Origin of the sequence: Tessaracoccus sp. O5.2, from assembly GCF_964266725.1 — a bacterium.
Classification (GTDB): Bacteria; Actinomycetota; Actinomycetes; order Propionibacteriales; family Propionibacteriaceae; genus Arachnia; species Arachnia lapidicapta.
Genome location: NZ_CAXWGV010000045.1, coordinates 1 through 111,570 on the forward strand (window position 1 = coordinate 1; position 111,570 = coordinate 111,570).

At 70.3% G+C, this 111,570-nt stretch carries 108 protein-coding genes, 1 tRNA gene and 4 pseudogenes (1 of these 113 only partly in view); 44 read left to right on the forward strand and 69 right to left on the reverse strand.

Features of this window, described 5'->3' with window-relative positions:
- Positions 1-193, reverse strand: a pseudogene (locus ACFQPD_RS11070) (IS3 family transposase); the annotation flags it as partial.
- A 67-nt stretch (positions 194-260) separates the two neighbouring features.
- Here ACFQPD_RS11070 and ACFQPD_RS11075 point away from each other — a divergent pair.
- The 4 genes from ACFQPD_RS11075 to ACFQPD_RS11090 all read left to right on the forward strand — a co-directional run bounded on the left by ACFQPD_RS11075 (position 261) and on the right by ACFQPD_RS11090 (position 5,002).
- Complete coding sequence (locus ACFQPD_RS11075) at positions 261-1,793, forward strand: ATP-binding cassette domain-containing protein (protein ID WP_385900874.1); 1,533 nt, start codon at positions 261-263, stop codon at positions 1,791-1,793.
- Positions 1,794-1,820: 27 nt separating this feature from the next.
- Positions 1,821-3,128: a sugar ABC transporter permease gene (locus ACFQPD_RS11080; protein ID WP_353080717.1), complete on the forward strand. Its 1,308-nt coding sequence runs from the start codon at positions 1,821-1,823 to the stop codon at positions 3,126-3,128.
- 132 nt (positions 3,129-3,260) lie between these two features.
- Positions 3,261-4,373 carry a sugar-binding protein gene (locus ACFQPD_RS11085; protein WP_385900712.1) on the forward strand — a complete coding sequence of 371 codons (1,113 nt, stop codon included), beginning with the start codon at positions 3,261-3,263 and terminating at the stop codon, positions 4,371-4,373.
- A gap of 260 nt (positions 4,374-4,633) precedes the next feature.
- On the forward strand, positions 4,634-5,002 hold the full coding sequence (locus tag ACFQPD_RS11090; RefSeq protein ID WP_385900875.1) for a ferredoxin--NADP reductase: 369 nt from the start codon (positions 4,634-4,636) through the stop codon (positions 5,000-5,002).
- Here the strand turns inward: ACFQPD_RS11090 and ACFQPD_RS11095 are convergent.
- Positions 4,981-5,853 (reverse strand): SDR family oxidoreductase, encoded by an 873-nt coding sequence (locus tag ACFQPD_RS11095; protein ID WP_385900713.1) that lies wholly within the window; start codon positions 5,851-5,853, stop codon positions 4,981-4,983. The two genes, ACFQPD_RS11090 and ACFQPD_RS11095, sit on opposite strands and share 22 nt — an antisense overlap.
- Before the next feature lie 350 nt (positions 5,854-6,203).
- Here ACFQPD_RS11095 and trxA point away from each other — a divergent pair, with 350 nt between their 5' ends.
- On the forward strand, positions 6,204-6,629 hold the full coding sequence (trxA, locus tag ACFQPD_RS11100; protein WP_385900715.1) for a thioredoxin: 426 nt from the start codon (positions 6,204-6,206) through the stop codon (positions 6,627-6,629).
- 202 nt (positions 6,630-6,831) lie between these two features.
- On the forward strand, positions 6,832-7,467 hold the full coding sequence (locus ACFQPD_RS11105) for a hypothetical protein (protein ID WP_385900716.1): 636 nt from the start codon (positions 6,832-6,834) through the stop codon (positions 7,465-7,467).
- Positions 7,468-7,535: 68 nt separating this feature from the next.
- On the opposite strand, the gene clpB is transcribed toward ACFQPD_RS11105, so the two are convergent.
- Entirely contained in the window at positions 7,536-10,118 is a 2,583-nt protein-coding gene (clpB, locus tag ACFQPD_RS11110; protein WP_385900876.1) for an ATP-dependent chaperone ClpB, read from the reverse strand.
- 367 nt (positions 10,119-10,485) lie between these two features.
- On the opposite strand from clpB, the gene ACFQPD_RS11115 reads away from it, so the two are divergent.
- From ACFQPD_RS11115 to ACFQPD_RS11155, 9 genes are all read left to right on the forward strand, one after another.
- Positions 10,486-11,253, forward strand: coding sequence for a hypothetical protein (locus ACFQPD_RS11115; RefSeq protein ID WP_385900718.1), 768 nt, complete (start codon positions 10,486-10,488; stop codon positions 11,251-11,253).
- Between the two features lie 147 nt (positions 11,254-11,400).
- Entirely contained in the window at positions 11,401-12,300 is a 900-nt protein-coding gene (locus ACFQPD_RS11120) for a sensor histidine kinase (protein ID WP_385900720.1), read from the forward strand.
- A gap of 2 nt (positions 12,301-12,302) precedes the next feature.
- A complete protein-coding gene (locus ACFQPD_RS11125; RefSeq protein ID WP_385900722.1) occupies positions 12,303-12,962 on the forward strand; it encodes a response regulator in 660 nt (219 codons plus the stop codon).
- A 286-nt stretch (positions 12,963-13,248) separates the two neighbouring features.
- A complete protein-coding gene (locus tag ACFQPD_RS11130; protein WP_385900724.1) occupies positions 13,249-13,770 on the forward strand; it encodes a DUF308 domain-containing protein in 522 nt (173 codons plus the stop codon).
- A gap of 62 nt (positions 13,771-13,832) precedes the next feature.
- A complete protein-coding gene (locus ACFQPD_RS11135) occupies positions 13,833-14,924 on the forward strand; it encodes a S1C family serine protease (protein ID WP_385900726.1) in 1,092 nt (363 codons plus the stop codon).
- A 380-nt stretch (positions 14,925-15,304) separates the two neighbouring features.
- Positions 15,305-17,134 carry a molecular chaperone DnaK gene (gene dnaK / locus ACFQPD_RS11140; RefSeq protein WP_385900728.1) on the forward strand — a complete coding sequence of 610 codons (1,830 nt, stop codon included), beginning with the start codon at positions 15,305-15,307 and terminating at the stop codon, positions 17,132-17,134.
- Positions 17,135-17,295: 161 nt separating this feature from the next.
- Positions 17,296-17,865: a nucleotide exchange factor GrpE gene (grpE, locus tag ACFQPD_RS11145; RefSeq protein ID WP_385900730.1), complete on the forward strand. Its 570-nt coding sequence runs from the start codon at positions 17,296-17,298 to the stop codon at positions 17,863-17,865.
- Positions 17,862-18,959 carry a DnaJ C-terminal domain-containing protein gene (locus tag ACFQPD_RS11150; protein WP_385900732.1) on the forward strand — a complete coding sequence of 366 codons (1,098 nt, stop codon included), beginning with the start codon at positions 17,862-17,864 and terminating at the stop codon, positions 18,957-18,959. Before grpE ends, ACFQPD_RS11150 begins: the two co-directional genes overlap by 4 nt.
- Before the next feature lies 1 nt (position 18,960).
- Positions 18,961-19,380 (forward strand): MerR family transcriptional regulator, encoded by a 420-nt coding sequence (locus ACFQPD_RS11155; RefSeq protein WP_385900733.1) that lies wholly within the window; start codon positions 18,961-18,963, stop codon positions 19,378-19,380.
- A gap of 73 nt (positions 19,381-19,453) precedes the next feature.
- On the opposite strand, the pseudogene ACFQPD_RS11160 reads toward ACFQPD_RS11155, so the two are convergent.
- The 10 genes and pseudogenes from ACFQPD_RS11160 to hemE all read right to left on the reverse strand — a co-directional run.
- Positions 19,454-19,736: pseudogene (locus ACFQPD_RS11160) on the reverse strand (IS3 family transposase); the annotation flags it as partial.
- The gene (locus tag ACFQPD_RS11165; RefSeq protein WP_385900888.1) at positions 19,687-19,908 is read right to left on the reverse strand and encodes a hypothetical protein; all 222 of its coding nucleotides are present in this window, start codon (positions 19,906-19,908) and stop codon (positions 19,687-19,689) included. The pseudogene ACFQPD_RS11160 and the gene ACFQPD_RS11165, both read right to left, overlap by 50 nt.
- A gap of 214 nt (positions 19,909-20,122) precedes the next feature.
- Positions 20,123-20,195: transfer RNA gene (locus ACFQPD_RS11170), tRNA-Ala, on the reverse strand.
- A gap of 72 nt (positions 20,196-20,267) precedes the next feature.
- Positions 20,268-21,932, reverse strand: a complete 1,665-nt coding sequence (gene hemC, locus ACFQPD_RS11175) for a hydroxymethylbilane synthase (protein ID WP_385900735.1) — start codon at positions 21,930-21,932, stop codon at positions 20,268-20,270.
- A gap of 37 nt (positions 21,933-21,969) precedes the next feature.
- Entirely contained in the window at positions 21,970-23,256 is a 1,287-nt protein-coding gene (hemL, locus tag ACFQPD_RS11180; RefSeq protein ID WP_385900737.1) for a glutamate-1-semialdehyde 2,1-aminomutase, read from the reverse strand.
- A complete protein-coding gene (hemB, locus tag ACFQPD_RS11185) occupies positions 23,253-24,218 on the reverse strand; it encodes a porphobilinogen synthase (RefSeq protein WP_068752192.1) in 966 nt (321 codons plus the stop codon). Before hemB ends, hemL begins: the two co-directional genes overlap by 4 nt.
- Complete coding sequence (locus ACFQPD_RS11190) at positions 24,215-24,907, reverse strand: uroporphyrinogen-III synthase (protein ID WP_228383496.1); 693 nt, start codon at positions 24,905-24,907, stop codon at positions 24,215-24,217. Before ACFQPD_RS11190 ends, hemB begins: the two co-directional genes overlap by 4 nt.
- Before the next feature lie 57 nt (positions 24,908-24,964).
- Positions 24,965-25,849: pseudogene (gene hemC, locus ACFQPD_RS11195) on the reverse strand (hydroxymethylbilane synthase); the annotation flags it as partial.
- A complete protein-coding gene (locus tag ACFQPD_RS11200; protein ID WP_385900738.1) occupies positions 25,846-27,129 on the reverse strand; it encodes a protoporphyrinogen/coproporphyrinogen oxidase in 1,284 nt (427 codons plus the stop codon). The gene ACFQPD_RS11200 and the pseudogene hemC (ACFQPD_RS11195), both read right to left, overlap by 4 nt.
- The gene (gene hemE, locus ACFQPD_RS11205) at positions 27,126-28,133 is read right to left on the reverse strand and encodes a uroporphyrinogen decarboxylase (protein ID WP_385900740.1); all 1,008 of its coding nucleotides are present in this window, start codon (positions 28,131-28,133) and stop codon (positions 27,126-27,128) included. Before hemE ends, ACFQPD_RS11200 begins: the two co-directional genes overlap by 4 nt.
- Before the next feature lie 56 nt (positions 28,134-28,189).
- Here hemE and ACFQPD_RS11210 point away from each other — a divergent pair, with 56 nt between their 5' ends.
- The 3 genes from ACFQPD_RS11210 to hemQ are packed head-to-tail and all read left to right on the forward strand — an operon-like array spanning position 28,190 to position 31,235.
- Positions 28,190-29,458 carry a glutamyl-tRNA reductase gene (locus ACFQPD_RS11210; RefSeq protein WP_385900742.1) on the forward strand — a complete coding sequence of 423 codons (1,269 nt, stop codon included), beginning with the start codon at positions 28,190-28,192 and terminating at the stop codon, positions 29,456-29,458.
- Positions 29,455-30,510 carry a ferrochelatase gene (locus ACFQPD_RS11215; RefSeq protein WP_385900744.1) on the forward strand — a complete coding sequence of 352 codons (1,056 nt, stop codon included), beginning with the start codon at positions 29,455-29,457 and terminating at the stop codon, positions 30,508-30,510. The genes ACFQPD_RS11210 and ACFQPD_RS11215 overlap by 4 nt, the downstream gene beginning before the upstream one ends.
- A complete protein-coding gene (gene hemQ / locus ACFQPD_RS11220; protein ID WP_385900745.1) occupies positions 30,507-31,235 on the forward strand; it encodes a hydrogen peroxide-dependent heme synthase in 729 nt (242 codons plus the stop codon). The genes ACFQPD_RS11215 and hemQ overlap by 4 nt, the downstream gene beginning before the upstream one ends.
- 4 nt (positions 31,236-31,239) lie before the next feature.
- Here the strand turns inward: hemQ and ACFQPD_RS11225 are convergent, their stop codons facing one another.
- The 6 genes from ACFQPD_RS11225 to ACFQPD_RS11250 are packed head-to-tail and all read right to left on the reverse strand — an operon-like array spanning position 31,240 to position 35,352.
- A complete protein-coding gene (locus ACFQPD_RS11225; protein ID WP_385900747.1) occupies positions 31,240-32,253 on the reverse strand; it encodes an LLM class flavin-dependent oxidoreductase in 1,014 nt (337 codons plus the stop codon).
- A gap of 6 nt (positions 32,254-32,259) precedes the next feature.
- Entirely contained in the window at positions 32,260-32,877 is a 618-nt protein-coding gene (locus ACFQPD_RS11230; RefSeq protein ID WP_385900749.1) for a histidine phosphatase family protein, read from the reverse strand.
- Entirely contained in the window at positions 32,874-33,275 is a 402-nt protein-coding gene (gene rsfS / locus ACFQPD_RS11235) for a ribosome silencing factor (protein WP_068752199.1), read from the reverse strand. The genes ACFQPD_RS11230 and rsfS overlap by 4 nt, the downstream gene beginning before the upstream one ends.
- Positions 33,262-33,930: a nicotinate-nucleotide adenylyltransferase gene (gene nadD / locus ACFQPD_RS11240; protein WP_068752200.1), complete on the reverse strand. Its 669-nt coding sequence runs from the start codon at positions 33,928-33,930 to the stop codon at positions 33,262-33,264. Before nadD ends, rsfS begins: the two co-directional genes overlap by 14 nt.
- Positions 33,927-34,064 carry a hypothetical protein gene (locus tag ACFQPD_RS11245; RefSeq protein WP_153302428.1) on the reverse strand — a complete coding sequence of 46 codons (138 nt, stop codon included), beginning with the start codon at positions 34,062-34,064 and terminating at the stop codon, positions 33,927-33,929. Before ACFQPD_RS11245 ends, nadD begins: the two co-directional genes overlap by 4 nt.
- 46 nt (positions 34,065-34,110) lie before the next feature.
- Positions 34,111-35,352, reverse strand: a complete 1,242-nt coding sequence (locus tag ACFQPD_RS11250; RefSeq protein WP_385900751.1) for a glutamate-5-semialdehyde dehydrogenase — start codon at positions 35,350-35,352, stop codon at positions 34,111-34,113.
- 302 nt (positions 35,353-35,654) lie between these two features.
- Here ACFQPD_RS11250 and ACFQPD_RS11255 point away from each other — a divergent pair, with 302 nt between their 5' ends.
- The gene (locus ACFQPD_RS11255) at positions 35,655-36,488 is read left to right on the forward strand and encodes an endonuclease domain-containing protein (protein ID WP_068752202.1); all 834 of its coding nucleotides are present in this window, start codon (positions 35,655-35,657) and stop codon (positions 36,486-36,488) included.
- 201 nt (positions 36,489-36,689) lie between these two features.
- Here ACFQPD_RS11255 and ACFQPD_RS11260 read toward each other — a convergent pair whose 3' ends face one another.
- From ACFQPD_RS11260 to ACFQPD_RS11285, 6 genes are all read right to left on the reverse strand, one after another.
- Positions 36,690-37,292 (reverse strand): hypothetical protein, encoded by a 603-nt coding sequence (locus tag ACFQPD_RS11260; RefSeq protein WP_068752203.1) that lies wholly within the window; start codon positions 37,290-37,292, stop codon positions 36,690-36,692.
- 41 nt (positions 37,293-37,333) lie between these two features.
- The gene (proB, locus tag ACFQPD_RS11265; protein ID WP_385900753.1) at positions 37,334-38,431 is read right to left on the reverse strand and encodes a glutamate 5-kinase; all 1,098 of its coding nucleotides are present in this window, start codon (positions 38,429-38,431) and stop codon (positions 37,334-37,336) included.
- Positions 38,421-39,929: a GTPase ObgE gene (gene obgE, locus ACFQPD_RS11270; RefSeq protein ID WP_353080731.1), complete on the reverse strand. Its 1,509-nt coding sequence runs from the start codon at positions 39,927-39,929 to the stop codon at positions 38,421-38,423. Before obgE ends, proB begins: the two co-directional genes overlap by 11 nt.
- 89 nt (positions 39,930-40,018) lie before the next feature.
- Positions 40,019-40,270 (reverse strand): 50S ribosomal protein L27, encoded by a 252-nt coding sequence (gene rpmA, locus ACFQPD_RS11275; protein ID WP_068752206.1) that lies wholly within the window; start codon positions 40,268-40,270, stop codon positions 40,019-40,021.
- A gap of 10 nt (positions 40,271-40,280) precedes the next feature.
- Positions 40,281-40,589: a 50S ribosomal protein L21 gene (gene rplU / locus ACFQPD_RS11280; RefSeq protein ID WP_068752207.1), complete on the reverse strand. Its 309-nt coding sequence runs from the start codon at positions 40,587-40,589 to the stop codon at positions 40,281-40,283.
- Positions 40,590-40,716: 127 nt separating this feature from the next.
- The gene (locus tag ACFQPD_RS11285; protein ID WP_385900755.1) at positions 40,717-42,393 is read right to left on the reverse strand and encodes a ribonuclease J; all 1,677 of its coding nucleotides are present in this window, start codon (positions 42,391-42,393) and stop codon (positions 40,717-40,719) included.
- A 73-nt stretch (positions 42,394-42,466) separates the two neighbouring features.
- Between ACFQPD_RS11285 and ACFQPD_RS11290 the strand changes: the two genes are divergently transcribed.
- Complete coding sequence (locus ACFQPD_RS11290; RefSeq protein WP_385900756.1) at positions 42,467-43,000, forward strand: GNAT family N-acetyltransferase; 534 nt, start codon at positions 42,467-42,469, stop codon at positions 42,998-43,000.
- Positions 43,001-43,103: 103 nt separating this feature from the next.
- Positions 43,104-44,774: a BCCT family transporter gene (locus ACFQPD_RS11295; protein WP_385900757.1), complete on the forward strand. Its 1,671-nt coding sequence runs from the start codon at positions 43,104-43,106 to the stop codon at positions 44,772-44,774.
- A 12-nt stretch (positions 44,775-44,786) separates the two neighbouring features.
- On the opposite strand, the gene dapB is transcribed toward ACFQPD_RS11295, so the two are convergent.
- Positions 44,787-45,527 carry a 4-hydroxy-tetrahydrodipicolinate reductase gene (dapB, locus tag ACFQPD_RS11300; RefSeq protein WP_385900758.1) on the reverse strand — a complete coding sequence of 247 codons (741 nt, stop codon included), beginning with the start codon at positions 45,525-45,527 and terminating at the stop codon, positions 44,787-44,789.
- A gap of 138 nt (positions 45,528-45,665) precedes the next feature.
- A complete protein-coding gene (locus tag ACFQPD_RS11305; RefSeq protein ID WP_385900760.1) occupies positions 45,666-47,867 on the reverse strand; it encodes a polyribonucleotide nucleotidyltransferase in 2,202 nt (733 codons plus the stop codon).
- 212 nt (positions 47,868-48,079) lie between these two features.
- Here ACFQPD_RS11305 and ACFQPD_RS11310 point away from each other — a divergent pair, with 212 nt between their 5' ends.
- The gene (locus ACFQPD_RS11310; RefSeq protein WP_385900762.1) at positions 48,080-51,421 is read left to right on the forward strand and encodes a bifunctional proline dehydrogenase/L-glutamate gamma-semialdehyde dehydrogenase; all 3,342 of its coding nucleotides are present in this window, start codon (positions 48,080-48,082) and stop codon (positions 51,419-51,421) included.
- Positions 51,422-51,482: 61 nt separating this feature from the next.
- Here ACFQPD_RS11310 and rpsO read toward each other — a convergent pair whose 3' ends face one another.
- Positions 51,483-51,746 carry a 30S ribosomal protein S15 gene (gene rpsO, locus ACFQPD_RS11315; protein ID WP_385900763.1) on the reverse strand — a complete coding sequence of 88 codons (264 nt, stop codon included), beginning with the start codon at positions 51,744-51,746 and terminating at the stop codon, positions 51,483-51,485.
- Positions 51,747-51,945: 199 nt separating this feature from the next.
- Between rpsO and ACFQPD_RS11320 the strand changes: the two genes are divergently transcribed.
- A complete protein-coding gene (locus tag ACFQPD_RS11320; RefSeq protein WP_068752214.1) occupies positions 51,946-52,425 on the forward strand; it encodes a GNAT family N-acetyltransferase in 480 nt (159 codons plus the stop codon).
- Here the strand turns inward: ACFQPD_RS11320 and ACFQPD_RS11325 are convergent.
- The 5 genes from ACFQPD_RS11325 to ACFQPD_RS11345 form a co-directional block, all read right to left on the reverse strand.
- The gene (locus tag ACFQPD_RS11325) at positions 52,412-53,308 is read right to left on the reverse strand and encodes a bifunctional riboflavin kinase/FAD synthetase (protein ID WP_385900765.1); all 897 of its coding nucleotides are present in this window, start codon (positions 53,306-53,308) and stop codon (positions 52,412-52,414) included. The genes ACFQPD_RS11320 and ACFQPD_RS11325 overlap by 14 nt on opposite strands.
- A gap of 14 nt (positions 53,309-53,322) precedes the next feature.
- Positions 53,323-54,192, reverse strand: a complete 870-nt coding sequence (truB, locus tag ACFQPD_RS11330; protein ID WP_385900767.1) for a tRNA pseudouridine(55) synthase TruB — start codon at positions 54,190-54,192, stop codon at positions 53,323-53,325.
- Entirely contained in the window at positions 54,189-54,641 is a 453-nt protein-coding gene (rbfA, locus tag ACFQPD_RS11335) for a 30S ribosome-binding factor RbfA (RefSeq protein ID WP_068752217.1), read from the reverse strand. Before rbfA ends, truB begins: the two co-directional genes overlap by 4 nt.
- Positions 54,642-54,644: 3 nt before the next feature.
- The gene (infB, locus tag ACFQPD_RS11340; protein WP_385900769.1) at positions 54,645-57,572 is read right to left on the reverse strand and encodes a translation initiation factor IF-2; all 2,928 of its coding nucleotides are present in this window, start codon (positions 57,570-57,572) and stop codon (positions 54,645-54,647) included.
- 162 nt (positions 57,573-57,734) lie between these two features.
- Positions 57,735-57,974: a YlxR family protein gene (locus ACFQPD_RS11345; RefSeq protein WP_385900771.1), complete on the reverse strand. Its 240-nt coding sequence runs from the start codon at positions 57,972-57,974 to the stop codon at positions 57,735-57,737.
- 119 nt (positions 57,975-58,093) lie between these two features.
- Between ACFQPD_RS11345 and ACFQPD_RS11350 the strand changes: the two genes are divergently transcribed.
- The gene (locus ACFQPD_RS11350) at positions 58,094-58,678 is read left to right on the forward strand and encodes a hypothetical protein (RefSeq protein ID WP_385900772.1); all 585 of its coding nucleotides are present in this window, start codon (positions 58,094-58,096) and stop codon (positions 58,676-58,678) included.
- Positions 58,679-58,737: 59 nt separating this feature from the next.
- Here ACFQPD_RS11350 and ACFQPD_RS11355 read toward each other — a convergent pair whose 3' ends face one another.
- From ACFQPD_RS11355 to rimP, 4 genes are all read right to left on the reverse strand, one after another.
- Complete coding sequence (locus ACFQPD_RS11355; RefSeq protein ID WP_385900773.1) at positions 58,738-59,877, reverse strand: transglycosylase family protein; 1,140 nt, start codon at positions 59,875-59,877, stop codon at positions 58,738-58,740.
- Between the two features lie 86 nt (positions 59,878-59,963).
- Positions 59,964-61,847, reverse strand: coding sequence for an LTA synthase family protein (locus ACFQPD_RS11360; protein ID WP_385900774.1), 1,884 nt, complete (start codon positions 61,845-61,847; stop codon positions 59,964-59,966).
- A 53-nt stretch (positions 61,848-61,900) separates the two neighbouring features.
- The gene (gene nusA / locus ACFQPD_RS11365; RefSeq protein WP_068752573.1) at positions 61,901-62,875 is read right to left on the reverse strand and encodes a transcription termination factor NusA; all 975 of its coding nucleotides are present in this window, start codon (positions 62,873-62,875) and stop codon (positions 61,901-61,903) included.
- Positions 62,875-63,360 carry a ribosome maturation factor RimP gene (gene rimP / locus ACFQPD_RS11370; protein ID WP_385900776.1) on the reverse strand — a complete coding sequence of 162 codons (486 nt, stop codon included), beginning with the start codon at positions 63,358-63,360 and terminating at the stop codon, positions 62,875-62,877. The genes nusA and rimP overlap by 1 nt, the downstream gene beginning before the upstream one ends.
- Positions 63,361-63,426: 66 nt before the next feature.
- Here rimP and ACFQPD_RS11375 point away from each other — a divergent pair, with 66 nt between their 5' ends.
- Entirely contained in the window at positions 63,427-64,356 is a 930-nt protein-coding gene (locus ACFQPD_RS11375; protein WP_385900777.1) for a hypothetical protein, read from the forward strand.
- A gap of 16 nt (positions 64,357-64,372) precedes the next feature.
- On the opposite strand, the gene ACFQPD_RS11380 is transcribed toward ACFQPD_RS11375, so the two are convergent.
- From ACFQPD_RS11380 to dxr, 5 genes are read right to left on the reverse strand one after another with little or no spacing between them, the layout of a single operon-like run.
- Positions 64,373-66,139 carry a proline--tRNA ligase gene (locus tag ACFQPD_RS11380; RefSeq protein WP_385900779.1) on the reverse strand — a complete coding sequence of 589 codons (1,767 nt, stop codon included), beginning with the start codon at positions 66,137-66,139 and terminating at the stop codon, positions 64,373-64,375.
- A gap of 47 nt (positions 66,140-66,186) precedes the next feature.
- On the reverse strand, positions 66,187-67,020 hold the full coding sequence (locus ACFQPD_RS11385) for a GNAT family N-acetyltransferase (RefSeq protein WP_385900780.1): 834 nt from the start codon (positions 67,018-67,020) through the stop codon (positions 66,187-66,189).
- Positions 67,021-67,030: 10 nt separating this feature from the next.
- Positions 67,031-68,173, reverse strand: coding sequence for a flavodoxin-dependent (E)-4-hydroxy-3-methylbut-2-enyl-diphosphate synthase (gene ispG / locus ACFQPD_RS11390; RefSeq protein WP_068752568.1), 1,143 nt, complete (start codon positions 68,171-68,173; stop codon positions 67,031-67,033).
- 45 nt (positions 68,174-68,218) lie between these two features.
- A complete protein-coding gene (locus ACFQPD_RS11395) occupies positions 68,219-69,505 on the reverse strand; it encodes a M50 family metallopeptidase (RefSeq protein WP_385900782.1) in 1,287 nt (428 codons plus the stop codon).
- A complete protein-coding gene (gene dxr / locus ACFQPD_RS11400; RefSeq protein WP_385900784.1) occupies positions 69,502-70,701 on the reverse strand; it encodes a 1-deoxy-D-xylulose-5-phosphate reductoisomerase in 1,200 nt (399 codons plus the stop codon). The genes ACFQPD_RS11395 and dxr overlap by 4 nt, the downstream gene beginning before the upstream one ends.
- A 52-nt stretch (positions 70,702-70,753) precedes the next feature.
- Between dxr and ACFQPD_RS11405 the strand changes: the two genes are divergently transcribed.
- Complete coding sequence (locus tag ACFQPD_RS11405; protein ID WP_068752565.1) at positions 70,754-71,446, forward strand: phosphotransferase; 693 nt, start codon at positions 70,754-70,756, stop codon at positions 71,444-71,446.
- 1 nt (position 71,447) lies between these two features.
- Here the strand turns inward: ACFQPD_RS11405 and gdhA are convergent, their stop codons facing one another.
- From gdhA to rpsB, 7 genes are all read right to left on the reverse strand, one after another.
- Entirely contained in the window at positions 71,448-72,785 is a 1,338-nt protein-coding gene (gdhA, locus tag ACFQPD_RS11410; RefSeq protein ID WP_385900786.1) for an NADP-specific glutamate dehydrogenase, read from the reverse strand.
- Between the two features lie 82 nt (positions 72,786-72,867).
- Positions 72,868-73,989 carry a 23S rRNA (adenine(2503)-C(2))-methyltransferase RlmN gene (gene rlmN / locus ACFQPD_RS11415; protein ID WP_385900788.1) on the reverse strand — a complete coding sequence of 374 codons (1,122 nt, stop codon included), beginning with the start codon at positions 73,987-73,989 and terminating at the stop codon, positions 72,868-72,870.
- A gap of 20 nt (positions 73,990-74,009) precedes the next feature.
- Positions 74,010-74,870 (reverse strand): phosphatidate cytidylyltransferase, encoded by an 861-nt coding sequence (locus ACFQPD_RS11420; RefSeq protein WP_385900790.1) that lies wholly within the window; start codon positions 74,868-74,870, stop codon positions 74,010-74,012.
- A complete protein-coding gene (gene frr / locus ACFQPD_RS11425; protein WP_385900879.1) occupies positions 74,870-75,424 on the reverse strand; it encodes a ribosome recycling factor in 555 nt (184 codons plus the stop codon). The genes ACFQPD_RS11420 and frr overlap by 1 nt, the downstream gene beginning before the upstream one ends.
- A 29-nt stretch (positions 75,425-75,453) precedes the next feature.
- The gene (pyrH, locus tag ACFQPD_RS11430) at positions 75,454-76,161 is read right to left on the reverse strand and encodes a UMP kinase (RefSeq protein ID WP_353081689.1); all 708 of its coding nucleotides are present in this window, start codon (positions 76,159-76,161) and stop codon (positions 75,454-75,456) included.
- Positions 76,162-76,272: 111 nt separating this feature from the next.
- A complete protein-coding gene (tsf, locus tag ACFQPD_RS11435; protein ID WP_068752559.1) occupies positions 76,273-77,082 on the reverse strand; it encodes a translation elongation factor Ts in 810 nt (269 codons plus the stop codon).
- A gap of 27 nt (positions 77,083-77,109) precedes the next feature.
- Positions 77,110-78,045 carry a 30S ribosomal protein S2 gene (gene rpsB, locus ACFQPD_RS11440; protein WP_068752558.1) on the reverse strand — a complete coding sequence of 312 codons (936 nt, stop codon included), beginning with the start codon at positions 78,043-78,045 and terminating at the stop codon, positions 77,110-77,112.
- A 401-nt stretch (positions 78,046-78,446) separates the two neighbouring features.
- On the opposite strand from rpsB, the gene ACFQPD_RS11445 reads away from it, so the two are divergent.
- Entirely contained in the window at positions 78,447-79,349 is a 903-nt protein-coding gene (locus ACFQPD_RS11445; protein ID WP_385900792.1) for a peptidoglycan DD-metalloendopeptidase family protein, read from the forward strand.
- 12 nt (positions 79,350-79,361) lie between these two features.
- Here ACFQPD_RS11445 and ACFQPD_RS11450 read toward each other — a convergent pair whose 3' ends face one another.
- Positions 79,362-80,267, reverse strand: coding sequence for a tyrosine recombinase XerC (locus ACFQPD_RS11450; protein ID WP_385900794.1), 906 nt, complete (start codon positions 80,265-80,267; stop codon positions 79,362-79,364).
- Positions 80,268-80,363: 96 nt separating this feature from the next.
- Between ACFQPD_RS11450 and def the strand changes: the two genes are divergently transcribed.
- Both def and ACFQPD_RS11460 read left to right on the forward strand, forming a co-directional pair.
- Positions 80,364-80,969, forward strand: a complete 606-nt coding sequence (gene def, locus ACFQPD_RS11455) for a peptide deformylase (protein ID WP_068752555.1) — start codon at positions 80,364-80,366, stop codon at positions 80,967-80,969.
- A complete protein-coding gene (locus ACFQPD_RS11460; RefSeq protein ID WP_385900796.1) occupies positions 80,941-83,178 on the forward strand; it encodes an ExeM/NucH family extracellular endonuclease in 2,238 nt (745 codons plus the stop codon). Before def ends, ACFQPD_RS11460 begins: the two co-directional genes overlap by 29 nt.
- Before the next feature lie 60 nt (positions 83,179-83,238).
- Here the strand turns inward: ACFQPD_RS11460 and ACFQPD_RS11465 are convergent, their stop codons facing one another.
- From ACFQPD_RS11465 to ACFQPD_RS11475, 3 genes are read right to left on the reverse strand one after another with little or no spacing between them, the layout of a single operon-like run.
- On the reverse strand, positions 83,239-84,222 hold the full coding sequence (locus ACFQPD_RS11465) for a cation diffusion facilitator family transporter (RefSeq protein ID WP_385900798.1): 984 nt from the start codon (positions 84,220-84,222) through the stop codon (positions 83,239-83,241).
- Positions 84,219-84,701 carry a substrate-binding periplasmic protein gene (locus tag ACFQPD_RS11470; protein ID WP_385900799.1) on the reverse strand — a complete coding sequence of 161 codons (483 nt, stop codon included), beginning with the start codon at positions 84,699-84,701 and terminating at the stop codon, positions 84,219-84,221. Before ACFQPD_RS11470 ends, ACFQPD_RS11465 begins: the two co-directional genes overlap by 4 nt.
- A 12-nt stretch (positions 84,702-84,713) precedes the next feature.
- A complete protein-coding gene (locus ACFQPD_RS11475; protein ID WP_385900880.1) occupies positions 84,714-85,499 on the reverse strand; it encodes a TrmH family RNA methyltransferase in 786 nt (261 codons plus the stop codon).
- Positions 85,500-85,576: 77 nt separating this feature from the next.
- Between ACFQPD_RS11475 and ACFQPD_RS11480 the strand changes: the two genes are divergently transcribed.
- Positions 85,577-87,298 (forward strand): chorismate-binding protein, encoded by a 1,722-nt coding sequence (locus tag ACFQPD_RS11480; RefSeq protein ID WP_385900801.1) that lies wholly within the window; start codon positions 85,577-85,579, stop codon positions 87,296-87,298.
- A gap of 21 nt (positions 87,299-87,319) precedes the next feature.
- Entirely contained in the window at positions 87,320-88,267 is a 948-nt protein-coding gene (locus ACFQPD_RS11485; protein ID WP_385900882.1) for a bile acid:sodium symporter family protein, read from the forward strand.
- Positions 88,268-88,350: 83 nt separating this feature from the next.
- On the opposite strand, the gene ACFQPD_RS11490 is transcribed toward ACFQPD_RS11485, so the two are convergent.
- The 5 genes from ACFQPD_RS11490 to ACFQPD_RS11510 all read right to left on the reverse strand — a co-directional run bounded on the left by ACFQPD_RS11490 (position 88,351) and on the right by ACFQPD_RS11510 (position 92,349).
- The gene (locus ACFQPD_RS11490) at positions 88,351-89,517 is read right to left on the reverse strand and encodes an SPFH domain-containing protein (RefSeq protein WP_385900803.1); all 1,167 of its coding nucleotides are present in this window, start codon (positions 89,515-89,517) and stop codon (positions 88,351-88,353) included.
- Between the two features lie 11 nt (positions 89,518-89,528).
- Entirely contained in the window at positions 89,529-89,996 is a 468-nt protein-coding gene (locus tag ACFQPD_RS11495; RefSeq protein WP_385900884.1) for an NfeD family protein, read from the reverse strand.
- 5 nt (positions 89,997-90,001) lie between these two features.
- Complete coding sequence (locus ACFQPD_RS11500; protein ID WP_068752548.1) at positions 90,002-90,787, reverse strand: ABC transporter ATP-binding protein; 786 nt, start codon at positions 90,785-90,787, stop codon at positions 90,002-90,004.
- 64 nt (positions 90,788-90,851) lie between these two features.
- Positions 90,852-91,625 carry an enoyl-ACP reductase FabI gene (gene fabI, locus ACFQPD_RS11505; RefSeq protein ID WP_068752547.1) on the reverse strand — a complete coding sequence of 258 codons (774 nt, stop codon included), beginning with the start codon at positions 91,623-91,625 and terminating at the stop codon, positions 90,852-90,854.
- Between the two features lie 13 nt (positions 91,626-91,638).
- Entirely contained in the window at positions 91,639-92,349 is a 711-nt protein-coding gene (locus ACFQPD_RS11510) for a beta-ketoacyl-ACP reductase (protein ID WP_385900805.1), read from the reverse strand.
- 68 nt (positions 92,350-92,417) lie between these two features.
- Between ACFQPD_RS11510 and ACFQPD_RS11515 the strand changes: the two genes are divergently transcribed.
- From ACFQPD_RS11515 to ACFQPD_RS11535, 5 genes are read left to right on the forward strand one after another with little or no spacing between them, the layout of a single operon-like run.
- Positions 92,418-92,729: a DUF3099 domain-containing protein gene (locus ACFQPD_RS11515; protein WP_068752545.1), complete on the forward strand. Its 312-nt coding sequence runs from the start codon at positions 92,418-92,420 to the stop codon at positions 92,727-92,729.
- Entirely contained in the window at positions 92,726-93,481 is a 756-nt protein-coding gene (locus ACFQPD_RS11520) for an SURF1 family protein (RefSeq protein WP_385900806.1), read from the forward strand. Before ACFQPD_RS11515 ends, ACFQPD_RS11520 begins: the two co-directional genes overlap by 4 nt.
- Entirely contained in the window at positions 93,478-94,263 is a 786-nt protein-coding gene (locus ACFQPD_RS11525; RefSeq protein WP_385900808.1) for a putative RNA methyltransferase, read from the forward strand. The genes ACFQPD_RS11520 and ACFQPD_RS11525 overlap by 4 nt, the downstream gene beginning before the upstream one ends.
- A gap of 29 nt (positions 94,264-94,292) precedes the next feature.
- Entirely contained in the window at positions 94,293-95,651 is a 1,359-nt protein-coding gene (locus tag ACFQPD_RS11530) for a glycoside-pentoside-hexuronide (GPH):cation symporter (RefSeq protein WP_385900809.1), read from the forward strand.
- Positions 95,635-97,596: an alpha-glucosidase gene (locus tag ACFQPD_RS11535; RefSeq protein WP_385900810.1), complete on the forward strand. Its 1,962-nt coding sequence runs from the start codon at positions 95,635-95,637 to the stop codon at positions 97,594-97,596. The genes ACFQPD_RS11530 and ACFQPD_RS11535 overlap by 17 nt, the downstream gene beginning before the upstream one ends.
- A gap of 6 nt (positions 97,597-97,602) precedes the next feature.
- Here the strand turns inward: ACFQPD_RS11535 and ACFQPD_RS11540 are convergent, their stop codons facing one another.
- The 4 genes from ACFQPD_RS11540 to ACFQPD_RS11555 form a co-directional block, all read right to left on the reverse strand.
- Positions 97,603-97,737 carry a hypothetical protein gene (locus ACFQPD_RS11540; protein WP_385900812.1) on the reverse strand — a complete coding sequence of 45 codons (135 nt, stop codon included), beginning with the start codon at positions 97,735-97,737 and terminating at the stop codon, positions 97,603-97,605.
- Between the two features lie 107 nt (positions 97,738-97,844).
- Positions 97,845-99,443, reverse strand: coding sequence for a ribosomal protection-like ABC-F family protein (abc-f, locus tag ACFQPD_RS11545; protein ID WP_068752539.1), 1,599 nt, complete (start codon positions 99,441-99,443; stop codon positions 97,845-97,847).
- Positions 99,444-99,488: 45 nt separating this feature from the next.
- Entirely contained in the window at positions 99,489-100,382 is an 894-nt protein-coding gene (gene rarD, locus ACFQPD_RS11550) for an EamA family transporter RarD (protein WP_385900815.1), read from the reverse strand.
- Between the two features lie 57 nt (positions 100,383-100,439).
- Entirely contained in the window at positions 100,440-101,276 is an 837-nt protein-coding gene (locus ACFQPD_RS11555) for an alpha/beta fold hydrolase (protein ID WP_385900816.1), read from the reverse strand.
- A gap of 82 nt (positions 101,277-101,358) precedes the next feature.
- Here ACFQPD_RS11555 and ACFQPD_RS11560 point away from each other — a divergent pair, with 82 nt between their 5' ends.
- The 8 genes and pseudogenes from ACFQPD_RS11560 (at position 101,359) to ACFQPD_RS11595 (ending at position 106,764) form a co-directional block, all read left to right on the forward strand.
- On the forward strand, positions 101,359-102,012 hold the full coding sequence (locus ACFQPD_RS11560) for a response regulator (protein WP_385900818.1): 654 nt from the start codon (positions 101,359-101,361) through the stop codon (positions 102,010-102,012).
- 121 nt (positions 102,013-102,133) lie between these two features.
- Positions 102,134-102,295 carry a hypothetical protein gene (locus ACFQPD_RS11565; protein WP_385900819.1) on the forward strand — a complete coding sequence of 54 codons (162 nt, stop codon included), beginning with the start codon at positions 102,134-102,136 and terminating at the stop codon, positions 102,293-102,295.
- A gap of 18 nt (positions 102,296-102,313) precedes the next feature.
- Positions 102,314-103,447 (forward strand): sensor histidine kinase, encoded by a 1,134-nt coding sequence (locus ACFQPD_RS11570; RefSeq protein WP_385900820.1) that lies wholly within the window; start codon positions 102,314-102,316, stop codon positions 103,445-103,447.
- Positions 103,448-103,573: 126 nt separating this feature from the next.
- A pseudogene (locus ACFQPD_RS11575) lies at positions 103,574-103,699 on the forward strand (hypothetical protein); the annotation flags it as partial.
- Positions 103,700-103,771: 72 nt separating this feature from the next.
- A complete protein-coding gene (locus ACFQPD_RS11580) occupies positions 103,772-104,500 on the forward strand; it encodes an ATP-binding cassette domain-containing protein (protein ID WP_385900822.1) in 729 nt (242 codons plus the stop codon).
- On the forward strand, positions 104,497-105,939 hold the full coding sequence (locus ACFQPD_RS11585) for a hypothetical protein (RefSeq protein ID WP_385900823.1): 1,443 nt from the start codon (positions 104,497-104,499) through the stop codon (positions 105,937-105,939). The genes ACFQPD_RS11580 and ACFQPD_RS11585 overlap by 4 nt, the downstream gene beginning before the upstream one ends.
- A complete protein-coding gene (locus ACFQPD_RS11590; protein WP_068752531.1) occupies positions 105,911-106,225 on the forward strand; it encodes a hypothetical protein in 315 nt (104 codons plus the stop codon). Before ACFQPD_RS11585 ends, ACFQPD_RS11590 begins: the two co-directional genes overlap by 29 nt.
- Positions 106,222-106,764, forward strand: coding sequence for a hypothetical protein (locus ACFQPD_RS11595; RefSeq protein ID WP_385900825.1), 543 nt, complete (start codon positions 106,222-106,224; stop codon positions 106,762-106,764). The genes ACFQPD_RS11590 and ACFQPD_RS11595 overlap by 4 nt, the downstream gene beginning before the upstream one ends.
- On the opposite strand, the gene ACFQPD_RS11600 is transcribed toward ACFQPD_RS11595, so the two are convergent.
- From ACFQPD_RS11600 to sufB, 7 genes are all read right to left on the reverse strand, one after another.
- On the reverse strand, positions 106,715-107,113 hold the full coding sequence (locus tag ACFQPD_RS11600) for a metal-sulfur cluster assembly factor (RefSeq protein ID WP_353081663.1): 399 nt from the start codon (positions 107,111-107,113) through the stop codon (positions 106,715-106,717). The two genes, ACFQPD_RS11595 and ACFQPD_RS11600, sit on opposite strands and share 50 nt — an antisense overlap.
- 62 nt (positions 107,114-107,175) lie before the next feature.
- On the reverse strand, positions 107,176-107,637 hold the full coding sequence (sufU, locus tag ACFQPD_RS11605; RefSeq protein ID WP_353081662.1) for a Fe-S cluster assembly sulfur transfer protein SufU: 462 nt from the start codon (positions 107,635-107,637) through the stop codon (positions 107,176-107,178).
- Between the two features lie 2 nt (positions 107,638-107,639).
- Positions 107,640-108,884, reverse strand: a complete 1,245-nt coding sequence (locus ACFQPD_RS11610) for a cysteine desulfurase (RefSeq protein WP_385900885.1) — start codon at positions 108,882-108,884, stop codon at positions 107,640-107,642.
- Positions 108,881-109,645 carry a Fe-S cluster assembly ATPase SufC gene (gene sufC, locus ACFQPD_RS11615; RefSeq protein ID WP_353081661.1) on the reverse strand — a complete coding sequence of 255 codons (765 nt, stop codon included), beginning with the start codon at positions 109,643-109,645 and terminating at the stop codon, positions 108,881-108,883. The genes ACFQPD_RS11610 and sufC overlap by 4 nt, the downstream gene beginning before the upstream one ends.
- A gap of 34 nt (positions 109,646-109,679) precedes the next feature.
- The gene (locus tag ACFQPD_RS11620) at positions 109,680-110,009 is read right to left on the reverse strand and encodes a non-heme iron oxygenase ferredoxin subunit (protein ID WP_068752525.1); all 330 of its coding nucleotides are present in this window, start codon (positions 110,007-110,009) and stop codon (positions 109,680-109,682) included.
- Entirely contained in the window at positions 110,006-111,181 is a 1,176-nt protein-coding gene (sufD, locus tag ACFQPD_RS11625; RefSeq protein ID WP_068752524.1) for a Fe-S cluster assembly protein SufD, read from the reverse strand. Before sufD ends, ACFQPD_RS11620 begins: the two co-directional genes overlap by 4 nt.
- A gap of 45 nt (positions 111,182-111,226) precedes the next feature.
- Positions 111,227-111,570 carry the end of a Fe-S cluster assembly protein SufB gene (gene sufB, locus ACFQPD_RS11630; protein ID WP_068752523.1) on the reverse strand. The gene runs 1,099 nt beyond the window's last position, so the window shows 344 of its 1,443 coding nt (coding positions 1,100-1,443); its start codon lies beyond the right edge, outside the window; it ends in the stop codon at positions 111,227-111,229.

Genomic DNA, 111,570 nt, shown 5'->3' on the forward strand with positions numbered 1-111,570 from the left:
GGACACCGGGCTTCGCGCCGGCGTCGACCTCGCGGCGGCGATGCCACACCCGCAGCGTCTCCGCGCTCATGCCGAGGAGCCCCGCAACATGCCGCACGGCGGACATCAGATTCGAGTGCTCACCGGAGGCCTTGGCCTCATCGAGCATCCGCAGCGCGCGCTCGCGCATCTCGGGAGAGTACTTCTGGTTCATCGTGTTCCATCCTTGCTTCAAGAACGGAACGAAACCCAGGCCGATTCACAGTCACGTGTTGCTGGGGATGCTGAACATCACCAAGGAGTTCCCGGGCGTGCGCGCTCTCGACGGCGTCACGATGAACGTGCGCCGGGGTGACATCCACGCCATCTGCGGCGAGAACGGCGCCGGCAAGTCGACGCTGATGAAGGTGCTGTCGGGGGTATACCCGCACGGGACATACGACGGGCAGATCCTCTTCGAGGGCAAGGAGATGCACTTCGGTGGCATCAAGGCCTCCGAGGAGCAGGGCATCGTCATCATCCACCAGGAGTTGGCGCTGATCCCTGAGCTGTCGGTCACGGAGAATCTGTTCCTCGGCTCCGAGGTCACCTCCGGGCTGCTCATCGACTGGCAGGCCGCTAGGCTCCGGGCGCTCGACCTGCTGGCCCGCGTCGGCCTCGACATCGACCCCGATGCGCCGATCAAGACCCTCGGCGTCGGGCAGCAGCAACTCATCGAGATCGCCAAGGCGCTGGCCAAGAACGTGAAGCTGCTGATCCTGGACGAGCCCACGTCGGCGCTGAACGAGGACGACTCGCGCAACCTGCTCGACCTCATGCGCGGCCTGAAGGCCAAGGGCATCACCCAGATCATGATCTCCCACAAGCTCAACGAGATCGCCGCCGTGTCCGACGCCGTCACCGTCATCCGGGACGGGCGCACGGTCGAGACCTACGACGTCGTGGCCGGCCACGTCGACGAGGACCGCATCATCCGGGCCATGGTCGGTCGCTCCATCGAGAACCGCTACCCCACCCGCACGCCCCACATCGGCGATGTCCTGTTCGAGGTCAACGGCTGGAACGTGGAACACCCGTCCATCCCCGGACGCCTCATCGTCAAGGAGGCCGCCTTCACGGTGCGCTCGGGCGAGGTGGTCGGCTTCGCCGGCCTCATGGGCGCCGGCCGCACCGAGCTGGCCCGCTCGATCTTCGGCCGCTCCTACGGGCGGTGGCTGTCGGGCGAGATGCACCTCGACGGGCGCCGGATCGAGACCCACACCGTCGCGCAGGCCATCGACCAGGGCATCGCCTACGTCACCGAGGACCGCAAGATGCTGGGCCTCAACCTGATCGACGACATCAAGAGCACCATCGTGTCCGCCAACCTCAAGGACATCGTGTCGCGGTTCCTGCTCAGCCCGCGCAAGGAGTCCGCCGTCGCGGAGAAGTACCGCAAGGAGCTCCGGATCAAGGCGCCGAGCGTGGACGTCGGCGTCTCCACCCTCTCCGGCGGGAACCAGCAGAAGGTGGTGCTCGCCAAGTGGATGTATCCCGAACCGCAGCTGCTCATCCTGGACGAGCCGACACGAGGGATCGACGTCGGCGCCAAGTACGAGATCTACAAGCTCATCCACGCGCTCGCCGACTCGGGCAAGGGGGTCGTGGTGATCTCCTCCGAACTGCCCGAGCTGCTCGGCATCTGCGACCGGATCTACACCATCTGCGAGGGCCGGATCACCGGCGAGCTGGCGGCAGCAGACGCCGACCAGGAGACCCTCATGCGACGAATGACCACCACCAGCACCACCTCAGCCGCAGCGCTGTCGGCCTGACCTGAAACGGACTAGACAATGAAGGCTTTGAAGCAAGTTCTCGGGGGAAACCTCCAGCAGTACACGATGGCCCTGGCGCTGGTGCTCCTCGCCGTCGTCTTCGACGTGGTGTCCGGGGGGCGGATGCTCACGTCATCCAACTTCCAGAACCTGATCTCCGGCAACGCCTACGTGCTCATCCTGGCGATCGGCATGGTGATGGTGATCGTCATCGGGCAGATCGACCTCTCGGTCGGCTCGGTCGCGGGCTTCGTCGGCATGACCACGGCCATCACGACCGCCACGTACGGCTTCCCCTGGTGGGCCGGCATCCTGGCGGGCCTCCTGGCCGGAGTGGTCATCGGAGCCTGGCACGGCTTCTGGCTGGCGAAGGTCGGCATCCCGGGCTTCATCACCACCCTGGCTGGCATGATGATCTTCCGCGGGCTCGTCATCTGGATGTCGCAGTCGATCTCCGTGCCCGTCCCGTCGGAATACAAGTTCTTCGGCGCCGGCTACCTGCCTGAGTGGGGCCCCTCCTTCACGGGCCTGAACAACTCGACTCTGCTGCTCGGCATCCTCGCCGCGGCCTGGTTCATCTGGAGCGAGCTCAAGCGGCGCGCCCATGCCCTGGAGCGCGGGGCCGAGGCTCCGATGTGGGCCACGATCGTCCGCATCGCGCTGATCGTCGCGGTCATCGGCTACGTCACCTGGCTGTTCGGCAGCGGCCGCCCCGGTACCTCGTTCCCGATCCCGGGCGTCATCCTGGTCGTCCTCGTCATCATCTACCACGTCCTCACCCAGCGGACCCGGTTCGGTCGCCACATCTACGCCGTGGGTGGTAACAAGGCCGCGGCCGCGCTGTCGGGCGTCAACACCGCCAGGACCTACTTCCTGGTCATGCTCAACATGAGCTTCCTCGCGGCCATCGCCGGCATCCTGTTCGTGGGCCGTGCCACCGCTGCCGGCCCCTCGGACGGCACGATGTGGGAGCTGGACGCCATCGCGGCGGTCTTCATCGGCGGCGCCGCGGTCTCCGGCGGCATCGGCACCGTGATCGGATCCATGATCGGCGGTCTGGTGATGGCCGTCCTCAACAGCGGCCTGATGCTCATGGGCGTCGGCGCCGACCAGACCCAGGTCATCAAGGGCCTGGTCCTCCTGGCGGCCGTGGCCTTCGACGTCTACAACAAGCAGCAGGGCCGCCCCTCCCTGATCGGCACCCTGATGCGCCAGTTCCGCAGCGAACCCACCGCCGTCGCGCCGGTCACCGGGACCACCCCGGAGCCTGCGGCCGTGGATGGAGGGCCCGTGGTCGACGCCGCCGACACCCTCCCCGTCACACAGTCCAAGTAGTCCCTCCACACCATCGGGCGGCGTCCTGTGGGCGCCACCCCTCCCCCAGTGCGCCCTCGTGCGCACTCCACGGGCACCGATGCCCACCCCCGAACCGGATCGGCCGGTCGGGATCTTCCGAAAGGAACACCCATGAAAATGAAGGCAGCTGGCCTCCTCACCGGACTCCTCGTCTCCTCGCTGGCGCTCACCGCCTGCGGCGGCGGCCGCGAGGGCACCACCGAACCCACCACCTCGGGCGACACGTCCGCCTCGGCCGCCGCGGGCGGTTTCGCGGAGGACGCCACCATCGGCGTCGCACTGCCGTGGCTGGGCACGCAGAACTGGAAGGAGGCCGAGGTCATGTTCGCCGAGCAGCTCGAGGCCGCCGGGTTCACCCCCCTCATCCAGGCCGCCGACAACAAGGTGCCCCAGCAGCAGCAGCAGATCGAGGCCATGATCGAGCAGGGCGCCGAGGTCATCGTCGTCGGCCCCGTCGACGGCACTCAGCTCGGCTCCGTGCTGGAGAAGGCCCACGACGCGGGCATCGAGGTGCTGGGCTACGACCGGCTCATCGAGAACACCACCGCCATCGACGGCGTCGTCCAGTTCGGCTCGATCCGCACCGGCGAGCTCCAGGGACAGTCGCTGCTCGAGGGCCTCGAGGCCACCGGCCCCGGCCCCTACAACATCGAGCTCTTCGGCGGCGGTCCGGCCGACCCCAACGCCCCGAACTTCTTCACCGGCGCCATGAGCGTGCTGCAGCCGAAGATCGACGACGGCACCCTCGTCGTGGTGTCCGGCCAGACCGAGTTCACCCAGGTTGCCACCCCTGACTGGGACAACGCGAAGGCCCAGGCGCGCATGGACTCGCTCCTGTCGGGCAACTACTCCGACAAGAAGATCCACGGCGTGCTCTCGCCCAACGACGGCATCGCCCGCGCCATCCTGACGTCGGTCAAGCAGGCCGGCATGGAGCTGCCCGTCGTCACGGGCCTCGACGCGGAGAACGAGTCGATCATCTCGATCGCCGCCGGCGAGCAGTACTCCACGATCGCCAAGCCCACCGATGCGCTCGTCGCCAAGACCGTCGAGCTGATCCAGGTGCTGCAGTCCGGTGAGGGGCTGCCGGAGACCGAGGACACGGCCAACAACGGCAAGGTGGACGTCAACATCTACCAGCTGGATCCGGTCGTGGTGACCAAGGACAACGCCGCCGAGGTGTTCGCCAACGATCCCGATCGCCTGGCTCTCCTCGAGGGCTGATCGCACCACACGACGAGGGGCGGGTCCGTGAGGGCCCGCCCCTCGTCGTGACGCCCAAACCCGTGCAGGGGGCGCGGCCGCGGGGTAGCGTCGGGAGCGACGGCACCGCGACGGCGAAGGAGGCCCCCGCCCATGTCCCTGACTCTTGTCGAGAAGCTCCACGAGGCGGCAAACATCTGGACGTTCCGCTTCCGCAGTGACGAATCGAGCTGAAGGAGGCCCCCGACGGGGACTTCACCTGGGAGGAGACCGACGTCCCCATCGTCTTCGTCGCAGGCGGAATCGGTGTGACGCCGTTCCACAGCATCCTCAAGCAGCGGTTCCATGACGGCGAGCCCCTCGCCGTCACGTTGATCTACGGCAGCGGCTCGGACGACGTGGCGTTCGGCGACGAACTGGCCGAGTGGGAGGAGTCCGACCCCTCACTGACCGTGCATCGGGTCGTGGGTGAGCCCCTCACCGTCGACGTGCTCACCCGCCTGGTGCCCGCGCTGACGGACTGCCTGGTCTATGTGTCGGGTCCGGAGCCGATGGTCGAGGAGCTGGGCGAGGCGCTCCGCGAGGCGGGGCTGCCGGACCCGCAGCTCAAGGAGGACTTCTTCCCCGGCTACACCGCCGAGGACATCTGAGTCCACGACCGCATGGTCGCCTCGAGCGGCTCCGTGGGCCGGCCCAGCAACCGGGCGAGGTCGCCCGTCGTCGCATCCAGTGCGCCCTCGCGGATGCTGCCGTTCATCTCGACGATGAACTGCGCCGTCGCCTCGTCCAGCCCGGCGCCGAGCAAGAGATGGCGCTCGTCGTCGGAGCTCAGGGGCTCGTAGCGCACCGGGGTGCCGAGCACGAGCTGGGCGGTGCCGGCGAACTCCTCGTAGCTCCACGCGGTATCGCCCGAGAGCTCGTAGACACAGCCCTCGTGGCCCGGTGTGGACACCACCACGGCGGCGGCCTCGGCGTAGTCCCGGCGCGGGGCCGTCGCGAGCCGCCCGTCACCCGCGCTGTTGGCCACCACCCCGCCGTCCCGGGCGGCGACGAAATCCTGGTAGTGGTTCTCTGTGTACCACCCGTTGCGCAGCAGGGTGGCGGGGATGCCGGACTCGCGGATGAGTTCCTCGGTGGCCCGGTGGTCGACGGCGAGTCCCAGGATGGTGGTCGGCGCCATGAGCACTGACGTGTAGGCCACGTGTCCGACCCCGGCCCGGCGTGCCGCCTCGACGGCGTTGGCATGCAGCGGGAGCCGGTGACCCGGGTCGCTCAGCGAGATGAGCAGCAGTTCCTGCGCCCCATGCAGGGCCGCGGCGGTGGCGTCGATGTCCTCGAGGTCGAGCGGAGCGGTGCGGACCCCCCGCCGCGAGAGGTCACTGAGCCGTACGGCGTTGCGCCCCAGGGCGAGGATCTCCTCGGCGGGGGTCCCGCGGTCCAGGAGAGCCGCGACGGTCAAGCCGCCCAGCTGCCCGGTGGCTCCGATGATGGCGATGGTCATGGCTCTCCTCGTCGTGCGATGCGACGATCCTAGGTGTACTGGGCCACGACGTTCATGACAGACCCGGCGTCCGCGTCCGCTGGATCCCCCAAGGGCGGTGCAGGACTGTCTTCCCGGCCAGCGTCGGCTGGGAGCCCCGCAATGTAGTCACGCTCACCATCATGCCCCACCATGTCCGGGAAAGGGCTGTTGCTCAGGGAAATGCCCAGCTGGGTGTTGACCCCCAACTGTGGTGGGGTATCCCTGCACCGGTGTTGAGGTCCATGGTCTTACGAGATGCGGGCGGGCATCCTTGAAGTGGGAGTCGGCCTGTGCATGGCCGGCCCCGAACGTGAGCCGAGGAGGAAAGTATGAGCTCTCGCATCAGCGCTTGCCCGGGTTGTGGAGCGCGTAATCGGGTCCCTGCGGTGGCGGCCGGTCTGCCGCGATGCGCCAAGTGTCGGGCATCGTTGCCGTGGATCGTTGAGGCTGATGACACGGATTTCGGCCGTATCAGCGATTCGTCGAGGCTGCCAGTGTTGGTGGATCTGTGGGCGCCGTGGTGCGGCCCGTGTAAGCAGTTGTCGCCGATCTTGGAGAAGTTGGCGGTGCAGTATGCGGGGCGGCTGAAGCTCGTGAAGGTCAACGTGGACCAGTCGCCTGCCACCCAGGCTGCGTTTGGTGTTCAATCTATCCCGACGTTGGTCCTGCTGCGGGACGGGCAGGTCGTGGCGCAGCAGGCCGGTGCCATGCCGTTGGGGGCTTTGCAGCGCTGGATTGAGCAATACCTGGCGTGATCCGTGAGGTCAAGTCCTCTGATCTCTTCCGCAATGGGCGGGATAAGTATCGGGCGCTCAGACAGTGGAGCCGACAACACAGTGGGGCCGATAGGCTTCTACCATGGCGAGTCGACCACATTCCAAGACCACCGCGACGCCCGAGCGGTCCCACGCGAGTTGGTCCTTGCCTAGACGGTTGTTACTTGTGGGCGTGTCGAGCGTGCCTCTGGCCTTCGCGTCGGCTCTTGAGTGGTTCAAGGGCAGCGACGGCATCGGGATTGTTTCCTTTGTAGCGCTGAGCGCGATCGGGTACCTGTTGGCGATGTATGGGCGGATGCCAGACGAGTTCAATGTTGCGGGGCATAGCGCAAAGTTCACCACGGAGCAGCGCTTGGAGGTTCAGGCGGTGTTGGATGAGATGTCCGCGCAGCAGCTGGAGGAGATTGCCTGCGACGGATCAGATGAGATGCGTGAGCTGGCCAGTGATGCCCTGGACTTCCGGGATCGGGCTCGGGCCTATCTGGAGGAGGCGGCGAGTCTTGAGGGGTTCAGCTTGTCGAAGACTGGCCATGGAAGCTTGGACGGCGGCTCGCGATTGGGCGCGGTGCGTGCGATTCAGGGTCTGGTGCTGACCCATCGAGACCAAGTGATAGCGGTGGATCTTGGCGAGTTCGAGTATTCACACTTGGAGTTGGCGGCTCGTGGAGTCACCCATATCTTGGAGATTCAGCGCACGGAGGTCACCGTCCGCCGGGTGGCTGATGACCGGGAACTGTTTGTTAGCGAGCGGGTGATCAGCGTCGATCAGCTGCGGCGGGCACTGAGGGCGGTCGCAGCGGACAGCACCGGTGGCTGAGGCTCAACGCAGCAGGACAGCGCGAGGCCGGGGTCCCAAGTGAGGAGACCCCGGCCTCGCTTTTGGGCTCAGCCGATGCGCAGCTGATCGGTGTCGGGATCGACGTCGAACGTGACCACAGCACCATCGATGATCTCGCCGGCGAGGAGCTTTATGGCGAGCTGGTCCTCGATGGTGGACTGCACCAGCCGGCGCAGCGGTCGAGCGCCATAGACGGGGTCGAAGCCGTTGCGGGCGAGCCATTCATTGCCCCGGTCAGTGACGTCGATCACGATTCGGCGCTCCGCGAGGCGGGCGTTGATCTTGCGGAGGTGGGTGTCGACGATGTGGGTCAGGTCCTCCAAGGTCAGCGGGTCGAACATCACGATTTCGTCCAGCCGGTTCAGGAATTCTGGGCGGAAGGCGCTCCGTACCACGCCCATCACGGCCTCATGCTTGGCCTTGGTGTCCAGACTCGTGTCGGCGAGGAACTGGCTGCCCAGGTTCGAGGTCATGATCAAGATCGTGTTGCGGAAGTCGACGGTGCGCCCCTGGCCGTCGGTCAGGCGGCCGTCGTCGAGCACCTGCAACAGGATGTTGAACAGGTCTGGGTGTGCCTTCTCTACCTCGTCGAGCAGCACCACGCTGTACGGGCGGCGCCGTACGGCTTCGGTGAGCTGGCCTCCCTCTTCGTAGCCGACGTAGCCCGGGGGGGCACCGACGAGGCGGCTGACCGAGTGCTTCTCGGAGTACTCCGACATGTCGATGCGGATCATCGCGGTCTCGTCGTCGAACAGGAAGTCGGCCAAGCTCTTGGCCAGTTCGGTCTTGCCGACGCCGGTGGGACCGAGGAAAAGGAAGCTGCCGGTGGGCCGGTTCGGATCGCTGATGCCAGCGCGGCTGCGCCGGACAGCATCGGCAACGGCTTTGACTGCTCGCTTCTGCCCGATGAGGCGCTTGCCGATGTGTTCCTCCATGTGGAGGAGCTTGTCGGATTCGCCTTGGAGCATCTTGCCGACAGGGATCCCGGTCCAGGCGCTGACCACCTCAGCAATGTCCTCTGTGGTCACTTCGTCGGCGACCATGCGACTGGCCTTCTCTTCGTTCTCTTCCTGCTTGGCCTGCTCCAATTCGCGTTCCAGCGCCGGAATCCGCCCGTAGGCAATCTCGGCTGCTGCAGCCAGGTCGCCGACACGCTGGGCCTTTTCTGCCTCGATCCGGAGCTGATCGATCTGGGTCTTCAGCTCTCCGATTCGGTTGAGTCCGGCTTTCTCCTGAGCCCAGCGGCTCTCCAGGAGCCGCAGCTTCTCCTCAGAATCCGCCAGTTCTTGTTCCAGCCGTGCCAGGCGCGCCTTGCTGGCAGCGTCGGTCTCCTTCTTGATGGCGAACTGCTCCATCTTCAGCCGGTCCACTTGTCGCCGCAGCGCATCGATCTCTTCAGGACTGGAGTCGATCTCCATGCGGAGTCGGCTGGCAGCCTCATCGATCAAGTCGATGGCCTTGTCGGGCAGCCGTCGGTTGGTGATGTAGCGATGGCTCAGCGACGCGGCAGCAACGAGGGCGCCATCGGTAATGCGCACCTTGTGATGCGCCTCATAGCGCTCGCGCAAACCGCGCAGGATGGCGATGGTGTCCTCCACCGATGGCTCGCCCACATACACCTGCTGGAAGCGACGCTCCAGCGCCGGGTCCTTCTCGATGCGCTCGCGGTACTCATCCAGCGTCGTGGCGCCAATCATGCGCAACTCGCCGCGGGCCAGCATGGGCTTGAGCATGTTGCCCGCATCCATGGCACCTTCGCCACTGGCGCCGGCGCCGACGACCGTGTGCAGCTCGTCGATGAAGGTGATGATCTGGCCTTCGGCCTCCTTGATCTCCTTCAGCACGGCCTTGAGTCGTTCCTCGAATTCGCCGCGGTACTTGGCCCCGGCCACCATGGAACTGAGGTCGAGGCTGACGACGCGACGACCCCTCAGCGAGTCGGGCACGTCACCGGCGATCACGCGCTGCGCGAGGCCCTCGACTACGGCTGTCTTGCCGACGCCGGGCTCGCCAATGAGGACTGGGTTGTTCTTGGTGCGCCGGGCGAGGACCTGAATAACGCGGCGGATCTCCTGGTCGCGGCCGATCACCGGATCCAGCTTGCCCTCGCGGGCGCGCTCGGTGAGGTCGACGGAGTATTTGCTGAGGGCGGACTCGCCGCCTTCGGCCTCGGGGCTGGTGACACGGCGATCGCCCCGTGCGCCTGCGAAGGCTTCTTCCAGTTTCTCTGTGGTCGCCCCTGCACCGACCAGGATCGTCTGTGCCTCAGACGGGATGGACGTCAGCGCAATGAGCAGGTGCTCGGTGGAGACGTAGGAGTCGCCCAGCTTGTCGGCGCGAATTTCCGCGTCGGCGAGTACCCGCGCGAAGGAACCGGACAGTTGCGGTTGGGCTACCGAGCTGCCTTGGCTGGAGGGCAGCTTGCTGATGGCAGCCTGGGCGCGCTGGTCAATCTGGGCCGGGTCGACACCGACAGATTCCAGCAGTGGCCCCACTGAGTTCTCGGGGACCATCAGCAAGGCATGCAGTAGGTGAGCGGGCTCAACCGAGGGATTGCCGGCCGCCAATGCGTTGCGGACAGCGGCCGAGACCGCGTCCCGGCTCATCGTGGTGAGCTTCTCGGTGTCCATGTGCTTCTCCTTCGGATCGGGACTGGTATGCGCCCGCGCGAGGCGGGCCGCTGCGAAGCTGTGGCACCAGGGCTCTCGGCGGGCCGTCAGCGGCTGTGCCGGCAGACCCAGCAGAAAAACCTGACGCACTTCGATGGTGGGCATCGGTGCGGCTCCGGGTCAAGCGCTTCGGCAGCATTTGGGGGTTGGCCCTCACTGCAGTGGGGGACGACGCCCATGTGCGACCAGATCTTTGGATTTGGGCCGTCCTCGTCGGCGATCCTTGCTGCATGGGACAGGAAGGACTGTAGGCCAGGAAGGAACAGAGGCTGACCCTCACCTCGTCCATCCGTTCGCATCGCACGAGGAATCGCAGGAGAAAATCACCATGGACTTCACAGACCATGTCGTGGTCGGCGTCGACGGTTCGTCGACCTCGATCGCTGCCGCCGTGTGGGCCCGGGACATCGCTCGCGCCGGACACTGGCCCTTGGGCATTGTTCACACCCAAGGGCTGGCGCCCGATGTGCGGGAAATGTTGGGCGAAGGCGGCACATTGATGTGTGTCGAATCAATGCTGGCCCCAGCATTGGTTCAGGCGAGTCGCACCGCGGCCATGGTCGTCATCGCGTCCCGTGGTCAGGGCTCGACCGTCCTCCCGATTGTGGACGCCGCGGCCGAAGCCGTGCTCCAGGAGGCTGCCGGTCCGGTGGTGGTGCTCCCCTCCACCACCTGGAACACCTTGGAGCGACCTCTTGTGTTAGGCCTCGACGCCGAGCGCCCAAGCCCTGCCAGCATTCGTTTCGCCGTATCCGTCGCGGGGCGCACCGGGGCCCGGCTGAAGGTCATTGTCGACGACAAGGGGCAAGGCCCCGACCGGGCGCGTCTCCAGACCGTGCAGGTCCTCACCCGGGTCCTAGGTAGCGACCTCCCCGAGACCTTTGATGTGGAGGTCTCAGCCCACGAGCTGACTGACGCGTTGCTCGCGAAGGCATCGGAAGCGAGCCTGACTGTCGTGGGCAGCCAAGACGCCAGACGCTCTGTCGAACGAGAGCGCTCTGAGAGCCGGCTGTTGCTCCGGTTGTCCACCTCGCCGTTTGCGGTGGTGGCCAACACCGTCGAAGTAGATCAGGCTGACGGATCCGCTACCCGATAGACTGACCGAACAGACTCCCGATACAGCGCTTGGCAAGGTCCCCAGAGCAGGTGGCGATGCCTCGGGAAGCGGCTCACCCCTAGAGAGGGGCATTCGGTGAGTTTACAAAGACGTATCTGGGCCATGGTCGTGGGTGCCATCGTAGTGATGACCACTATCCTGATCGCTACCCCGATCACGATAAGTTATCCACCCACTCCCGGGCAGATCGCCTGGGTCATCAGTGGAGTGATTGTCTTGTCCCTCATCAGCTGGCGCATCATCAAGCATGGGCTATCCCCACTCATCCGCGTCGCACAAGACATTGAGGCCACGACAAGCCTCGATGCGGCGCTCCCCATCGAGACGGCGCCCGGTCTGCCCGAGCTGGACGGTATCGTGCTGGCCCACAACGCCCTCGTCGAACGCCCGCGCGCGCAAGGTCGTGCGACGGTTTCGGCTCTGATCGAGGGTCAGGAGTTGGAGCGTGCTCGCTTATCCCGTGAGCTCCATGATGACGTCGGACAGACCCTCACTTACGCACTGCTCTTGTTGCAGTCCGCTCAAGATGACCCGCATAGCCAGCAGAAGATGACTATGGCGCAGGATGCCGTTCGGACCAGCCTGCAAACCGTCAGGAAACTGGCCGCCGACCTGCGCCCCAGCGTGTTGGCCGACCTCGGCCTGGTCAGTGCGCTCACGTCTTTGGCCACAGCTCACGCCGAGGCCACCGGTATGGCCGTGCGCCGCGAGATCAACCCCGTCCCCGACCTGGGCTGGGCTGGGCAGCTGGTGGTTTACCGGGTTGCTCAGGAAGCTCTGACCAACTGTGCGAAACACTCCGGTGCCAGTGTGGTGACCCTGTCTCTCACCCACCGGGAGAACCTCGTCCAACTGGTCGTAACAGACAACGGCAAGGGCTTTGGTGAGGCTATACCCGGCACCGGCATGGCGGGCATGCGAGATCGCGCGCGATCCATCAACGCAAACTTGAACGTCGCCGACAATCCCGACGGTGGCACACGCATCGAACTGCGCATCAACCTCGACACTCTCCCAAAGGAATGACCATGCACACGCCGACAACCCGAATCTCTCGCGTGCTGTTGGCCGATGACCACGCTCTGCTGCGCCAAGGCGTGAAAATGATGCTCGACCCCCAACCCGACTTCACCGTCGTAGCCGAAGCGGCCGATGGAGCCCAAGCACTGGATCGCATCAACCACGGCGACATCGACCTCGCTATTCTCGACATCACCATGCCCCGCATGACCGGGCTGCAGGTTGCTCGCGCAGTGTTCCAGCGCAAGCTGCCTACCCAAAGGCTGATCCTGAGTATGCATGACAACGAGCAGTACCTGTTCGAGGCCCTCAAGGCCGGTGCAGCCGGCTATGTGCATAAGTCCATGGCAGACCGGGACCTGCTCAACGCGTGCCGCGCAGCCGTGCGAGGCGAGCCTTTCCTCTACCCAGGTGCCATGTCCACCATCATCCGCGAGTACGTCCAGCGCGGCCAAGCCAACGAAGGCGACCGGCTCCTGACCCCCCGCGAAGAGGAGATCCTCAAGCTCATTGCCGAGGGCCACTCCGGCAAAGAAATCGCCGAGATGCTGTTCATCAGCCCCAAGACCGTCGAACGGCACCGCGCCAACTTGCTGGAGAAGCTCGGGATGAAGGATCGTCTCGAACTGACCCGCTACGCCATCCGCGTCGGACTCATCGAGCCCTGAACCGGACACAGCGGCACGGCAGCTATCCCCAGCTTGTGCATGTGTGGTCAGTCCGTTGTGACGACAAAACCATCATCCGCCTCATCAGAGCCGTCCTGGCCGACACCCATGACGAGTGGCAAGTCGACGAGAAACGCTACCTCTCGGAGAGTTTCATGGACAAACTCTACAAACCCGACAACACTAAACCCATTCGCATCGACGGCGACAGGTAGGCAACCAGAACAGCCGAAAGCCCACCACCTAATGGGTTCTTTCCTGTCCTGAGTGAACTCGGAGGTTTTCCATGTCCAAGACTTTTCGCACACTGGCCCTAATCGAGCTGTTTGGTGCAGCACTGCTGATCCTGCTCGGTTTCATGCTCATCTGGTGGCCAGGGCTAACCCTGCAATCCCTGGTGATGTTCTGCGGCGCCTTTCTGCTCGTCGAGTCAATTTCGGCGATGATCGGCGCATGGCGCTGTCACGGCGTCCTGCGTTGGCTGCGAGGCGGAGTGGGGGCCCTGGGCGTTGCACTAGCCCTACTCATCGTCCTCCTGCCTGATCTCACCTTGTCGTTCATCGCTGCCGCCGTTGGCCTATGGACCATCATGTGTGGCTTGGGCCTGATGACCGAGAAAACTGCTCGGCGTCGCTGGCTGTACGTCCTGGCTGGCGTGCTGCTGGTCTTGGCGGGCATCTGGTTCATCTTCAACCACGCCGCTGCGATCATCACCATCGGGCTCTGGGCCGGCATGTCGCTGCTGGTTCTCGGCATGTCCCAAGTTGCAGCGGCCATCGCCGTGTGGCGTGCGGCCAAGAACAGCTGACCGACCAAGCAAACGCCTACGACCCTTCCAACCACAACTCGGTCTCTTCTAGGAGTCTCGCCATGATGAGAAACAGCCTTCCCGCGCGGACTGTGGCAGCAGCCATTGCGATGACCGCACTGATTCCGCTCACTTCCTGTAGTGCCATTGCGCCGAAGACGCCAGCACCAGTGGCGTCCAACAGCCCCCTCACAAGTCCGACCTCGGGGAACAGCTCTGTTACCTCGTGCAGCATCGACGATCCGTCCTGGACGACACTTGCTGAGACGGTGAGCCCGTCCGTGGTGTCCGTGGATGTCTCCAGCGGCGGCCACCCGGTGGGCGAGGGCTCGGGGGTGGCAGTTGACGAGCACCACATCGTCACGAATGCCCATGTGGTGGGTGATGCCACTGATAGCGACGTGTCGGTCACCCTGTCCGACAACAGCGTCCAGCCGGTCACCATCGCCGGTCGTGATCCGATCACTGATCTGGCCGTGCTCACGGTGCAGGACACGAAGCTCACCCCGATCCCGATTGCCAATTCGGCCCAAGTGCGCACCGGGCAGCCGGTGATGGCCGTGGGCAATCCGCTGGGACTGTCAGGGACTGTGACCACCGGCATCGTCAGCGCCCTCAACCGTCCAGTGGCTGCCTCCGAGCAGGGTACAGGGCCCAGCGTCGCGACAGTGACCAACGCGATCCAGACCTCAGCACCGATCAACCCGGGCAACTCGGGTGGTGCTCTCGTCAATGGCTGTGGCGAACTGATCGGCATCAACTCATCCATCGCAACATTGGGGCCTGGCAGCGGCAGTATCGGCATCGGGTTCGCGATTCCGTCCAACCAGGTGTCCATGGTGGCCCAGCAGCTCATCCGCGACGGCAGAGTCCGTCACGCCCAGCTGGGGGTCTCCGTGACAGACGGCCTCGCAGCACGGGGGACGCAGCAGATCCGAAGTGCCACGGTCGCCTCGGTGGTTGTCGGCAGCCCGGCTCACAAGGCGGGCCTACAGGTCGGAGACCACATCATCAGCATCGACGGTGTTCCAACCACCTCGGCATTGTCCTTGGTAGGGCATGTGAGGGGACTTCCCGTCGGGAAGTCGGTGAACCTGCTGGTGGTGCGCAACGGCAGGGAGCTTACGGTGTCCGCGACGCTTGCCAGCGACTGACTCCGCGAGGTTCCGACCCCACGCGTCGGGCACGGGGTCTCCCACTCCTGGTGCGCGATCACGACCCGGAGGTCGTTGATGCCCAGCCATCCAAGGCCGGCGATGGCGAACTCGTCTTTCAGCCCAACCGCAGTCTTCCGCCTCCGGACGCGGTCCTTGCCCGTGCTGAGCAGCTTCGCTGTTCGTAATGTCTTCATGATCGCCCCCTCGCCCCGGGGGGGGCGCAGTGAGGCAGTGGGGATCGTCTCGGCCACTTTGGGTGTCGCCACCCATCGACTAGAACCCCGAAGTCGGGAACAGTAGATGACGTGGGTGCGCACCGGCCACGTCAGCGCTTCTCGATGATCTTTCATAGTTCGCAACAAAGGAGGAGAACAACCATGGCACGTTCAGTCGGTATCGATCTGGGCACCACCAACTCTTGCATCGCCGTCCTCGAAGGCGGCGAGCCCACCGTCATCTCCAACGCCGAAGGCTCCCGCACGACGCCGTCGGTGGTCGCGTTCGCCAAGGGTGGAGAGGTGCTCGTCGGCGAAGTCGCCAAGCGCCAGGCCGTCACGAATGTCGATCGCACCATCCGCTCGGTCAAGCGCCATATGGGCACCGATTGGTCAGTCAGCATCGACGGCAAGAGGTACACGCCGCAGGAAATCAGCGCCCGCGTCCTGCAGAAGCTGAAGCGGGACGCCGAAGCTTACCTGGGTGAGCCCGTCACGAACGCGGTCATCACTGTGCCGGCGTACTTCAACGATGCTCAGCGTCAAGCCACCAAGGAGGCCGGTGAAATTGCGGGTCTGACCGTCGACCGCATCGTCAACGAGCCCACCGCGGCGGCGTTGGCGTACGGCCTCGACAAGGGCGACAAGGAGCAGAGCGTCCTCGTCTTCGACCTCGGCGGTGGCACGTTCGACGTTTCGCTGTTGGACATCTCCGACGGCGTCTTCGAAGTCAAGGCCACCAATGGCGACAACCGTCTGGGCGGCGACGACTGGGATCAGCGGATTGTCGATTGGTTGGTGACGCAGTTCAAGAACGCCCACGGTATCGACCTGAGCGCGGACAAGATGGCCATGCAACGTCTGCAGGAGGCCGCCGAGCGCGCCAAGATCGAGTTGAGCTCGGCGCCGGAGACCCAGATCAACTTGCCGTACATCACGGCCGGCGCGGCGGGTCCGCTGCACTTGGAGGCCAAGCTGACGCGCGCCGAGTTCCAGCGCATGACGAAGGATCTGCTGGACCGCTGCAAGGCTCCCTTCCAGGCCGTCATCAAGGACGCCCACACCTCGGTGGATAAGATCGACGAAGTCATTCTGGTGGGCGGTTCCACCCGTATGCCGGCTGTTGTCGAGTTGGTCAAGGAGTTGTCGGGCAAGGAACCGCACAAGGGTGTCAACCCCGACGAGGTGGTCGCTCTGGGTGCTGCGCTTCAGGCTGGTGTCCTCAAGGGTGAGGTCAAGGACGTCCTGCTGCTCGACGTCACCCCGCTGTCCCTCGGCATCGAAACCAAGGGCGGCGTGATGACGAAGATCATCGAGCGCAACACGACGATTCCGACCAAGCGGTCCGAGATCTTCACGACGGCCGAGGACAATCAGCCGTCGGTGATGGTGCAGGTCTACCAGGGTGAACGTGAGTTCGCCCGCGACAACAAGCCGCTGGGCAACTTCGAGCTGACCGGTCTGATGCCCGCCCCGCGCGGGGTTCCGCAGGTCGAGGTCACGTTCGACATCGACGCCAACGGCATCGTGCACGTGTCCGCCAAGGACAAGGCCACTGGCAAGGAGCAGTCGATGACCGTCACCGGCGGCTCGGCGCTTGACAAGGACGACATCGACCGGATGGTGAAGGACGCCGAGGCGCACGCCGAGGAGGACAAGAAGCGTCGTGAGGCCGTCGAGATGCGAAATCAGGCCGATGCCCTGGCGTTCCGCACTGAGCAACTACTCGCCGACAACGCCGCGACCATCGGCGACGACGTCAAGGCACCCGTCGTGGAGGCCCTGGACAAGTTGAACGAGGCACTGAAGGGCACCGGCAACGATGACCAGGTGAAGGCTCTGATGGAGGAGCTGAACGAAAAGACCTCAGTGATGGGGCAGGCAGTCTATGCAGCAAGCCAGGCACAGGCTCAGGGACCGGCATCGCCGAGTGAGCAGGAGACATCCTCCGACGATGACGTGGTCGACGCGGAGATCGTCGACGACAAGTGATGCGCCCGGTGGGGTCGCCTTGCGACCCCACCCATTCCGGCGATCACCACGCGATCGGCCCGTAGCGGCCCGCGTTGCGAGCCCATCGCGTGGTCCTGAGCCCATCCACGGTGGGGGCTGCCTGTCAGGTGCTGCCACGACAATCACCCACAGGAGGAAGAATGAGCAGAGACGACGTGACCACTACGCCCACTCCGCAGCCAACGGCCGACGAGGTGCTCGCTCCTGACGCGCAGCTCGAAGCGCTGCGTGATCAGGTCGGGCAGCTGGAGAGCCGCTTGGCGGAACGTACTGAGGACCTGCAGCGGCTGCAAGCCGAGTACATCAATTACAAGCGACGAGTCGACCGTGACCGGGACCTGGCGCGCCGCGCGGGAAAGGAACAGATTCTCACGGACCTTCTGCCCGCCTTGGATGCGATCCAGCTGGCCGACCAGCACGGCGAGCTGGATGGTCCCTTCAAGATGCTTGCCGACCAGATCTCCGCAGTGGCTGCTCGGCACGGCCTGAGCAGTTTCGGCCAGGTCGGAGACCAATTCGACCCCACCCTGCATGAGGCATTGATGCAGCTGCCGATGTCTGGCGCCACCAAGACTTGTATCTCGCAAGTGATGCAGCCAGGTCACCGCATTCACGACAAGGTCCTCCGCCCTGCCCGCGTCGCAGTCAGCGAGCCGGACACACAACAAGCCGCCACCGAGTCCAGTACGCACGGAGATGAGGAGCGATGAGCGCACAGGATTGGGTTGACAAGGACTTTTACAATGTCCTGGGCGTGTCGAAGGACGCTACCGACAAGGACATCAAGAAGGCCTTCCGTAAGCTCGCTCGTCAGAACCATCCCGACCAGCACCCCGGCGACGCTGCTGCTGAGGCCCGGTTCAAGGAAATCTCGGAGGCAAACTCTGTCCTGTCCAACCCCGACTCGCGACGAGAGTACGACGAGATTCGCGAGATGGTCGCCAATGGCGGCTTCCGCTACGGCCCCGGCGCAGGATTTCCGGGCGCCGGTGGCCAGTACGCCTATGGAAACCCCGCCGGTGGCCCCTACACCTACAGCTATTCGACTGGTGGGTCTGCTGAGGACCTCTTTGGCCAAGGTGCGGGTTATGAGGACATCCTGGGCGGCTTGTTCGGCCAAGGCGGCGCTGGCTTCAGCGGTGCTCGGCGGCCCAGCGGCCCTCGGAAGGGCGCTGACATCGAGGGGGAGGTGACCATCGGCTTCCTCGAAGCTGTCAAGGGCACCACCGTTTCGATGCAGCTGGTCTCTGAGGTGGCGTGCAGGGCTTGCGGCGGCGCTGGCATCACCTCGGGAAACCCGCCACAGGTATGCGGCTCCTGCCACGGCACCGCACGGGTACGCCAAGCCAAGACCATGAAGGTGCGCATCCCGGCAGGCGTCGACGACGGCCAGACCATCCGAATCAAGGGCAAGGGCTCGGCCGGCCTAAACGGCGGCCCGGCGGGCGACCTGCTGGTCCGCGTTCATGTCACCCCGCACCCACTCTTCGGCCGCAAGGGGCGAGATCTTACCTTGTCCGTGCCGGTCACCGTCGACGAACTCATCCTGGGCGCCGATATCGAGGTGCCCACCCTCGAAGGCGGACGTGTGAAGGTGCGTATTCCCGAATGCACCCCGAACGGGCGCACCCTGCGTGTGCGGGGCAAGGGCGTCACCACCAAGACGGGAACCGGCGACCTGCTAGTCACCGTCGAGGTCGTCATACCGACGTCGCTCAACGACCAGGCCAGGCAGGCAATGCGCGACTTCGCCCACGCCATGGGCCAGACCAACCCCCGCGCTTCGATCCTTGGGAGGAACTGAGATGACCACCACCGACAACAGCGTTCATGACGGTGTGGTGTTCACCACCAGCCAGGTTGTGTTCCTGACCGGTCTGCACCCCCGCACGCTCGAAGCCTTCGAGCGCGCCGGCATCGTGAGCCCACGCCGCAGCGCCGCCGGCCAAGCGAGCTACGACCAGCACGACCTTGCGCGGCTGCGCCAAGCGCGGAACCTGGTTCAGCGCGCCGGGATGGACCTCGACGAAGTCCGACAGCTCTTCGCCTTGCAAGACCAGATCGAGCAGACCCGCCAACGCTTGGATCAGATGGTGACCGAGCTGTGGGAGATCTTGGAGCGGACCGTACCCACCCCCAGTGGGCGAGTGTTCGCCACGGGCAGCGATGGCAGGGCATGGCCCGGACGTCAGACGATGACGGGGTGTCGGCGCCTGCAGCGCTAATCAGCCTGGCTGGCACAGCGCACCACAGCCGCTACTCCATGGGGTCCGCTGAAGGTTTGGTTGACCTCCGGGTTTATGCCGGCAGTGTAGCGGCTGGGTTCATGATGAGTTCGAACTCGATGGGGGTGAGTTTCCCGAGTCGGCGTTGTCGGCGTTTGCGGTGGTACTTGCCCTCGATCCAGGACACGATGGCCAGGCGCAGTTCCTCTCGTGTGGCCCAGGTTCTTCTGCAGTAGCGCGAAGAACGACTCCATCGCGGCGTTATCGCCACATGCCCCGACCCTGCCCATCGAGCCACGTAGCCTGTCACGCTTCAGCGCCTTGCGGAAGCGGCGCGACCGGAATTGGGACCCTCTCGTCGTTGTGAAGCTGATGCAGCACCGAGATGAGCTCTTGCTCCTCGGCCTCACGGGCTGACACCGGTTGCTTGAGCCACTTGAAGTAGCCCTGTTTGGAGAATCCCAGTATTCGGCACGCGACCGCCACCGGCACCCTCACCCGGGCACCGACCGCGGCCATCTCCTTCACGAGCTGGCAGTCCCAACCGACGCCTCTGCAACCAAGCCTTCTTCACCAAGATCTACATCAACGAAGACGACCAACTCCGCGTCGAAAAACCGACCCTTCGAAATGCTCCTCGACCCCCAGATCAACGCCAACGCCCTCACCTGGGCCCAAGACAGCAACAAGGCCCGAACCGAAACCATCGACGATGGCCAGGGTTCGAGCCTTGTGCATGGGGTGGAGCTAAGGGGATTCGAACCCCTGGCCTCTTCCATGCCATGGAAGCGCGCTACCAACTGCGCCATAGCCCCGGTGTCGCCGTCCGGCGACTCAGAGAACATTAGCGCATCTCCCCGCAGTTGAAAAATCGGCGGTTCCCGGTGTCAACGCTGCTTGGCAAGCTCTCGAGCCAGCGCCGCCACACCGAACTCGTCCTTGGACTTGGCGACCGCGAGGACCGGGACGCCGAAGGAGGCGAGCGCCTCGGCAGTGGGCTCATCCCACGCCAGGACGTGCACGTCATCACGGTGCCCCAGGAGGTTGACGTACGCCGACGCGAGAGACGGCTGGCTCAACAGGATCGCCTGCCAGGCGCCGTCGTCCCACATCTGCTTGGCGCGGGGATCCAGCGCCTCGACGTCGACCATCGTGTAGACCTCGAGCCTCTCGACGGTGTAGCCCTTGGCGCGCAGTCCGTCCTCGAGCTTCGTCGAGAGCTGGTCGGCGCACGGAATGACGACCCGCTGCTCACCCGCGGCGCGCGGGAACATCTCGACCAGGCTCTGGGAGCTGGCGGTGCCCTCCGGGGAGAGGTCGACGGCGCGACCGCCCTCCTCGACCGCGTGACGCGTCGTGGACCCCATCGCGGCCACCGACTTGCCCTCGGGAATCTCCCAGCCGCGTTCGCGCAGCGCCCACACGGTCTGCGCCGACGGCAGGACGACCCAGTCGGCCCAGCCGATGATGTTGTCCGCGGGCAGCAGCTTGGCCTCCTGCAGCGAGATGCAGTCCACCCTGAGCCCGTTCTTGCGCAGCGACTGCGCCAACCGGCCCTCCTGCCTCGGCAGGAGGACCCGGATGCGGTCATCGCCGGGCACCTCGATGAATGGCGACTCGTCGTCGTGCTCGACCGACAGGGTCACCGACGCCAGTGCCTCGGGCGAGAAGAACCGTTCCGCACGCCTGGTCTTCAGGGCCGCCGCGACGTTGTGCCCGGTGCGGACCGCGTGGAACTCGGAGGTCGGCATCCCGACCTCCAGCACCGTGCGCTTGGTGCCGTCGATGGCGAACACGCCGGCCTTGAGGGAGAGGATGCCGCGCCGCTCGGCCAGCGCGCCCACCGGAGCGAGGTAGGTGGTCTCCAGCCCGACGAGGACCGCTCGCTCGGCGTCGACGGCGATCCGCGTCTCGATGTCGTCGAAGGCCTTGAGCGCCAGGGCGATGTCGCGGTCGTCGCTGCGGCATTCGAGCGCCAGTGCGCCCTGGCCGGGAGCCGGGAGGATCGGGAGGTACTCCGCGACCCGGTCGTGGAGGCCGAGCGCGTCCACGCCCGCGGCCGACAGCACGACGGCGTCGAGGTCGCCGGGCTCGAGGTGGCGCAGGCGGTCCTCCAACGTCCCGCCGACGTCGACGAACGTCAGGTCGGGGCGCAGGGCCCGCAGCTGCGCGATCCGCCGCAGTGACGTCACCCCGACCCGGGAATGCCGGGGCAGGGCGGCCAGGGTGCGGCCGTTGCGGGTGCACAGGACGTCGCGGTGGTCACCCCGCGGCAGCACGGCGGGGATCGTCAGGTAGTCCGGCTTGTCGGACAGCGGGATGTCCTTGACGGAGTGCACGACGACGTCGACGGTCCGTTCCCGCAGCGCCTCGCGCAGTTCCTTGGCGAACACCCCGACGGAGTAGCCCTCGGGCATGTGCACCGTGTCGCCCGCCGTCGTGGTGATGGTGACGGTCTCCACCTCGTGCCCGGCGTCCCGCAGCAGGCGCGCGACCGTCTCCGAGCGGGCCAGCGCCAATGCCGATCCCCGTGTGCCTAAGCGAAGCTTCACCGTCGATTCCTCTCCATGGTCCGAGATCCCAAGCTTCTCATGCGCCGGCGGCCGAGCGCGCGGCGGCCGGCAGCGCGTCCGCGATGCGGTTCATCGCCGCGTCGTCGTGCGCCGCGGTGAGGAACCAGGCCTCGAACGCCGACGGAGGGAGGGCCACGCCGTGGTCCAGCATCTTGTGGAAGAAGCGGCCGAAGGCGGCCGTGTCCTGCGCCTTGGCGTCCTCGTAGTTCGCCACCGGCGCGTCGCGGAAGAACACCGAGAACAGGCTCCCCGCCCGCTGCACCACGTGCGGCACCGAGGCGCGGCTGAGCGCGTCGGCCACGGCCGACTGCAGCTCTGCGGACCGGGTGTCCACCGTCCGATAGACAGCGGCGTCGGCGAGCCGGAGCGTCGCGAGGCCCGCGGCGGTGGCGAGGGGATTGCCCGACAGGGTTCCGGCCTGGTAGACGGGGCCCACGGGGGCCAGCAGTTGCATGAGATCGGCACGCCCGGCGATCGCCGCCAGCGGCATGCCTCCGCCGACCACCTTGCCGAAGGTCACCAGATCCGGGACGAGCCCGGGCTCCAGCCCTAGCCAGCCGGAGGGCGAGACGCGGAAGCCCGTCAGGACCTCGTCGAGGATCATCAGGGCCCCGTGCCGGGCGGTCAGGTCGCGGATGGCCGCGTTGAAGCCTGCGGCGGGTGGCACGACGCCCATGTTGGCGGGCGCGCCCTCGGTGATGACGGCGGCGATCCTGTCACCGGACTCCGCGAACACGCGCTCCAGCGCCGCGACGTCGTTGTACTCCACGACGACGGTGTCCGCGGTCGCCGCCCTCGTCACGCCGGCGGACCCCGGGAGCCCCTGCGTGGCGACGCCGGAGCCCGCTGCGGCCAGCAGCGCGTCGGAGTGACCGTGGTAGCAGCCGGCGAACTTCACGATGACGTCGCGGCTGGTCGCTCCCCGGGCCAGCCGGACGGCCGTCATCGTCGCCTCCGTGCCCGTGGAGACGAAGCGCACCTGCTCCGCCAGCGGCACCCGGGTGCGGATGGTCTCGGCGAGCTCCACCTCGGCCGCGGTGGGCGCGCCGAACGAGAGTCCGCGCGCCGCGGCCTCCTGGACCGCGGCCACCACCTCCGGGTGCGCGTGACCGAGCAGCGCGGGGCCCCACGACGCGACGAGGTCCACGTAGTCGCGGCCCTCCACGTCGACGACGTGGGCACCGCGCGCCTCCGCCACGAACACCGGGGTTCCGCCGACGGAGCCGAAGGCCCGTACCGGGGAGGAGACACCTCCCGGGATGACGCCGCGGGCTCGCGTGAACAGATCGGTCATGTCGGTCACTTCATCCACCCCGCGAGTTCCAGCGCCCAATAGGTCAGCACGATGTCGGCACCCGCCCGCACGATCGCGGTGACCGACTCGGTCACCGCGCCGCGGCGGTCCAGCCAGCCGCGCTCGGCCGCCGCTTCGATCATGGCGTACTCCCCCGACACCTGGTAGGCGGCCACCGGCACGTCGGAGATCGCCGCGACATCGGCCACCACGTCGAGGTAGTAGCCGGCCGGCTTGACCATCACCATGTCCGCGCCCTCGGCCAGGTCGAGCTCCGCCTCGCGCAGGCCCTCGCGGCGGTTGGCCGGGTCCTGCTGGTAGGTCTTGCGGTCCCCCGCCAGGGTCGACGTGACCGCCTCCCGGAACGGGCCGTAGAACGAGGAGGCGTACTTCGCCGCGTAGGCCAGGATCGCCGTGTCGGTGTGCCCCGCGCCCTCCAGCCCGGCGCGGATGGCCTCGACCTGACCGTCCATCATCCCCGACGGGGACACGACGTGCGCGCCGGCCGCCACCTGCGCCAGGGCCATCGTCACGTAGGCGGCCAGGGTCTCGTCGTTGTCGACGCGCCCGTCGTCGGTGAGGAAGCCGCAGTGGCCGTGGCTGGTGAACTCGTCGAGGCAGGTGTCGGCCATGACGACGATGTCGTCGCCCACCTCGGCGCGGACCGCACGCAGGCCCCGCTGGAGGATTCCGGTGTCAGCCCAGCCGGCCGAGCCGCGCTCGTCCTTGTCGGCGTCGTCGGGAACGCCGAACAGCATGATGCCGCCGAGTCCCGCGGCCGCCGCCAGCTCCGCCACCCGGCCGACCGTGCCGGGCGTGTGGCGTTCGACACCGGGCATGGACGAGATGGCGCCCTCCCGTTCGGCGACGAACACCGGCAGGACGAGCTGCGACGCACGCGGCTCCACTTCGCGGACCAGCCGCCGCATCGCGGGGGTGGTGCGCAGCCTCCTCGGGCGCATCGGCATCATGACTGTCCCTTCCCGAGGGACGCGATCGCGTGGACCAGTCCCTCCGCATCCTGGGTCGCGGCCACGGCCGCCACCTCGACTCCCATGGCGGCGAGTTCGGCCGCCGACGGCGGGCCGAAGGCCACGACCGCGACTCCCTCGCGCCAGCCCAACACCTGGTCGACGGCCCGGGCGACGGACCCCGCCGTCACCACGACCACGTCGAAATGACCCCCACGCCAGTCCGCCACGACGGGCTCCGGCAGGGCGTCCACCGGTTCCATCGTGTAGGTGGCCACCTGCAGGACCGCATATCCCTTGGCGCGCAGCCCCTCGGCGAGCACCGGTGACGACAGCGCCGACCCCGGGAGCAGCACGAGCCCCTCCCCCGCCGGGAAGGCGGCCGCCAGCGCGCGGGCGCTGGACTCGCCCTCGGGGACGAGGTCGGGGGTCATGCCGGCGCGCAGGACCGCCGCGGCGGTCGCGCCGCCCACGGCGGCGACGCGGGCGCCGACGGGTAGGCCCAGTCCCAATTCCTGCCAGGTCTCAACGGCGGCGGGGGACGTGAACGCCACCCACCGGGCCCGGTCCGGCAGCTCGACGGGCCCCACCGGGCGGCGGCGCTGCACCGGTACGGCGACGACCTCGGCCCCGGCCGCGCGGAGACCGTCCGCGAGCTCCCCGTCGGCTCGGGGAAGCAGAAGCCTCACGCCGGCCAGGGGTGTGTCGCCCCGCCACAGCGACGTCTCGTCGTGCAGGTCCGCCAGCCGCGACTCCCGCGCGGCGCCCAGGTCCGCTACACCGGCCGCTCCGGACGCCAGGAGCTCGGCCACCGCGGCCTCCCCCGCCCGGGCGTCGAGGTCGACGGTGGTGCGCGCGGCGCGCGATCCGTCCGGCGCGAAGACCCCGGCCCGCAGCCGGCCGTCGGCCCCCCACGCGGCGATCGGTGCGGCACAGCCACCGCCGAGGCCTGCCAGCACCGCGCGCTCCGCGTCGACGGCGGACCGCGTGGCGGGGTCGTCGAGCGCCGTCAGCGCTCCGAGCACCGGTTCGTCGTCGACCCGGCACTCCAGGGCCAGCGCGCCCTGTCCGGGTGCGGGCAGGATCGGCAGGTGGTCGGTGATGTGGTCCTCGAGCCCGAGCCGGGCCAGCCCGGCCGCGGCCAGCACCACGGCGTCGAGGTCCCCGTCGGCGACCCGCGCGAGACGGGTCCCCACGTTGCCGCGCACGTCGACGTAGCGCAGGTCGGGCCGCAGCGCCCGCAGCTGCGACACCCGCCGGGGCGAACCGGTGCCGACGGCCGAGCCGGCGGGCAGCTCGGCGAGCCGCAGCCCGCCGCGGGCGCACAGGACGTCGCGGGCGTCGGCACGCCGGGGCACCGCCGCGATCGTCAGTCCCGGCACGGGGGCGGTCGGCAGGTCCTTGAGGGAATGGACGGCGAAGTCGGCCCGCCCGTCGAGGAGCGCCCGCCGCAGTTCGGCCGCGAAGACGCCGAGCCCGCCGAGGCTGGTCAGGGAGCCGGTGAGCACGTCGCCCCCGGTCTTGATCCGCACGAGCTCGACCTCGTGCCCGAGCGCCGTCAGCGCCTCAGCCACCTGCGTGGACTGGGCGACGGCCAGCGCCGAGCCGCGGGTGCCGAGCCGGAGCCTCACCTGAGCACCCGTCGGCTGCCCGCGACGACCGACGCGATCCCGTTGCCGTCGATCCAGGCACCCACGACGTCGACCCCGACGCCCGCCGCGGCCTCCAGGTAGAAGTCACGCGTGGCGTGCTCCATGCGCGTGGGCATCTCCTCCCACGACACGGCCGCGAACCCGGTGACGTCCGCGTCGCTGAGCGGGAGCCGGAGGAAGCGCGCGGCGTCGGCGAGGGCGTCGGCGCGGCTCGGGATGTAGGTCTCCGGATAGGACAGACGCACGATCTCCTGGCCCGGCCGCCTCGACCACGGCCACTTGACCGAGTAATGGGTGAGGGCCTTCGCGTGCACGGAGTCGTCGCGCTCGCCGACGAGCAGGCCGGAGCCGACCGGCTCCGCCGCGAGCCCCGGGTGGTTGAGTCCGAGCACGGCCAGGTGCGCGGGCTGTGTGGGGGTGGGCGCGAGATCGACGCCGAGCTTGGCCAGCAGCCCGCACGCGGACGCCGACGGTCCGGCCAGGACCAGCCGCTCGCCGCGCACGGAGCCGCCGTCCTGCAGGCTCACCGCGAAGCCGGTGCCGGCCCGGTGGACGTCGACTGCCGGTGACGTGCACCTGATCTCGCCGCCCAGGCCGGTGATGCGGGCAGCCAAGGCGTCGATGAGCCGGAACATGCCGCCCACGGGCTGCTCGACGGCCGCCGCGCCCGGCCGGCGGACGGCCGCGACGGCACGCAGCAGGGAGCCCTCCCGGGCGAGGGCCTCGCGCAGTCCGGGCGCGAACGAGGCGAGCGGCATCCGCCCGGGTTCCAGGGAGTACACGCCCCGGGCGACAGGGGTGATGAGGGTACGGAGCGCGCCCTCGCCCATCCGGAGCAGCACGAGCTCGCCGAGCGTCGTGGCCTCCGCGCCCACCTCCGCGGGAAGGTCGAGGTCGCGGGCCACGCGGGCGCGGTCCTGCGGGTCGAGCGCGTCGAGCGCCGGATCCTCGAGCGACGCGGGGATCCCCAGGACGCCCTCCGCCATGGGCCACACGCCGTCCGGGCGCCAGATGTGCGGACGCCCCAGCGGCGCCGCCACCGGGAGGCCGAGTTCCTCGCACAGCACGCGGACCACTCCGCCGCGCACCGCGTAGGCCTCCGCGCCCGCGTCCACGGCGACGCCGCCGATCTCGATGGGGGCGATGAGTCCGCCCAGCCTCGTGGAGGCCTCGAGGACCGTGACCCGGCGCCCGGCCTGCGCCAACCGGTAGCCGGCGACCAGGCCGGCGAGCCCGCCCCCGACGACGACCGCGGTCACAGCTCGTGGAGGAGCGCCACCAGGTCGGTGAGCACCCCCGGGTCGGTGGTGGGCGGGACGCCGTGGCCCAGGTTGACCACGTGCGCCGGGGCGGCGCGGCCTCGGTCGACGACGTCGCGGGCGTGGGCGGCGAGCGCCGGCCACCCGGCGGCGAGCAGCGCCGGATCGATGTTGCCCTGCAACGGGAGTCCGGGCAGGAGGTCGGCGGCCTCGTCGAGCGGCGTGCGGTAGTCGATGCCCATGGCCTCGACCCCGCAGGCGGCCATGTCGGGCAGCAGGTGCCGGGTGCCGGTGCCGAAGTGGATGCGCGGGACCTTCCCCTCGACGGCGGCAAGGACCCGCGCGGAATGCGGCGCGACGTACTCGACGTAGTCCGCCCGCGTCAGTGCCCCCGCCCAGGAGTCGAAGAGCTGCACCACCCGGGCGCCGGCGGCCACCTGGACGTCGAGGAACTGGCCCGACAGGTCAGCGGCCCACTCGAGCAGCCGGTGCCAGGCCTGCGGGTCCGCGTGCATCATGGCGCGGGCCGCCAGGTGGTCCCGGGAGCCGCGGCCCTCCACCAGATAGGCGGCCAGGGTGAAGGGGGCGCCGGCGAACCCGATGAGGGGGGTCGCGTCCCCGAGCTCGGCGGTGACGATGCGGACGGCCTCCGTGATGGCGCTGGTCTCGATCAGCGAGTGCCGCACGATGCGGTCGACGTCGGCGGAGGTCCGCACGGGCTTGTCGATGACCGGACCCACGCCGGAGTGGATCTCGACCTCCACGCCGGCGAGGACCAGCGGGGTCATGATGTCGGAGAAGAAGATCGCCGCGTCCACCTTGTGCCGGCGGACCGGCTGCAGCGTGATCTCCGCCGCCAACTCGGGCATCAGACACGCCTCCAGGATGGTCGTGCCCTCCCGGATGGCTCGGTATTCGGGCAGCGACCTGCCGGCCTGGCGCATGAACCAGACGGGGAGCCGCTCGGGCCGGTGTCCGCTCAAGGCGGAAAGAAGTGAACTCATTTGGTCCTGATTCTGCCGCATCGGGCAAGCGTGGTTGAATGGGGCGCACTGTGACTATGCGTGTCTTCTCCATCCAGCACGACCGCCACGGCCTGACCGAGGTCGAGCGGATCAGCGCGGATGTCGACGGTGTCGCGGCGCGGATGTGCTCGCTGCCGGACGTGACGGGCGCCGTGGTCCTCAGCACCTGCAACCGCGTGGAGGTGCTGCTCGACACCACCGGACACGCCGCGAACACGGACCTGCGCGCGGCGCTGGACGCGCAGTTCGCCGAGCCGCCCGCCTGGGACCTCTACCTGGGCGAGGCCGCCCTGGGTCACCTGTTCCGGGTGGCCTCCGGCCTCGACTCCATGGTGGTGGGCGAGCGGGAGATCGCCGGCCAGCTGAAGCGCGCCCTGGCCGACGCCCAGGCCGCGGGTCACACGTCGCTGCCGCTGACCATCGCCGTCGACGAGGCGCTGCGCACCTCGCGACGCATCGCGAACGAGACCGCGCTGGAAGGCGCCGGACGCTCCGTCGTCGGCGTCGGGTTGTCCCTCATGGGCGTCGAGGACTGGACGCGCGCCACGGCCACGATCGTCGGCACCGGGTCCTACGCCGGCGCCGTGGTCGCCGCGCTGCGGCACAAGGGCGTCGCGCACATCAGGGTCCACTCGGCGTCGGGTCGCGGGTCGACGTTCGCCGACAGCCACGATCTCGAGCACGTGGCCACCCTGGACGACGCGCTCGCGGGCACCGACCTCGTCGTCACGTGCCGCGGCCTCGGCTCCCCCGTCATCACGCCCGCGCACGTCACCGGTCCCATGCGTCTGCTGGACCTGTCCCTGCAGCGCGACGTCGACCCCGCCGTCGCCCGGGTCCCCGGAACGGTCGTGGTGGACCTCGCGAGCATCCAGGCGTCGATCCAGCCGTGCTACGCGGAGGACACGCGGCGGGCCGAGGCCCTCGTCCAGGCGGGCGTCGCGGACGTCATGACCCGGCTGCGCTCCCGGATCGTCGACCCGGCCGTCGTCGGGCTGCGCGACACGGTCATGGGCATGGTCGCCGACGAGGTGGCGCGGCTGCCGCAGCGCCAGCTGTCGCACGACGACGCGGCCCTGGCGCTGCGCCGGCTCGCGACTCGCCTGCTGCACATCCCGTCCTCCCGGGCGCGCGCGGCCGCCGAGCAGGGCCGCACTGAGGAGTACCTGACCGCGATGGCCGAGCTGTACGGCATCGGCGCCCCGGAGACGGTGGACCCCGACGGGTTGGAGGACGCGCACTGCCCGGTCACCAACCTGCAGGTGGCCGATCTCGACACTCCCGACGCCCAGGAGGCCATGTGACGTCCCTCGCCCCGTACACAGCGGTTCTGTTCGCCTCGTACGGCGGCCCCGACAAGTCTGAGGACGTCCTGCCCTTCATGCGCAACGCCACGGCGGGCCGCGGCATCCCCGACGAGCGGCTGATCGAGGTGTCGCGCCACTACGAGCTGTTCGGCGGTAGGTCGCCGATCAACGAACTCAACGCCGCCCTCATGGACGCGGTGCGGGGCGAGTTGGCGCGGCGCGGCGTCGACGTGCCCGTCGTCATCGGCAACCGCAACTGGCATCCGTACATCGAGGACACGGTCCAGTCGCTCGTCGACGACGGGCACGAGCGGGTCGTGGCCCTCGCGACGTCGGCCTACTCGTCGTACTCCGGGTGCCGCCAGTACCACGAGGACCTGATCCGCGGCGCCGACGGACACGCGATCCGCATCGACAAGGTGGACCCCTTCGCGGAGACGCCGGGCTTCGTGTCGGCAAACGCCCGGGCCCTGGTCGCGGCCGTGCGGCGACTCCGGGAGCGCATCGGCGACGAGACGCTGCGGGTGCTGTTCGTCACCCACTCCATCCCGACGGCCATGAACGCGGCCTCGTCGACGGGTGAGCCGGAGCGACGCTACGACGCCCAGCATCTGCGCGTGGCCGCCGCCGTCGCCGCGGAGGCCTCGGCCGAGCTGGGTGAGGAGCTGGCGTGGGAGCTGACCTTCTGCTCGCGTTCGGGCGCCCCCCACATCCCGTGGCTGGAACCTGACGTCAACGACCGGATGCCTGAGGTGCAGGCCGAGGGTGTCGCGGGTGTGGTGACGGCCCCCATCGGGTTCATCTCGGACCACATGGAGGTCGCCTACGATCTCGACACGCAGGCCCGCGACACCGCCGCCGAGCTCGCGCTCCCCTACGAGCGCGCGGCGACCGTCGGCACCGACCAGGGCTTCGTGTCGTTGCTGGTCGACCAGCTGGTCGCGGCGGCCGAGGTCGCCCGCGGCGAGCGCCCCGACGAACCCCGCTGCCGCTTCAGCACCGGGCGCTGCTGCCTCCCCCGCCCCGCCCAGGAAGGACCCCGACGATGAGCAAGCACCCAGGTCGCGACGCCCGCGACGAGCAGGACGTCGACCTCGAGGCCATCAACGCCACTCCGCTGTACGCGATGTACTCGGTGTTCGCGACCGCGGCGCCGCTCCCGGAGGAGGCCGCGGACCGGCTCGCGACGCAGGTCGAGGACCATCTCGCCGACGCCGGGGTGACGGTGCGCGGCTTCTACGACATCGGCGGGTTCCGCGCCGACGCCGACCTCCTGGTCTGGACGCTGGCCAACGACCCGGCCTCGCTCCAGGCCGGGTACCACGCGCTGCGGCGCAGCGCGCTCGGGGCGCATCTGGAGCCCGTCTGGTCGGTGATGGGCGTCCACCGCCCGGCCGAGTTCAACCGGACGCACGTCCCCAGCTGCTTCGCCGGGTTCGCTCCGCGCCCGTGGCTCACGGTGTACCCGTTCGTCCGCAGCTACGACTGGTACTACCTCGACGAGGCCCACCGCTCGCAGATGCTCATGGAGCACGGGATGGCGGGGCGCGAGTACCCGGATGTCATCGCCTCGACGCTGTCGTCGTTCGCTCTCAACGACTACGAGTGGATCCTGGCCTTCGAAGCCGACGAGCTGCACCGGCTCACCGACGCCATGCGCCACCAGCGCGGCGTCGAGGCCCGCCTCCACGTCCGCGAGGAGACCCCGTTCTTCACCGGGCCGCGAGTCGAGCTGGCCGAGTGGATCGGGCGCCAGCCGGCCTCGCTCGAGTGACCGCCTACTTCCAGCCGACCTCCCGGGCCACGGCCATGAGGTTCTCCATCCAGTGCCGGTTGTAGTCGACGCCCAATTGCGAGGGCATGGTGAACAGCACGTGGTCGGCTTCCATCACCGCCTCGTCGGCGCGGAGCATCGCCGCGACCTCCTCGACGGTGCCCACCATCTGGGGGCCTGACCGGGCCCGCGACCCGTCCAGCTGGCCGACGCTGTCGCCGCCGTGGCTGTGCCGCCCGAAGTAGCGGCGATCGTCGTCGGACGTGATCGGGAAGGCCGGGCGGGTGACCGCCGCGAGGCCGGGCCCCGGATGCCCGAGCCGATGGAACACCCGCCGGTAGGTGCGCACCTGGTCGGCCTGCTGGATGTGGAAGGGGCGGCCGTCCTCGGCCAGCAGCAGAGTGGAGCTCAGCAGGTTCATGCCCTGCTCGGCGGTCCAAACGCCCGTCTCGTGCGACCCGGCGCCCCACCAGATGCGGTCCGGCAGGCCGGAGCTGAGGGGGCGGATCGGCAGGTCGGGCCCCTCGCCCAGCGCGAGTGCGCGCGCGGAGTGGGCCACCGGCTCCCCGGCGATCGCGCGGCGGAAGCGGGCCACCTTGGACTGCGCGTGGTCCGCCCAGGACTCGCCGTCGCGGAGGCTGTAGCCGAACTGGCGCTGGCCGTCCGCGGCCACCTCCGGGCTGCCGCGCGAGACGCCGAGCTGCAGCCGGCCGTCGGCGATGAGGTCGGTCGCAGCGGCCTCCTCCGCCAGGTGCAGCGGGTTCTCGTAGCGGAGATCCACCACGCCGGTGCCGACGTCGATGCGACGGGTTACCGCCGCCATCGCCGCCAGCAGCGGGAAGGGGGTGGAGTGCGACTCCTCGAAGTGGTGGACCCGCACCCACGCCCCGTCGAGGCCGATCTCGTCGGCGACGACGGCGAGCTCGATGTGCTCACGCAGCGAGGCGCGGGCGTCCGGCACCCTCGCCCCCACCACCGGTCGGTAGTGGCCGAACGACAGGAAGCCGATCTTCGTCATAGTCGATTATCGGTCCGGACCGTGGAAGATGCCGACGTTGTGCGCGAGCAGCCGCCACGCCCCGTGGGCGAAGCCGAGTTCGCTGAAGTGCGCGTTGCCGAGGCCGCCGAGCACCCTGCCCTCCAGCCCGAGAAGCGCGTGGATGACGCGGTTGAGCAGCAGACCGTGCGACACCACGAGCACGGTGCGGTCCGGGTGGGTCGCGACGATGTCGAGGACCGCGGGCACACCGCGCGCCACGACGTCGGCGAGCGTCTCCCCCTCCGGGGAGCGGCGGAAGTCGACGCCGTTGGCGTACATCGACTCGTAGTCCGGCATCGAGGCCTTGACCTCGTCCCAGGTGAGCCCGGACCAGCTGCCGACGTCGATCTCCATGAGCCGGGGATCGGTGTGCACCTCAGTGCCGGGGCGGACGATGCGTGCGGTGTCGAGGGCGCGGCTCAGCGGCGAGGCGTACACGGCGTCGACCTCGGTCGCCGCCAGCGCGGCCCCGGCGGCCTCGGCCTGCCGCCGACCGGCGTCGTTGAGGGGCACGTCGGCTTGCCCCTGGAACCGTTGCGCGGCGTTCCAGTCGGTCTGGCCGTGCCGGAGCAGGAGGAGTCGGGTGGCGTGCTCCAGCTTCACAGGGCGGGGTCGTCGGACCGTGCCGGATCGTCGGGGGCGAGGTCGAGATCGAGCGGAATCTGCGGGCAGTCCTTCCAGAGGCGCTCGAGGTTGTACAGCGACCGTTCCTCCGTGTGCTGCACGTGCACCACGAAATCGATGTAGTCCAGCAGCACCCAGCGGTTCTCCCGGTCGCCCTCGCGGCGCACCGGCTTGCGGCCGGCGGCGATGAGCTTCTCCTCCACGCCGTCGACGATGGCGCCGACCTGGCGCTCGTTGCCGGCGGACGCGATGAGGAAGACGTCGGTGATGGCGAGCTGCTCGGACACGTCGAAGGCGACGATCTTGTGGCCCTGCTTGTCGGCCGCCGCCTGCGCGGCGATCCGCACGGGGGCCAGCACGTCGTCAGCTACGGTCATGGGGTACTCCTGATCCCGGGGCCGGATACAGGCCCCGCTTGGCGATGTACTGGACGATGCCGTCGGGCACCAGGTACCAGATGGGCTCGTGGGCGCGGACGCGCTCACGGCAGTCGGTGGACGAGATGGCCAGGGCCGGGACCTCGAGCAGCGTCACGGAGTCCTCGGGCAGGTGCGCCAGGTCCGCGGGAGTCATGGGGACCCCCGGGCGGGTGACCCCGACGAAGTGGGCGAGGTCGAACAGCTCGTCCGCCCCGTACCAGGTAAGGATCTGCCGGACGGCGTCGGCGCCCGTGATGAAGAACAGGTCGGTGTTCGGGCCGCGCTCGGTGCGCAGGTCCTTCAGCGTGTCGACGGTGTAGGTGTTGCCTGGGCGGTCGATGTCTACCCGCGACACCGAGAACCGGGGGTTCGACGCCGTCGCGATGACCGTCATCAGGTAGCGGTCCTCCGCGGGAGACACCTCGCGGTGCGACTTCTGCCACGGCATGCCGGTGGGGACGAACACCACCTCGTCGAGCGCGAACTTCGCCGCGACCTCGGACGCCGCCACGAGGTGGCCGTGATGGATCGGATCGAAGGTGCCGCCCATGACGCCGAGCCGGTAGCGGCGCTGCCCAGCAGCGCGGGCGATGCCCAGCTCTGTCGACGTCACTTCGAGTGCGGACGCCCGGAGCCGAAGCCGACGATCCAGGCGATGGCACCCAACAAGATGACGAGCGCCAGCGCGCCCATGACCCAGCTGGGGATGGCGGGCGACGCTGCGGCGGTCTCCAGAAGAAGGCTCATGGCGACCGATCCTAGCAAGGCGCTGGGCGCCGTCGGCCGTCGCGCGTCAGGCGCGGACCTGGCCGTCGCCCTCGATGACGTACTTGCTGCTCGTCATCTCCGGCAGCCCCATCGGTCCGCGGGCGTGCAGCTTCTGGGTCGAGATGCCGATCTCTGCGCCGAAGCCGAACTCGCCGCCGTCGACGAAGCGGCTGGAGGCGTTGACGAGCACGGCGGCGGCGTCGACCTCGGCGACGAAACGGTCGGCGGCGCGGCGCGACCGGGTGACGATCGTCTCCGAATGCCCGGTGGTGTGGGCGCGGATGTGGTCGAGGGCCTCGTCGAGGGAGTCGACGACCTTGGCCGCGAGATCCAGCGTCAGATACTCCGCGTCGTACTCGTCCGGCCCGGCGGGGACGACCGCCTCCGAGTAGGCGACGGTGGCCGGGTCGCCGTGGACGGTGACGCCGGCGCCGTGCAACGCCTGGAGGGCGCGGGGCAGGAACGTGTCGGCGATGTCGCGGTGGACCAGCAGCGTCTCGGCGGCGTTGCAGACGCTGGGCCGCTGGGTCTTGGCGTTGAGGAGGATGGTGATCGCCTGGTCCACGTCGGCGTCGGCGTCGACGTAGACGTGGCAGTTCCCGGTTCCGGTCTCGATGACGGGCACGGTCGAGCCGTCGACGACCGCCTGGATGAGCCCGGCGCCGCCCCGCGGGATGAGGACGTCGACGAGGCCGCGGGCGCGCATGAGCTCGGCGGTGACGTCGCGGCCGCCCTCGACCAGGTGCACCGCGTCGGGGGTGACCCCCGCCGCCTCGAGGCCGGCACGCAGCGCCTCGACGGTGACGCGGTTGGAGTTCAGCGCCGAGGACGAACCGCGCAGGAGCGCGGCGTTGCCGGACTTGAGGCAGATGCCGGCGGCGTCCGCGGTGACGTTGGGGCGGGCCTCGTAGATGATGCCGACGACGCCGAACGGGACCCGGACCTGCCGGACGCTCACGCCGTTGGGCAGCTTCCAGCCGCGCACGACGTCGCCGACGGGGTCGGGCAGAGCAGCGAGGTCGCGGAGTCCCTGCACCATGCCGTCGATCCGGGCGGGGGTGAGCGCGAGGCGGTCGACGATGGACTCTGGCGTTCCGGCCGCGCGGGCCGCCTCGACGTCTGCGGCGTTCGCCTCCAGCAGTCGGCCCTCGGAGGCGGCGAGGGCGTCGGCCATCGCGTGGAGTGCCGTGTCCTTGGCGGCCCGGGTGAGGGTGGCGAGTTCGACGGCCGCCCCGCGGGCGGCCACTGCCTGCGTCTGGAAATCCATGGGGGAAGTCTAGGCGTGGCGCGCCGTCGAGGCCCCGGCCGTCTCGGTTCGGGGGTGGCGCGGCGCGGGGGCGGGGGTCGGGAGGTCGGGGCGAGGGTTGAGCCTGACACGCGGTCTGTGGGCGTGGGTTGAGCCTGACTCGCGGTTCGTCCAGCCTTGACGAGCCTCCGGCGGTGGCCGCGGCCGAGATCGGGCGGAATCAGCCGATGTCCTGGGTTGAAACCTGGATCAGGCTCATCTGTGGATAGCGGAACACAGGCTCCCCCGCCGCCCATCACGACGGCATGAGAGAAGACATCCGGATGAGGCTCGAGAGCGAGCTCGTGATCAACGCCACCCTGCACCCTGAGTTGGACCGCTCACTCAACGCCTACCGGTGCCGCGGTCATCTCGTCGCTGTGTTGCCGAACATCTTCGCGTTGGCCGATCGCGCGCGGGACTTCGACGTCCGCGTCGCGGCCGCCGCGTCGTCGACCCGTCCCTACACACTGCTCGGGCGCGCAGCGGCGAAGTCATGGTGGGAGGAACTCGAGTGCGACACCGTCGATCTCGCCCACCCGTCAATCCTGCACGACCGGTCCGGCTTCCGTTTCCACGAACGGTTCATCCCTCCCGCCCTGGTCAGACCGGCATCCGGCATGCTCTGTACCGCTCCGGCGCTCACGGTTCTCGATCTCATCCCGGAGTTGGGGGCTGAGGCAGTTGACGAGGCACTCCGACGACGGGTCGTCACGCTGGGACAACTCCAGGCGGCGCTCGCCCTGACCCCGCGACGTCGCGGCAACACGATGCGGCGCGAGATTCTCAAGGACTCGCGGTCCGCTCCCTGGTCGGGGCTGGAACGTCGCGCGCACCGCGTGCTGCGCGAGGCGAAGATCACCGGGTGGGTGACCAACTTCCCCGTGGTGCTCGGCGGCCTGAACCACTACGTCGACGTGGCGTGGCCGCATCTGAAACTGGCCGTCGAGCTTGACGGGTTCGAGCACCACGGCGGCAGGGAAGCGTTCCATCATGACCGGCGGCGCGACGCGGCGCTCACCGCAGCCGGCTGGCACGTGCTCCACTTCTCGACCGAGACCCTGTCTGCCCTTCCCGACGCTGTGCGCGGGGCCCTGCGCACCCGGCGACGAGCCTGAGCCATGGCTCAACCGCCGATTGACCGCTATTCGGAGCAGTTCGCTGGTTGAGACCAGGCGCAGGCTCAACTCACCTCCGCGACCCGCGTGTCAGGCTCAACCCACGCCCACAGACCGCGTGTCAGGCTCACCCCACCCCGCGCCAGCGGGGTGGGGCGGGGGCGGGGGCGAGCGGGGGAGGGCCCAGACGGCCCAGACGGCTCAGACGGCCAGCGCGACGCGTGAACGGCCGCGCACCCACCGCACCATGTAGACCGCGAGGTTGAGCGAGCACACCACCGTCATCGCACCGGCGCAGATGATGAGCGCCCAGTCGGTGGTCAGCAGCCCGAACACGAACCACATCGCCTGCACCACCAGCATGATGCCCAGATACCCCACCGAGACACCTGTCAGGTCCGGAGCGGTGACCATCTCCTTGAGCTGCGATCCCTGCCCCATCAGCTGCGGCACCGCGATGATGAACCCGAACGCCATGGCCCCGAACATCAGTTCGACACTGGTCAGGGCCCCGGCCAGAGCCACGGGCAGGATCAGCTGCGGGGCGATGCGCTGCCCGCGGTCACGCAGCACGAACACGACGATCACCAGCGCCAGCCCCGACATCAGCATGTTGGGCCACTGCATCTGGGCCTTCTGCACGAGGAACCCGTGCACCATCCAGGCACCCGTCGTCGCGGCGGAGATCTGCCACAGCCGCAGCGACACCCCGGCGCTCGTGCCCGCCCGCAGGATCCGCAGCAGCTGCGGGAGATTCGACGCGATGCCGACAGCAGCAGCCACCCACCCGAAGACTTCGATCACCCGCTCAGCGTAAGCCGCGCGTCAGCGCCGGTGAAATCGCCTCACTGTTCGCTCAGCATCATGAGATCGCGGTGCACGACCGGTCGCTGGTCGCGGTGCCCGTCCTCATCGCTGCGGTGCCCGATCTCGCGCACCAGGTCGGCGCTGGAGTAGCCGACGAAGCCCCTCCCGATGGGATGCCCGTCCGGCCCCACGATCTCCACGGGCTCGCCCTCCGCGAAGGTGCCCTCCACCTCGCGGACCCCGATCGCCAGCAGCGACGCCTTCCCGGTGGTGAGCGCTCGCCTGGCCCCCTCGTCGACGCGCAGCGCCCCGCGGGGCTCGGCGGCGAAAGCCAGCCACAGCAGCCGCCGCGGCCGGCGCTTCCTGGTGGCGACGAAGAACGTCCCGACAGGCTCCCCCGCCAGAGCCCGCTCCAGGTCGTCGGCGTGGCCGAGGACGACGCTGACTCCGGCCTGCGTCGCGATGTCGGCAGCCTGCAGCTTGGTGCGCATGCCGCCCGTGCCGACCTTCGAGCCGACCCGGGACGTGTCGACCCGCAGCGCCGCGATGTCATCGACCCGCTCGATGCGCCGCGCGCCAGGGGTGTCGGGGTGCGCGGTGTAGAGGGCGTCGACGTCGCTCATGAGCAGTAGCGCGTCGGCCCGGACCAGGTGGGCGATGAGGGCCGCCAGCCGGTCGTTGTCGCCGAACCGGATCTCGTGGGTGGCCACGGTGTCGTTCTCGTTGACGATCGGCACCACGCCCAGCCGGAACAGGCGCGAGATGGTGTTGAGGGCGTTGCGGTAGGTCTTCGGCCGCAGCACGTCCTCGACGGTCAGGAGCAGCTGCGCGACCGTGACGCCGTGCTCGGCGAACGCGTCGGCGTAGTGCCGGATCAACAGGCCCTGACCGACGGCGGCCGCGGCCTGCTGCGTCTCCAGGTCCCGCGGGCGGCGGCGCAGACCGAGCGGTCCCAGCGCGGCGGCGATCGCCCCCGACGTCACGAGGACCACCCGGACCCCCCGCTCCTGCAGCGACGACAGGAGCCGGGCCAGGGTCCTGATCCGTTCGGGATCCAGGTGCCCGTCGGCGCGGGTCAGCGAGGAGGACCCCACTTTGACGACGACGCGTTTCGCGTCGGCGACCTCACGCCTCATGCTCGGGGTCGCCCTCCTCCACCGCCTCGTAGCCGGAGGTCGCGTAGTCGATGCCGGCCTCCTTGGCCGCATGGTACTCGGCGTCCATCCGCTTGCGCCGCTGCGCCGCGGGGCGGTCGGCCTCGAGCCGCACGTCCTCGCCGCGGCGGCTGAGGATCTCGGCCCCGGTCTCCACCTGGGGCGCGAAGTCGAACACGACGGCGTCCTCGCCGCCGATCGCGACGGCGTCACCCTGGCGCGCACCGAGGTCGAGTAGCTTGTCCTCGACACCGAGCCGGTTGAGCCGGTCGGCCAGGTAGCCGACGGCCTCGGCGTTGTTGAAGTCGGTCTGCCGGATCCAGCGCTCGGGCTTCTCGCCCCGCACCCGCCACACGAAGCCGCCCTCGCCGTCGCCCTTCTTGACGATGGTGAACTCCGCCGTCGGCTGGCGGCGCCCGACCGGCGCCGGCCGCAGCACCGGCTTCGGCGCGGCGGCCTCGGGCAGGGAGGCGCGCCGGGCGGCCACGATCTCGGCCATGGCGAACTTGAGGTCGTTCAGGCCCTCCCCCGTCTTGGTGGAGATCTCGAAGATGCGGTGCCCGAACCTCGCCAACTCGGGCCGCACGATCTCGGCCAGCTCGTGCGCGTCCGGCAGGTCGACCTTGTTCAGCGCGATGAGCCGCACCCGGTCCTCGAGTCCGCCGTGCGCGGCGAGCTCCGCCTCGATGACCTCCAGGTCGGCGACCGGGTCCCTGCCCGGCTCGTAGGTGCCGAGGTCGATGACGTGGACGATGGCCTGGCAGCGCTCGATGTGGCGCAGGAAGTCGAAGCCGAGGCCCCTGCCCTCCGACGCGCCCTCGATGAGGCCGGGCACGTCGGCGACGGTGTAGGTCACGTCCCCGGCGACGACCACACCCAGGTTGGGCACCAGGGTGGTGAAGGGGTAGTCGGCGATCTTCGGCCGCGCCCGCGAGATCGCCGCCACCAGCGACGACTTGCCGGCGGACGGGAACCCGACCAGGCCGACGTCGGCCACCACCTTCAGTTCGAGCTGGATGAGACGGCTCTCCCCGTCCTCGCCGAGCAGCGCGAAGCCCGGCGCCTTGCGGGCGGACGTGGCCAGCGCAGCGTTCCCGAGGCCACCCTTTCCGCCCTGGGCGACGACGAACTCGGCCCCCTGCTCGGTGAGGTCGGCCAGCACCTCGCCCGTGTCGGCATCGCTGACGACGGTCCCGCTGGGCACTGCGAGGACGACGTCCTCGCCCCGGGATCCGTGCTGGTGGTCGCCGCGGCCCGGCTGGCCGTTGACCGCCTTGCGCACGGACTGGCGGTGGTAGTCGACGAGCGTGGAGAGCGAGTCGTCCACGCGCAGGATGACCGACCCGCCGTCGCCGCCGTTGCCGCCGTCGGGTCCACCGAGGGGCTTGAACTTCTCGCGGTGAATGGATGCGCAGCCGTGGCCGCCGTTGCCGGCCTGCACCGTCAGCTTGACGCGGTCGACGAACGAGGGGATGGCCATCGGGACTCCTAGGGTGTGCTCGCCTCAGTCTAAGGCGGAAACGAAGAACGGCCCCGGAGGGCCGTTCTCGAGAAAGTGCGGGTGCCGGATCAGGCGGGCACCACGTTGACCACGCGGCGACCGCGCTTGACGCCGAACTCCACCTGGCCCTCGACGAGGGCGAAGAGGGTGTCGTCGCCACCGCGACCGACGCCGTCACCGGGGTGGAAGTGCGTGCCGCGCTGACGCACGAGGATCTCCCCCGCGCCGACCAGCTGGCCGCCGTAGCGCTTCACGCCGAGGCGCTGCGCGTTCGAGTCACGACCGTTCCGCGTCGAGGACGCGCCCTTCTTGTGTGCCATTGTTCGCTCCTCAGCCCTTGATCCCGGTGATCTTCACCTGGGTGTACCGCTGGCGGTGACCCTGGCGCTTCTTGTAGCCGGTCTTGTTCTTGTACTTGAGGATCCGGATCTTCGGACCCTTCGCCTCGCCGACGACCTCGGCGGTCACGGAGACCTTCCCGAGCGCCTTGGCGTCCGAGGTGATCTTGTCGCCGTCGACCAGCAGCAGCGGCTGCAGGGACAGGGTCTTGCCGACCTCTTCGGACACCAGGTCGATGTCCAGGACGTCGCCGACAGCAACCTTGTGCTGACGTCCACCGTTGCGCACGATCGCGTACACGACTGACCTACCTTCTTGGGTTCACTTCAAGCATTGCGGCGTGCCCGTCCAGTCCGGATGGAAAGGGGGCAGAACACCGAGGGACAACTCTACTTGGGCACCAGCGACCGGTCAAACCGGCCGCGGGTCACGTCGTGACGACGACGGGAACGATCATCGGGCGCCGCTTCAGCGTCCGCGACACCCACTGCCCCGCGACTCGCCGCGTCACCTGCTGCAGCCGGTACGGGTCGTCGACGCCGTCGCGCAGCGCGTCGAGCAGCGCGGCGGCCACCCGCTGGCGCACCTCCTCGAAGACGCTGTCGTCCTCGGCGAAGCCGCGGGCGTGCACGTCCGGCCCGCTGACGATCGTCCGGTTGTGGAGGTCGACGGCGGTGATGACGGAGACGAACCCCTCCTCGCCGAGGATGCGGCGGTCCATGATCGACTCGGAGATGTCGCCCACCGTCGATCCGTCGACGAAGACGTAGCTGGCGTCGATGGAGCCGACCTTCTTGGCGATCCCGTTCTTGAGGTCGATGACGTCGCCGTCGCCGGACACGAGGACCCGCTCCGCCGGCACGCCGGTGGCCTGGGCCAGCTTGGCGTTGGCGATCAGGTGCCGGGCCTCGCCGTGCACCGGCAGCACGTTGCGCGGCTTGAGGATGTTGTAGCAGTACAGCAGCTCCCCCGCCGAGGCGTGGCCCGAGACGTGCACGAGCGCGTTGCCCTTGTGTACGACGGTGGCGCCGAGCCGGCTGAGGCCGTTGATGACGCGGTAGACGGAGTTCTCGTTGCCGGGGATCAGCGAGCTGGCCAGGAGGATCGTGTCGCCCTCCCCCACCTCCACGACGGGGTGGTCGCGGTTGGCGATGCGGCTCAGCGCCGCCATGGGCTCGCCCTGGGAACCGGTGGAGACGATCACGACCTCGTTGGCCGGGTAGCGGTCGATCTCCTTGAGCTCGATGAGCGTGCCCGCCGGGACCTTGAGGTAGCCCAGGTCCCTGGCGGTGGACATGTTGCGCACCATGGACCGCCCGACGTAGACGACCTTGCGGCCGTGCTTGACGGCCAGGTTCAGCACCTGCTGCACCCGGTGGACGTGGCTGGCGAAGCACGCGACGATGAGCTTGCCGCGGGCCTGGTCGAAGACGCGGGCGATCGCGGGCTCGACGTCGCGCTCGAGCGTGGTGAAGCCGGGCGTCTCCGCGTTGGTGGAGTCCACCATGAAGAGGTCGACGCCCTCCTCACCGAGCCGTGCGAAGCCGCGCAGGTCCGTGATGCGGCCGTCGAGCGGCAGCTGGTCCATCTTGAAGTCGCCGGTGTGCAGGACCAGGCCGGCCTTGGTCCGGATGGCGACGGCCAGCGCGTCGGGGATGGAGTGGTTGACGGCCAGGAACTCGAACTCGAAGTTGCCGACCTCGAGGATCTCGCCCTCCTCGACGGCGTCAAGGTCGAAGTCGCGGATGCGGTGCTCCCGGAGCTTCGCGGCGAGGAACGCCAGCGTCAGCTTGGATCCGAAGACGGGGATGTTGGCCCGCTTCTTCAGCAGGTAGGGCACCGCGCCGATGTGGTCCTCGTGGCCGTGGGTGAGCACCAGGGCGACGATGTCGTCGAGGCGGTCGTTGAGGTAGTCGAGCGCGGGGAGGATGAGGTCGACTCCGGGGTGGTCGTCCTCGGGGAACAGCACGCCGCAGTCGACGAGCGCGATCTGCCCGTCGATCTCGAAGGCGGTCATGTTGCGGCCGATGTCGCCGAGCCCGCCGAGCGGTATCACCCGCAACGTTCCGGGGGCGAGCTTGGGGGGCTGGGTCACGTCGGTCATGGGGTCAGGCTAGTGGATGCGCCGCGTGCCGCGGGTCCTCGGAGGACGCGGGGCCGCGCTTAGGATGGGCGCCATGTCCGTCTCCGACACCGTCCGACTTGCCCTGCCCGCCGAGGCCGTCGATGTCGCGCGCATCCAGCGCCGCGCCTGGGCCGAGTCCGGCCTGCTCGCCGCAGCGGGCGGCGGGCTGCCGGCCGACGAGGCGGCCCGCGTCTGGCACGAGGCCATCGTCAAGCCCCCGCTGGCGCACCTCAGGGTGCTCGTCGCCATCGGGGACGACGGCGTCGTCGGCTTCGCCGTCACCGGGCCCAGCGGCGACCCGGACCGCGAGGAGCGCGACGGCACCATCGCGGAGTTCGTCGTCGACCCGCGGCACCGCGGCGCCGGTCACGGGTCGCGGCTCATGAACGCGGCCGTCGACACGCTGCGCCAGGACGGTTATGAGGTGGCCACGATGTGGGTCCGTGCCGCCGACGACGGCCTGCGGGCCTTCCTGGTGGCCTGCGGGTGGGCCCCCGACGGCGCGCACCAGGAGATCGCCACGGCCGACGGTGCCCCCGGCGTCAAGCTCGTCCGCCTTCACACCGACATCCGGGCCGCGTCCTAGCGGAGTTTGGCACAGCGCTGGTCGTGACAGGGTAGACGCTGCCTTTTTTCGAGTGACGATCCTCTCCGAACTGACTGACGCGACATCTGACCCAGGAGCGCCCGTGCCCACACCCGTGACCCCACGCATCGCCGAACGCGACATGAACCCCGAGTCGGGGCCGCCACAGCACGGGAAGGAGGGGCTCAACCTCTGGGTGTTCGTCACCTCGGCCGCGCTCATCGCCGTCGCGCTGGCGGCCGCGCTGCTGGCGCCGCAGGCGTTCAACGGCATCGTGTCGACGATCAACACCGTCGTGGTCAACTCCATCGGCTGGTACTACGTGGCGCTGGTGTCCGGCTTCGTCATCTTCGCTCTGGTGGTGGCCTTCAGCAACCTGGGCACCATCCGTCTCGGCCCGCCGGACGAGGCACCCCAGTACCGCTGGCGGACCTGGTTCGCGATGCTGTTCGCCGCCGGCATGGGCATCGGCCTGGTGTTCTGGGGCGTGGCGGAGCCGCTGTGGCACCTCGCGTCCCCGCCGCCCGGCTTCCGCGAGTCGGGGATCGAGGCCCAGGGGCGCCGTGCGATGGCGCAGACGTTCCTGCACTGGGGCGTGCACGCGTGGGCCGTCTACGTCGTCGTCGGTCTGGCGGTCGCGTACGCCGTGCACCGCCGCGGGCGCCCGGTGTCGATCCGCTGGGCGCTGGAGCCCCTGCTCGGCAAGCGCGTCGACGGTCCGCTGGGCAACGCGATCGACATCGCGGCCGTCGTCGGCACGCTGTTCGGCGTCGCGACCTCCCTCGGCCTGGGTGTCAATCAGATCGCCGCGGGGCTGGAGCACCTCGGCGTCGTCGAGGGCACCACGGCGGCCAAGCTCGTCATCATCGCGGTGATCACCGCCCTGTCCACGCTCTCGGTAGTCTCGGGTCTCGACCGGGGCATCGCGTTCCTCTCGCGCGCCAACCTGTGGCTCGCGGCGCTGCTACTCGTGGCGGTGCTGATCTTCGGCCCGACCCTGTTCGTGCTGCGCGAGCTCGTGTCCAGCTTCGGCGGCTACATCCAGAACTTCGTGTCCATGTCCTTCCAGACCTTCGCCTTCTACGGCGACCGCGGCGAGTCGTGGCTCGGGTCGTGGACGACCTACTACTGGGGCTGGTGGATCGCCTGGTCCCCGTTCGTCGGGGTGTTCATCGCCCGCATCTCCCGCGGTCGCACGGTCCGGGAGTTCGTGGCCGGCGTCCTGCTCGTCCCGACCGCCGTCACCATGCTGTGGTTCTCCGTCATGGGCGGGGCCGCGCTGTATCAGCAGATCTTCGGCGGGGTCGACCACATCGTCGACGGAGGAGTCAGCACCAACACCGCCCTGTTCGAGATGCTCGGCCAGCTCCCCGGCGGTCCCGTCCTGTCCGGCGTGGCCGTGCTGCTGGTGCTGGTGTTCTTCGTCACGAGCTCCGACTCCGGATCGTTCGTCGTGGACATGCTCACCCACAACGGCAATCCCAACCCGCCCGTCTGGTCGCGGGTCTTCTGGTCGGTGCTGGAGGGCTCGATCGCGGCCGTGCTCATCTGGTCCAGTTCCGCCGCCCTCGGCGGCGACACCTCGGGCATCGCCGCGCTGCAGGCCCTGACCATCGTGGCCGCGGCCCCCTTCTCGCTCGTCATGATCGGGATGTGCCTGTCCCTGATCAAGGCGCTGCGCCGCGACGTCGCCGCCTGGCAGCGGGCCGAGGAGGCGGTGCTGCGGAGGGAGCTCGCGGCGGAGGCCGCCGAGATCGCCAGCCGCTCACAGTAGCGGCGGCGGCCCTCAGAGGCCGAGGACCGACTCCATCTCGAGCGTCAGGCCCGGGTGGTCGACGATGTAGCGGATCCCCGCGACGACGCCCGGCATGAACGACGCCCGGTCGAACGAGTCGTGCCGGATCGTGAGCGTCTCGCCCGGCGCCCCCAGGAGCACCTCCTGGTGGGCCACCAGGCCCTGCAGCCGGACGCCGTGGATGTGTACCCCGTCGACCACCGCCCCGCGCGCCCCGTCGTCGTGGACGGTGGAGTCCGGGACGGGCGGCATCTGGGCCGCGGCGCGGGCCGCGCCGATCCGTCGTGCGGTGGTCGCTGATGTGCCCGACGGCGCATCCGCCTTGTTCGGGTGGTGCAGCTCGACGATCTCCACCGAGGGGTAGAACGGCGCAGCGGTGGCCGCGAACCGCATCATGAGCACGGCGCCGATCGAGAAGTTCGACGCGATGAGGACCCCGGCCTCGGGGTGGGCCGCGCACAGGTCGCGGACCCGGTCCAGCTTCTCGTCGGTGAAGCCGGTGGTGCCGATCACCATGTGGATGCCGCGCTCCAGGCACCACGCGATGTTGTCCATGACGGCGTCGGGGTGCGTGAAGTCGACGACGACCTGCGCGCGCCCGACCTGCTCGCGCGGCTCCCCGAGGTCACACCCGCCGACGATGGTCATGCCGTCGGCGCGCTCGACCGCCCGCACGACCTCGGTGCCCATCTTGCCGCTGGCCCCGAACACACCCACCCTGATCTCGGTCATGTCCGCACTCCCCTCGTCTCGACGTCGCTGTCCATCCAACCATCCCCGGACGCGGCCCGCCAGCGGCGCCCGCGCCAGGACAAACGCCGAGGGGCGGGCCCGTGACGGGCCCGCCCCTCGGCGGTCAATCAGGCTCGATCAGGCCTCGGCGTCGGTCTTCTCCTCGACCACCGGAACGAGCGACAGCTTGCCGCGGTCGTCGATGTCGGAGATCTCGACCTGGAGCTTCTGCCCCACCGACAGCACATCCTCCACGTTCTCGACGCGGGCGCCGCCGGCGAGCGGGCGCAGCTTCGAGATGTGCAGCAGGCCGTCCTTGCCGGGCAGCAGCGAGACGAAGGCCCCGAACGCCGTGAGCTTCACGACGGTCCCGAGGAACCGCTCGCCGCGCTCCGGCATGTGCGGGTTGGCGATCGCGTTGATCGCGGCGACGGCCGCGTCCGCGGCCTCCCCCGTCGTGGCGCCCACGTAGATCGTGCCGTCATCCTCGATGGAGATGTTGGCGCCCGTGTCGTCCTGGATCTGGTTGATGATCTTGCCCTTCGGGCCGATGACCTCACCGATCTTGTCCACCGGGATGCGCAGCGAGATGATCCGCGGCGCGTAGGGGCTCATCTCGTCGGGGACGTCGATCGCCTCGCCCATGACGTCGAGCAGGGTGTGCCGGGCGTCGCGGGCCTGCAGCAGGGCCTTCTGCAGCTCGACGGCGGGGATGCCGTTGAGCTTGGTGTCCAGCTGCAGCGCGGTGACGAAGTCACGGGTGCCGGCCACCTTGAAGTCCATGTCGCCGAGCGCGTCCTCGGCGCCCAGGATGTCGGTCAGCGCGATGTACTTCGTCTCGCCGTCGACGTCCTCGCTCATGAGGCCCATCGCGATGCCCGCGACGGGCGCCTTGAGGGGAACGCCCGCGTTGAGCAGCGACAGTGTGGACGCGCAGACCGAGCCCATCGACGTCGAGCCGTTCGAGCCCAGCGCCTCGGACACCTGGCGGATCGCGTAGGGGAACTCGGAGCGCGTGGGCAGCACGGGGATCAACGCCCGCTCAGCCAGGGCACCGTGGCCGACCTCGCGCCGCTTCGGGGAGCCGACTCGGCCGGTCTCGCCCGTCGAGTACGGCGGGAAGTTGTAGTTGTGCATGTAGCGCTTGGTGTTCTCGGGCGAGAGCGTGTCGATCTTCTGCTCCATGTCGAGCATGTTGAGGGTGCTGACGCCCAGGATCTGGGTCTCGCCGCGCTGGAACAGCGCCGAGCCGTGCACGCGCGGAATGACCGCGACCTCGGCCGCCAGTTCGCGGATCTCGGCGGGGCCGCGGCCGTCGATGCGGACCTGCTCGGTCAGGGTGCGGTGCCGCACGATCTTCTTGGTGAGCGCCTTCAGCGCGGCCGACACCTCGTTCAGGCGGCCGTCGAAGCGCTCGGTGAGCTGCTCCGTGACGTCCTGACGGATGGCGTGCGTCGCCTCGTCGCGCTCCTGCTTGCCCTTGATCTGCATGGCCTGGGCCACACGGTCGGCGGCGAGCTCGGAGACGGCGTCGAAGACGTCGTCCTGGTAGTCGCGGAACACGGGGAAGTCGTAGGTCTCGCGCGGCAGCTTGGCTGCGAGCTCGGACTGCGCGTCGCACAGCGCCTTGATGAACGGCTTGGCCGCCTCGAGGCCCTGACCGACGACCTCTTCGGTCGGCGCGGTCTTGCCGGAGCGGACGAGCTCCCACGTGGCGTCGGTGCCGCCGGCCTCGACCATCATGATCGCGACGTCACCGTCGGCGAGCACGCGGCCCGCGACCACCATCTGGAAGGCGGACTGGGCCACCTGCTCCACGGTCGGGAACGCGACCCACTGGTCGTCGATGAGGGCGACGCGCACGCCGCCGATCGGTCCGGAGAACGGGAGGCCCGCGATCTGGGTCGACATCGACGCGGCGTTGATCGCCACGACGTCGTACATGACGGCCGGGTTGAGCGCCAGGATCGTGACGACGACCTGGACCTCGTTGCGCAGGCCCTTGACGAACGCGGGGCGCAGCGGGCGGTCGATCAGGCGGCAGGCGAGGATCGCGCCCTCGCCCGGGCGGCCCTCACGACGGAAGAACGAGCCGGGGATCTTGCCCGCGGCGTACATGCGCTCCTCGACGTCGACCGTCAGCGGGAAGAAGTCGATGGCCTCCCGCGGGGTCTTCTGCGCGGTGGTCGCCGACAGCAGCATGGTGTCGCCGTCCAGGTAGACGGCGGCCGAGCCATCGGCCTGCTGGGCCAGCACGCCGGCCTCGAAGCGAACAGTGTGGGTGCCGTACTTGCCGTTGTCGATAACGGCCTCGGCGAATTCGATGCCTGGTCCTTCCACGGACAGGCTCCTTTCGGGGTGTGTGCCACCCGCGCAGGGCGAATCGTCGCCGGGATTGTCTGCCGGTCTTCGATCGAGGCCCGCGGGGGCGCCCTGAGGCACCCGAAGGCCACTACCGAGGACCAGACGGACGCGTGCGCTGGGCGGCGGGGTGGAAACAACAGTTGTTCAGTTGTCCAGTGCAGTCTAGCCGGTTGGGCCACGATGGTTGAATGCTGAGCGTCACGTCGCCCCGGATCATCGACGCGGCGGCCGCGACGGCGCGCCGCTGGGCCCAGCGCAGCACCGCCCATCCGGAGCCTTCGGCGGCCCGGTTGCTGGCCCGGGTCCTGCGCCATCCGGAGGGCCTGCCCTTCACCCTGGACTTCGTCGACCGCGTGCTGCGACCCGAGGACCCGGCGGTGGCCGCCAGGGCGCTCGCCGACCTCGCGCGCCGCCCCGCCCCGTTCCTGCCGCCTGCGTTGCGGCTCGGCCTGGCGGCGGTCCGTACCTCTCCCGCCCTGGCCCTACCGGCCGTGCGCCCCGCGTTCACCGCGCTCGTCGGCGACCTCGTGATCGACGTCGGTCGCCGACTGGGCCCCGCCCTCGAGCGGCTACAGCGCGACGGCTGCGCCCTCAACATCAACCTGCTGGGCGAGGCGGTGCTCGGCGACGAGCACGCCCGCGCCCGCCTGGCCCAGACGGCGGCGCTCCTCGAGCGCACGGACGTCGATTATGTCTCGCTCAAGGTCTCCGCAGTCCTCGGGCCGCACTCGCCCTGGGCCCACGACGCCACCGTCGCCGAGGCGGTCGCCCGGCTGAGGCCGCTCATGGAGCGCGCCCGAGACCTCGGCAAGTTCGTCAACCTCGACATGGAGGAGTACCGCGACCTGCACCTGACGCTCGACGTCTTCGACCGGCTCGTGACGGACCCCGACCTCCTCGGGGTCCGGGCCGGGATCGCTGTGCAGACCTACCTGCGGGAGTCGCCCCTGGTGCTGGACCGGATCGACGACCTGGCCCGCGACCGCGTCGCCGCCGGCGGGGTCCCCCTCAAGGTCCGCCTGGTCAAGGGCGCGAACATGGCCATGGAGCGGGTCCAGGCGGAGCTGCGGGGATGGCCATCGCCGGTCCTGCCGTCGAAGGCGGCCACGGACGCCAGCTACCTGCGAGCCCTGGACTTCTGCCTCACCCCGGAGCGGGCCTCCCGCCTGAAGGTGGGGGTGGCCAGCCACAACGTCTTCACGCTCGCGGCGGCCTGGGAGCTCGCCACGGCTCGCGGCGTGACCGACCAGATGGACGTCGAGATGCTCGCGGGCATGGGCGTGCCGCTGCGCCGCGTGCTGCAGGAGGAGATCGGCCGGGTGCGGCTGTACGTGCCGGTGGTCCCGCGCCGCGACTTCGACGTCGCCATCGCCTATCTGGTCAGGCGGCTCGAGGAGAACGCCGCCAACGAGAACTTCATGTCGGGCGCCGCCGGGCTCGGGCACGACGCGCAGTTCCTCGCCAGGGAGGAGCAGCGGTTCCGGGCCGCCGCCGCGCTCGCCGACGACCCGGGCCCCGCCACGTGGGCGGTCCAGCACCGCGCCCCGGCGGCGGTCGGGTTCGGCAACGCCAGCGACACCGACCCGGCGCTGCCGTCGAATCAGGAGTGGGCCCGGACCATCCACGGGCGCCTGCCCGCGCCGCTGCTCGGCGCCGACGCGGTGCGCCGCGCGACGCTGGCGGACCGCGCCGAACTCGACCGCGCCCTCGACGAAGGGCGCGCGGCGGGTGCTCGATGGCGGGCGACGCCACCGGCTGAGCGGGCGGCGGTCCTCCGGCGCCTCGCCGCGGAGCTGGAGGCGGCGCGCACCGACCTGGTGACGGTGGCCGCCGACGAGGTCGGCAAGCTCATCGACCAGGCCGACGTCGAGGTGTCCGAGGCGGTGGACTTCGCCCGCTACTACGCCGAACGCGCCCTCGACCGCGTCGCCGGGGCCCGCCACGTGCCGCCGACGCTGACCGTCGTCGCACCCCCGTGGAACTTCCCGATCGCCATCCCCCTGGGCGGCGTCGCGGCGGCCCTCGCCGCCGGATCGGCCGTCGTGCTCAAGCCGGCTCCCCCGGCCCGACGCACCGCCGCGCTCCTGGCCGAGGCGGGTGTCCGGGCGGGCATCCCGGACGCGGTGCTGCAGTTCGTCGTCGTCGACGACGGCCCCCTCGGCCGGGCCCTCATCACCGACGACCGGGTGGATCAGGTCGTCCTCACAGGCGCCGCGGAGACGGCCGCCCTGTTCCGCTCCTGGCGCCCCGGGCTCCCCCTCCTCGCGGAGACCTCCGGCAAGAACGCGATCGTGATCACGCCGTCGGCCGACCTCGATCTGGCCGTCGCCGACCTCGTGACCTCGGCCTTCGGCCACGCGGGGCAGAAGTGCTCGGCCGCGTCCCTGGGCATCCTCGTGGGCTCCGTCGCCGGGTCGCGCCGGTTCCGCGAGCAGCTCGTAGACGCCGTCGCGTCGCTGCGCGTCGCCTGGCCGACGGACCCGGCGGCGCAGATGGGCCCCCTCACCGAGCCGCCGGGCGAGAAGCTGCGGCGGGGCCTGACGCGCCTCGAGCCCGGCCAGACGTGGTGGGTGGCGCCGCGCCGGGTCGACGAGCGGCTCTGGAGCCCCGGCGTGCGCTGGGGCGTGGCGCCGGGCAGCGAGTTCCACCAGGTCGAGTACTTCGGTCCCGTGCTGGGGCTGATGACCGCGTCGTCGCTCGATGAGGCGATCGACCTGCAGAACGGCACCCCGTTCGGCCTGACCGCCGGCCTGCACAGCCTCGATGCGGTGGAGATCCGGCGCTGGGTCGAGCGCGTCGAGGCCGGCAACTGCTACGTCAACCGCGGGATCACCGGCGCGATCGTCCGGCGACAGCCGTTCGGCGGCTGGAAGCGCTCATCCGTCGGACCCGGCGCCAAGGCCGGCGGGCCGCACTACGTCGCCAGCCTCGGCTCGTGGGAGCCCGACGGCTGGCCCACGGCGACGAGCGCGGAGGTCACCACCGAGTCGCTGGCTCGGCTTGTCACGGCGGGCGGCGCGGTTCCGGGACTGGATCCCGTGCTGGTGCGGGCCGCGGCAGCGTCCGACGAGCGGGCGGCCCGCACCATCGTCGGCGCGCTGCACGACCCGTCGGCGCTCGCCGCGGAGCAGAACGTCCTGCGATACCGGCCGACGGAGGTCACGGTCCGGGTGGAGGCCCGGGACCCGTGGCCCGTGCTGCGGGAGGCGTCCGCGGCGCTGGCGGCAGGGGCCAGGGTCCGGTTCTCGTTCGAGGAGGAGCCGCATCAGGCCCTGCGCGACGCCCTCGCCGGCGCCGGGTTCGACGTCGTGGTCGAGTCGTCCGCGGGGTTCGATCGCGTGGCCCACGGCCGCGTCCGCCATCTCGGGAGCCGGGACCTCCAGGTCGCCGTCGACGGCTCGATCGACGTGACGGTGTACCCCGGTCCTCCGCTGCCCGGCGAGCGGGCACTCCTTCCCTATGTGCGGGAGCAGGCGGTCTCGGTCACCCGCCACCGCTACGGGCATCCACGGCCCTCGCCGCTTGGCTGACCCGAGAAACGACTCAGGGCACCCCGCGAGGGGTGCCCTGAGGATGAGGTGGGAGACGAGGTCAGCGACGCAGGCCGAGGCGCGCGATCAGCGACCGGTAGTGCTCGATGTCGTTCTTGGCGACGTAGTTGAGCAGGCGGCGACGCTGGCCGACCATGAGCATCAGGCCACGGCGGCTGTGGTGGTCACCCTTATGTTCCTTGAGGTGCTCGGTGAGGTGAGCGATCCGCTTGGTCAGCAGGGCGATCTGCACATCCGGCGACCCGGTGTCACCCGGCTTGGTCGCGTACTCGTCGATGATCTTCTTCTTCTCGTCGGCGTCCATATAGGGCTCCTTCCGGTTCGCTGCACGGCGCCCCTGTCGCGGATGCTGTCGGGGCTCTGACGGGGCCGTGGCCGATCTAACGGCAACCTGAGAACCCTAGCACCGCCCGCCGCGCGGGCCCAAAACGTGCATCGCCGCGGCCCCGAGGGGCGACGCGCTAGGGTAGGGACATCGACGGCAGTGTGAGCTAAGGAGAACCATGGGCATCATCGTCCGTCCCGCCACCGACTCGGACCTCGACGCCTTGCGCGCGAACGAGCCGCGGCCGGAGCTCGGCCTCGTCGACAAGCACTTCGCGGCCCAGCAGGCCGGAACGCTCCTCTACGTGGTCGCCGTCGAGGACGACACGCCCATCGGCACCGCCGTGCTTGACCTGGATGCGGACTCGATGACGCCGGAGCTGCGCAACATGTTCGTGTACCCGGCCGCCCGCCGCAAGGGAGCCGGCCGCGCCCTCTCCCGCTACCTCGAGGACGAGGCGCGCAAGCGGGGCTTCGCCGCGGTCTACCTCGCGGTGGACCCGAACAACGAGAAGGCCGTGCCGCTGTACGTGTCGCTGGAGTACCACCCCACCGGCGAGCACCTGTTCGTCGACGAGCCGGAGGTCGAGCAGGTCGACGACGAGACGCAGGCCAGCGAGCACTACGCGATCTACAAGAAGTCGCTCACCGTCCGCTGAGGCCGAGTTCGACCTTCGCCCCCTCGACGTCGGCGTGCATCTGCGTGATGAGCGCGTCGATGCCGTCGAACCGCACCTGTCCGCGCAGCCGCGCCACGAAGTCCACGGCCACCTCGACCCCGTACAGCTCAAGGTCGGTGCGGTCCAGGACGTAGCTCTCCACGCGGCGCTCATGGCCGTCGAAGGTCGGGTTGGTGCCGACGGAGATGGCTGCGGGCAGCGGGACGGCGCCCGGCTCGTCGAGCCGCGTGAGCCAGCCGGCGTACACACCGTCCGCGGGAACCGCCATGTCCGGCGGCACCGTGAGATTCGCCGTCGGGAACCCGAGGTCGCGCCCGCGCTGGTCTCCGACGACCACGACGCCACGGAAGCGGAACGGCCGCATGAGATGCTTGGCCGCCTCGGCGACGTCACCGTCGGCGAGCAGGTCGCGCACGCAGGTGGAGCACGACACCGTGTGATCGATCGTCTCCAGCGGCAGCGGTACCACCTCGAAGCGACCCTCACCCAGCGCCGCGAGCGTGTCGACGTCGCCGGACGCCCGGCGACCGAACCGGAAGTTGGCGCCCACGACCACCCGCACCGGGTGCAGTGGCAGCAGGAACCGCTCGACGAATTCCTCGGGCGACAGCCGGGCGACGTCGTCGTTGAACCGGATGACGCGGACCTCGTGGGCCCCGGCCTCCTTGAGCAGCTCGATCCGCGTCCTCAGGTCCGTCAGGAGCTTCGGCGCCGACGCCGGGCGCAGGACGGTCACCGGGTGGGGCCAGAAGGTCAGCACGATGAGCGGATGGTCGACGTCGCGCGTGGCCTCCTGCAGGACGCGCCGGTGTCCACGGTGGACCCCGTCGAAGTTGCCGATGACGACGACCGAACTAGTCACGGCACCCAAATCTGTCATGGCCCGACCAGCACCGCAACCGGCGCCGATCCCCCCGCGGCCGGCGCGTAGAGCGCGAGCAGCTCGCCGCCGGGCGACAGGACACCCGTGGGGGCACCCGGTACCTCGCGGGCGAGCGGACGCCCGTAGCCGACGTCGCGGGCCTCCTCCTGCGTCAGCTCGACGACGGGGAAGCTGAGCCTGGCGGCGTCGGCCATCGCCATGAGGGGCGGTGCCTCGTCGCCGAGGACGACGGCGTCGGCGATGCCGTAGCCGCCGATACGGGTGCGGCGCAGCGCGGTCAGGTGGCCCCCGACCCCCAGCGCCGCTCCGAGGTCCCGGGCGAGCGCCCGCACGTAGGTGCCGGAGGAGCACTCAACCTCCAGGTCGACGTCCAGGCAGCGGCCGGCGGGGCGGAGATCCGTGATCTCCAGCCGCGACACCGTGACGGGGCGGGCCGCGAGCGCGACGTCCTCCCCCGCCCGGACGCGCGCGTAGGCGCGCCTGCCGTCGACCTTGATGGCCGAGACGGCGCTGGGCACCTGCAGGATGTCCCCACGCAACGGGGCGGCCGCGGCCTCGAGGTCGTCGCGCCCGAGCCGCGACGCGTCCGCCACCGCGACGACGTCGCCGTCCGCGTCATCCGTCGACGACGACTCCCCCAGCCGCACGGTGGCGGTGTACGCCTTGTCGTGCAGCGCGAGGTGGCCGAGGAGCCGCGTTGCGCGGTTCACGCCGAGGATCAGCACCCCGGTGGCCATCGGGTCCAGGGTGCCGGCGTGGCCGATCTTCCTGGTGCCCAGGAGCCGCCGGAGACGGCCGACCACCTGGTGGGAGGTGACCCCCGACGGCTTGTCGACGATCACCACCCCCGAGGCGGAGGTCACCGGTCGTCGACCTGGTCGGCCTCGTCGTCGTCCTCCCGCGGCTTGCGGTACGGGTCCGGCTCCCCGGCGTACTCCTTGCCGAGCGCCGCCGCGGCTGCGGCGGCGTCGGTGGCCTGCACCTGGGCGAGGAGGTCCTCGATGTGCCGCGCCACTTCGGGCGTGGCGTCGAGGACGAAGGTCAGCGTCGGGGTGAACTTCATCCCGAGCTGCTGCCCCACCGTCGAGCGGAGCATCCCCGTCGCCGACTCGAGGGCCGCGGCCGTGCCGGCGCGCGCCTCGTCGTCCCCGAGCACCGTGTAGAAGGCGGTGGCCTCCCGGTTGTCACCGGTCAGCCGCACCTCCGTGATGGTGACGAACCCGAGGCGGGGGTCCTTGACCCGCCGCTCGATGGTCGAGGCCAGGATGACCTTGATCTGGTCCGCCAGCTTGGCGTTTCTCGGTCCGGGCATGGGTCAGCTCCGCTCCTTCTCCACCATCTCGAACGTCTCGACGACGTCACCGATCCGGATGTCGTTGTAGTTGGCCAGGGTCATGCCGCACTCGAAGCCCTCGCGGACCTCCGTGGCGTCGTCCTTCTCACGACGCAGCGACGCGATGGACGTCGTGGCGATGACCACGCCGTCGCGCAGAAGCCGCGCGCTGGCGTTGCGGCGGATCGAGCCGCTGGTGACCATACATCCGGCGATGTTGCCGAACTTCGAGGAGCGGAAGATCTCGCGGATCTCGGCCTGGCCCCGGACCTCTTCGGCGAAGATCGGCTTGAGCATGCCCTTGAGCGCCGCCTCGATCTCGTCGATGGCCTGGTAGATGACCGAGTAGAAGCGGATGTCCACGTTCTCCCGGTCCGCCATCTGGGTGGCGTGCGGCGTGGGCCGCACGTTGAACCCGATGATGACGGCCTTGGACGCCGCGGCCAGCGACACGTTGGTCTCGGTGATGGCACCGACACCGCGGTCGATGACGCGCAGCGACACCTCGTCGCCGACCTCGATCTTGCTGAGGGCGTCCTCCAGAGCCTCGACCGAACCCGCGCCGTCGCCCTTGAGAATGAGCAGGAGTTCCTGCGTCTCGCCCTTCTCCAGCTGCTCGAACAGCTGGTCGAGGGTCTTGCGACGGCTGGTCTTGGCCTGCTGGGCGGCACGCATGCGCGCCTCCCGCTTGTCGGCGATCTGCCGGGCCATCCGGTCGTCCTCGACGACCAGGACGTTGTCGCCCGCGCCGGGAACCGACGTCAGGCCGAGCACCTGGACCGGCATCGAGGGCAGCGCCTCGTCGACGGTCTCGCCCTGGTCGTTGATCAGCGCGCGGACACGGCCGTGCGCTGAGCCCGCCACGATCGAGTCGCCGATGCGCAGCGTGCCGCGGTGGACGAGCACGGTCGCGACCGGGCCGCGACCCTTGTCGAGGTGCGCCTCGATGGCCACACCCTGGGCGGGCATGTCCGGGTTGGCGCGCAGGTCGAGGGCGGCGTCGGCCGTGAGCACGATGGCCTCGAGCAGCTCGTCCAGGCCCTGCCGGGTGACGGCGGACACGTCGACGAACTGCGTGTCGCCGCCGTACTCCTCCGGCACCAGGCCGAACTCGGACAGCTGTCCGCGGACGCGGGTGGGATCCGCCGCGTCCTTGTCGATCTTGTTGACCGCGACGACGATGGGAACGTCGGCCGCCTTGGCGTGGTTGAGCGCCTCGATCGTCTGGGGCATGACTCCGTCATCGGCGGCCACCACGAGCACGGCGATGTCCGTGGACTTAGCGCCGCGGGCTCGCATGGCCGTGAAGGCCTCGTGACCGGGGGTGTCGATGAAGGTGATCGACCGCTCCTGACCGTCCACCTCGGTGGCGACCTGGTACGCGCCGATGGCCTGCGTGATGCCGCCGGCCTCCTTCGCCACGAGGTTGGTGTGCCGCAGGGCGTCGAGCAGCTTCGTCTTGCCGTGGTCGACGTGACCCATGACGGTCACGACCGGGGGCCGCGCCTCCAGGTCGTCCTCGTCGCCGATGTCTTCGCCGAACTCGAGGTCGAAGCTCTCGAGCAGCTCGCGGTCCTCGTCCTCCGGGGAGACGACCTCGATGTTGTAGTCGAGTTCCGCTCCGAGCACCTCGAGGGTCTCGTCGGCGACGGACTGCGTGGCCGTGACCATCTCACCGAGATGGAACAGCACCTGCACCAGCGACGCGGGCTCTACGCCGATCTTCTCGGCGAGGTCGGTCAGGGATGCGCCGCGGCGGAGCCGGACGGTCTGGCCGTCGCCCTTGCGGACGCGCACGCCGCCGATCGCCGGCGCCTCCATCTGGTCGAACTCTTGCCTGCGCTGCTTCTTGGACTTGCGGCCACGCTTACCGGCCGCGCCGCCGCGCCCGAAGGCGCCCTGCGTGCCACCGGAGCGACCGCGACCGCCACCGCGACCTCCGCCGCCGGCCGGTGCCATGCCGCCGCCGAATCCGGGACCACCGGCGCCGCCGGCGCCGCCCGGACCGCCGGGACGACCGCCGCCGGGACGACCACGGCCGGGACCGCCCGGGCCGCCGGGACGGCCACCGCGGGCGGGGGTACCGATCTGCGGGTTCGCCGTCTTGGGCATCATCGCGGGGTTGGGGCGGGGCATGCCGGGCACGCCGCCGGAGCCTCCGGGACGCGGGAGGCGGTCGCCACCGGCGCCGGGCGCTCCAGGACGGGCGCCGGGCGCACCAGGACGCGCACCGTCGGGACGACGGCGCTGCTGGGTGCCCATGCCCTGCGAGGGCGCGAAGGGGTTGTTACCGGGGCGGGGCGCTCCGGGCTTGCGGGGCGCACCGCCGGGAGCGGGTGCGGCCGGACGCGGGCCTGGCGTGCCGGGACGCGGCGCGGCTGCGCCGGGCCGGGGCGCCGGGGCGGCGGGACGCTGCGCGGGCGCGGCCGGACGCTGACCGGCGGCCGGGGGACGCTGACCCGGGGCTGCCGAGCGCTGCCCGGGGGCCGCGGGACGCTGCGCCGAGGGCGCCTGGGGGGTTCCGGGGCGCGGGGCGCCGGGGGCCTGACGGGGAGCCGCCGAGGGCTCAGCGGCAGGTGCCGGCGGGGGCGCGGGCGCCGGGGTGGCCGGGCGCGGCGCGGGGGCCGCCGGGCGGGGAGCCTCGGTGGCGGGGGTCGACGGCGCGGACGGCGCGGGGGCCGCGTGCGCGCTGGGTGCGGGGGCCGGCTTGGGTGCCGCCGACGGGGCGGGCTGCGCGGCCGGAGCCGCGGGAGCGCTGGTGAACGCCTCGCGGATGCGACGCACCACGGGGGCTTCCAGGGTCGAGGACGGACCGCGAACGTATTCGCCGTTCTCGCCTAGCCAGGCCAGCAGGTCTTTACTTGTCTTTCCGATTTCCTTGGCGATCTCGTGGACGCGAGGCTTAGCCACTACTCTCCTTCACGGCCCGACCTCCAAGGGGATGCGGACCTTTAGTTGTGTTGAATCATCGTTGGGTACTCATCGAGTGGTCATGAGCGTTAGCCCACCTTCTGGTTGACGCCGAGATGGCGTGGAACGATGCACCCACTCACGTGTGGGCCGCTGGCTATCCTATCGCGCCGGGGCCGACGCTTCCAGCCGGGGATCCAGCGTCACCGGTGCACGGAACGCCCGGCGCACCGCCTGACGCGAGACCGCCAGGCCCAGGCATGCCCGATGCACGTACGCGCCCCGCCCGGGCAGGCGCGGCGTCGTCCCGTCGACGACGAGGTCTCCGCGGCGCACGAGCCGCACCAGCGCCGACTGGTCGTCGCGGCGGCGGCAGCCGATGCAGGTGCGTTGCGGAGTCACGGCCACAGCCTAGAACACTGCCAGTGACTGCCAAGCCGCCGCACAGCGTCCACACAGTCGACGGCGGGATCGTGGAACGTGTCGGGCAGTCCGCCCGAAGACACGAAAGGACCACGTTCATGACCAACAGGACAATCGCGGGGCTGTCAGCCGCCGCCATGGCGGCCGGACTCGGCTTCGGCCTCGCACAGCTCGCCAACGCGGACCAGACCAGCACCCCCGTTCCCAGCGCCAGCGCCTCCGCGTCGGCCGGCAGCGACGACGCGACGGAGACCCCACGCCGCGGAGGGGGGCGCCACGGCGGACCCGGGATGATGGGCGCCGACACCAGCGCGCTCGCCGAGAAGCTCGGGGTCAGCGAGGACGCACTCGCCGACGCCGTCGACGCTGCCCGGGACGCGGTGTCCCCCACCGAGCGGCCCGACGCGGACGCCACCGATGAGGAGCGGGAGGCCGCCCGGGCCGCGCACCAGACGGCCTACGTGGAGGCGCTGGCCGAGGAGCTCGGCATGGAGGTCTCTGCGGTGCAGACCGCCGTCGACGAGCTCCGCGCGGAGCACCAGGCGGAGCGCGCCGCGGCGGACCAGGAAGCCCTGGACGAGGCCGTCGCGGCCGGCACGCTGACCCAGGACGAGGCCGACGCGGTCCAGAAGGCCATCGACGCAGGCATCGTGGGCATGCGGTACGGCGGTCACCACCGCTGACCCGCCGGAGACGACGACACCCCGCCGGGAATCCGGCGGGGTGTCGTCTGCCTTGTGGCTCAGGCGCAGCTCCACGGCTGCGTGCCGCGGATCTCGTAGAGCCGGTTCGCGACGGTGATCTGCTCGGCGCGCGTGGCCTGGTGCGGGTAGTAGGCGAAGTCGTCGCCGTCCACCGAGAGCCAGGTCTGCAGGTTGAACTGCAGCCCGCCGTAGTAGCCGTTGCCGGTGTTGATGCTCCAGCGGCCCGTCGACTCGCACTGGGCGATCCGGTCCCACATCGCCTCACGCGCCAGGTTGATGCCCGCGCCGGAGGACGAGGAGGACGTCGACGATGACGAGGAGGAAGACTCCGTCTTGGCCACCGGGCGCTTCTTGGTGCCCACGAGCGTGACCTGCTGCACCGGCTGCTTCGACACGACCGTTTCCTTCAGCGTCGAGCTGACGAGCGTGCCGTCCTCGTACACGTCGGTGTAGATCTCGCGCGCGACGCCGTCGACGCCCTTGGTCTTGACCTTCGTGGTGCCCTCGAAGAGGTCGTCGGTCTTGACGGACTTCTTCGTGAAGTCGATCCCGACGTTCTTCGAGCTCTCCTTGACCTCCACGGCGACGAAGGAGACGGCCATGCCGTCCTCGAGCTCCGTGGCGGGCGCGGGCGTGACCTTGTCGTCGGCGTCGGGGGTGACGCCGGCCTCGGCGAGGACGTCGGCGACGGTCCCGGCAATGCGGATGTTCTGCGGGGTCCCCGCGACGGTGATCGTGACGTCCTTGGCCGTGGCGATCTCCATCGTCAGGCCCTCACGCGTGATGCCGGTCGAACGGGAGGTGGACAGCTTCGAGTCCGTGGCGCCGAGATCGAGCATCTGCAGCGCCTGGCCGACGGTGCGCGCCGTGGTCCAGACGACCCGGCGTTCGCCATCGACGGTGACCTCGAGCGGACGGCCGTAGGCGACGCTGATCTCCATGTCGTCGCTCACTTCGGTGTCCGGGCCGGGCAGGACGACGTCGTGCTGGCCGAGCTCGAGGTTCTCGAGCTCGAGCACCTCGGCGACGGTGTCCTCACGGACCGCGATGGTCTTGCTGACCCCGTCGACGACGAGTGTGACGTCGTTCTTGTGCAGCGCGGTGGCGATGCCCGCCGCGGAGACGAGTGCGAGCGCACAGCCGCCGGCCGCTGCCGGGATCCAGAACCTCTTGGTCATCAAGCAGAATTCCTCTAAGTCGAGTGATGGTGACGACTCAGGCTAACCCGCGGTTGAGAGAAAACCAAAAAAACGCTGAGATTCTCTCAGTCTGTGGTCTCCTCGCCGCGATGGGCGGCGTACCAGGCCTCAGCGTCCACGTACCACTGGAGCGCCTCGTCGCGCATCTCGGCCATCCACCGCGGATCGCTGTCAGCCGCGAGGTCGGTCAGTTCCCCGGAGTCCGCGGCCAGGTCGAAGACCTCGTCACGGCGGTCCCCGAAGTGGTGGATCAGCTTGCGGTCGCCGTCGATGACGGCGGTGCAGCGGCCGCGGGCCCAGCAGGTCGCCACCAGGGGTCCCTGCGGTTCGTCGCTCAACAGCGAGGGCTGGTACTCGTGCTCGCTGACCAGGTCGAAGCCGATGGCGTCCACGGCGGTGGGCAGCACGGCCAGCTGGTTGGCGGGCTGGTCGAGGCGCACACCCGCGGCCCGGGGGTCGTGCACGAGGTAGGGGATCCGGATGCCCTCCTCGTAGATGGTGTTGTCGTGCTGGAACACCCGGTGCTCGCCGAAGCCCTCGCCGTGGTCGCCCGTGACGACGAACACGGTGTCCTCGTAGAGCCCCAGCTCCTTGAACATCTCGATCACCCGGCCGACGAAGGCGTCCTGGTAGTGGATGGCGTTGAGGTAGGAGTTGAGCAGCGGGTCGTCGACGAAGTCGATGAGGTCCTGACCGTGCAGGATGTAGTCGTGGTGCCCGGTCACCGTGAGCAGGCTCATCTGGAACGGGGAGCCGTCGACGGCGTCGAGCCAGTCGCGCGCCGGGCCGAGCATGATGTCGTCCTCGTAACCGAAGTAGTTGGCGCGGAAGAAGCCGTCCTTGTCCATCGAGTCCATCGAGCGGAAGGACTCGAAGCCCAGGTTGCGGGCCGTGCCGCGGCGCCGTTCGAAGTTCTCCGTGGCGGACTGGAAGAACGCCGTCGAGTACCCCTGCTCCGCGAGGAGCTCCGGCAGGCACGGCAGCGGGAGGCTGCCGGCATCCGCCTCGGTGTTGTCGTGATCGGTGGGCGGCGCGAACCCACAGTGAATGGCCGTCAGGGCCTTGGAGGTATGCGGCAGAATCGAGTAGCCGCGGCTGGGCGTCAGGCTGTCGGCCGCCAGGGCATCCAGGACCGGCGTCACGGGCTGGCGGGTCTCCGGCAGGGTCGAGGTGGCCCGGTGGGACTCCAGGGTGATGATGACGAGGTTGCGCTGATCCTCCCCGGCCGTGGGTTCGAGCCGGGTGTCCGGCGCGGCGACGTCGGCCGCCACGTCGGCGGACGGCTCGTCGGGGTAGGCGCTCGCCTCACGCAGCGGCGTGACGACGAGCTGCACGGGAGGGGCGAGCGCGAACGCCGCCGACACCGTGGGCGCGCTCCACGCGGACGCCGCGAGCAGCAGCGCCGCACCCGCCGCGACGGCGCGGCGGACCAGCCGCGACGGGGAGCGCAGGACCCGCGACACCGGCCCGGCGAGCAGGGGCGGCAGGACCGTCGTCGAGACCGCGACCCAGACCAGCAGGCCGATGGTGGCCGGGCTCGTCTGCGACTCGAGCAGCGCGTCGAGCTCGCCGCGGCCCCGCCAGGCGTAGAGGATCTGCTCGGCGGTCAGCGGGTTGCCCGTCTTCATGACGTACTCGTGGCTGACGACGAGGAACACGCCGAGCACGAGAGTCGCCACATGGGCCGCCAGCAGCGCGGCGGCGCGGTACCACCGAGGGCCGAAGGCCACCAGCCCCGCCCACAGCAGGATCCACGCCGCCCCGAAGGCGGCCTCGGACCAGGCCTTCGCCGCGATGTCCGCCGCCTGGCTGCCCGGGTAGAAGCGGTCGATGCGCGCCAGCTTCAGCCAGACCCCGAGCAGCGCGACGGGCAGCACGAGCACCAGCAGCCGCCCCCGCACGTGACGGGGCGCAAGCAGACGGGAGATGAACGCGCGGTGAACAGACATGATCCGCACATGCTACGTCAGCCGGCGCGCCCTCTCCCAAGCGGCGGCCGCCGTCAGGCGTTGGCCGCGGTGTCCGGCTGGATGTCGATGCGCCATCCGGTGAGGCGGGCGGCCAGTCGGGCGTTCTGCCCCTCGCGTCCGATCGCCAGCGACAGCTGGTAGTCCGGCACCACCGCGCGGCAGGCCCGGGCCTGCGCGTCGAGCACCGTCACCGAGAGCACCTTCGCCGGGGACAGCGCCGCGGCGACGAACTTCGCCGGGTCCTCGGAGTAGTCGACGATGTCGATCTTCTCCTCACCCAGCTCGTGCGTCACGGCCCGCACCCGCTGGCCCATCGGCCCGATGAAGGCACCCTTGGCGGAGACCTCCGGGTGGTGCGACATGACGGCGATCTTGGTCCGGTGCCCGGCCTCGCGCGCGATCTCCTTGATCTCGACGACGCCCTGCCCGATCTCGGGCACCTCGAGCGCGAAGAGCTTCCGGACCAGGTTGGGGTGCGTCCGCGACACGATGACCTGCGGGCCGCGCAGCTCGCGGCGGACCGCCACGACGTACACCCGCAGGCGTCGGCCGTGCGAGTAGTCCTCGCCGGGCACCTGCTCGGCCAGCGGCATCATGGCCTCGAGGCTGCCGAGATCCACCCTGACCGCCTTGGTGTCGCGGTCCTGCTGGATGGTGCCGACGACGATGTCGCCCTCCGAGCCGGAGAAGTGGCCGAACTTCTGCTCGTCCTCCGCCTCCCGGATGCGCTGGAAGATCACCTGGCGCGCCGTGGCGGCGGCGATCCGACCGAAGTCCTCGGGGGTGTCGTCGAAGTAGCCGATGACCTGGTCGTCGTCATCGAACTCGGGCGCGAGCACGCTGACCTTGCCGGTCTTGCGGTTGATCTCGACCTTGACGCCGCGCAGGGCGTGGGGGGTCTTGTTGTAGGCGTTGAGCAGGGCGTCCTCGAGGGTCTTGATGAGGTACTCCTCGGAGATCTCCTTGTCCCGCTCGATCGCCCGCAGTGCAGCGAGATCGACATCCATCATGCGTCCTCTCCGAACTCGTCGTCGGGCAGGCGGTTCAGTTCGACCTGCACGACGGCCTTGGTCACGTCGGCCAGGGAGAGCGTCCGCTCCGCACCGTCGACGTCCAGGGTCACGTCCGCGTCCGTGACGGCCACCACTCGTCCCGTGACGACGTCGCCTCCCAGCCACACCTTGACGAGCCGCCCCGTGTTGCGGCGGTAGTGCTTGGCCGCGGTCAGCGGGGCGCTGACGCCGCGGCTGCTCACTTCGAGCGTGTAGGGGTGGTCACCGACGGCGGCGCTCTCGTCGAGCGCGGCGGAGACCGCCGAGGAGGCGGCGGCGATGTCGTCCAGCAGCGGCCCCCGCCCTGTCGGGCCGTCCCCGTCGACGGTGACGCGCAGCACCGAGCGGCGACCGATGGGCGTGACCTGCAGCCCGTCCAACTCCAGTCCGTGCTCGGCGAGGATCGGTTCGATGACCGCGGCGAGCTCCTTCTCCTGCATAGCGTGGCTCCCTATCCGGTTGTTGGCCTAATTGTGAGAATCAAGCATACCGATAGGCTGACCGGCATGATTCTCGGCAGACGGGGGCTCCTCGCGGCCGCCCTGGCGCTCGCCGGATGCACGCCCGATCCCACGATCCTCGGCGCGCCCGCTCCCGTTCCGGTACCGCCCTCCCCCACCCAGTCGCCCGCCGCCCGCGCGGCCGTGGCCGCCCTGGCCGGCCTGGCTTCGGCGATCGACGCCGGACGCGCCCCCGCGGACGCACCGGAGGGCTACGCCGGCTGGGCCGATGCCGCCGCGGCAGCGGTGAAGGCGGTCACGGCGCGCCTGCTGGCGGCGGACCCGGTCGCCGGCGGAGAGCCCGTCTTCCCCGCCCCCACCCCGGCCGCCCCGGCGGCGGCGACGGCCGCGGAGGCGCTGGCCGCGCTCGCGGCGGCCTCCGACGCCGCCGTTGCCGCGCTCCGCACCGGGGCCCTCGGCGCGCTGGACCAGCCGCTTCGTCTCCTCTACGGGTCGGCCGCCTGCCTCGCCCGCGGCCTGCGTGCGCCCGGGCCGGCGCCCGTGCCGGGCGACGCCGAACCCACGCACTTCCAGGCCACGACCGAACAGGCGGCCCTGGCCGTCGCCGTCAGTCACGTGTGGGCGCTGCTCTACGGTTTGGGCGTCGGCCTCGGCCGGTTGCCCGCGTCATCGGAGTTCGAGGAGTACGGGGTGAGCCGGCTGGCGTCGGCGCGGGAGCTGCGCAACGAGCTGCGGTCGCGCCTCAGCGAGCCGCCGCTGCAGCCCGCGTCGTTTGAGCTCCCGACCCCGATGGAGTCCCCCGAGGAGATCCGCGAGGGATGGGCGCTGCTGGAGGCGGGGCTGCTGTCCGGCCTGGGCCGGCTGGCGGCCGCCGGCGGCACGGACGCGGCGCACCACCTGGACCTGCTCGTCGCTCAGGGCGACGCCGTGACCGCGCTCGGACGGCCCCTGCCGTTCTGGCCCGGGTGGGCCTGACCGGCAGACCGCCGCGTCAGCGCGCCTGCCGCAGCACCTCGTCGACGATGTCGCCCACCGGGACCTCGCGCTTGTCGCCGGTGCGGCGGTCGCGGAGTTCCACGACACCGTCGGCCAGACCGCGGCCCACGACCACGATCAGCGGCATGCCCATGATCTCCGCGTCGGCGAACTTGACCCCGGGGCTGGCCTTCCGGTCGTCGAGCAGCACGTCGAGGCCCCGCCCGGAAAGCTCGCTGCCGATGCGCGCGGCCTCGTCGAAGAGCGCCGCGTCCTTGCCTGTGGCGACCACCTGGACCTGGAACGGCGCCAGCGCCAGCGGCCACCGCAGGCCGCGGTCGTCGCAGGTCGCTTCGGCGACCGCCGCGACGGCGCGCGACACGCCGACGCCGTAGGAGCCCATGGTCACCGTGACCAGCTTGCCGTTGCTGTCGAGCACCTTGAGGCCGAGCGATTCGGCGTACTTGCGGCCCAGCTGGAAGATGTGGCCCATCTCGATGCCGCGGGCGAGCGACAGCGGCCCCGAGCCGTCGGGAGCCGGGTCCCCCTCCCGCACCTCGGCGACGTCGAGGATCCCGTCGGGCTCGAAGTCACGACCCGCCGTGACGCCCACCAGGTGGCGGTCCTTCTCGTTGGCGCCGGTGGCCCAGTGCGTGCCGGTCACGACCCGCGGATCGACCAGGTACTCGATGCCGGTGACGGAGTCTTTGCCCAGCACGCGCGTGCCGTCCAGCGAGACCGGGGAGATGTAGCCCACCACGAGCTGCGGGTAGCGGGCGAAGTCCTCGGGGCCGAACACGTCGGCGATCCCGGGCTCCAATGCCGCGGCGAGGCGCTTGACGTCCACCTCGCGGTCGCCGGGCAGGCCCACCGCCAGCGGGCGCTTCGTGCCGTCCGGCGCGGTGACCATGAACAAGACGTTCTTCAGCGTGTCCGCACCCGTCCAGTCGCGGTCGGGACGGTCGCGGTTGAGGATGTCGACGACGGCGGCGATGGTGCCGGCGTCCGGGGTCTCCACCACCGACATCGCGGGCGCATCGGCGAGCGGCGGCGACGCCGGGGCGGCGACGCGCACGGCCTCGACGTTGGCGGCGTAGCCCCCCGGCGACCGCACGAAGGTGTCCTCGCCGTTGTCGGCGACGGCCAGGAACTCCTCGGAGCGCGAGCCGCCCATGGCCCCGGCCATGGCCGACACGATGACGTATTCGAGGCCGAGGCGCTCGAAGATCCGCTGGTACGCACGCCGGTGCGCCTGGTAGCTGGCCTCCAGGCCGGCGTCGTCGACGTCGAACGAGTAGGAGTCCTTCATGACGAACTCGCGGCCACGCAGCAGCCCGGCGCGGGGACGGGCCTCGTCGCGGTACTTGGTCTGGATCTGGTAGAGCGACAGCGGCAGGTCCTTGTAGGAGCTGTAGAGGTCCTTGACCATGAGGGTGAACATCTCCTCATGCGTGGGGCCCAGCAGCATGTCCGCGCCCTTGCGGTCCTGCAGGCGGAACAGGGTCTCGCCGTACTCCGTCCAACGCCCGGTCGCCTCGTAGGGCTCGCGGGGCAGCAGCGCGGGGAACCGCACCTCCTGCGCGCCGATGGCGTCCATCTCCTCCCGGACCACCGTCTCGACCTTCTGCAGCACCTTCAGCCCCAGCGGCAGCCACGAGTAGATGCCCGGCGCGGCGCGGCGGATGTAACCCGCGCGCACGAGCCAGCGGTGGCTGGGGACCTCTGCGTCGGCGGGGTCGTCGCGGAGGGTGCGCACGAACAGGCTCGACAGACGGGTGAGCATAGAGGCAGGCCTTTCTACGGGTGACGAGGCACAGCCTAGGGCACCGCTCAGAAGTGGACCGTGGCGAGGGCGCCGACCTCGACGAACCCGAGCCGCTCGTAGGCCCGGATGGCCGGGGTGTTGAAGTCGTTGACGTACAGGCTGATGCGCGGGAAGCGCCGCATGGCCAGCGTCAGCATGCCGCTGAGCGCCGGGGTGCTGAGCCCGCGACCCCGCAGCTCCGGCGCGACCCACACGCCCTGGAGCTGGGCCTGGTCCCCCAGCCTGGGGCCGAGGTCGGCCTTGAAGATGACGCGGCCGTCGTCGTCGACGATGCCGTAGGCGTCGCCGTCGATGAGCCGCTGCATGACGAAGCGCTCGTAGCCGCTGCCGTACTTGAACGGCGAGCTGCCGATCTCGTCGGTGTACATGTGCACGGAGGCGTCGAGGTAGGTCGGGTAGTCGTCGGGGGTGAGGCACCGCACCCGGGGGTCGGCCGGCACGGCGGGCTCGCGGTCGAGAAGCATCAGGGGCTGACGCGCCCGGACGTTGCTGACGCGGCCCCAGGCGTCCCAGCGCTGGCTGAGCCCGAGGTGGAGGCCGAGCACGGAGATGGCCGGACCGAGGATCGACGAGCAGCGACGGATGGGACCCAGCTGGCCGACGAACGCCGGCAGCGCGTCGGCGTCGAAACCGGCGACGAAGACCGTGCCGCCGTCGAGCAGGAGCGACGAGATCCGGCCGGCGCGGTCGTAGGCGTAGACGCTGCCGAGGCGGCGCCGGTCGATGCCCAGCGTGGCGATCTTGGAGGCGAGGAACAGGTTCTCCTCGGGGCTGCCCGCGAGGAAGGCCAGCGCCTCCTCCCGGTCCGCGCCGCCCAACGCGCGTACCCGGGCAGCCATGCGCGACAGCTTAAGAGACCGAGACCGCAGGCGTGCCGATCTCGCCCATCTCGGCGGCGAGGCGCTGCGCCTCGATGATCAGGGTCTCGACGATCTCGTCCTCCGGCACCGTCTTGATGACCTCGCCCTTGACGAAGATCTGGCCCTTGCCGTTGCCCGACGCGACACCGAGATCGGCCTCGCGGGCCTCCCCCGGGCCGTTGACGACGCAGCCCATGACGGCCACGCGCAGCGGCGCCTGCATCCCCTCAAGACCCTTGGTCACCTGCTCGGCGAGGGTGTAGACGTCCACCTGGGCGCGACCACAGGAGGGGCAGGACACGATGTCCAGCTTGCGGGGCCGCAGGTTGAGAGACTCGAGGATCTTCAGGCCCACCTTGACCTCCTCGGCCGGCGGAGCCGAGAGGGAGACGCGGATGGTGTCACCGATGCCCTTGCTCAGCAGAGCCCCGAACGCGACGGAGGACTTGATGGTGCCCTGGAACGCGGGCCCGGCCTCGGTGACGCCGAGGTGCAACGGGTAGTCGCACTTCTCGCTCAGCATCTCGTACGCGCGCACCATGACGACGGGGTCGTTGTGCTTGACGGAGATCTTGAAGTCGTGGAAGCCGACGTCCTCGAACAGCGACGCCTCCCATAGCGCAGACTCCACGAGCGCCTCGGGCGTCGGGGCGCCGTACTTGGCCAGCAGCCGCTTGTCGAGCGAGCCGGCGTTGACGCCGATGCGCAGCGACACCCCGGCGTCGGAGGCGGCCTTGGCGATCTCGGCGACCTTGTCGTCGAACTGCTTGATGTTGCCGGGGTTCACGCGGACCGCGGCGCAGCCGGCGTCGATGGCGGCGAAAACGTAGCGCGGCTGGAAGTGGATGTCCGCGATGACGGGGATCTGCGACTTCATCGCGATGATGGGCAGCGCGTCGGCGTCGTCCTGGCTGGGCACCGCGACGCGCACGATGTCGCATCCGGTCGCGGTGAGCTCGGCGATCTGCTGCAGGGTGGCGTTGATGTCCGTGGTCTTCGTCGTGGTCATCGACTGGACGCTGATGGGGGCGTCGCCGCCCACCAGGACCTTGCCCACCTTGATCTGGCGGGTTTGGCGGCGGGGGGCGAGAACGGGGGCGGGCGCGGCCGGCATACCGAGGTTCACGGACATGGCGCCAACACTACTAGGTTCGCCCCCGCCGCCCGCGGCCCGGCATCACAGCAGCTGGATGGGCGAGATGAGGTCGGCGAGGATGAGGATGCCGCCGCCGAGCAGCAGGAAGCCGCCGACCACGTAGGTGACCGGGAGCCCCTTCGCGGTGTCGACGGGGCCCGGGTCCGCGCGGCCGGCCACCCGCGCCCCGACGCGCTTGAGCCACTCCCACACCGCGGCGGCGACGTGCCCGCCGTCGAGCGGTAGCAACGGCACCAGGTTGAACAGCGCCAGGAACAGGTTGACCGAGCCGAGCAGCGACAGCCAGCTGGCGACCTTGTCGTCGGCCGCGAGCCGGTCGCTCGCGCCGATCTCCCCCGCGACCCGCGAGGCGCCGACGATCGAGATGGGCGAGTTGATGTCGCGGGGCTGACCGGTGACGAGGTCCGCCGCCACGTTGTAGACGCGCACCGGGAAGCTCGCCAGCGCGACCACCGACTGCCGGGTGAGCTGCCACATCTGCTCCACCGTCTCGGTCACGCCACCGCGCCGCTGCTCGGTGACCGGTGTCACGCCGAGGAAGCCCGCCTCCACCATGCGGGACGGGTCGAGCCGGTCCGGCACGTGGTTGAGGACGGTGGAGACGGTGGGCAGCTCGACCCGCTGCCCCTCGCGCTCGACGACGATGCGGGCCTCCCCCGCCCCGTTGGCGCGGATCAGCTCGCCCACCTCGTCCCAGTCGGCGGGCTCGATGCCGTTGAAGGACACGATGCGGTCACCCTCGCGGATGCCCGCCGCGAGCGCGGGGCTGGGCGGGTCGTCGCCGGTGCAGGTGCGCTCCGCGCGGTCCGCCGCGACGACGCACTCCGAGACGGCCGCGACCGTGAGCGTGGGCGTGTAGATGCCGAAGGCGGACGTGATGCCGAGGAAGATGAGGAAGGCCAGCAGCAGGTTCATGGCGGGGCCGCCCAGCATGATGACGATCTTCTGCCAGGGCTTCTTCTCGTAGAGCAGCCGGCCGCGGTCCGCGGGCGTGATCTCCTCGTACTCGACGGCGCGCGCCTGGTCCGCCATGCGGGTCAGCCAACCCTCGCGGCCCGTACGCGGACCCTGCGGCGGGTACATGCCCATCAGCCGCACGTACCCGCCCAGCGGGAGGAGCTTGATGCCGTACTCGGTCTCGCCGCGGCGGGTGGACCACAGCGTGCGCCCGAAGCCGACGAAGTAGCGCGAGACGCGGACGCCGAAGAGCTTGGCGGGGACCAGGTGCCCGATCTCGTGCAGCGCGATCGACGCCATGATGGCGGCGAAGAAGAGGACGGCGAACAGCACCGTCGTGATCACGGTCATCGGCCGGCCGCCAACTCCGCGGCGCGGGCACGACCCCAGCCGTCGGCCGCGAGGACCGCGTCCAGGGTGAGGTCGGCGTCGGGCACGTGTCCGTCGGCCAGGTGCTCGTCGACGCAGACCGCGACGATGTCGGCAATGTCGAGGAAGCCGATCTCACCCGCCCAGAACGCCTCCACGCACGCCTCGTTGGCGGCGTTGAACACGGCGGGCGCGGTACCGGCGGCCCGACCCGCCGCCCTGGCGATCTCGACGGCGGGGAACGTGGCAGAGTCGAGCGGCTCGAAGGTCCAGGCCGACGCCGTGGACCAGTCGCAGGGGGCGGCGGCGTCGGCGAGCCGGTCCGGCCACGTGAGCGCGATGCCGATGGGCAGGCGCATGTCCGGCGGCGACACCTGCGCGATGGTCGACCCGTCATGGAACTCCACCATCGAGTGGACGATCGACTGCGGGTGGACGGTGACGACGATGTCGTCGTAGTCGACGCCGTAGAGCAGCGCCGCCTCGATGAGCTCCAGGCCCTTGTTCACCAGCGTCGCGGAGTTGATGGTGATGACGCGTCCCATGTCCCACGTGGGGTGTGCCATCGCCTGCTGCGGCGTGACGTCCGTGAGCTGGTCGCGCGTCCTGCCGCGGAACGGACCCCCGGAGGCGGTGAGGATGAGCCGGCGCACCTCGTCGGAGCGCCCGGAGCGCAGGGCCTGGGCGAAGGCCGAGTGCTCGGAGTCCACCGCGACGATCTGCCCGGGCCGGGCCACCTGCGTGACGAGGCGACCGCCGATGACCAGCGACTCCTTGTTGGCCAGCGCGAGCGTCGAACCGGCCGCGAGCGCGGCCAGCGTGGGCCGGAGGCCCGCGGCACCCGTGATGGCGTTGACGACGACATCGGCTCCCGCCGCCGCGAGCTCGGTCGAGGCGTCCGGACCCAGCAGCAACCTCGGCAGCTGGTAGTCGCCCTCGTTCCAGCCGCGCCGGTCCGCCTCGGCGTACAGGGCGCGCTGGAGGTCCTGGGCCGCGCTCGCCCGCGACAGGGCCACCGTCTCGGGCTGGTACTGCACGATCTGGCGGGCGAGGAGCTCGATGTTCCCACCGGAGGCGGACAGCCCGACGACCCGGAACCGGTCCCGCCTGCTGGAGATGACGTCGAGGGTCTGGGTTCCGATCGAGCCGGTGGATCCGAGCAGGACGATGGTGCGCACCGGCCCAGTCTAGGCGGACCGGCGCGGGCACCCGGTGTGCCAGGATCGAGGCATGCCTCTCGCCTCCACGCCGCCGCCCGGCACCCCCGTCCCGTTCGCGATCACCCGGTGGGCCGCCGCCCACGGCCGACGCGTCGATTCCTTGGTGTGGCGCAACGAGCTCGGCGGCCTCACGGCCCGCCTGGTCGGGCCCGACGAGCAGCCGCTGTACGCCAAGTGGAGCCCGGAGGACCTGCTGCCGGAGGCTGAGCGCCTGTCCTGGCTCGCGAGCCGCTTCCCCTCGCCGCGCATGGCCGACTACGAGGAGGTCGACGACGGCTGGCTGATCGTCACGCTCGGGATGCCCGGCGAGTCGGCGGTGGGCAGCGTGGGGATGGCGGACCCGGACCGCGCCGCCGCGGCCATCGGGGAGGGACTCGCGATACTCCACAGCCTCGACCCGACTGACTGCCCGTTCGGCCCCGCCGACTGGATCGGCTACCAGGACGACGTCGACCTCCTCGTCGTCGCCCACGGCGACGCGTGCGCGCCCAACACGCTCATCGACGCCGACGGCGCGTTCGTCGGCATCGTCGACGTCGGGGACCTCGGCGTCGCCGACCGCTGGGCGGACCTCGCGATCGCGTCCTGGTCGCTGGAGTGGAACTTCGGGCCCGGCCACGAGGACGCGCTCTGGGCCGGATACGGCGAAGCGCCGGACCCAGAGCGGATCCGGCGCTATCGCACCCTGTGGGGAAACCCCTGACTCAGACCAGACCGAAGGCCTGCATCGCGGCGGCGACCTTCTCGAAGCCGGCGATGTTGGCGCCGACCACGTAGTCGCCCGGGGCCCCGTACGACTCGGCCGTCTCCGCGCACATGTCGTGGATGTTGCGCATGATCGAGGTCAGGCGCTCCTCCGTGTACTCGAAGCTCCAGGAGTCGCGCGACGCGTTCTGCTGCATCTCCAGCGCCGAGGTGGCGACGCCACCCGCGTTGGCGGCCTTGCCCGGGCCGTAGAGGATCTTGGCCTCCTGGAACGCGCGGATGCCCTCGGGGGTGGTGGGCATGTTGGCGCCCTCCGCCACGGCCTTGACGCCGTTGCGGATGAGGGTCGCGGCCTGCTCGCCGTTCAGCTCGTTCTGCGTGGCGCAGGGCAGCGCGACGTCGACGGGGACGTCCCAGATGGAGCCGTTGCTCTGGTAGGTGGCCGACTGCCGCCGATCGGCGTAGTCGCTCACGCGGCCGCGCTCGACCTCCTTGATCTGCTTGAGCAGGTCGAGGTCCACGCCGGCCTCGTCGACGATGTAGCCGGTGGAGTCGGAGAACCCGATGACGGTACCGCCGAGCTGGTGGACCTTCTCGATGGCGTAGATCGCGACGTTGCCGGACCCGGAGACCGTCACCCGCTTGCCGTCGAACGACTCGCCGCGGGTCTTGAGCATCTCGTCGGCGAAGACGACGGTGCCGTAGCCGGTGGCCTCGGTGCGGACGAGCGAGCCGCCCCACGCGATGCCCTTGCCCGTCAGGACGCCGGACTCGTAGCGGTTGGTGATGCGCTTGTACTGACCGAACATGTAGCCGATCTCGCGGCCACCGACGCCGATGTCGCCGGCCGGCACGTCGGTGTACTCACCCAGGTGCCGGTACAGCTCCGTCATGAAGGACTGGCAGAAGCGCATGACCTCGCCGTCGGACTTGCCGCGGGGGTCGAAGTCCGAGCCGCCCTTGCCGCCGCCGATCGGCAGGCCGGTGAGCGAGTTCTTGAAGATCTGCTCGAATCCGAGGAACTTGATGACGCCGAGGTAGACGCTGGGGTGGAAGCGCAGGCCGCCCTTGTACGGGCCGAGCGCGGAGTTGAACTCGACACGGAAGCCACGGTTGACCTGAACCTCGCCCTTGTCGTCGACCCACGGCACACGGAAGATGATCTGCCGCTCCGGTTCGCAGATGCGCTCGAGGATCTTCGACTCGATGTATTCGGGGTGCCGGGCGACGACCGGCTCGAGGCTCTCGAAGACCTCACGGACGGCCTGGTGGAACTCGGCCTCCCCAGGGTTACGGGCCACGACGCTCTGGAAGATGCTTTCCAGTTTCTGTTCCATCAGTACTCCTTCGACGGTGGACGCATAGCGGCTCGATTGTAACGACGCCGCGTCGGACTTGTTTCGACGGGTCCACCGATGCTCACTCGCGGACGGTGGCCGCCAACTGCCCGCAGGCGCCGTCGATCTCGGACCCGCGGGTGTCGCGCAGGGTGACCGGCACCCCGCGCCGCTCCAGCGTCTGCATGAAGGCGCGCTCGTCCGCCTTCCGCGACGCCGTCCACTTCGATCCGGGCGTCGGGTTCAGCGGGATGAGGTTGACGTGCACCCAGCCCCAGTCCCCGCGCTTCTTCAGCACCTGGGCGAGCAGCTCGGCGCGGTGCACCTGGTCGTTGATGTCGCGCATCATGGCGTACTCGATGGAGACGCGCCGCTTCGTGACCCGCGCGTACTCCCAGGCCGCGTCGACGACCTCGCCGACCTTCCAGCGCGTGTTGATGGGCACGATCTCGTCGCGGAGCTCGTCGTCGGGCGCGTGCAGGGAGACGGCGAGCGTGAGCGGGAGGCCCTCAGTGGTGAGCTGCTGGATCTTCGGCACCAGGCCCACCGTCGACACGGTGATGCCGCGGGCGCTCATGCCGAACCCCTCGGGGGTGGGCGCCAGCAGGGTGCGGATGGCGCCCATGACCGCCTTGTAGTTGGCCAGGGGCTCCCCCATGCCCATGAACACGATGTTGTTGAGCCGCCCGGAGGCGCCCGGCACGACCCCGGAGGCGAGCATCTGGTTGGCGGCCAGCGCCTGGATGGTGATCTCCGCCTGGCTGAGGTTGCGCTGCAGGCCGCCCTGCCCGGTGGCGCAGAACGGGCAGGCCATGCCGCAGCCCGCCTGCGAGGAGATGCACAGGGTGGAGCGGCCCGGGTAGCGCATGAGGACCGACTCCAGCAGCGAGCCGTCGTGCAGCCGCCACAGCGTCTTGACGGTGGCCCCGGCGTCGGCCGTGCGCTGCGTGACCTGCTCGAGCAGGCGCGGGAAGAGCTGGGCGCCCAGGTCGTCGCGGATCGCCGCCGGGAGGTCGGTGAAGCGCTCGACGTCGTCCTCGAGCCGGTCGAAGACGTGCCGCGAGATCTGGTCGGCGCGGAACCGCGGCAGCCCCAGCCGCCGCGTCGCGTCGACGCGCTCGTCCGGCGTGAGATCGAGCCAGTGCTTCGGCGCCTTGCCCCGCAGGGGCGCGTCGAAGACGAGGGGCAGCTGGGTTCCGGTCATGGGGTCCTTCGCGTGGAGAGTCACCCGCCGAGGGCGAGATGGAGCACGAGCCACCCCATCGGGAACGCGACGAGCATCGAGTCCAGCCGGTCCATGACCCCGCCGTGGCCGGGGAGGAAGTTCGACATGTCCTTGAGCCCGGCGTCGCGCTTGATGAGCGACTCGACGAGGTCGCCGATGGTGGCGGCGAGACTCACCAGGATACCCAGCGGGATCCCGACCCACCAAGGCCCGTCGAGCAGGAACGCGACGGCGGCCACCGCGAAGCCCGTGGCGACGGTCACACCGCCGGCCAGTCCCTCCCACGTCTTGCCGGGGCTGATCTCGGGGGCGAGTTTGTGGCGGCCGAGCAGCGATCCGACGGCGTAGGCGCCGGTGTCGGCCGCGATGACGATGACGATGACGGTGAGGACGCGCAGCTGGCCCGCCGGGGCCGTCATGAGCAGCGGCACGAACATGCCGAGCATCGGCATGTAGGCGATGAGCAGCGAGCTGGCCGCGATGTCGCGGATGAAGCCCTCACGGCCCCGGAGGAGCCGTGCGCCCAGGGCGGCGATCATCGTCGCGCCGAGGCAGATGATGACGAACGCCGTCGGGGTGACGCGCAGCTCGGTGACCGCCGCCAGGTATCCACCGACCACGCTGACCGCGGTGCCGATGGCGATGGCGACGATCTCGGCGCGCATCCCCTTGCGCAGGAGCGCGCCGTGGACCTCGACGGCAGCGGCCGTCAGCGCGACGGCGACCAGCAGGATGAACAGCCACGGGAACCAGATGAGGCCCACCGCGAACGGGACGAACAGCGCGATGCCCACCCCGATGGCGACGGGGAGATCCCGTCCGGCCTTCGAGGCGGGCGTCGTCGCTGCCTGTCCCGTCATCAGACCTCGAGGAGCTCGGCTTCCTTGTGCTTGAACAGCTCGTCGATGCTCTCGACGAACTTCTTGGTGCTCGCATCGAGCGCCTTCTCGGCGCGGGAGAGGTCGTCCTCGCCGATCTCGCCGTCCTTCTGGAGCTTCTTCAGCTGGTCGATGGAGTGACGGCGCACGTTGCGCACGGCCACGCGCGCGTCCTCGGCCTTCGACTTGGCCATCTTGATGTATTCCTTGCGGCGCTCCTCGGTGAGCTGCGGCATGACGACGCGCACCGCGTTACCGTCGTTGCTGGGGTTGACGCCGAGGTCCGCGTCGCGGATGGCCTTCTCGATGGCGCCGATGGCGCTGCGGTCGAAGGGCGTGATGATCATCGACCGGGGATCCGGCGACGTGAACGTCGCCAGCTGCTGCAGCGGGGTCGGGGCGCCATAGTAGTCAGCGGTGATCTTGTTGAACATCTGGGGGTGGGCCCGGCCGGTGCGGATCGTGGCGAGATCCTCACGCGCGTGGTCCACCGCGTGCTGCATCTTGGTCGAGGCTTCCTTCTGGACGTCGGCGATCATGTGTGCTCCTGTGATTCTCGGTGGGTCTATCGCGAGACGAGGGTTCCGATGGGCTCGCCGGCCACGACGCGCCCGATGTTGCCCGGGGTGGAAAGGTTGAAAAAGACGATGTTGAGGTTGTTGTCGCGGGCCAGCGAGATGGCGGTGGCGTCGGCGACCTTCAGGTCCTCGGTGAGGAACTGGTCGTAGGTGAGGTGGTCGAACTTCGTGGCCTCGGGGTGGAGCTGCGGGTCCTTGTTGTAGACGCCGTCGACGCCCTGCTTGCCCATGAGGAGCACCTCGGCCCCGATCTCGAGCGCACGCTGCGCCGCGACGGTGTCGGTGGAGAAGTACGGCATGCCGGACCCGGCGCCGAAGATCACGAGCCGCCCCTTCTCGAGGTGCCGCTCGGCGCGCCGCGGGATGTAGGGCTCGGCGACCTGGGCCATGTTGATGGCCGACTGGACGCGGGTCTCGATGCCGGCCTTCTCGCAGAAGTCCTGCAGCGCGATGCTGTTCATGACGGTGCCCAGCATGCCCATGTAGTCGGCCCGGTCGCGGGCCATGCCGTTCTGCGACAGCTCCGCGCCGCGGAAGTAGTTCCCGCCGCCGACGACGACGGCGACCTGGGTCCCGCCCCGCACGACCTCCGCGATCTCGGCGGCGATCGCCGACACCACCGTGGGGTCGACTCCGAGCTTCCCGCCGCCGAACACCTCGCCCGACAGCTTCAACAGCACCCGATGGTATGCCACGTGACTCCTCGACTCCGACCGATCCGAACATGGACGTGCGCCGCGACCCTACTCGGATCGCGGCGCACGCCACTCTACTTCACTTGTGTCGTCCGCTGCTGGGACGGGTGATCAGGCGCCGACGGCGAACCGGACGAAGCGCACGATCTCGGTGCCACCGGCCTTGAGTGCGTCACCGACGGACTTCTTGTCCTCCCAGACCGCGGCCTGGTCCACGAGGACGACGTCCTTGTAGAAGCCGCCGACGCGGCCCTCGACGATGCGCGGGATGGCGCCCTCGGGCTTGCCCTCCTCCTTGGCCGTGGCCTCGGCGATGCGCTTCTCGTTCTCGACGATGTCGGCCGGCACCTCGTCGCGGGTCACCCACTGCGGCGACATCGCGGCGATCTGCATGGCGACCTGGTGCGCGAGCGCCTCGTCACCCTTGTACTCGACCAGCACGCCGACCTGCGGGGGCAGGTCCGCGGCGCGGCGGTGGAGGTACAGGTGCGTGTCGCCGTCGAAGTTGGCGACCGCGACGAGCGACAGGTTCTCGCCGATCTTGGCACCGAGCTCCTGGACCGCGTCCAGGACCTTCTTGCCGGAGGCGAGCGACGCCTCGTTGGCCGACGCCACGTCCGAGGCACCGGAGGTGAGGACGGCGCCCAGGATGTCGTCGGCGAGGCTGACGAACTCGGCGTTCTTGGCGACGAAGTCGGTCTCGGCGGCGAACTGGATGAGCGCGCCGTCGCGGCCCGCGACGATGCCGTTGGTGGCCTCGCGGTCGGCCCGCTTGGCGGCCTTCGCCAGGCCGGAGATGCGCAGCAGCTCCACGGCCTTGTCGAAATCGCCCTCGGCCTCGGTGAGGGCCTTCTTGGCGTCCATCATGCCCGCGCCGGTGGCGTCGCGGAGCTTCTTCACATCAGCGGCAGTGATAGCCATGGCTGGATTTCCCGTCTGTTCGAGTGATCAGTTGGCGTCGGTGGACTCGGCGGCAGGCGCCTCAACCGCGGCCTCGGCGTCGGCCTCGGGGGCCTCCTCCGCGGCGGCCGGGGTCTCCTCCGCGGCGGCGGGGCTCTCCTCCGCGGCGGCCTCGGCGACGGGGGCCTCCTCGGCCGGCGCGGCCTCGGCGGCTTCGCCCTCAGCGCCCAGCAGCTCGCGCTCCCAGTCGGGCATGGGCTCGGCCTCGACGGCCTGCTCGCCCCCGCGACCGGCGGAGCGCTCGATGAGGCCGTCGGCGACGGCGTCGGCGATGATGCGGGTCAGCAGGGCGACGGAGCGGATGGCGTCGTCGTTGCCGGGCACCGCGTAGTCGACCTCGTCGGGGTCGCAGTTGGTGTCGAGGATGCCGACGATGGGGATGTTCAGCTTGCGCGCCTCGTCGACGGCGAGGTGCTCCTTCTTGGTGTCGACGATCCAGACGGCCTGCGGGGTGCGGGCCATGTCACGGATGCCGCCGAGGGTCTTGGCGAGCTTGTTCTTCTCGCGCTCGAGCTGCAGGAGCTCCTTCTTCGTCAGGCCGGAGCCGGGCACGTCAGCGAAGTCCATGCCCTCCAGCTCCTTGAGGCGCTGGATGCGCTTGGTGACGGTGTGGAAGTTGGTGAGCATACCGCCCAGCCAGCGCTGGTTCACGTAGGGCATCCCGACGCGGGTGGCCTGGTCGGCGATGGCCTCCTGCGCCTGCTTCTTGGTGCCGACGAACAGCACCTGGCCGCCGCGCGCGACGGTGGACTTGACGAAGTGGTACGCCTTGTCGATGTAGCGCAGCGAGAGCTGGAGGTCGATGATGTAGATGCCGTTGCGCTCCGCGAAGATGAACCGCTTCATCTTGGGGTTCCAGCGCCGGGTCTGGTGCCCGAAATGCACGCCCGATTCGAGGAGCTGGCGAGTGGTGACGACGGCCATGGCCGTTCCTTTCGCGGCGGGCGGACCCGCCTGGCTGGGTGAGCGCGCGCGCTCACACGGTGGTTACGATGGCCCGTGAGGGCCTGCCTGATGCGCCCGGCGTCCGCACCCACCTCCGGGGAGGGGGACCACGCGGCAGCCGACGGGATCTCCCGCTGAGCGCATGCGATGTCAACCCACGAGGGTTGCGGGGTCCATCGTAGCCAGTGCCGCGCCCCGCCACCAAACGGGTTCATCCCGCCGCTTCACCGCACGACACGCCGTCGAACTGCCCTCTCGAGCCCGCGCAGCCCGCCGAGGGGCGCGTTTCCCTGTCATTCGTGTCGACGGTGGTCGCCGAGTTGTCCACAGGCCGACGGATCGCGCGGCATTCCGGGCCGCCGGCCGCACACGATGGCGGCATGCGACGCCTCCTCATCACCGTCCTCCTCGCCCTCGCTCTGACCGCGCCGGGGGCGGGCGCGGCCGTCGCGGACGCCGGGTTCGTGCTGGACCGCCCGCTGACCGGGGCGGTGACACGCGGCTTCGACACGCTCGCCTCGAGGTACGCCGCCGGCCACCGGGGCGTGGACCTCGCCGGGCGCGCCGGTGCGACGGTGGCGTCCGCCGCGGCCGGACGCGTGTACTTCGCCGGGTCGGTCGCGGGCGTGGGCACCGTGTCGGTCGATCACGGCAACGGGTGGCGCACGACCTACCAGCCGGTGCGGGCCACCGTCGCGAAGGGCGACGTCGTCGGCGCCGGGGACCCGATCGGGACGCTGCTGGCGGGCCACTGCGCCACCGCATGTCTGCACTGGGGACTGACCGACGGCGTCGATCACCTCGACCCGCTCCAGTACGCCGCCACGCCCACGATCCGCCTCCTTCCCCACGGCGCGATGCCGCAGACCCCGCCCCCGCTCGCCGCGGCGCGGGTGGCCGCCGTCGGGGGCCGGCCCGTCGCCGGTCGGATCACGTCGGGCTTCGGCACGCGGCGCCATCCGGTCACGGGCGTCGTCAAGCTCCACGACGGCGTGGACCTCGCGGCCGCGTGCGGCACGCCGGTGGCGGCGCCGGCCGACGGTGTCGTCGTCGATGCGTCCTTCCACGCCGCCTACGGATTCCGGGTCCGCATCGACCACGGCGCCGGACTCCAGATGGCGTACACGCATCTACCCGGGCTGGAGGTGAGGGAAGGACAGCGGGTGGCGGCGGGCGAACGCATCGGCCGGGTGGGCTCCACAGGCTTGTCGACGGGGTGCCATCTGCACTGGATGGCATGGCGCGACGGCGACCTGATCGACCCGCTGACCCTGGGCCGGTGAGGGCGACGACTCTCAGGCCCGGGGATGCGCCTGCCGGAAGGCCTGCCGCAACCGCTCGGAGGTCACGTGCGTGTAGATCTGCGTGGTGGCCACCGACGAGTGGCCGAGCATCTCCTGGACGCTGCGCAGGTCCGCGCCGCCGTCGATCAGGTGCGTCGCCATCGCGTGCCGCAGGCCGTGCGGCCCCGTCTCCGCTCCCCTGCCCGCCCCCGCGGTGGCGGCGTGGACGACCCGCCGCGCGACACGCGGGTCCATCGCCCCTCCACGGGCGCCGAGGAACACGGTCTCCGGGCTGCGCGGACCGGCGACCTCCGGCCGCCGACGCAGCCACGCGTCCAGCGCCCGGAGCGCGGGCACCCCGAGCGGCACGGTGCGCTCCTTGCCGCCCTTACCGAGGACGGTCAGGGCCCGGCGCTCGCGGTCGACGTCGCGCAACCGCAGCGAACACGCCTCGGACACGCGCAGCCCGCTGGAGTAGAGGACCTCCACCAGTGCGAGGTCGCGGTGGACGAGCGGGTTGTCGCCCTCCGACAGCCGGGCGCTCACGGAGGCCAGACTCAGGTCCACGTCGGCACGGCTGGGCACCCTCGGCAGGTGGCGCCGCCGGCGAGGCGCTGTCAGCCGCGCCGCGGGATCCTCGGCCACCAGCCCCTCCCGGCGCGCCCAACCGAAGAAGCCGCGGACACAGGCGACGCGCCGCTGCACCGTCGAGGAGGCGGCGCCGGCGTCGGTCATCGCCGACAGCCAGGACCGCAGCGCCGGCAGCGTGACCTCGGCCGGCCCCACGCCGCAGTGGCGGGCCAGTTCGACGAGATCCCCGCGGTACGCCCGCACCGTGTGCGGCGACAGGCCGCGCTCGGCGTCCAGGTGCGCGACGTAGTCGTCCAGGAGCGCGGACCAACCGGGTGGCAGTTCCATGTGCGCCAGTGTGGCGCACACCCCCGCGCGTGCCCCCCAGCGACACCCTGCGGCATACTGGGCAGCCGGAATGCCGTCGATGCTTGGAGGATGACGATGACCGAGGACGATCTCACGCAGGGCGGCCAGGTAAGGCCGATCACCCGCTGGGGCACTCCCGTCATGCATCAGCCCACCGAGCCCGTCACGGAGTTCGACGAGGAGTTGCACACCCTCGTCCGCGACATGTTCGCCACCATGCGGGCCTCGGAGGGCGTCGGCCTCGCCGCCACCCAGGTCGGCGTCGGCAAGGCGGTGTTCATCTACGAGTGCCCCGACGCCGACGACACGATCCACATCGGCGTGGTGTGCAACCCGACGGTCACGCTGCCCGAGGGCGCCGCGCGGCAGCTGGAGTCCGCCGACGAGGGCTGCCTGTCCTACCCGGGCGGGTACGCGGTGCTGGCCCGCCCCGACCAGGCGGTGTGTACCGGCCAGGACGCCTTCGGCAACGACGTCACGGTGGTGGGGACCGGGCTCCTGTCGCGCTGCCTGCAGCACGAGACCGATCACCTCAACGGCACGGTCTTCGGGGATCGGCTGTCCGCGCGGCTGCGGCGCCAGCTCGACGCCAAGGTCACCGAGCTGGCGTGGCGCTACCCCGACGACTGGCCCGTGTCGCCGAAGGCCACGCATGCCACTCCCCCCGGCGCGACCGCGTGACCGGTTCGAGGGCAGGAGTAACAACAAGGCGCTTGAGTTGTACAACCCGACGGCCCAGGCCATCGATCTCACCGGCCACCGGGTCGAGATGTTCCTCAACGGCGCTTCGTCCGCCGGCCTGACCCTGACCCTGTCCGGGACCGTCGCCCCGGGCGGCTACCACCATGTGGTCCACGCGTCCGCGAACGCGCAGCTGCTCGCGCTCGCCGAGGCCACCAACGGCTCCGGCTGGTACAACGGCGACGACGCCGTCGTCCTCCGGTCCGGCACCACGGTCGTCGACTCGCTGGGCCAGGTCGGCCACGATCCCGGCACCGAATGGGGCTCCGAGCTGCTCGGCACGGGGGACGGAACGCTGGTGCGCTCGGCGTGTGTCGTCGACGCCGACCCCACGGATGCCTTCGACCCCTCCGCCCAGTGGACCGGCAAGGGCCTGAACGCGTTCAGCGCCCTGGGCACTTTCACGTGCGACGGGTCAACCCAGCCCACCGACCCGCCAGAGCCGGAGGAACCCGCGATCGTGCCGATCGGGACTGTCCAGGGCACGGCCGACCGGGCCGCCTACGTGGGCCGGGACGTCACCGTCGAGGGCGTCGTCACCGGCGACTTCCAGAGCGGCGGCTTTGACGGCTTCTTCGTGCAGGACGCCGGCGACGGGGACACTGCCACCAGCGACGCCGTCTTCGTCTACCGCGGCGGTGTCGCGGTGTCCCCGGGCGAGCACGTACGGGTCGCCGGCCGGGTGTCGGAGTACCGGAACCAGACGCAGCTCTCGCCCACGTCGGTGGAGGTGCTGGGCTCCGGCGAGCCGGTGACGCCCCTCGACCTGACCCTGCCGCTGGTGTCGCCCGAGCGCCACGAGGGGATGCTCGTGAGGTTCCCCGACGAACTCACGATCATCGAGTACTTCAACTTCGACCGCTACGGCGAGATCGTCTACGGCACCTCGCGACAGCACACGCCGACGGCCGTGGTCGAGCCGGGACCGGCCGCACAGAGCCTGCTGAGCGTGAACGTCGCCAACCGACTGGTGGTCGACGACGGCCGCACCGACCAGAATCCCTCCCCGGCGATCCATCCCAACGGGGAGGCGTTCACCCGCGACAACTACTTCCGCGGCGGCGACGGCGTGTCCGGGATCACCGGCGTGCTCAGCTACGTGTTCAACGCGTGGAAGGTCCAGCCGACGCAGGGCGCCACCCACGTCCCGGCCAACCCGCGGCCCGACGTCCCCGAGGTGGGCGGCGACCTCACGGTCGCGTCGATGAACGTGCTCAACTACTTCACGACCCTGCGCTCGGACGACCTGGAGGCCCGCGGCGCCGACACCGTGGAGGAGTTCGAGCGTCAGCAGGCCAAGATCGTCGCCGCGCTCGCGGCCATGGACGCCGACGTCGTCGGTCTCATGGAGATCGAGAACAACGGCACGGCCGTGGAGAACCTGGTCACGGCCCTGAACGCGCACCTGGGCGCCGACACCTACCGGGCGGTCAACACCGGCGTGGTCGGCTCGGATGCCATCATCCAGGCGCTCATCTACAAGCGTTCGACGGTGCAGCCCGTCGGCGACTGGGCGGCCCTCGACTACGGCGACGACCTCAACCGGCCGACCCTGCTGCAGACGTTCAAGCAGGTCCGCGGCCCCGAGAAGGTCAACGTGGCGGTCAACCACCTCAAGTCGAAGGGCTCGTCATGCGGCGTCGGGGACCCCGACACCGGCGACGGCTCCGGCAACTGCAACCGCACGCGCCTGGCCGCCGCCGAGCGGATGATCGAGTGGCTGGCCTCCGACCCCACGGGCGTCGGCGAGGCCCGCACGCTCGTCATCGGCGACCTCAACAGCTACGACCATGAGGCGCCCATCGACGCGTTCGTCGAGGCCGGGTACACGGACCTGGAGAAGAAGTTCGGCGGCGAGGCGGCGTACTCCTACGTCTTCGACGGCATGATCGGCTACCTCGACTACGCCCTGGCCAACGAGTCGCTGGCCGGCTTCGTCACGGGGAGCGCGGCGTGGCATATCAACGCCGACGAGTCGGATCTGTTCGACTACGACACCACCTACAAGGGGGCGGCTGAGGCGGACCTGTGGGCGGCCGACCCCTACCGGTCCTCGGACCACGACCCGGTGCTCGTCGGCCTCACCCTGACCGAACCGAACTCCGGCCGGTTCGGCGGACGGCCCGACTGGGGCGGTCCGCAGCGCTGACCCCACACTGCAGAGGGCCGGTCCCCAGGCGGGGCCGGCCCTCATGTGTGCGCCCGGGGGTCAGTCCCGGCTCCGCGGATCCAACGCGCTCAGCCCCTCGGGGATGCCGTCGACGGGCACGATGACGGTGTCGACGGCCTTCCAGTCCGCGTCCCGGCACCGGTCGTGCAGCTCCTCCAGGTCCTCGATACGGAGCCTGGCGCCCTCCACGGGGACCACGAACACCTCGCTGTGGAAGACGTGGCCCATGTCGCGGGTCCGCACGACGGCCTCCGCGACCCACGGGGTACGCAGCGCCTCGTCGCGGAGCTTCTCGATCAGCGGATCCGGCTCGTCCGACTCGAGCGGGGCGGCCCGGCGGTCCAGCAGGGCGCCGACGGCGCCGCGCACGTTGGTGAAACCGTCCTTGACGATCGACATGGAGACCAGCGCGGCGGCGGCGGAGTCCGCCCACCAGAGACCGAACCCGATGCCGGTGACCCCGACGACGGTCGCCAGCCCGGTCTGCCAGTCCGCCTTGAGCATGTCCGCGTCCGCGGCCAGCACCTTGTCGTGCAACTGTTCGGCGAGCTTGCGCTTCATCCGGCCGAGGATGACCGGCGGGATGGCGCTGAGCGTCATGACCCCGATCATCAGCCACCCGGACCAGAAGGTCTGGCCGAACAGCGAGATCGCCCCGATCGGCGGCCGCTCCCCCTTGGCGAGTCCCGACAGGCCGTTGTAGAGCAGCATGAGGCCGAACACCAGGAGGGCGACCGCGGAGACGAGATGGCCGGCCGCGATGGCGCGGTGGTGGCCGTAGGGGTGCTCCGGGCTGCGTCCCTTGCGCGCCCGCGCCACCCCGATGAGGAACGCGATCGGCGGCAGGAGCGCCAGCGAGTCCTCGACGAAGGCGGTGCGCATGGCCTGGGACTGACCGGCCGCCATCCCGACGGCGGCGATGATCACGGTCATCACCACCAGCGTCATCCACTCGAGCCGCACCGCCTTGGCGAGGATGGCGGACTGCTCAGGCGGCAGCACCGACGACACCGCGCGCCTCATGCTCGCAGCCCCTTCTCGATGAGGTAGCGGTCGAGGCTGGTCAGCAGGGCGTTCTCCCCCAGGCGGGCCGCGATGACCATCTTCTGCGCCTTGCCGTCCGTCCCGACGACGCGCGTGTAGGGCCGGGTGAAGGCCGCGTGCTTGGACCATGGGGAGTTCGACGCGATCCCGCCGATGACGACGTCGAGCTGACCCAGGTCGAGCAACTCCACCAGTTCACTCTCGGCGCCGTCGCGCCACTCCACGGTGGCGCCGATGGACTCGGCGTAGCCCTCGATGATCTCCACCTCGTCGCCCGAGACCGACCCGTCGTCGGCGACCTCGGTGAACGGCGGGTGGTCGGACACCCCCACCCGCAGGGTCCCCCCGCTCGCCCGCTCCAGCGTGTCGTCCGGGTCGCGGGGGAAGGCGGGCTCCGCACAACCGACCAGCACCAGGCTGAGCAGCGCCGCGGTCACCCTCACGATGATGCGCACCATCATCGCAGTGTGTCACGGGCGCAGGGCGTAGGCCAGGATGGCGGCGGCCGTAGCGACGTTCAGCGAGTCGACGCCGGCCGCCATCGGGATCGTCACGTGGCGGTCCGCGGCCGCGGACCAGGCGTCGCTCAGGCCCCGTCCCTCGGTGCCGAGCAGCAGAGCGGTCTTGGCGGGGGGCTCGAGGTCGGAGAGGTCGACGGCGCCGGGCGCCAGCGTCGATGCCACGAGCGTGAAGCCCGCGTCGCGCAGCCGCTGCAGGTCCGTGTCGGCCTCCATGCGCCGCCACGGCAGGGCGAGCGACGAACCCATCGACGCCTTGACGGCGCGCCGGTAGAGCGGGTCCGCGCTGCCGGGTGAGACGAGGACGCCGTCCCAGCCGAGGCCGGCCGCGACGCGGATGATGGCCCCGAGGTTGGCGTGGTCGACGGTGTCCTCGCACACGATGAGGCGTCGTCCGCCCAGCAGCTCGTCCCAGCCGGCCTCCCGCGGCCGGTCGAAGGAGCCGAGCGCCCCGCGGTGCACGTGGAAGCCGCTGACGTGTTCGATCAGCGACTCGGACGCCAGGTACACCGGGACGTCGGGCCAGGCGTCGATCAGTTCGCGGAGGCCGGGCAGCCAGCGCGGCTGCAGCAGGAGCGAGCGCGGTGTACACCCGGCCGCGAAGGCCCGCTCGATGATCTTGACGCCCTCAGCGATGAACCGCGACACCTCGGGCCGGCGCAGCTGCGCGTCCCGCAGCCCGACGTAGTCGACGAGTCGCGGGTCCCCGGCGTCGGTCACGTCGATGAGCATGGGCAGCACTGTACGAGACCCCGCCCCTACGCGCCCCACCCGGCGGCCCGTCCCGCCGGGCGCGCCCGATACCCTTGTCGGCCATGGACCCCTTCGCGCTGCTCGACGACGCCCGCACGGGCCGCGCGACCCTCTACACGCGGCTGACCAGGGTCGATCGCGTCGACCTCTCCGGACTCGACGCCGCGCTGGCCGCCGGCTGGGACCGGGGTGAGCACTGCCTGGCTTGGCTCCCCTACGACCTCGCCGAGGCGGAGACGGGCCTGCGTCACCCCTCTCCGGGCGCGCTCTACTGGTTCGCCGAGCGCCGCGACGTGGACCTGAGCGAGGTGCTCCCGGCCGACCGCCACGGCTGGCTGGCCGACACCGCGCCGGATGTGACCGAGGCCGAGTTCGCGACCCAGGTCGAGGCGATCCGCGCCGCGATCGCCGCCGGGACCAGCTACCAGGTCAACTACACGCACCGGGTGACGGGCCGCGTGGTGGGCAACCCGGCCGCCCTCTACGCGCGGCTCCGCGCGCGGCAGCCCGTCGAGTTCGGCGTCCTCGCGCGCCTCCCCGGCCCGGCGGCCGCATGGACGCTCAGCCTGTCGCCAGAGTTGTTCCTGCACGTCGCGGACGGGGTCGCGACGAGCCGGCCCATGAAGGGGACCGCCGACGCGGACTCGGACCCCGCGGTGCTCGGCACGGACCCCAAGAACCGCGCAGAGAACCTCATGATCGTCGACCTCATCCGCAACGACCTCAGCCGGGTGAGCGTGCCGGGGACGGTCGCCGTCGACCGGTTGTTCCAGGTGGAGCGCGTCGGGAGCCTCTGGCAGATGACCAGCACCGTCCACGGCGACCTCGCTCCGGGCACCACCCCCGCGCGGTTGCTGTCCTCCCTGTTCCCGTGCGGCTCGATCACCGGGGCGCCGAAGCTGGCCAGCATGCGGCTCATCCGCGCCGCCGAGCCCACCGCGCGCGGTCTGTACACGGGCGCGCTCGGCACCATCGAGCCCGCCGATGATCCGCTGGGCTGGCGCATGGACCTCTCCGTGGTCATCCGGACGCTCGAGATCGACGCCGCCGGCACCGCGACGCTGGGCGTGGGCTCGGGCATCGTCACCGACAGCACCGCGGCGGCCGAGTGGGCCGAGTGCCGCGCCAAGGCCCGGTTCGCCACCGACGCCGGACCGACGGTCCACCTCCGCGAGGCGATGCGGGTCGTCGACGGCGCGGCGCCCCTCGCGGCACGACACCGGTCCCGGCTCGCGGCCTCCGCGCGCGCGCTCGGCTTCGGGGACCCGGGAGACGCCGTCGCCAGGGCGGTCGCGGAGACCCCGCGGGTCGGCAGCTGGCGGGTGGGGCTCGACGTCGCCCCCGACGGCACGGCCACGGTCACCCGTAGCCCGCTGGCGCCGCTGGCCGGCGAGGTCACGGTCCGGTTGGCCCAGGCCCCGTGGCGCCCGGGCGCGCTGGCCCGCCACAAGACGTCGGCGCGCCAGCAGTACGACGACGCCGTCCGCGCGGCGGAGGACGCCGGCGCCTTCGACACGATCGGGTACGACGCCGACGGGTACGTCCTGGAGGGCGGGCGGACGTCGGTCCTCGCGCTGGTGGACGGGCGCTGGGTCACCCCGCCGCTGGACCTCGGCATCCTCGACGGCGTGCAGCGCGCCGAGATCCTCGCCCGCCCGGAGCTGATCGGCGCGGGCCGCATCGAGGAGCGTCGCCTCACCGTCGACGAACTCCGCCGCGCGGACACCCTCGTCGTCGCCAACGCCGTCCGCGGCGTCCTGCCCGCCCGACTGGAGGAGAGTTAAGTGAAGCTGCGGATCGACCCGATGCTGGTCATCATCCTGAGCACGCTGGCGCTGGGGCTGCTGCTGCCCGTCAGCGGGTCCGCCGCCGAGGTCCTGGACCTGGTGACCCGGGTGGGCGTGTTCGTGCTGTTCTTCGGCTACGGGGCGCGGCTGTCGGCGGCCGAGACGCTCGCGGGCCTCAGGAACTGGAAGCTGCATCTGGCGATCCTGGCGACGACGTTCGTCGTGTTCCCGCTGCTCGCCACCCCGCTCCTGTTCCTGCCCGACGGCGTGCTGAGCGCCCCGATCCGGGCCGGCCTGATCTTCCTGTGCCTCGTGCCGTCGACCGTCCAGTCGTCGATCACCTTCACGTCGCTCGCCGGCGGCAACGTGCCCGCCGCCATGGTGTCGGCGACGGCGTCGAACATCCTCGGCGTGGGACTCACGCCGCTGTTGGCGATGCTGTTCATCCCCACCGCCAGCGGCGGATCCATCGGGTTCGAGCAGGTGTGGGGCGTGGTGGTGCAGCTGTTGCTCCCGTTCGTCCTCGGCCAGCTGTCGAGGTTCGCCACCGCCGGGTTCATGGCCCGCCACCGCGCGAGGCTCAAGTTCCTCGACCAGGCGGTCATCATGCTCATCGTCTACGGCGCGTTCTCCGAGCTCCGCGTCTCCGGCGTGTGGCGCGAGCTTCAGCCACTCGACCTGGCTCTGCTCGTGCCTGCGGCCCTCGGCCTGCTGGCGTTCATGTTCGTCTTCACGTGGACGCTGGGCGGCCGGCTCGGCCTGCCGCGTGAGGACCGGATCGCGCTGATGTTCTGCGGCACGAAGAAGTCGTTGGCCACGGGAGTGCCCATGGCGAGCGTGCTCTTCGGCGGCGCCACGGTCGGCGTCCTGGTGATCCCGCTCATGCTGTTCCACCAGGCCCAACTTCTCGCCAGTTCTGTCCTGGCGAATCGCCTGGGCAGGGAGGGACGCGCTGGCGCAGGCTGAGGACCTCCGGGTTTGGGCAGCCGTACTGCGCGACGCGAATCTCACGGGCAGCGCCCGCTGGGTGCGGGAGGCGCCCACCGCCTCTACTGCGAGTCGCCCGGCGGCGTCTCCTGCGGGAGGGGCTCAGCCTCGGGCGCCTGCTGCAGCGCCGGCCGGCCCACGGTCTGGCGCTTGGCGAGCTTGGTCTGCTCGAGTGCCTGGGCGTGGGCGATGGCCTTCTCCACCGTCGCGTCGGAGCGCTTCTTGTCCTTCTGCGCCTGCTCCTCGATCTCCGCGTGCACGTCGACCTTCTCGGGGCGCTGGAACTGGGTGGTGGCCTTCGACACGTACTCCCGCACGTCCTTCGCCTCGCCACCGGCGATCTGGCCCAGGCCCTTCAGCGCGTCGTTGAGCTCGCTGGGCACGATCCACATCTTGTTGGCGTCACCGTTGGCGAGTTTCGGCAGCATCTGCATGTACTGGTAGGCGAGCAACGCCTGATCCGGCTGCCCCGCGTGGATGGCCTCGAACACGCTGGTGATGGCCTGCGCCTCGCCCTCCGCCCGGAGCATGGCCGCCTGCCGCTCGGCCTGGGCGCGCAGCACCTGGGCCTCGCGGTCGCCTTGGGCCCGCAGGATCGCGGCCTCGCGGTCGCCGCCGGCGGACAGGATCTGCGACTGCCGCTGGCCCTCGGCCAGCAGGATCTGTGCCCGCTTCTCGCGCTCGGCGCGCGCGCCCTTCTCCATGGCGTCGCGAATGGTGGGCGGCGGCTCGATGGCCCGCAGCTCGACCCGGTTGACCTTGATGCCCCACTTGCCGGTGGCCTCGTCGAGGACCGCGCGGAGCCGCTGGTTGATCTCCTCGCGCGACGTGAGCGCGGCCTCGAGGTCCATGCCGCCGATGATGTTGCGCAGGGTTGTCATGGTCAGCTGCTCGATGGCCGCCCGGTAGTTCTGCGCTTCGTAGGCGGCGCGCACCGGGTCCACGATCTGGAAGTAGATGACCGAGTCGATGCTCACCATGAGGTTGTCCTCGGTGATGACGCCCTGGGGTGGGAACGGCACCACCTGCTCGCGCATGTCGAGCGTGTAGCGCACCTGGTCGAAGAAGGGGACGACGAGGTGGGGGCCGGGCTCGAGCGCCTTGCGGAACTTGCCGAGGCGCTCGACGAGGGCCACCTGCTGCTGGCGGATGATCTTCAGCGTCGCGGCGAGGATCATCACGATGAGGAGGACCAGTGCGATGAGGACCCAGAAGGTGATGTCTGGCATGGTGGGGCTCCTTAGCTGCCGAGCTGTCGACGGGTGGGATAGACGATGAGGGTGATGCCGTCGAGGCCGAAGACCTCGACCTCCTCACCGGCGTCGATGGTGACGCTGGGATCGAACGAGCGGGCCTCCCACACCTGCCCGGAGACCTTGACCTCCCCGGCGGTGCGCGTGATCGCCGCCGTCGCATGGCCCGAGGCCCCCACGAGGGTGTCGAGTGACGAGCGGTAGCCCGGGGCACGCCGGACGCGGTCGAGGAGCGTGGGGCGCAGGAGGAACAGCGTGAGGACCGCGGTGACGAGCGCGACGACGATCTGCAGCCACACCAGGCCCGGGAAGATCAGGGCGGTGACGCCGCCGGCGGCCGCGCCGGCCGCCAGCATCAGCAGCGTGAGGTCCATCGTGAGCAGCTCGGCCGCGGCGAGCAGCGCCGCGAGGATCCCCCAGCCCGCCCAGAGGTTGGCCTGGATCCAGTCGAACAGCTCGTTCACCGCCGGCTCCTGGCGTTCCAGCGTCCGCCGTCGGTGGTGACGGTCAGGGGTAGGTCGAAGGTGGCGCTGAGGTTCTCATCGGTGAGGGTCTCGGCGATCGGCCCGGCGGCCACGATCCGGCCGCCGCTGAGCAGCAGGCAGTGCGTGATGCCGAGCGGGATCTCCTCGACGTGATGGGTGACCAGGATCGTCGCGGGTGAGTCCTCGTCCAGGCACAGCTCGGAGAGCGTGTCGACGAGGGCCTCCCGACCGGCCAGGTCCAGGCCGCCCGCGGGCTCGTCGAGGAGCAGCAGCTCGGGGTCGGTCATCAGCGCCCGGGCGATCTGGACGCGCTTGCGCTCCCCCTCGCTGAGGGTGCCGAACGTGCGCTCGGCGAAGCCGCCCATGCGCATCGAGCCGAGGAGCTGGTCCGCGCGGTCGAGGTCGTAGCCGTCGTACTCTTCGCGCCAGCGTCCGACGACGGCGTAGGCGGCGGACAGCACGACGTCGCGGACCTTCTCCGCGTCCGGAATGCGCTCGGCCAGTGCCGAGGAGGTGAGCCCGATCCGGGGGCGCAGCTCGAAGACGTCGACGGTGCCGACCACCTCGCCGAGGAGCCCCACGATGCCGTCGGTGGGATACAGCTGTGCGGCGAGCAGCTGCAGCAGCGTGGTCTTCCCCGCGCCGTTCGGCCCGATGACGACCCAGCGGTCCTGCTCCCCGACCACCAGGCTGAGGTTGTCCAACAGCGTGGACCCACCACGCTGGACCGTCACGCCCGCCAGTTCCGCCACCGCTGCCATGCCCACCAACCTACCCGACCCGCCGGGTGCCCGAGGATCGGCGTGCCGGAAGCCCGGCCGGTTGTCAGGCGCCGGTCGAGTGCAGCCCGCCGTCGACGTGGACCATCTCGCCCGTGGTGGAGGGGAACCAGTCGCTCAGCAGCGCCACGACGGCCTTGGCCGACGGCACGGCGTCGCTCGTGTCCCACGACAGCGGGGCGCGCTGGCCCCAGATGTCGTTGAACGACGACGCGCCGGGGATGGCCTTCTTGGCCACCGTGTCGAGGGGCCCGGCCGCGACGAGGTTGACGCGGATGCCGTCCGGACCGAGGTAGCGGGCGAGGTACCGCGACGTCGACTCCAGCGCCGCCTTCGCCACGCCCATCCAGTCGTAGGTCGGCCAGCTGACCCGGGCGTCGAACGTCAGCCCGACGACCCCGGCCCCGCGGTTGAGGATCGGCTTGGCGGCCATGGTGAGCGACTGCAGCGAGTAGGCCGAGATGTGCAGGGCGTTGGCGACGGTTTCCCACTCGGTGGTGAGGAACGCGCCGCCGAGCGCCTTCTCCGGGTCGGCGTAGGCGATCGAGTGGACGATGCCGTCGAGGCCGTCGTCGAAGTGCTCGCTGAGCGTCTCCGGGAGCGCCGCCAGGTGATCCGGGTTGGTGACGTCGAGCTCGATGAGCGCCGGCACCGGGTCGAGGTTGGCGATCGCCCGCTGCGCGGGGGCGATGGCGCGGCCGGCGGCGGACACCACGACGGTGGCGCCCTCCCGCTGCGCGATGTCGCACACCGCGTACGCGATCGAGGTGCGCATGGTCACGCCGGTGACCAGGATGTTCTTGCCTTCGAGGAGACCCATCGCGGCGTCCTTTCTAGTGACCCATGCCGAGGCCGCCGTCGACGGGGACGACGGCGCCGGTGATGTAGCCGGCGTGTTCGCCGGCGAGGAAGAGTGCCGCGTGGGCGACGTCGTCGACGGTGCCGAGGCGGCCCGTGGGGATGCGCGACGTGTAGCCGGCGATGGTCTCCTCGGGCAGGACGGCGGTCATGTCCGTCTCGATGAAGCCAGGGGCGACCACGTTGGCGGTCACGTTGCGGCTGCCGAGTTCGCGCGCCAGGCTGCGGGCCATGCCCACCAGCGCGGACTTCGAAGCGGCGTAGTTGATCTGCCCGGGAGAGCCGAGGAGCCCGACGACCGACGAGATGAGGATGACGCGGCCGAAGCGGTTGCGCATCATCGGGCGGGTCGCCCGGCGCACCACACGGAACGTGCCGGTGAGGTTGGTGTCGATGACGGTGTCCCAGTCCTCGTCCGACATCCGCATGAGCAGCGTGTCGCGGGTGACGCCCGCGTTCGCGACCAGGATCTCCACCGGGCCGAGCTCGGCCTCGATGGTCGAGAAGGCCTGGTCGACCTGGCCCTGGTCGGTGATGTCGCAGGTGACGCCGAGGACGCCGTCGGGGACGCCGCCGGAGCGGTACGTCGCCGCCACGCGGTAGCCCGCATCGCGGAACGTCTCGGCCATCGCGCGCCCGATGCCCTTGGAGCCCCCGGTGACGAGGACGACTCTTGATTCAGCCACGGGAGCAACCTACCGCATGGGCCCGCGGTGACGGCCCGCCCGCTGGGCGCCGGACTATGCTGGAACGCATGGCCAAGGCGACGGACGCGACGCTCATCACCAGCGCCGGCCGCAGCCGGACCCTGGACCTGGAGGAGCGCCAGCGCCGGTACCTGATCACCATGGGCGTCCGCACGGCGTGCTTCCTGGCCTTCCTGGTCGTGCCCGGCTGGTGGAAGATCGCGGCCCTGGCCGCCGCGGCCCTGCTGCCGGCGTTCGCCGTCCTGTTCGCCAACAACGCCGACCACCGGCCGCCACCTCCCGTGCGCCCCGACGAGCCCGCCCGGCCGGCCATCAGCGGCGGCCAGATCGTCCCCGGCAGCGTCGAGGAGGGCGAGTGAGCCGTCAGGTGAAGCGGTGGATCGCGATGGGTGTCTTCGCCGCGGTCCTCGCCACGACCTTCATCCTGCTCGGCCAGTGGCAGCTCCGCCGCCTCGACGAGCGGCGTGACTCAAACGCGATCGTGGAGGCGCACCGCGCCCTCCCCGTCGCGCCCTACCACGAGGTGATGACGGGCACGATCGACGACGACGACCAGTGGTACCGCGTCACCGCCACGGGCACCTACACCGGGGACTGGTTCCAGGTCCGCTACCGGTCCCTCGACGGCGCCTACGGCAGCGAGGCCGTCGCGGTCCTGCGGACCGACCGGGACGACCTGCTGCTCGTCAACCGGGGTTTCCTCCCCCGGCAACCCGGTCACCCCGACGGCGTCCTGCCTGAGCCGCCGGAGGGAGAGGTCATGGTCACCGGCTTCGTGCGGCGCAACGACCGCGGCGACGAGGGCGCCATGACGCCGCATGAGAACCAGATCCGTCTGCTCAACTCCGACGCCCTGGGCCGCGCGCTCGGCGAGGACCTCGTCAACGGGTACGTCGCCCTGCTGGAGTCGACGCCTGCCGAGTCCCCAGACCTCCGGCCGCTCGGCGCGCCCGCCCTGGACGAGGGCCCGCACCTCAGCTACGCCCTCCAGTGGTTCGCGTTCACGGCCATCGGCGTCATCGGCATGGTGGTGCTGGTGCGCGCCGACCTCCGCGACCGTCGTCGGGAGCGGCAGGCGGGCCCCGCCAGCCCCCCACCGCCCCCGCGGTGAGCGGCCTGGACTGGCTGCGCTGCCCGCACTGCGCGGCGCCGCTGACCCGCACGCCGGGCGCGCTGCGCTGCGCCGCCGGCCACTCGTTCGACATCGCGCGGCAGGGCTACGTCAACCTGCTGGGCCGGGCGGCGCCGGCCAACGCCGACACCCCCGCGATGTTGGAGGCCCGCGCCCGGTTCCTCGCCGCCGGCCACTACGCGCCGCTCGCCGACGCGGTCGCCGCGGCGACGGCGGGCGCGGGCCGGATCCTGGAGGTGGGCGCCGGCACCGGGTACTACCTGGCACGGGCCCTCGATGCGCACCCGGACGCGGAGGGCCTGGCCTCCGACGTCTCCCCCGCCGCCGCCCGGCGGGCGGCACGGGCGCACCCGCGGGCCGCGGCCATCGTCGCCGACACCTGGGCCGGTCTGCCCGTCGCCGACGGCGCCGTCGACGCGGTGCTGTGCGTGTTCGCGCCGCGCAACCCCGCGGAGTTCGCCCGCGTCCTCGCCCCGGGCGGGCGCGTCGTCGTGGCCGTGCCCACCGCGGAGCACCTCGCCGCCCTGCGCACCCGTCACGGCCTGCTTGACGTGGCGGGCGACAAGACGGACGCGCTGTTGGCGGGCTTTCCGGGTTGGGACGCGCACGTGCGGCCGGTGCGCTGGCGGGCCGACCTGGCCGCCGACGCCGTGGCGGACCTCATCGCGATGGGCCCCAACGCGTTCCACGGCCTCCCCGAAGGGGTCCCTGCGGAGTCCGTGGCAGCCGCCGTCGACGTGGTGACGCTGGTACGCCCCTGACGGCCGCCCCGACGCCCTAGGGTGTGGCCATGGCGGCGTCGAGGTGGGGGTTCGGCCTGGGGACACTCGGCCGCGACATGTTGGCGGCGCTGGTGTCGCTGTACCTGATGTTCTATCTCACCGACGTGCTGCAGATCTCCGGCGCGCAGCTCGGTGTCATCACCGTGATCCTCGTGGCGATGCGGGTCTTCGACGCCGTCAACGACCCGGTCATGGGTGTCGTGGTCGACAACACGCGCACCCGGTGGGGCAAGTTCCGGCCGTGGATCCTCATCGGCGCCGTGCTGTGGGGCGGCGCGTCGCTGCTGATGTTCGCGGACCTGGGCGCCGACGGCTGGAGCTACGTCGCGCTGTTCACCGTCGTCTACCTCGTCTACGAGGTGGCGTACACCGTCAACGACATCTCCTACTGGTCGATGCTGCCCTCGCTGACGCAGGACCAGAAAGAGCGGGAGAAGATCGGCGTCCTCGCGCGGATCTGCGCCAACGTCGGGCTGTTCGCCATGGTCGTGGCCCTGGTGCCGGCCACCCGGGCGCTGGAGGGACTGCTCGGCTCGGCCGAGGCCGCCTGGTTCACACTCGCCGCCGTCCTCGTGGTGCTCATGCTCGCCTTCCAGTCCCTCACGCTGCTGTTCACGCGCGAGCAGGTGCCGGCCGGCCCCGAGATGACCCCGCTGCGGGAGCTGTTCGGTGTCATCGCGCGCAACGACCAGCTGCTGTGGGTGACGCTGGCGATGGTGGCGTTCATGTCCGGCTACCTCACCACCACGTCGTTCGGGCTCTACTACTTCAAGTACGCCTACGGCGACGAGGGCGCCTACCCCGTGTTCGCGGCCATCCTCGGGGTGTCGCAGATCGCCGCGCTCGCCGCGTTCCCGCTCCTGTCGAAGGTCATGACGCGCGGGCGGATCCACCTGGTGGCCACTGTCGTGTGTCTCCTGGGCTACCTGGTGTTCATGGTGTCGGGCACCTCGCTGCTGCTGGTGGGAATCGCGGGGGTCCTGGTGTTCGCCGGACAGGGCGCGATCCAGCTGCTCATGGTGATGTTCATCGCGGACTCCGTGGAGTACGGGCACTGGAAGCTGGGCCGGCGCAACGAATCGGTGACCTTCTCGCTGCAGCCCTTCATCTACAAGCTCAGCAACGCGGTCGCGAGCGGTATCGTCGGCATCACGCTGATCTGGTCCGGCATCGACGTCGCCCGGACCGCCGACGACGTCACCGACGCCGGGCTCGGCATCCTCCGCGGTGCCATGCTCGGGCTGCCGATGGCACTGATGGCGGCGAGCTACCTGATCCTCCGCGCCCGGTACCGGCTCGACGAGGAGTTCTACGGCCGCATCGTGGCCGAGCTGAGAGGAGGCGGCCCCCATGCCGCAGATCACTAAGCGTCACACCGTCGCTCACCTGTACCGGCACCCGGTGGGACGCGACGTCATCGACAAACTCATGCTCCAGACGGGCCTGCCCCGCCGGCTCATCCACCTGATCTCCTGGCTCAAGCTGAGCTGGGTGGAACGGCTCACGCAGCCGCTGACCGGGCCCGGGATGGTCGACGTCGTGCTCGACCTGGTCAACCAGGAGACGGACCGGCCGCTGCGGGGCCGGGCGCCGGAACCGACGCCGTGGTGGCGCGAGGCCGTGTTCTACCAGGTCTATCCGCGGTCGTTCCGCGACGCGGACGGCGACGGCGTCGGCGACATCCGCGGGATCATCAGCAAGCTGGACCACCTCCACGACCTCGGCGTCGACTGCGTGTGGCTCTCGCCGGTGTTCAAGTCGCCGAACCAGGACATGGGCTACGACGTCAGCGACTACCGCGAAGTCAACGAGGAGATGGGCACGCTGGAGGACCTCGACGAGCTCATCGCGGGCTGTCACGAGCGGGGGATGCGCCTGATCCTCGATCTGGTGGTCAACCACACCTCGGTTCAGCACGAGTGGTTCCGTCAGGCCGTCGCCGACCCCGACGGCCGGTACGGGGGCTACTACTTCATGGTCGAGGGCGATCCCGACACGCCGCCGAACAACTGGACCTCGTTCTTCTCCGGATCGGGGTGGAGTTGGATCCCCGAGGCGAAGCGGTGGGTGCTGCACCTGTTCGCCGACGGCCAGGTGGACCTCAACTGGGACAACAGCGACGTGCGCGACGAGGTGGCCGACATCGTGTCCTTCTGGATGCAGCGCGGCATCGACGGCTTCCGCCTCGACGTCATCAACTACATCTCGAAGCGGGAGGGCCTGCCGGACGGGCACCCGTTCATCGGCGACCTCCTCGAGTTCACGGGCGTGGAGCACTACTTCTACGGCCCCCGGCTGCACGAGTTCCTCCGCGGGCTGCGCCGCGACGGCTTCACGCGCCGGGAACGCCCGGCGTCGACGCCGCGGCGTCGCCTCCCCGACGGGACGCTCGGCGAACCGCTGCCTCCGGACATGATCGGCGTGATGGTCGGCGAGACGCCGGGCATCGGCATGGAGCTGGGCCGGCTGCTCAGCGGCTACGGCCGCGGCGAGCTGGACCTGATCTTCAACTTCGACGTGTTGGACAACCCCGGCCACACCCGGTGGGACTCGTACCGCTACAAGCTGTACTACCTCAAGCGCTTCTACCGCGCCTACGACTCCCACCTGGCGCCCAACGACTGGATCGCGGTGTTCCTCGACAACCACGACAACCCGCGCATGCTCAGCAAGTTCGGGATGGGCCGGGAGCGCGACCCGCAGGTGCGCACCGCCATCGGCAAGATGCTGGCCACCATCCAGCTCACGATGCGCGGGACGCCGTTCCTGTTCCAGGGCCAGGAACTCGCGGCGATCAACCAGGAGTTCTCCGGCGTCGACGAACTCCGCGACGTCGAGTCCATCAACCGCCACGACGCCCTCATTGGGCGCGGCATGACCCCCGAGGCCGCGTGGGGTCAGATCCTCGCCGGCTCCCGCGACCACTCGCGCGTCCCGATGCGCTGGACCCGCGACGGCGGCTTCACCGACGGCACGCCGTGGCTGGTGGGCACGGACGACGAGCCGGGCTTCTCCGCCGAAGAGCAGGTTGCCGACCCGGACTCGGTGTACTCGTGGCACAAGGCGCTGATCGCGCTGCGCCGGCAGCACCGCTCCCTCACGATCGGCGCCCTCCGGTGGGTGCATCCGCACCACAAGTTCTACTTCGCCTACATCCGCTCGCTGGGCGACGAGAAGTTCCTCATCGAGTGCAACACGTCGTCCAAGCGCCGCAAGCGTCCCCACGTGGGCGGCAGGATCGTGCCGGTGATGGGCGGGCCCCGCCGCGACGTCATGGAGCCGTGGGAGGCGACCGTCAGCCGCATCCGCTGACCGGCGTCACAGGCCCAGGAACGCCCGGAACTCCTCGCACGCCCGGTCGGCGCGGGCCTGGTCCGGCAGCTCGCAGAAGATCCGCAGCAGCGGCTCCGTGCCCGAGAACCGAGCGATGATCCAGCCCTCCTCGAACAGCACCTTGCAGCCGTCGAGGTACGAGGTGCCGGTGACCGGCTCACTGAAGGTGGGGGTCCGGCGCTCCTCCAGCAGCGTCGCCAGGATCTCCGGACGCGCAGCGTCCGGGCTCAGGCGAGATCGATCAGCTCGGCGTAGTCGTCGCTCCAGAGGTCCTCGACGCCGTCGGGCATCACGAGGACCCGGTCCGGCTCCAGCGCCTCCACGGCTCCCGGGTCGTGGGTGACGAGGACGACGGCGCCCGCGTACGTGCGGATGGCGTTGAGCACCTCGCCGCGCGACGCCGGGTCGAGGTTGTTGGTGGGCTCGTCGAGCAGCAGGACGTTGGCGGCGGACACCACGAGCATCGCCAGCGCCAGGCGGGTCTTCTCGCCGCCGGACAGCACCCCGGCGGGCTTCTCGACGTCGTCGCCGGTGAACAGGAACGAGCCGAGCACCTTGCGGACCTCGGTGTCGTTGAGGTTCGGGGAGGCGGACTTCATGTTGTCCAGCACGCTGCGCTTGACGTCGAGCGTCTCGTGCTCCTGCGCGTAGTAGCCGAGCCGGGCGCCGTGCCCCAGTTCCACGCGGCCCGACGACGGCGTCTCCATGCCGGCGAGCAGCCGCAGCATGGTCGTCTTCCCGGCGCCGTTGAGCCCCAGGATGACCACCTTCGAGCCCTTGTCGATCGCCAGGTCGACGGCGGTGAAGACCTCCAGCGAGCCGTACGACTTGCTGAGGTCGTGACCCCGCAGCGGCGTCTTGCCGCACGGCGCCGGCTCCGGGAAGCGGATCTTGGCCACCGCATCGGTGCGCCGTTCGCCCTCGACGCCCGCGAGCAGCTTCTCGGCCCGCTTGGCCATGTTCTGCGCCGCGACGGCCTTGGTGGCCTTGGCGCGCATCTTGTCCGCCTGCGCCATCAGCTGCGACGCCTTGCGCTCGGCGTTGGCCAGTTCGCGGCGGCGCCGCTTCTCGTCGGTCTCGCGCTGCTGGAGGTACCGCTTCCAGTCCATGGAGTAGATGTCGAGCTCGGCGCGGTTGGCGTCGAGATGGAACACCTTGTTGACGACCGCCTGCAGCAGCTCGGTGTCGTGCGAGATGACGATGAGGCCGCCGGGGAAGGACTGCAGATACCCGCGCAGCCACACGACGGAGTCGGCGTCGAGGTGGTTGGTGGGCTCGTCCAGGAGCAGGGTGTCGGCGTCGGAGAACAGGATCCGAGCGAGCTCGATACGACGGCGCTGGCCGCCCGAGAGCGTCTTGAGCGGCTGGGTGAGGATGCGGTCCGCCAGGCCGAGGTTGGCGGCGATCCTGGCGGCCTCCGCCTCCGCGGCGTAACCGCCGGCGGCGGTGAACGCGGCTTCGGCGCGCGTGTAGGCCGCCATCGCTTCGTCGCGCTCCGCGCCGTCGCCCGTGGCCATCGCCTCCTCGGCGCGGCGCATGCGGCGGACGACCTGGTCCAGGCCCCGCGCGCCCAGGATGCGGTCGCGGGCGATCTGCTCCGGGTCCCCGGAGCGCGGGTCCTGCGGCAGGTAGCCGAACTGTCCGGAGCGGTTCACGGTCCCGCCGGCGGGGATGCCCTCACCGGCCAGGATGCGCGTGAGCGTGGTCTTCCCCGCCCCGTTGCGCCCCACGAGCCCGATCCGATCGCCCGCGATGACCTGGAAGGACACCGGGGACAGCAGCAGCCTGGCGCCCGCGCGCACCTCGATGTCCTTGACCTGTAGCACCTGGTCAGTCTGCTAGGCGCGCGGGCGCAGGGCAAACCGGGACGGTCAGGCTGGGAGACGCGCGCGACGGCGACCGGTGAGCAGGGCGTCGGCGATGAACACCGCGACCGCCGCCCAGACGAGCGCGAAACCGGCCCACCGGGCGGGCGGCATCGGCTCGTGGAACACCAGCCAGCCCAGGAGGAACTGCCCGATGGGGGCCAGGTACTGGAGGATGGCGATCGTGACCATCGACACGCGCCGCGCCGCCGCGGCGAAGAGCAGGAGCGGCACGGCGGTGACGATGCCGGTGGCGGCCAGGAGCAGGGCGTAGCCGCCGTCGGCGGTGCTCTGGCCGGTCATGGCCAGGTATCCGAGGTAGCCGATGGCGACGGGGGCGACCGCGCCGGTTTCGATCGCGAGCCCGGGCAGGGCCCCGACGGAGCGGCCGGCCACCTTCTTCACCAGCGAGTAGAGGCCGAACGATCCCGCCAGCGTCAGCGCGATCCACGGTATCTCGCCGTAGCCGACCACCATGACGACCACCGAGGCCACCCCGAAGGCCATCGCCGTCCACTGCAGCGGCCGGAGCCGCTCCCCCAGCACCAGGATCCCGAGCGCCGCGACCGCCAGGGGGTTGATGAAGTAGCCCAGGGCAGTCTCGAGGGTCCGCTCGCTGAGGACCGCGAAGACGTACGTCCCCCAGTTGACGACGATGAGCCCTCCGGCGACGGCGAGCGCCGCGACGAGCCTGCGGTCCGCGAGGGCCGCCCGCAGCTGCAGCCACTGCCCGAGCAAGCCGATGAGGACGAGGCAGAACACGAGCGACCACGTAGCCCGGTGCGCGACCACCTCGACGGCACCGGACCGGCCGAAGAGCTGGAAGAAGAGCGGGAAGAGCCCCCAGAGGCCGTAGGCCGCCAGGCCGTAGCCGAGTCCGGCCCTCGAATCAGTGTTCATCGCCCGCCGAGCATATCCCTGTCAGGCGGACGCTCAGCGCCGCCGGCCCGCGGGGACCTACCTGGCCACAGCGCTGCCGATGAACCCGATGATCTCGCGCTCCCAGTGCTCGGCGTGCGAGTCGTTGACGCCGTGGGGGCCGCCGTGGATCACGACCAGTTCGGAGTCCGGCACGTAGTCGGCCATCCGCCGGCTGGACTTGTCGATCGGCACGTTGATGTCTCCGTCCCCGTGGATGACAAGGGTGGGGACGTCGATGGCGCGGCAGTCGGCCCGCAGGTCGGTGGCCCAGAGCAGGATGGTGTCGACGGCCATCCGGGGGTCGGACTGCCGCGCGATCTCCGCCGCGCGGGCCCGCACGTCGTCGTCGACCTGGAGGCCGCCGTCGGAGGTGCTGTAGAACCAGGTGACGAACTGCTCGAGGAACCCGTCGCGGTCCTCGGCGCACTGGTCGGCCATGCCCTGGAACCCGTCGAACGGCATCGCGCCGTCGGGGTTGTCGTCGGTGATGCACAGCGCGGGCGTGATCGAGCCGGAGAACACCGCCCCCGCGATGCGGGACGACCCGTGCCGCGTGAAGTAGCGCGCGACCTCTCCCCCGCCCATCGAGAAGCCGAGCAGCACGGCGCCGTGCAGGTCGAGATGTCCGATGAGCCCGGCGAGGTCGTCGGCGAGCAGGTCGTAGTCCACCTCGGTGTCGGGCTTGTCCGAGCGGCCGAAGCCGCGCCGGTCGTACGCGATGACCCTCAGGCCGGCCTCGACGAAGGCGGGGATGTTGCGGGCGAACGCCTCGCCCGACAGCGGCCAGCCGTGGACCAGGACGAGCGGCCGGCCGCGGCCGCCGGTGTCGGTGTAGTGCAGCCGGACGTCGTCGGCAGTCGTGAACGTGGGCATCGTCGCCTCCCCGGAGTTGTTGAGTCCTGTCCGTGGTCAGAAGGCTAATCCCTGAACGGGGTCCTGGCCTAGGTTGTGGGACATGACGCAGCCGACTGTCGCGCCCCCGATCCGGGTCGTGCTCGCCGAGGACGACCCTCTGGCGCAGCAGGCCATCGCCACCTACCTCACGCGCACGGCCGACATCGAACTCGTCGGGAGCGCCTCCGACGGCGCCGAGGCACTGGACCTCGCCCGCCGCCTCCAGCCAGACGTGGTGATCGTGGACATCCACCTGCCGACGCTCGACGGCATCGAGCTCACCGCCCGCCTCACCGCGCCACCCTCGACGATGCGCGTGGTCTGCTTCACCGCGCTCGGCGACGACCGGGTCATGCACCGCGCGCTCACCGCGGGGGCGTCCGGCTTCCTGCTGAAGTCCGACAGCCCCGGGCTCATCCTGCACGGCGTGCGCAGCGCCTTCAGCGGGGACGCCCTCGTGTCCCCGAAGCTGGTGGCGAAGATCCTCGCGTCGGGCCGGGCGCGCTCTGCCCCGCCCCCGTCGCTCAGCCGCATCGACCGCGACATCATGCGCCTCGTGGGCCGCGGCCGCAGCAACGCCGAGATCGCCGACGAGCTCTACCTGGCGCCGAGCACGGTCAAGACCTACGTCAGCCGCCTGCTCGGCCGGCTCGGCAAGCCCAATCGCGCGGCGCTGGCCGCTCAGGCCCACGAGTGGGGGCTGGTGGACGACTGATCGGGCGTAGACGAAAGTTGATGATGTGTCCACCATCGGCCATTCGCTCGTCGGCCGGCCCGGCGTGATGACCGTCCCGGGCGTCTAGCGTCGCCGGCGGAGCCCGACGAAAGGACACAGCATGCTCGACCATCTCGCCGACCCGACCGTGACCGACGCAATCGCCCTGGTGACGACGACCACCACCTTCCACCGCCCCCTCATCAAGCGCCTGGCGCGGCAGCTGGCACCCACGCACCAGTGGTACTGCCTGCTCATCCCGTACCTCTGCCCGCACCGGTAGACGTCCTAGACTCGCCGCATGACAAGCGCGGCGCCCTCTGTCGACACCCGGTGGGCCGAGCCCGCCATGGCGGTGTTGGCGCTGGCGTTCGCGCTCGTCGTGCAGCCGGACCAGGGGCTGCCCGCCCGCCTGCTGACCCTCACGCTCTGTCTGGGCGCCGGGCTCTCGGCCATGGTGCCCCGCGTGGCCTCGGTGCTCACGGTCGCCTCGCTCCTGTCCTTCCTCGCCCTGCCGGCGGCCGACGTCAGCGTGGCAGGCCTGGCCAGCTTCATCAACGTCTTCGCAGCCATCCGGCTGGACCTGCGCTGGAAGGTCCCGCTCGTCGCGCTGCTGAGCTGCTCGGCGTACGCCACGATGGTGTGGCACTCGTCGACGTCGCTGCGCGACCACCTCATCTCCGCGGCCTTCGTGCTGGTGCTCGCGGCGCTCGCCATCGGGGCGGGCAGCGTCTGGCGGGTGGCCGCCGGCCGCGTGCTGCGCGAGCGCGAGGTGGCCGACGAGCGCGTCGCGGAACTGCGGGCGGCCCTGGCGCGGGACCTGCACGACACCGTCGCCCAGACCCTCTCCCACGCCGCCATGCGCGCCCACATGCTCGCGCTGTCGGCGGAGGTGACGGACGAGATCCGCGCGGGGCTGGGCCGGATCGCGGAGGAGTGCTCCTCGTCGGCGCACGACCTGCGTCAACTGCTCTCCACGCTGCGGGAGCACGACGGACCCCCACCCGGGTTCGTCGGTCCCCTCGCCGACGCCGACACGCTCGCCGCCGCCGTCGAGGAGCAGGCGCAGCGCCTGCGCGACCATGGGTTCATGGCGACCACCGAGGTGCGGATCGGCCCGGTGAGTTCAGCTCGCGCGACGACGCTGGCCAAGGTGACCGTCGAGGCCGCCTCCAACATGATCAAGCACGCCGCCGCCGGCACGCAGTGCCACCTGTCCATCACCGAGGACGACGACGACCTCATCGCGGTCTTCAGCAACCGCACGACGGCCTCGCGCGTCAATCCGCGCGGCCTCGGCCTCATCGGCATCGAGGAGCGGGCCGGGCTGCTGCGCGGGACCTGTCGGGTCGTGCGCGACGCCGGCTGGTGGCACGTCCGGGTGCGTCTCCCGCACGGGTACGAGGTCGCGCAGTCGGATCCTGCGGGGCGCTGACCTGCCGGGACTACCTTCCGGCCAGGCCTGATCTACCTTCGGCGACATCTCGCCGCCGCACCCGTGACGTGGTGCGATCCGTGCGATGGAATGGTGTCCGAGGGCGACACCGGAGGCGCGCCACCCATGGCCCTCGCCGCCGCCCTGCTCGCCGGCATGGCCATCTGGTGCGTCGTCAACCAGAAGGGTCGGTTCACCGGCAACTGGTACTGGAAGAGCGGCTGGCAGGTCGCCCTCGAGTGCCGCCGTTGATCCCGTCCTTCCGCTGACCCCCCGGGGCGGGCCGGGACCTCCGGCCCGCCCCTCCCCCACGTAAGGAGCATCATGAACCTCTCGCACGTGCTGCAGGTGTCGGGCGTCAGCTACGCCTACGGAGGCGGCCCCCGGGTCCTGCACGATGTCAGCCTCCACGTGGGCCGCGGCGAGATCGTCGGTCTGGTCGGCCCGAACGGGTCGGGGAAGTCGACCCTCATCACCCTGATCTTCGACCTCCTGAAGCTGCGCACCGGCTCCATCACCATCGACGGCGCACCGCACCGCCTCCGCTCCGGGCGGCAGCAGGCGCAGTACCTCTCGAGCAACGACCATCTGCCAGAGTTCCTCCGGGCCGCCGAATACCTGGACCTGCTCGCCGGCCTGTACGGCTCGCGCGTCGACCGGGCGGCCGCGGCCGCGTTGTTCGACCGCTACGGGATGAAGGGCCGCCTGCCGCATCTCATGGAGGACTTCTCGCACGGCATGCGCAAGAAGACCCAGCTGATCTCCGCCTTCCTCAACCGGCGCCCCCTGACCGTCATCGACGAGACCCTCAACGGCATCGACATCGAGGCGCTGTACCTCGTCGAGAAGGAGCTGCTGCGGATGCGGTCCGAGGGGCTGGGCGTCCTGCTGTGCTCCCACGACTTCGCCATGCTGGAGCGCGTCGCGGACCGCATCGTCTTCCTCGACTTCGGGCACGTGATCAGCGACGTCACCCTCGACGACCTGCGCGCGTCCGGCCGCGACGTCGCGGCGTTGGTGATGTCCCACCTGGACGAGCGGACCCTCCAGTGATCGGGAGCCTCACCCGGGTGGCGGCGTGCACGGGCATGCTCGCCCGGTACTTCTCGCGCCGCGCCCTCGCGATGGGGCCGCTGCGCTCCTGGGCGGCGCGGGCCCTCATCCTCCTCACCATGGTCGCGTTCGTGGTGGGCGCGGCGGTGGTGGCCTACCAGTTCATGCGGCCGGTGGGCTCGGAGCTGGGCGTCTGGCGCTACGTCTTCGACCTGACCTCGGTGTCGGTGACGATGATCGTCCTCGGCATCTTCATGGCCCTGCGGCTGCTGGTGGGCGGGGCCTCCGCCGTGCTGGACTTCACAGCCCAGCTCCCGGTCAGTCACCGCGAGCGACGCGGCGCGCTGCTCGCCTTCGAGGCCACCACCCTGGTCCTCATCACGGCCGTCCTCATGGCGGCGATGGGCATCGCGTCGACCATGATCCTCGGGCCGCGCGGGGTGCTGCTCGCCACCACCCCGATCGTGACCGGCGTCGTCGTGTATCTCGTGGTCACCATCGCGCACAACGCCGGCGACCTCCTCCTCACCCTGCTCGGGCTGCGCCGGGTCCGCTCCACGGTCCTGCTGCTGGTGACGTTCGCCGCCCTGCTGTGGCTCAATGCGCGGCTGGTATCCCTGGTGGGGGCGGTGTCGCTGCCCGACGCCCCAGGCGGCCGCGCCCTCATCGGGCTCAACCTCATGCCCTGGCTCCTCCACACGTACGGGGCGTGGGCCTACGTCCTCGGGGCGGCCGGCCTCGTGGCCGTGCTCGCCCTGGCCGCGGTGCTCACCGCCCCGAACGCGCACCCGAGCCACCACCGCTTCGTCAATCTCGCCCTGCCGGTGCGCACGTCGGGTCCGTGGGGCGTCCACCTCGCGTACGCGGTCCGCAATCAGCACCTGTGGTTGGGGGTGTCGCTGGCGGGGGCACTGTTCGCCTATCTCGCGGGTACCGCGTCGGTCCACCCCTTGTGGTCCGCCGCGCTGCTGTCCTTCCCCGGGATGTACCACTACGGCAACACGCGCGCCCTGCGCATCCTGCATCCCGAGCGAGGCCCCTGGTCGATCTGGCTACGCATGCTGGGCTCTCAGACGGCCGTCGTCGGGGTGTTCCTGGCAGCAGGGTTCGGCGTGCTGGCCCTCGCACGGCCCGAGCTCCTCGCCGGATCCGCCGAGCCGCTCCTCGGTACGGTCGCCGCGGTCGTCTTCGCCGTCCTCGTCGGGTCCGCATTCCCGGCCGAGAACGACAACCCCTTCAGCGCCCTGCTCGGGTCGCTGGTCCTGGCACTGATCCTGGCGTTCGTCGGGATCCTCACGGGCCTGCTGCAACTCCCGGCCGCGGCCACCGTGCCGCTGCTTGCCGCCCTCGCCGCGCTGGCCGCCGTGGTCAGCGTGTGGTCCATCCACGTTCACGAAACAAGGAGTCGCCATGACGTACCTCAAGCTCTCGCTGTATAGCCTCGTCGCCGGACTCGTCACGACCGTCGCGCTCGCTGCGTTCAGCCTGCTCGGGCTCATGGCGGCCACCCCCGACGTGGGGCGCCGGGTCGAGGGCTTCTTCGGCGCGGTGTTCTTCGAGACGGTGCCGCTGGATGCCGACGCGTTCACTATGAACGTCGGGGTGGCCTCGGGTTGGCCCCTGCTGATCTCGACGCTGGTCGTCGCCGGCTTCGTCTTCGTGACCGTGGTGATCTTCCGCTGGCTGAAGAGCTACCGCGCGGGGCTGCTCAGCGGCGCCGCGTGACGTCGGCCCTGGTCGCCGTCGCCCGCGCCGTCGTCCTGGCCGGGTGGCCGCTGGTGGCCGCGACGGCGGGCTTCTGGTTGCTGGCCGTCGCCGCCCACCTCGGCGCGGGAGCTGGTTGGCTGTACGAACTGGCCTGGCAGGTCACGCTCGTCCTGGTGATCGGAGCGCTGGGGTCATTCGTGGTGCACGAGTGCGGTCATGTCGCGGTGCTTCTCTCGCGCGGCGGGAGCAGCTCCGTGGCGGTGGAGCGCACATGGTGGCGGATCTCCGTCACCCCGGTCGGCGACCTTACCCCCGAACGCGCGGTGGTGGCCGCTGTGGCCGGCCCCGGAGCCGCGGCCCTCGTCGGACTCGGGAGCCTCGCCGCGGGCCTGTCGCCGGCCGTCGGCTGGCTCTACCTGGCACACCTGATGTTCCTGCTCCCGGTCTTCGGCGACGGCCGGGTCGTGCTGGCTCACGCCCTGGCCTTGAGAGAAGGGCCCGGACCGCTCAGAGGTTGTAGCCGATCGCGCGCAGCTGCTCGCGGCCGTCCTCGGTGATCGCCTCGAGCGTCCACGGCGGCAGCCACACCCAGTTGATCGTCACGGAGTTCACCAATCCGTCGAGCACATACTTGGTGTCGTATTCGATCTTGTCGGTCAACGGACAGGTCGGCGAGGTCAAGGTCATGTCGATCGTCGCGTTCGCGTGCTCGTCGACCTGGACACCGTAGACGAGGCCGAGGTCGACGACGTTGACCATGAGCTCAGGGTCGACGACGTCCTTCATCGCCTCGAGGATCTCGTCCTCGGTCGGGGCGGCGCTCACCGGGGCCGTCGGCTGGGCGAGATCGACCTCCGGCAGCTCGTCCTTGACGAGATCGCTGGGCCGCTGTTCTGGGGTGTACATGGTGCTCCTAGTGGGTGACGAGGGTCTCGACACGGATGAGCGGCTGACGCCGCGCGCCCGGCTCAACCAGCGGGAGAGGGGTCTGACTGGTGGGCGGTTGCCTGGAGGGTCGCGTCGCGCAGCGCGGACCAGCCGAGCAGCGCGCACTTGACCCGGGCGGGGAACTTGGAGACGCCGGCGAACGCGATGGCGTCCTCGAACACCTCCTCGTCGGGCTCGATGCGGCCCTGGCTCTGCATCATCTCCAGGAACTTGTCGTGGAGGTCCAGCGCGTGGGCCGTCGAGTCGCCGATCAGCAGGTCCGTCATCACGGAGGTGGACGCCTGCGAGATGGAGCAGCCCTCCCCCTCGTACGAGATGTCACGGATGGTGTCGCCGTCGAGGTGCACCCGCAGCGTGAGCTCGTCGCCGCAGGACGGGTTCACGTGGTGGACCTGCACGTCGTAGGGCTCGCGGAGCCCGGAGTGGTGCTTCTCGCGGTAGTGATCGAGGATGATCGTCTGGTAGAGCTCGTCGATGTTCATGATCAGCCTCCGAACCGCGGGGCGAAGTAGTCGCGGGTGAACACGAGCGCATCGGCCAGCGCGTCGATCTCCTCCCGCGTGGTGTACAGGTACGACGACGCGCGGGTCGAGCTCTGGTGGCCGAGGCGCTTGTGGAGCGGGCGGGCGCAGTGGTGGCCGCCGCGGATGGCGATGCCGCGGGAGTCGAGCACCTGCATGACGTCGTGCGGGTGGACGCCCGTGAGGTTGAACGACAGCGCGCTGCCGCGGTCCACCGCCTCCGTGGAGCCGAGGATGACGAGGCCGTCGATGCTGCCGAGCTTCTCCAGGCCGTAGGTCGTCAGGTCCTGCTCGTGCGCGGCGATGGCGTCCATGCCCACCGAGGTCAGGTAGTCCACGGCGGCGTGCAGCCCGGCGGCCTGCGCGATCGGCGGGGTACCCGCCTCGAAGCGGTGCGGAGGGGGCGCGTAGGTGGATCGGCTCATCTCCACCACCTCGATCATCTCGCCGCCGCCCATGTAGGGGGGCAGCTCGGCGAGCAGCTCGTAGCGGCCCCACAGCACGCCGATGCCGGTGGGCCCGCACATCTTGTGCCCGGTGAACGCGACGAGGTCAGCGCCGAGCGCGACGACGTCCGTCGCCTGGTGCGGCACGGCCTGCGACGCGTCGACCACCATCACGGCCCCGACGGCGTGCGCCTGAGCGGCGATCTCCGCCACCGGGTTGCGGGTGCCGAGCACGTTGGAGACCCACGTCAGCGACACGACCTTCGTGCGCTCGTTGATGAGGTCCTCGCGCACGGCGCCCTCGAGATCCAGGCGGCCGTCGTCCGTCACGTCGAACCAGCGCAGCGTGGCGCCGCTGCGCTCGCACGCCAGCTGCCACGGCACGATGTTGGAGTGGTGCTCCATCACGGAGATGACCACCTCGTCGCCCGGCCGCAGGCGGGAACCCAGCGTGTGGGCGGCGAGGTTGAGCGCCTCGGACGCGTTCTTGGTGAACACGATCTCCTCGGGGCGCCTGGCGTTGATGAACGCCGCCACCGCCCGCCGCGCCCCCTCGAACGCCTCGGTCGCCTCGGCGCCCAGCAGGTGCATCGCCCGGGCCACGTTGGCGTTGTGCTGCAGGTAGTGCTCGGCGATGGCGTCGACCACCTGACGCGGCTTCTGCGAGGTGTTGGCCGAGTCGAGGTACACCAGCGGCCGCTCCCCCACCCTGCGCTGCAGGATGGGGAAGTCGTCGCGGATCCGGGCGATGTCGAGCATCAGGCGTTCGCCGCGGCCTTCACGTACTGCTCGTAGCCGGTGGCCTCCAGGTTCTCGGCGAGCTCCTTGCCGCCCTCGGCGACGATGCGGCCGTCGACGAACACGTGGACGAACGTCGGCTCGATGTAGCGCAGGATGCGCGTGTAGTGCGTGATGAGGACCACCGCGCGGTCGCCCTGCGCGGAGTAGCGGTTCACACCCTCCGACACGATCTTGAGCGCGTCGATGTCGAGGCCGGAGTCGGTCTCGTCGAGGATCGCCGCCTTCGGGTTGAGCAGCTCGAGCTGGGCGATCTCGTGGCGCTTCTTCTCGCCGCCCGAGAAGCCCTCGTTGACGGAGCGCGCGGAGAACGTCTTGTCGAGCTGCATGCGGCCGAGCGCGCCCTCGACGTCCTTGACCCAGGTGCGGACCTTAGGAGCCACGCCGTCGAGCGCCGTCTTGGCGGTGCGCAGGAAGTTGGCCACGGACACGCCGGGCACCTCGACGGGGTACTGCATCGCGAGGAACAGGCCGGCGCGGGCGCGCTCGTCGACGCTGAGCTCCGTGAGCTCGACACCGTCGAGGGTGACCGACCCGCTGGTGATCTCGTACTTCGGGTGGCCGGCGATGGCGTAGGCCAGGGTCGACTTGCCGGAGCCGTTGGGGCCCATGATGGCGTGGATCTCGCCGGGACGGACGGTCAGGTTCACGCCCTTGAGGATCGGCTTGTTGCCCTCCTCGGTCAGGACGTCGACGTGGAGGTCGGAGATGACAAGGGTAGACATGATGGTCTTCGCTCCTGGGATGTGGTGAGGGTGATCAGTAGTCGGTGGTGGGGGTGGTGACGTCGATCTGCACGTCCTCGCCCTCGATGCGGCACGGGAACACTCGAACCGAGGTGGTGGCGGGCAGGTTGAGCGGACGGCCGGTCTCGAGGTCGAACGTCGAGCCGTGGAGGTAGCACTCGATGGTGCTGTCCTCGACGTCCCCGTCGCTCAGCTTGACCTTGCCGTGGCTGCACTCGTCCTCGATCGCGTAGACGCGGCCGTGGTGCAGGACGAGCGCGACACTCAGGTCGTCGTTGACGTCCACCGCCAGCGGCTTGTCCTCGTTGAGCTCGGTGACGTGCGCCACCGTCGTGTAGCTCACTCGTGGTCCTTCGTCGCGGTGCTGCCGTGGACTAGCTCGAGCTCGCGCTCGACCTGGGCCAGCAGCTTCTGCTCGATGGCGGGCACGCCGATGCGGCGGATGATGTCGTTGAAGAACCCGTGGACGACGAGCCGGCGGGCCTCGTCCTCGGTGATGCCGCGGCTCATGAGGTAGAACAGCTGGTTGTCGTCGAAGCGCCCGGTGGTCGACGAGTGACCGGCGCCGGCGATCTCGCCGGTCTCGATCTCGAGGTTGGGCACCGAATCAGCCTGGCAGCCGTCGGTCAGCACGAGGTTCTTGTTCGACTCGTACGTCTCGATCTGCAGCGCGACCTTGCGGATGAGGACGTCGCCGATCCACACCGAGTGCGCGCCGTGGCCCTGGAGCGCGCCGCGGTAGTCCACGTTGCTCTTGGTGTGCGGGGCGTTGTGGTCGACGAACATGCGGTGCTCGACGTGCTGCCCGCCCTCGACGAAGTAGATCCCGAACTGCTCGATCTCGCCGCCGGGGCCGGCGAACATGGCCCGCTCGGCGATGCGGATGGCCTTGCCGCCCAGGGAGGCGTGGATGGTCCGCACGCGGGCGTCGCGGCCCACCTCGACGGTGATCTGGCCGCCGTGCACGGCGTCGCCGTCCCAGTCGTTGACGTAGACGAGATTGACCTCGGCGCCGTCGGCGACCCGGAAGTCGTACTTGGAGGCGTACTGCGCGGAGCCCTGGAAGTGCAGCACCAGGGTGGCGCGGGAGTGGCGGCCGAAGTCCACCACCAGCGACTCGGCCGCCTGCTGGCCCGTGCCCGTGGCGGTGAAGACGATGGGCTCGTCGATGACGGCCTCGGCGGGCACGTTCATGTACACCGCGTCGCCCGTGCGCTGGGACGCGATGGCCGCCACGCGGTCCACGGGGGGCTCGATGGCCCGCTCGCGGGCCTCGGCCGCCGGGACCTTGCGCATCTCGACGCCGGCGGGCAGCTCACCGGCCCAGTCCAGCCCGCCGAGCGGCGCGCCCTCGGCGAGCAGGGGGCGCAGGGCCTTCAGCGGCGAGAACCGCCAGATCTCCTCACGCCCGGTGGGCATGGGGTGCTTGGCGACGTCGAAGCTCGGCTCGGGGTGCAGATGGGACTCGATCGTCTCGATGGCGCCGGCGACGTTCGGCACGGTTGCAGTACTCAAATCAGCATTCACTTTCTCGTGGGGGATCGACAGGGGCGGACGGCATCAGCCGACCGCACCCTCCATCTGCAGTTCGATCAGGCGGTTGAGCTCCAGGGCGTACTCCATCGGCAGCTCGCGGGCGATGGGCTCGACGAAGCCGCGCACGATCATCGCCATGGCCTCGTCCTCCTCCATGCCGCGGCTCATCAGGTAGAACAGCTGGTCCTCGGACACCTTGGACACGGTGGCCTCATGCGCCATCGACACGTCGTCCTCGCGGACATCGACGTACGGGTAGGTGTCGGAGCGGGAGATGTTGTCGACCAGCAGCGCGTCACACTTCACCGACGACGCCGAGTGCGAGGCGCCCGGCTCCACCTTGACCAGGCCGCGGTAGGAGGAGCGGC

Excerpts from the sequence above, each read along its gene's own strand:
- ACFQPD_RS11395 (WP_385900782.1), bottom strand. The coding sequence starts at position 69,505 with ATGACCGTGATCACGACGGTGCTGTTCGCCGTCCTCTTCTTCGCCGCC.
- ispG (WP_068752568.1), bottom strand. The coding sequence starts at position 68,173 with ATGTCCGTGAACCTCGGTATGCCGGCCGCGCCCGCCCCCGTTCTCGCC.
- rpmA (WP_068752206.1), bottom strand. The coding sequence starts at position 40,270 with ATGGCACACAAGAAGGGCGCGTCCTCGACGCGGAACGGTCGTGACTCG.
- ACFQPD_RS11250 (WP_385900751.1), bottom strand. The coding sequence starts at position 35,352 with ATGGATTTCCAGACGCAGGCAGTGGCCGCCCGCGGGGCGGCCGTCGAA.
- ACFQPD_RS11590 (WP_068752531.1), top strand. The coding sequence starts at position 105,911 with ATGACGTACCTCAAGCTCTCGCTGTATAGCCTCGTCGCCGGACTCGTC.
- proB (WP_385900753.1), bottom strand. The coding sequence starts at position 38,431 with ATGAGGCGTGAGGTCGCCGACGCGAAACGCGTCGTCGTCAAAGTGGGG.
- dnaK (WP_385900728.1), top strand. The coding sequence starts at position 15,305 with ATGGCACGTTCAGTCGGTATCGATCTGGGCACCACCAACTCTTGCATC.
- hemE (WP_385900740.1), bottom strand. The coding sequence starts at position 28,133 with ATGAGTTCACTTCTTTCCGCCTTGAGCGGACACCGGCCCGAGCGGCTC.
- ACFQPD_RS11380 (WP_385900779.1), bottom strand. The coding sequence starts at position 66,139 with ATGCTCACCCGTCTGTCGAGCCTGTTCGTGCGCACCCTCCGCGACGAC.
- ACFQPD_RS11150 (WP_385900732.1), top strand. The coding sequence starts at position 17,862 with ATGAGCGCACAGGATTGGGTTGACAAGGACTTTTACAATGTCCTGGGC.
- ACFQPD_RS11245 (WP_153302428.1), bottom strand. The coding sequence starts at position 34,064 with ATGAGCCTTCTTCTGGAGACCGCCGCAGCGTCGCCCGCCATCCCCAGC.
- tsf (WP_068752559.1), bottom strand. The coding sequence starts at position 77,082 with ATGGCTATCACTGCCGCTGATGTGAAGAAGCTCCGCGACGCCACCGGC.
- ACFQPD_RS11565 (WP_385900819.1), top strand. The coding sequence starts at position 102,134 with ATGCTCGACCATCTCGCCGACCCGACCGTGACCGACGCAATCGCCCTG.
- trxA (WP_385900715.1), top strand. The coding sequence starts at position 6,204 with ATGAGCTCTCGCATCAGCGCTTGCCCGGGTTGTGGAGCGCGTAATCGG.
- ACFQPD_RS11560 (WP_385900818.1), top strand. The coding sequence starts at position 101,359 with ATGACGCAGCCGACTGTCGCGCCCCCGATCCGGGTCGTGCTCGCCGAG.
- rlmN (WP_385900788.1), bottom strand. The coding sequence starts at position 73,989 with ATGACCGGAACCCAGCTGCCCCTCGTCTTCGACGCGCCCCTGCGGGGC.
- ACFQPD_RS11420 (WP_385900790.1), bottom strand. The coding sequence starts at position 74,870 with ATGACGGGACAGGCAGCGACGACGCCCGCCTCGAAGGCCGGACGGGAT.
- rbfA (WP_068752217.1), bottom strand. The coding sequence starts at position 54,641 with ATGCCCGGACCGAGAAACGCCAAGCTGGCGGACCAGATCAAGGTCATC.
- ACFQPD_RS11350 (WP_385900772.1), top strand. The coding sequence starts at position 58,094 with ATGACCAACAGGACAATCGCGGGGCTGTCAGCCGCCGCCATGGCGGCC.
- ACFQPD_RS11210 (WP_385900742.1), top strand. The coding sequence starts at position 28,190 with ATGCGTGTCTTCTCCATCCAGCACGACCGCCACGGCCTGACCGAGGTC.
- ACFQPD_RS11485 (WP_385900882.1), top strand. The coding sequence starts at position 87,320 with ATGCTGGTCATCATCCTGAGCACGCTGGCGCTGGGGCTGCTGCTGCCC.
- ACFQPD_RS11125 (WP_385900722.1), top strand. The coding sequence starts at position 12,303 with ATGCACACGCCGACAACCCGAATCTCTCGCGTGCTGTTGGCCGATGAC.
- rpsO (WP_385900763.1), bottom strand. The coding sequence starts at position 51,746 with ATGGACGCCGACGAGAAGAAGAAGATCATCGACGAGTACGCGACCAAG.
- ACFQPD_RS11580 (WP_385900822.1), top strand. The coding sequence starts at position 103,772 with ATGAACCTCTCGCACGTGCTGCAGGTGTCGGGCGTCAGCTACGCCTAC.
- ACFQPD_RS11450 (WP_385900794.1), bottom strand. The coding sequence starts at position 80,267 with ATGGAACTGCCACCCGGTTGGTCCGCGCTCCTGGACGACTACGTCGCG.
- ACFQPD_RS11130 (WP_385900724.1), top strand. The coding sequence starts at position 13,249 with ATGTCCAAGACTTTTCGCACACTGGCCCTAATCGAGCTGTTTGGTGCA.
- ACFQPD_RS11570 (WP_385900820.1), top strand. The coding sequence starts at position 102,314 with ATGACAAGCGCGGCGCCCTCTGTCGACACCCGGTGGGCCGAGCCCGCC.
- ACFQPD_RS11225 (WP_385900747.1), bottom strand. The coding sequence starts at position 32,253 with ATGACGAAGATCGGCTTCCTGTCGTTCGGCCACTACCGACCGGTGGTG.
- hemB (WP_068752192.1), bottom strand. The coding sequence starts at position 24,218 with ATGATGCCGATGCGCCCGAGGAGGCTGCGCACCACCCCCGCGATGCGG.
- ACFQPD_RS11320 (WP_068752214.1), top strand. The coding sequence starts at position 51,946 with ATGGGCATCATCGTCCGTCCCGCCACCGACTCGGACCTCGACGCCTTG.
- ACFQPD_RS11470 (WP_385900799.1), bottom strand. The coding sequence starts at position 84,701 with ATGGTGCGCATCATCGTGAGGGTGACCGCGGCGCTGCTCAGCCTGGTG.
- ACFQPD_RS11155 (WP_385900733.1), top strand. The coding sequence starts at position 18,961 with ATGACCACCACCGACAACAGCGTTCATGACGGTGTGGTGTTCACCACC.
- ACFQPD_RS11480 (WP_385900801.1), top strand. The coding sequence starts at position 85,577 with ATGGACCCCTTCGCGCTGCTCGACGACGCCCGCACGGGCCGCGCGACC.
- ACFQPD_RS11535 (WP_385900810.1), top strand. The coding sequence starts at position 95,635 with ATGCCGCAGATCACTAAGCGTCACACCGTCGCTCACCTGTACCGGCAC.
- ACFQPD_RS11095 (WP_385900713.1), bottom strand. The coding sequence starts at position 5,853 with ATGACCATCGCCATCATCGGAGCCACCGGGCAGCTGGGCGGCTTGACC.
- ACFQPD_RS11285 (WP_385900755.1), bottom strand. The coding sequence starts at position 42,393 with ATGACCGACGTGACCCAGCCCCCCAAGCTCGCCCCCGGAACGTTGCGG.
- ACFQPD_RS11355 (WP_385900773.1), bottom strand. The coding sequence starts at position 59,877 with ATGACCAAGAGGTTCTGGATCCCGGCAGCGGCCGGCGGCTGTGCGCTC.
- obgE (WP_353080731.1), bottom strand. The coding sequence starts at position 39,929 with ATGGCCATCCCCTCGTTCGTCGACCGCGTCAAGCTGACGGTGCAGGCC.
- grpE (WP_385900730.1), top strand. The coding sequence starts at position 17,296 with ATGAGCAGAGACGACGTGACCACTACGCCCACTCCGCAGCCAACGGCC.
- ACFQPD_RS11310 (WP_385900762.1), top strand. The coding sequence starts at position 48,080 with ATGCTGAGCGTCACGTCGCCCCGGATCATCGACGCGGCGGCCGCGACG.
- ACFQPD_RS11555 (WP_385900816.1), bottom strand. The coding sequence starts at position 101,276 with ATGCCCACGTTCACGACTGCCGACGACGTCCGGCTGCACTACACCGAC.
- ACFQPD_RS11360 (WP_385900774.1), bottom strand. The coding sequence starts at position 61,847 with ATGTCTGTTCACCGCGCGTTCATCTCCCGTCTGCTTGCGCCCCGTCAC.
- sufC (WP_353081661.1), bottom strand. The coding sequence starts at position 109,645 with ATGTCTACCCTTGTCATCTCCGACCTCCACGTCGACGTCCTGACCGAG.
- ACFQPD_RS11465 (WP_385900798.1), bottom strand. The coding sequence starts at position 84,222 with ATGAGGCGCGCGGTGTCGTCGGTGCTGCCGCCTGAGCAGTCCGCCATC.
- ACFQPD_RS11490 (WP_385900803.1), bottom strand. The coding sequence starts at position 89,517 with ATGCCAGACATCACCTTCTGGGTCCTCATCGCACTGGTCCTCCTCATC.
- ACFQPD_RS11375 (WP_385900777.1), top strand. The coding sequence starts at position 63,427 with ATGATTCTCGGCAGACGGGGGCTCCTCGCGGCCGCCCTGGCGCTCGCC.
- ACFQPD_RS11405 (WP_068752565.1), top strand. The coding sequence starts at position 70,754 with ATGCCTCTCGCCTCCACGCCGCCGCCCGGCACCCCCGTCCCGTTCGCG.
- def (WP_068752555.1), top strand. The coding sequence starts at position 80,364 with ATGACCGAGGACGATCTCACGCAGGGCGGCCAGGTAAGGCCGATCACC.
- fabI (WP_068752547.1), bottom strand. The coding sequence starts at position 91,625 with ATGGGTCTCCTCGAAGGCAAGAACATCCTGGTCACCGGCGTGACCATG.
- ACFQPD_RS11075 (WP_385900874.1), top strand. The coding sequence starts at position 261 with ATGCTGAACATCACCAAGGAGTTCCCGGGCGTGCGCGCTCTCGACGGC.
- rsfS (WP_068752199.1), bottom strand. The coding sequence starts at position 33,275 with ATGACCGTAGCTGACGACGTGCTGGCCCCCGTGCGGATCGCCGCGCAG.
- ACFQPD_RS11085 (WP_385900712.1), top strand. The coding sequence starts at position 3,261 with ATGAAAATGAAGGCAGCTGGCCTCCTCACCGGACTCCTCGTCTCCTCG.
- ACFQPD_RS11515 (WP_068752545.1), top strand. The coding sequence starts at position 92,418 with ATGGCCAAGGCGACGGACGCGACGCTCATCACCAGCGCCGGCCGCAGC.
- ACFQPD_RS11530 (WP_385900809.1), top strand. The coding sequence starts at position 94,293 with ATGGCGGCGTCGAGGTGGGGGTTCGGCCTGGGGACACTCGGCCGCGAC.
- ACFQPD_RS11115 (WP_385900718.1), top strand. The coding sequence starts at position 10,486 with ATGGACTTCACAGACCATGTCGTGGTCGGCGTCGACGGTTCGTCGACC.
- nusA (WP_068752573.1), bottom strand. The coding sequence starts at position 62,875 with ATGGATGTCGATCTCGCTGCACTGCGGGCGATCGAGCGGGACAAGGAG.
- ACFQPD_RS11460 (WP_385900796.1), top strand. The coding sequence starts at position 80,941 with ATGCCACTCCCCCCGGCGCGACCGCGTGACCGGTTCGAGGGCAGGAGT.
- ACFQPD_RS11120 (WP_385900720.1), top strand. The coding sequence starts at position 11,401 with ATGACCACTATCCTGATCGCTACCCCGATCACGATAAGTTATCCACCC.
- rarD (WP_385900815.1), bottom strand. The coding sequence starts at position 100,382 with ATGAACACTGATTCGAGGGCCGGACTCGGCTACGGCCTGGCGGCCTAC.
- ACFQPD_RS11500 (WP_068752548.1), bottom strand. The coding sequence starts at position 90,787 with ATGGCAGCGGTGGCGGAACTGGCGGGCGTGACGGTCCAGCGTGGTGGG.
- ACFQPD_RS11385 (WP_385900780.1), bottom strand. The coding sequence starts at position 67,020 with ATGGCTGCCCGGGTACGCGCGTTGGGCGGCGCGGACCGGGAGGAGGCG.
- rpsB (WP_068752558.1), bottom strand. The coding sequence starts at position 78,045 with ATGGCCGTCGTCACCACTCGCCAGCTCCTCGAATCGGGCGTGCATTTC.
- clpB (WP_385900876.1), bottom strand. The coding sequence starts at position 10,118 with ATGGACACCGAGAAGCTCACCACGATGAGCCGGGACGCGGTCTCGGCC.
- dapB (WP_385900758.1), bottom strand. The coding sequence starts at position 45,527 with ATGACCGAGATCAGGGTGGGTGTGTTCGGGGCCAGCGGCAAGATGGGC.
- hemQ (WP_385900745.1), top strand. The coding sequence starts at position 30,507 with ATGAGCAAGCACCCAGGTCGCGACGCCCGCGACGAGCAGGACGTCGAC.
- rimP (WP_385900776.1), bottom strand. The coding sequence starts at position 63,360 with ATGCAGGAGAAGGAGCTCGCCGCGGTCATCGAACCGATCCTCGCCGAG.
- ACFQPD_RS11290 (WP_385900756.1), top strand. The coding sequence starts at position 42,467 with ATGTCCGTCTCCGACACCGTCCGACTTGCCCTGCCCGCCGAGGCCGTC.
- ACFQPD_RS11445 (WP_385900792.1), top strand. The coding sequence starts at position 78,447 with ATGCGACGCCTCCTCATCACCGTCCTCCTCGCCCTCGCTCTGACCGCG.
- ACFQPD_RS11135 (WP_385900726.1), top strand. The coding sequence starts at position 13,833 with ATGATGAGAAACAGCCTTCCCGCGCGGACTGTGGCAGCAGCCATTGCG.
- ACFQPD_RS11255 (WP_068752202.1), top strand. The coding sequence starts at position 35,655 with ATGAGGCTCGAGAGCGAGCTCGTGATCAACGCCACCCTGCACCCTGAG.
- sufU (WP_353081662.1), bottom strand. The coding sequence starts at position 107,637 with ATGAACATCGACGAGCTCTACCAGACGATCATCCTCGATCACTACCGC.
- gdhA (WP_385900786.1), bottom strand. The coding sequence starts at position 72,785 with ATGGAACAGAAACTGGAAAGCATCTTCCAGAGCGTCGTGGCCCGTAAC.
- ACFQPD_RS11600 (WP_353081663.1), bottom strand. The coding sequence starts at position 107,113 with ATGTACACCCCAGAACAGCGGCCCAGCGATCTCGTCAAGGACGAGCTG.